At 64.6% G+C, this 115,343-nt stretch carries 100 protein-coding genes and 2 pseudogenes (1 of these 102 running past the window's edge); 67 read left to right on the top strand and 35 right to left on the bottom strand.

The window, feature by feature from the left end:
• Both DIE21_RS18880 and DIE21_RS18875 read right to left on the bottom strand, forming a co-directional pair.
• Positions 1-342, bottom strand: partial view of an Ohr family peroxiredoxin gene (locus tag DIE21_RS18880; protein ID WP_124499134.1) — the 5' portion only. It extends 159 nt beyond the left edge of the window; 342 of the gene's 501 nt are visible here — the first part of the coding sequence; it begins with the start codon at positions 340-342; its stop codon lies beyond the left edge, outside the window.
• A gap of 368 nt (positions 343-710) precedes the next feature.
• On the bottom strand, positions 711-2,210 hold the full coding sequence (locus DIE21_RS18875; protein ID WP_124499133.1) for a PLP-dependent aminotransferase family protein: 1,500 nt from the start codon (positions 2,208-2,210) through the stop codon (positions 711-713).
• Positions 2,211-2,402: 192 nt separating this feature from the next.
• Between DIE21_RS18875 and DIE21_RS18870 the strand changes: the two genes are divergently transcribed.
• Together DIE21_RS18870 and DIE21_RS18865 are read left to right on the top strand one after the other, a co-directional pair.
• A complete protein-coding gene (locus DIE21_RS18870) occupies positions 2,403-3,146 on the top strand; it encodes an SDR family oxidoreductase (protein WP_124499132.1) in 744 nt (247 codons plus the stop codon).
• Positions 3,147-3,228: 82 nt separating this feature from the next.
• Positions 3,229-4,266, top strand: a complete 1,038-nt coding sequence (locus DIE21_RS18865) for a LysR family transcriptional regulator (protein ID WP_124499158.1) — start codon at positions 3,229-3,231, stop codon at positions 4,264-4,266.
• A 334-nt stretch (positions 4,267-4,600) separates the two neighbouring features.
• Here DIE21_RS18865 and DIE21_RS18860 read toward each other — a convergent pair whose 3' ends face one another.
• Positions 4,601-5,647 (bottom strand): LacI family DNA-binding transcriptional regulator, encoded by a 1,047-nt coding sequence (locus tag DIE21_RS18860; RefSeq protein WP_124499131.1) that lies wholly within the window; start codon positions 5,645-5,647, stop codon positions 4,601-4,603.
• Positions 5,648-5,886: 239 nt separating this feature from the next.
• Here DIE21_RS18860 and DIE21_RS18855 point away from each other — a divergent pair, with 239 nt between their 5' ends.
• Positions 5,887-7,257 (top strand): MFS transporter, encoded by a 1,371-nt coding sequence (locus DIE21_RS18855; protein ID WP_185642801.1) that lies wholly within the window; start codon positions 5,887-5,889, stop codon positions 7,255-7,257.
• 42 nt (positions 7,258-7,299) lie between these two features.
• Entirely contained in the window at positions 7,300-8,460 is a 1,161-nt protein-coding gene (locus DIE21_RS18850) for an L-talarate/galactarate dehydratase (protein WP_124499130.1), read from the top strand.
• Positions 8,461-8,662: 202 nt separating this feature from the next.
• On the opposite strand, the gene DIE21_RS18845 is transcribed toward DIE21_RS18850, so the two are convergent.
• Both DIE21_RS18845 and DIE21_RS18840 read right to left on the bottom strand, forming a co-directional pair.
• Positions 8,663-9,712: a HoxN/HupN/NixA family nickel/cobalt transporter gene (locus tag DIE21_RS18845; RefSeq protein ID WP_124499129.1), complete on the bottom strand. Its 1,050-nt coding sequence runs from the start codon at positions 9,710-9,712 to the stop codon at positions 8,663-8,665.
• 53 nt (positions 9,713-9,765) lie between these two features.
• Positions 9,766-10,578 carry a helix-turn-helix domain-containing protein gene (locus DIE21_RS18840; protein WP_124499128.1) on the bottom strand — a complete coding sequence of 271 codons (813 nt, stop codon included), beginning with the start codon at positions 10,576-10,578 and terminating at the stop codon, positions 9,766-9,768.
• A gap of 435 nt (positions 10,579-11,013) precedes the next feature.
• Here DIE21_RS18840 and DIE21_RS18835 point away from each other — a divergent pair, with 435 nt between their 5' ends.
• The 9 genes from DIE21_RS18835 (at position 11,014) to DIE21_RS18795 (ending at position 18,818) form a co-directional block, all read left to right on the top strand.
• Complete coding sequence (locus tag DIE21_RS18835; protein ID WP_124499127.1) at positions 11,014-11,658, top strand: (2Fe-2S)-binding protein; 645 nt, start codon at positions 11,014-11,016, stop codon at positions 11,656-11,658.
• The gene (locus DIE21_RS18830; RefSeq protein ID WP_124499126.1) at positions 11,655-12,989 is read left to right on the top strand and encodes a hypothetical protein; all 1,335 of its coding nucleotides are present in this window, start codon (positions 11,655-11,657) and stop codon (positions 12,987-12,989) included. The genes DIE21_RS18835 and DIE21_RS18830 overlap by 4 nt, the downstream gene beginning before the upstream one ends.
• 1 nt (position 12,990) lies before the next feature.
• Positions 12,991-13,812, top strand: coding sequence for a hypothetical protein (locus DIE21_RS18825; RefSeq protein ID WP_124499125.1), 822 nt, complete (start codon positions 12,991-12,993; stop codon positions 13,810-13,812).
• Positions 13,809-14,777 (top strand): molybdopterin-binding protein, encoded by a 969-nt coding sequence (locus DIE21_RS18820; protein WP_124499124.1) that lies wholly within the window; start codon positions 13,809-13,811, stop codon positions 14,775-14,777. The genes DIE21_RS18825 and DIE21_RS18820 overlap by 4 nt, the downstream gene beginning before the upstream one ends.
• Positions 14,774-16,033: a nickel pincer cofactor biosynthesis protein LarC gene (gene larC / locus DIE21_RS18815; protein WP_185642800.1), complete on the top strand. Its 1,260-nt coding sequence runs from the start codon at positions 14,774-14,776 to the stop codon at positions 16,031-16,033. The genes DIE21_RS18820 and larC overlap by 4 nt, the downstream gene beginning before the upstream one ends.
• Positions 16,030-16,770 (top strand): nickel pincer cofactor biosynthesis protein LarB, encoded by a 741-nt coding sequence (gene larB / locus DIE21_RS18810; protein WP_124499122.1) that lies wholly within the window; start codon positions 16,030-16,032, stop codon positions 16,768-16,770. Before larC ends, larB begins: the two co-directional genes overlap by 4 nt.
• Positions 16,771-16,775: 5 nt before the next feature.
• Positions 16,776-17,609 carry an ATP-dependent sacrificial sulfur transferase LarE gene (gene larE / locus DIE21_RS18805; RefSeq protein WP_124499121.1) on the top strand — a complete coding sequence of 278 codons (834 nt, stop codon included), beginning with the start codon at positions 16,776-16,778 and terminating at the stop codon, positions 17,607-17,609.
• Between the two features lie 43 nt (positions 17,610-17,652).
• Entirely contained in the window at positions 17,653-17,976 is a 324-nt protein-coding gene (fdxA, locus tag DIE21_RS18800; protein WP_124499120.1) for a ferredoxin FdxA, read from the top strand.
• 68 nt (positions 17,977-18,044) lie between these two features.
• The gene (locus tag DIE21_RS18795; protein WP_124499119.1) at positions 18,045-18,818 is read left to right on the top strand and encodes a ferredoxin--NADP reductase; all 774 of its coding nucleotides are present in this window, start codon (positions 18,045-18,047) and stop codon (positions 18,816-18,818) included.
• Positions 18,819-18,936: 118 nt separating this feature from the next.
• On the opposite strand, the gene DIE21_RS18790 is transcribed toward DIE21_RS18795, so the two are convergent.
• The 7 genes from DIE21_RS18790 to DIE21_RS18760 all read right to left on the bottom strand — a co-directional run bounded on the left by DIE21_RS18790 (position 18,937) and on the right by DIE21_RS18760 (position 24,891).
• A complete protein-coding gene (locus DIE21_RS18790) occupies positions 18,937-20,124 on the bottom strand; it encodes an acetyl-CoA C-acyltransferase (RefSeq protein ID WP_124499118.1) in 1,188 nt (395 codons plus the stop codon).
• Positions 20,125-20,297: 173 nt separating this feature from the next.
• Entirely contained in the window at positions 20,298-20,930 is a 633-nt protein-coding gene (locus tag DIE21_RS18785) for a response regulator transcription factor (protein ID WP_124499117.1), read from the bottom strand.
• Positions 20,923-22,035: a PAS domain-containing sensor histidine kinase gene (locus DIE21_RS18780; protein WP_124499116.1), complete on the bottom strand. Its 1,113-nt coding sequence runs from the start codon at positions 22,033-22,035 to the stop codon at positions 20,923-20,925. The genes DIE21_RS18785 and DIE21_RS18780 overlap by 8 nt, the downstream gene beginning before the upstream one ends.
• A gap of 42 nt (positions 22,036-22,077) precedes the next feature.
• Positions 22,078-22,968: a pirin family protein gene (locus DIE21_RS18775; RefSeq protein WP_124499115.1), complete on the bottom strand. Its 891-nt coding sequence runs from the start codon at positions 22,966-22,968 to the stop codon at positions 22,078-22,080.
• Positions 22,969-22,997: 29 nt separating this feature from the next.
• Positions 22,998-23,390 carry a DoxX family protein gene (locus DIE21_RS18770; RefSeq protein ID WP_124499114.1) on the bottom strand — a complete coding sequence of 131 codons (393 nt, stop codon included), beginning with the start codon at positions 23,388-23,390 and terminating at the stop codon, positions 22,998-23,000.
• A gap of 11 nt (positions 23,391-23,401) precedes the next feature.
• Positions 23,402-24,010 carry an FMN-dependent NADH-azoreductase gene (locus DIE21_RS18765; RefSeq protein WP_124499113.1) on the bottom strand — a complete coding sequence of 203 codons (609 nt, stop codon included), beginning with the start codon at positions 24,008-24,010 and terminating at the stop codon, positions 23,402-23,404.
• 182 nt (positions 24,011-24,192) lie between these two features.
• Positions 24,193-24,891 (bottom strand): isochorismatase family protein, encoded by a 699-nt coding sequence (locus DIE21_RS18760; protein WP_124499112.1) that lies wholly within the window; start codon positions 24,889-24,891, stop codon positions 24,193-24,195.
• A gap of 292 nt (positions 24,892-25,183) precedes the next feature.
• On the opposite strand from DIE21_RS18760, the gene DIE21_RS18755 reads away from it, so the two are divergent.
• The 11 genes from DIE21_RS18755 (at position 25,184) to DIE21_RS18705 (ending at position 35,021) form a co-directional block, all read left to right on the top strand.
• Positions 25,184-26,002 carry an SDR family oxidoreductase gene (locus tag DIE21_RS18755; RefSeq protein ID WP_124499111.1) on the top strand — a complete coding sequence of 273 codons (819 nt, stop codon included), beginning with the start codon at positions 25,184-25,186 and terminating at the stop codon, positions 26,000-26,002.
• A 54-nt stretch (positions 26,003-26,056) separates the two neighbouring features.
• Positions 26,057-27,679, top strand: coding sequence for a long-chain-fatty-acid--CoA ligase (locus tag DIE21_RS18750; RefSeq protein ID WP_260432518.1), 1,623 nt, complete (start codon positions 26,057-26,059; stop codon positions 27,677-27,679).
• Positions 27,680-27,858: 179 nt separating this feature from the next.
• Positions 27,859-28,275, top strand: coding sequence for a DoxX family protein (locus DIE21_RS18745; protein WP_124499110.1), 417 nt, complete (start codon positions 27,859-27,861; stop codon positions 28,273-28,275).
• On the top strand, positions 28,272-28,721 hold the full coding sequence (locus DIE21_RS18740) for a nuclear transport factor 2 family protein (protein ID WP_260426757.1): 450 nt from the start codon (positions 28,272-28,274) through the stop codon (positions 28,719-28,721). Before DIE21_RS18745 ends, DIE21_RS18740 begins: the two co-directional genes overlap by 4 nt.
• 51 nt (positions 28,722-28,772) lie before the next feature.
• Positions 28,773-29,009: a hypothetical protein gene (locus tag DIE21_RS18735; RefSeq protein ID WP_124499109.1), complete on the top strand. Its 237-nt coding sequence runs from the start codon at positions 28,773-28,775 to the stop codon at positions 29,007-29,009.
• 92 nt (positions 29,010-29,101) lie between these two features.
• On the top strand, positions 29,102-29,977 hold the full coding sequence (locus tag DIE21_RS18730) for an SDR family NAD(P)-dependent oxidoreductase (protein ID WP_124499108.1): 876 nt from the start codon (positions 29,102-29,104) through the stop codon (positions 29,975-29,977).
• Positions 29,978-30,021: 44 nt separating this feature from the next.
• Positions 30,022-31,314, top strand: a complete 1,293-nt coding sequence (locus tag DIE21_RS18725) for a Rieske 2Fe-2S domain-containing protein (RefSeq protein ID WP_124499107.1) — start codon at positions 30,022-30,024, stop codon at positions 31,312-31,314.
• A 12-nt stretch (positions 31,315-31,326) separates the two neighbouring features.
• Positions 31,327-31,854 carry an aromatic-ring-hydroxylating dioxygenase subunit beta gene (locus DIE21_RS18720; protein ID WP_124499106.1) on the top strand — a complete coding sequence of 176 codons (528 nt, stop codon included), beginning with the start codon at positions 31,327-31,329 and terminating at the stop codon, positions 31,852-31,854.
• Between the two features lie 49 nt (positions 31,855-31,903).
• Positions 31,904-32,818 (top strand): VOC family protein, encoded by a 915-nt coding sequence (locus DIE21_RS18715; RefSeq protein ID WP_124499105.1) that lies wholly within the window; start codon positions 31,904-31,906, stop codon positions 32,816-32,818.
• Between the two features lie 94 nt (positions 32,819-32,912).
• Entirely contained in the window at positions 32,913-33,878 is a 966-nt protein-coding gene (locus tag DIE21_RS18710) for a PDR/VanB family oxidoreductase (protein WP_124499104.1), read from the top strand.
• A 120-nt stretch (positions 33,879-33,998) separates the two neighbouring features.
• Positions 33,999-35,021: an amidohydrolase family protein gene (locus tag DIE21_RS18705; protein ID WP_409364637.1), complete on the top strand. Its 1,023-nt coding sequence runs from the start codon at positions 33,999-34,001 to the stop codon at positions 35,019-35,021.
• A gap of 9 nt (positions 35,022-35,030) precedes the next feature.
• Here DIE21_RS18705 and DIE21_RS18700 read toward each other — a convergent pair whose 3' ends face one another.
• Positions 35,031-35,930, bottom strand: a complete 900-nt coding sequence (locus DIE21_RS18700) for a LysR family transcriptional regulator (protein WP_124499102.1) — start codon at positions 35,928-35,930, stop codon at positions 35,031-35,033.
• Between the two features lie 429 nt (positions 35,931-36,359).
• Here DIE21_RS18700 and DIE21_RS18695 point away from each other — a divergent pair, with 429 nt between their 5' ends.
• The 6 genes from DIE21_RS18695 (at position 36,360) to DIE21_RS18670 (ending at position 42,997) form a co-directional block, all read left to right on the top strand.
• Positions 36,360-37,307 carry a fumarylacetoacetate hydrolase family protein gene (locus DIE21_RS18695; RefSeq protein ID WP_124499101.1) on the top strand — a complete coding sequence of 316 codons (948 nt, stop codon included), beginning with the start codon at positions 36,360-36,362 and terminating at the stop codon, positions 37,305-37,307.
• Between the two features lie 22 nt (positions 37,308-37,329).
• Positions 37,330-37,836: a VOC family protein gene (locus DIE21_RS18690; RefSeq protein ID WP_260426756.1), complete on the top strand. Its 507-nt coding sequence runs from the start codon at positions 37,330-37,332 to the stop codon at positions 37,834-37,836.
• A gap of 29 nt (positions 37,837-37,865) precedes the next feature.
• Positions 37,866-38,930 carry a CDP-6-deoxy-delta-3,4-glucoseen reductase gene (locus tag DIE21_RS18685; protein ID WP_124499100.1) on the top strand — a complete coding sequence of 355 codons (1,065 nt, stop codon included), beginning with the start codon at positions 37,866-37,868 and terminating at the stop codon, positions 38,928-38,930.
• A 283-nt stretch (positions 38,931-39,213) separates the two neighbouring features.
• Complete coding sequence (locus DIE21_RS18680) at positions 39,214-40,398, top strand: OmpP1/FadL family transporter (RefSeq protein WP_124499099.1); 1,185 nt, start codon at positions 39,214-39,216, stop codon at positions 40,396-40,398.
• 467 nt (positions 40,399-40,865) lie between these two features.
• The gene (locus DIE21_RS18675; RefSeq protein ID WP_124499098.1) at positions 40,866-41,918 is read left to right on the top strand and encodes a proline racemase family protein; all 1,053 of its coding nucleotides are present in this window, start codon (positions 40,866-40,868) and stop codon (positions 41,916-41,918) included.
• A gap of 107 nt (positions 41,919-42,025) precedes the next feature.
• Complete coding sequence (locus tag DIE21_RS18670; RefSeq protein WP_124499097.1) at positions 42,026-42,997, top strand: Ldh family oxidoreductase; 972 nt, start codon at positions 42,026-42,028, stop codon at positions 42,995-42,997.
• Positions 42,998-43,088: 91 nt separating this feature from the next.
• Here the strand turns inward: DIE21_RS18670 and DIE21_RS18665 are convergent, their stop codons facing one another.
• From DIE21_RS18665 to DIE21_RS18655, 3 genes are all read right to left on the bottom strand, one after another.
• A complete protein-coding gene (locus DIE21_RS18665) occupies positions 43,089-44,018 on the bottom strand; it encodes a DMT family transporter (RefSeq protein WP_124499096.1) in 930 nt (309 codons plus the stop codon).
• A 48-nt stretch (positions 44,019-44,066) separates the two neighbouring features.
• A complete protein-coding gene (locus DIE21_RS18660; RefSeq protein WP_124499095.1) occupies positions 44,067-44,264 on the bottom strand; it encodes a 4-oxalocrotonate tautomerase family protein in 198 nt (65 codons plus the stop codon).
• 272 nt (positions 44,265-44,536) lie between these two features.
• A complete protein-coding gene (locus DIE21_RS18655; protein ID WP_124499094.1) occupies positions 44,537-45,457 on the bottom strand; it encodes a LysR substrate-binding domain-containing protein in 921 nt (306 codons plus the stop codon).
• A 335-nt stretch (positions 45,458-45,792) separates the two neighbouring features.
• Here DIE21_RS18655 and DIE21_RS18650 point away from each other — a divergent pair, with 335 nt between their 5' ends.
• The 3 genes from DIE21_RS18650 (at position 45,793) to DIE21_RS18640 (ending at position 49,320) form a co-directional block, all read left to right on the top strand.
• Positions 45,793-47,052, top strand: a complete 1,260-nt coding sequence (locus DIE21_RS18650) for an SRPBCC family protein (protein WP_124499093.1) — start codon at positions 45,793-45,795, stop codon at positions 47,050-47,052.
• An 8-nt stretch (positions 47,053-47,060) separates the two neighbouring features.
• Positions 47,061-48,212 carry a hybrid-cluster NAD(P)-dependent oxidoreductase gene (locus DIE21_RS18645; RefSeq protein ID WP_124499092.1) on the top strand — a complete coding sequence of 384 codons (1,152 nt, stop codon included), beginning with the start codon at positions 47,061-47,063 and terminating at the stop codon, positions 48,210-48,212.
• Positions 48,213-48,390: 178 nt separating this feature from the next.
• On the top strand, positions 48,391-49,320 hold the full coding sequence (locus tag DIE21_RS18640; RefSeq protein WP_124499091.1) for a GlxA family transcriptional regulator: 930 nt from the start codon (positions 48,391-48,393) through the stop codon (positions 49,318-49,320).
• Between the two features lie 105 nt (positions 49,321-49,425).
• Here DIE21_RS18640 and DIE21_RS18635 read toward each other — a convergent pair whose 3' ends face one another.
• Complete coding sequence (locus tag DIE21_RS18635) at positions 49,426-50,490, bottom strand: polyamine ABC transporter substrate-binding protein (RefSeq protein ID WP_124499090.1); 1,065 nt, start codon at positions 50,488-50,490, stop codon at positions 49,426-49,428.
• 415 nt (positions 50,491-50,905) lie between these two features.
• On the opposite strand from DIE21_RS18635, the gene DIE21_RS18630 reads away from it, so the two are divergent.
• Positions 50,906-51,709 carry an N-formylglutamate amidohydrolase gene (locus DIE21_RS18630; protein ID WP_124499089.1) on the top strand — a complete coding sequence of 268 codons (804 nt, stop codon included), beginning with the start codon at positions 50,906-50,908 and terminating at the stop codon, positions 51,707-51,709.
• 88 nt (positions 51,710-51,797) lie between these two features.
• Positions 51,798-52,799: a LysR family transcriptional regulator gene (locus DIE21_RS18625; protein ID WP_124499088.1), complete on the top strand. Its 1,002-nt coding sequence runs from the start codon at positions 51,798-51,800 to the stop codon at positions 52,797-52,799.
• On the opposite strand, the gene DIE21_RS18620 is transcribed toward DIE21_RS18625, so the two are convergent.
• On the bottom strand, positions 52,778-53,485 hold the full coding sequence (locus DIE21_RS18620) for a TetR family transcriptional regulator C-terminal domain-containing protein (protein WP_124499087.1): 708 nt from the start codon (positions 53,483-53,485) through the stop codon (positions 52,778-52,780). The genes DIE21_RS18625 and DIE21_RS18620 overlap by 22 nt on opposite strands.
• Before the next feature lie 417 nt (positions 53,486-53,902).
• Here DIE21_RS18620 and DIE21_RS18615 point away from each other — a divergent pair, with 417 nt between their 5' ends.
• From DIE21_RS18615 to putA, 6 genes are all read left to right on the top strand, one after another.
• Entirely contained in the window at positions 53,903-55,051 is a 1,149-nt protein-coding gene (locus DIE21_RS18615) for a branched-chain amino acid ABC transporter substrate-binding protein (protein WP_124499086.1), read from the top strand.
• 233 nt (positions 55,052-55,284) lie between these two features.
• The gene (pruA, locus tag DIE21_RS18610) at positions 55,285-56,895 is read left to right on the top strand and encodes an L-glutamate gamma-semialdehyde dehydrogenase (protein ID WP_124499085.1); all 1,611 of its coding nucleotides are present in this window, start codon (positions 55,285-55,287) and stop codon (positions 56,893-56,895) included.
• Positions 56,896-57,225: 330 nt separating this feature from the next.
• Complete coding sequence (locus DIE21_RS18605; RefSeq protein ID WP_124499084.1) at positions 57,226-58,299, top strand: ABC transporter ATP-binding protein; 1,074 nt, start codon at positions 57,226-57,228, stop codon at positions 58,297-58,299.
• A gap of 245 nt (positions 58,300-58,544) precedes the next feature.
• Positions 58,545-59,807, top strand: a complete 1,263-nt coding sequence (locus tag DIE21_RS18600) for an ABC transporter permease (RefSeq protein ID WP_260432517.1) — start codon at positions 58,545-58,547, stop codon at positions 59,805-59,807.
• Between the two features lie 4 nt (positions 59,808-59,811).
• Positions 59,812-60,642: an ABC transporter permease gene (locus DIE21_RS18595; RefSeq protein ID WP_124499082.1), complete on the top strand. Its 831-nt coding sequence runs from the start codon at positions 59,812-59,814 to the stop codon at positions 60,640-60,642.
• 86 nt (positions 60,643-60,728) lie between these two features.
• Positions 60,729-64,469: a bifunctional proline dehydrogenase/L-glutamate gamma-semialdehyde dehydrogenase PutA gene (putA, locus tag DIE21_RS18590; protein WP_124499081.1), complete on the top strand. Its 3,741-nt coding sequence runs from the start codon at positions 60,729-60,731 to the stop codon at positions 64,467-64,469.
• 11 nt (positions 64,470-64,480) lie between these two features.
• Here putA and DIE21_RS18585 read toward each other — a convergent pair whose 3' ends face one another.
• The gene (locus tag DIE21_RS18585; RefSeq protein ID WP_124499080.1) at positions 64,481-64,738 is read right to left on the bottom strand and encodes a hypothetical protein; all 258 of its coding nucleotides are present in this window, start codon (positions 64,736-64,738) and stop codon (positions 64,481-64,483) included.
• A gap of 31 nt (positions 64,739-64,769) precedes the next feature.
• On the opposite strand from DIE21_RS18585, the gene hutG reads away from it, so the two are divergent.
• On the top strand, positions 64,770-65,573 hold the full coding sequence (hutG, locus tag DIE21_RS18580) for an N-formylglutamate deformylase (RefSeq protein ID WP_124499079.1): 804 nt from the start codon (positions 64,770-64,772) through the stop codon (positions 65,571-65,573).
• A 126-nt stretch (positions 65,574-65,699) separates the two neighbouring features.
• Here the strand turns inward: hutG and DIE21_RS18575 are convergent, their stop codons facing one another.
• The 4 genes from DIE21_RS18575 to DIE21_RS18560 are packed head-to-tail and all read right to left on the bottom strand — an operon-like array spanning position 65,700 to position 69,197.
• The gene (locus DIE21_RS18575; RefSeq protein ID WP_124499078.1) at positions 65,700-66,629 is read right to left on the bottom strand and encodes an electron transfer flavoprotein subunit alpha/FixB family protein; all 930 of its coding nucleotides are present in this window, start codon (positions 66,627-66,629) and stop codon (positions 65,700-65,702) included.
• Positions 66,630-67,379 (bottom strand): electron transfer flavoprotein subunit beta/FixA family protein, encoded by a 750-nt coding sequence (locus tag DIE21_RS18570; protein WP_124499077.1) that lies wholly within the window; start codon positions 67,377-67,379, stop codon positions 66,630-66,632.
• A 2-nt stretch (positions 67,380-67,381) separates the two neighbouring features.
• Entirely contained in the window at positions 67,382-68,002 is a 621-nt protein-coding gene (locus tag DIE21_RS18565) for a HutD family protein (protein WP_260432516.1), read from the bottom strand.
• A 7-nt stretch (positions 68,003-68,009) separates the two neighbouring features.
• Positions 68,010-69,197, bottom strand: a complete 1,188-nt coding sequence (locus DIE21_RS18560) for an FAD-binding oxidoreductase (RefSeq protein WP_124499076.1) — start codon at positions 69,195-69,197, stop codon at positions 68,010-68,012.
• 461 nt (positions 69,198-69,658) lie between these two features.
• Here DIE21_RS18560 and DIE21_RS18555 point away from each other — a divergent pair, with 461 nt between their 5' ends.
• The 8 genes and pseudogenes from DIE21_RS18555 to DIE21_RS18520 all read left to right on the top strand — a co-directional run.
• On the top strand, positions 69,659-71,332 hold the full coding sequence (locus DIE21_RS18555) for an electron transfer flavoprotein-ubiquinone oxidoreductase (protein ID WP_124499075.1): 1,674 nt from the start codon (positions 69,659-69,661) through the stop codon (positions 71,330-71,332).
• 693 nt (positions 71,333-72,025) lie between these two features.
• Positions 72,026-74,314 carry a sigma-54 dependent transcriptional regulator gene (locus DIE21_RS18550; RefSeq protein ID WP_124499074.1) on the top strand — a complete coding sequence of 763 codons (2,289 nt, stop codon included), beginning with the start codon at positions 72,026-72,028 and terminating at the stop codon, positions 74,312-74,314.
• Between the two features lie 381 nt (positions 74,315-74,695).
• Complete coding sequence (locus DIE21_RS18545) at positions 74,696-74,884, top strand: DUF1843 domain-containing protein (protein ID WP_124499073.1); 189 nt, start codon at positions 74,696-74,698, stop codon at positions 74,882-74,884.
• A 48-nt stretch (positions 74,885-74,932) separates the two neighbouring features.
• The gene (locus DIE21_RS18540; RefSeq protein ID WP_124499072.1) at positions 74,933-75,550 is read left to right on the top strand and encodes a DUF1842 domain-containing protein; all 618 of its coding nucleotides are present in this window, start codon (positions 74,933-74,935) and stop codon (positions 75,548-75,550) included.
• A gap of 46 nt (positions 75,551-75,596) precedes the next feature.
• Positions 75,597-76,181, top strand: a complete 585-nt coding sequence (locus DIE21_RS18535; RefSeq protein WP_124499071.1) for a DUF1842 domain-containing protein — start codon at positions 75,597-75,599, stop codon at positions 76,179-76,181.
• 100 nt (positions 76,182-76,281) lie between these two features.
• Complete coding sequence (locus DIE21_RS18530) at positions 76,282-77,730, top strand: GDL motif peptide-associated radical SAM/SPASM maturase (protein ID WP_124499070.1); 1,449 nt, start codon at positions 76,282-76,284, stop codon at positions 77,728-77,730.
• Positions 77,731-77,838: 108 nt separating this feature from the next.
• A complete protein-coding gene (locus DIE21_RS18525; RefSeq protein WP_124499069.1) occupies positions 77,839-78,168 on the top strand; it encodes a hypothetical protein in 330 nt (109 codons plus the stop codon).
• A gap of 306 nt (positions 78,169-78,474) precedes the next feature.
• Positions 78,475-78,779 (top strand): annotated as a pseudogene (locus DIE21_RS18520) (transposase); the annotation flags it as partial.
• Positions 78,780-79,086: 307 nt separating this feature from the next.
• Here the strand turns inward: DIE21_RS18520 and DIE21_RS18515 are convergent.
• Entirely contained in the window at positions 79,087-79,476 is a 390-nt protein-coding gene (locus tag DIE21_RS18515) for a hypothetical protein (RefSeq protein ID WP_124499068.1), read from the bottom strand.
• A 585-nt stretch (positions 79,477-80,061) separates the two neighbouring features.
• Here DIE21_RS18515 and DIE21_RS38295 point away from each other — a divergent pair.
• From DIE21_RS38295 to DIE21_RS18500, 3 genes and pseudogenes are all read left to right on the top strand, one after another.
• Positions 80,062-80,227, top strand: a pseudogene (locus DIE21_RS38295) (ISNCY family transposase); the annotation flags it as partial.
• A gap of 295 nt (positions 80,228-80,522) precedes the next feature.
• Positions 80,523-81,242, top strand: a complete 720-nt coding sequence (locus tag DIE21_RS18505) for a response regulator transcription factor (RefSeq protein WP_124499066.1) — start codon at positions 80,523-80,525, stop codon at positions 81,240-81,242.
• Positions 81,242-82,735: a HAMP domain-containing sensor histidine kinase gene (locus DIE21_RS18500; RefSeq protein ID WP_124499065.1), complete on the top strand. Its 1,494-nt coding sequence runs from the start codon at positions 81,242-81,244 to the stop codon at positions 82,733-82,735. Before DIE21_RS18505 ends, DIE21_RS18500 begins: the two co-directional genes overlap by 1 nt.
• A 60-nt stretch (positions 82,736-82,795) precedes the next feature.
• Here the strand turns inward: DIE21_RS18500 and DIE21_RS18495 are convergent, their stop codons facing one another.
• The gene (locus tag DIE21_RS18495) at positions 82,796-83,896 is read right to left on the bottom strand and encodes an AraC family transcriptional regulator (RefSeq protein ID WP_124499064.1); all 1,101 of its coding nucleotides are present in this window, start codon (positions 83,894-83,896) and stop codon (positions 82,796-82,798) included.
• A gap of 318 nt (positions 83,897-84,214) precedes the next feature.
• On the opposite strand from DIE21_RS18495, the gene DIE21_RS18490 reads away from it, so the two are divergent.
• Together DIE21_RS18490 and DIE21_RS18485 are read left to right on the top strand one after the other, a co-directional pair.
• Positions 84,215-85,849, top strand: a complete 1,635-nt coding sequence (locus DIE21_RS18490) for an AMP-binding protein (protein WP_124499063.1) — start codon at positions 84,215-84,217, stop codon at positions 85,847-85,849.
• Positions 85,849-87,027, top strand: a complete 1,179-nt coding sequence (locus DIE21_RS18485; RefSeq protein WP_185642799.1) for an AraC family transcriptional regulator — start codon at positions 85,849-85,851, stop codon at positions 87,025-87,027. The genes DIE21_RS18490 and DIE21_RS18485 overlap by 1 nt, the downstream gene beginning before the upstream one ends.
• 187 nt (positions 87,028-87,214) lie before the next feature.
• Here the strand turns inward: DIE21_RS18485 and pntB are convergent, their stop codons facing one another.
• The 5 genes from pntB to DIE21_RS18460 all read right to left on the bottom strand — a co-directional run bounded on the left by pntB (position 87,215) and on the right by DIE21_RS18460 (position 94,194).
• On the bottom strand, positions 87,215-88,627 hold the full coding sequence (gene pntB / locus DIE21_RS18480; RefSeq protein ID WP_124499062.1) for a Re/Si-specific NAD(P)(+) transhydrogenase subunit beta: 1,413 nt from the start codon (positions 88,625-88,627) through the stop codon (positions 87,215-87,217).
• A 13-nt stretch (positions 88,628-88,640) separates the two neighbouring features.
• Positions 88,641-90,242, bottom strand: a complete 1,602-nt coding sequence (locus tag DIE21_RS18475; RefSeq protein ID WP_124499061.1) for a Re/Si-specific NAD(P)(+) transhydrogenase subunit alpha — start codon at positions 90,240-90,242, stop codon at positions 88,641-88,643.
• A 568-nt stretch (positions 90,243-90,810) separates the two neighbouring features.
• Positions 90,811-91,401 carry a dimethylsulfonioproprionate lyase family protein gene (locus DIE21_RS18470; RefSeq protein WP_124499060.1) on the bottom strand — a complete coding sequence of 197 codons (591 nt, stop codon included), beginning with the start codon at positions 91,399-91,401 and terminating at the stop codon, positions 90,811-90,813.
• A gap of 300 nt (positions 91,402-91,701) precedes the next feature.
• Positions 91,702-92,931, bottom strand: a complete 1,230-nt coding sequence (locus tag DIE21_RS18465; protein WP_124499059.1) for a Xaa-Pro peptidase family protein — start codon at positions 92,929-92,931, stop codon at positions 91,702-91,704.
• Positions 92,932-93,054: 123 nt separating this feature from the next.
• Positions 93,055-94,194 carry a hybrid-cluster NAD(P)-dependent oxidoreductase gene (locus tag DIE21_RS18460; RefSeq protein WP_124499058.1) on the bottom strand — a complete coding sequence of 380 codons (1,140 nt, stop codon included), beginning with the start codon at positions 94,192-94,194 and terminating at the stop codon, positions 93,055-93,057.
• A gap of 659 nt (positions 94,195-94,853) precedes the next feature.
• Between DIE21_RS18460 and DIE21_RS18455 the strand changes: the two genes are divergently transcribed.
• The 9 genes from DIE21_RS18455 to DIE21_RS18415 all read left to right on the top strand — a co-directional run bounded on the left by DIE21_RS18455 (position 94,854) and on the right by DIE21_RS18415 (position 105,261).
• Positions 94,854-95,579 carry a GntR family transcriptional regulator gene (locus DIE21_RS18455; RefSeq protein ID WP_124499151.1) on the top strand — a complete coding sequence of 242 codons (726 nt, stop codon included), beginning with the start codon at positions 94,854-94,856 and terminating at the stop codon, positions 95,577-95,579.
• Between the two features lie 61 nt (positions 95,580-95,640).
• A complete protein-coding gene (locus tag DIE21_RS18450; protein ID WP_124499057.1) occupies positions 95,641-97,140 on the top strand; it encodes an aldehyde dehydrogenase family protein in 1,500 nt (499 codons plus the stop codon).
• 4 nt (positions 97,141-97,144) lie between these two features.
• Positions 97,145-98,038: a dihydrodipicolinate synthase family protein gene (locus DIE21_RS18445; RefSeq protein WP_124499056.1), complete on the top strand. Its 894-nt coding sequence runs from the start codon at positions 97,145-97,147 to the stop codon at positions 98,036-98,038.
• Positions 98,039-98,056: 18 nt separating this feature from the next.
• Positions 98,057-99,382 (top strand): FAD-binding oxidoreductase, encoded by a 1,326-nt coding sequence (locus DIE21_RS18440; protein ID WP_124499055.1) that lies wholly within the window; start codon positions 98,057-98,059, stop codon positions 99,380-99,382.
• A 55-nt stretch (positions 99,383-99,437) separates the two neighbouring features.
• Positions 99,438-100,325: a proline/glycine betaine ABC transporter permease gene (locus DIE21_RS18435; protein ID WP_124499054.1), complete on the top strand. Its 888-nt coding sequence runs from the start codon at positions 99,438-99,440 to the stop codon at positions 100,323-100,325.
• A complete protein-coding gene (locus DIE21_RS18430; RefSeq protein WP_124499053.1) occupies positions 100,318-101,433 on the top strand; it encodes a glycine betaine/L-proline ABC transporter ATP-binding protein in 1,116 nt (371 codons plus the stop codon). Before DIE21_RS18435 ends, DIE21_RS18430 begins: the two co-directional genes overlap by 8 nt.
• 178 nt (positions 101,434-101,611) lie before the next feature.
• A complete protein-coding gene (locus DIE21_RS18425) occupies positions 101,612-102,613 on the top strand; it encodes a glycine betaine ABC transporter substrate-binding protein (RefSeq protein ID WP_124499052.1) in 1,002 nt (333 codons plus the stop codon).
• A gap of 144 nt (positions 102,614-102,757) precedes the next feature.
• A complete protein-coding gene (locus DIE21_RS18420) occupies positions 102,758-103,675 on the top strand; it encodes a LysR substrate-binding domain-containing protein (protein WP_124499051.1) in 918 nt (305 codons plus the stop codon).
• 329 nt (positions 103,676-104,004) lie between these two features.
• Complete coding sequence (locus DIE21_RS18415; protein WP_124499050.1) at positions 104,005-105,261, top strand: SRPBCC family protein; 1,257 nt, start codon at positions 104,005-104,007, stop codon at positions 105,259-105,261.
• Positions 105,262-105,313: 52 nt separating this feature from the next.
• On the opposite strand, the gene yddG is transcribed toward DIE21_RS18415, so the two are convergent.
• The 5 genes from yddG to DIE21_RS18390 form a co-directional block, all read right to left on the bottom strand.
• Positions 105,314-106,234 (bottom strand): aromatic amino acid DMT transporter YddG, encoded by a 921-nt coding sequence (yddG, locus tag DIE21_RS18410; protein ID WP_124499049.1) that lies wholly within the window; start codon positions 106,232-106,234, stop codon positions 105,314-105,316.
• A 125-nt stretch (positions 106,235-106,359) separates the two neighbouring features.
• Positions 106,360-107,862 carry an aldehyde dehydrogenase gene (locus DIE21_RS18405; RefSeq protein ID WP_124499048.1) on the bottom strand — a complete coding sequence of 501 codons (1,503 nt, stop codon included), beginning with the start codon at positions 107,860-107,862 and terminating at the stop codon, positions 106,360-106,362.
• Positions 107,862-108,773, bottom strand: coding sequence for a dihydrodipicolinate synthase family protein (locus DIE21_RS18400; RefSeq protein ID WP_124499047.1), 912 nt, complete (start codon positions 108,771-108,773; stop codon positions 107,862-107,864). The genes DIE21_RS18405 and DIE21_RS18400 overlap by 1 nt, the downstream gene beginning before the upstream one ends.
• An 82-nt stretch (positions 108,774-108,855) precedes the next feature.
• Positions 108,856-110,187, bottom strand: a complete 1,332-nt coding sequence (locus tag DIE21_RS18395; protein WP_124499046.1) for an MFS transporter — start codon at positions 110,185-110,187, stop codon at positions 108,856-108,858.
• Positions 110,188-110,305: 118 nt separating this feature from the next.
• Positions 110,306-111,508 (bottom strand): FAD-binding oxidoreductase, encoded by a 1,203-nt coding sequence (locus DIE21_RS18390; RefSeq protein ID WP_260426857.1) that lies wholly within the window; start codon positions 111,506-111,508, stop codon positions 110,306-110,308.
• A 563-nt stretch (positions 111,509-112,071) separates the two neighbouring features.
• Here DIE21_RS18390 and DIE21_RS18385 point away from each other — a divergent pair.
• From DIE21_RS18385 to DIE21_RS38290, 3 genes are all read left to right on the top strand, one after another.
• Positions 112,072-112,827 carry a GntR family transcriptional regulator gene (locus DIE21_RS18385; RefSeq protein ID WP_124499044.1) on the top strand — a complete coding sequence of 252 codons (756 nt, stop codon included), beginning with the start codon at positions 112,072-112,074 and terminating at the stop codon, positions 112,825-112,827.
• Between the two features lie 542 nt (positions 112,828-113,369).
• The gene (locus DIE21_RS18380; RefSeq protein WP_124499043.1) at positions 113,370-115,160 is read left to right on the top strand and encodes an acyl-CoA dehydrogenase; all 1,791 of its coding nucleotides are present in this window, start codon (positions 113,370-113,372) and stop codon (positions 115,158-115,160) included.
• A 34-nt stretch (positions 115,161-115,194) separates the two neighbouring features.
• The coding region (locus tag DIE21_RS38290) for an FAD-dependent oxidoreductase (RefSeq protein ID WP_124499042.1) at positions 115,195-115,343 on the top strand (149 nt) is incomplete at its 3' end.

Below are 115,343 nucleotides of genomic sequence, written 5' to 3'. Positions count from 1 at the left end.
GGGATCGCGACCGAACGAAACCTGCACCTCCACGACCGTATCGTTGATCTCCATTTCGGCGCGTTTCTCGAGCAGGTTCAGCGCACCGTGGAAGCACGCGGCGAAGCCCGCCGCGAACAACTGCTCAGGATTGGTTCCGTTGCCGGGCCCGCCGAACTCGGTGGGCAGGCGCAGATCGACGGCGAGATTTCCATCGTCCGAGCGGACCACGCCGGATGCGCGGCCGTGTCCTGTCTCGCCACCGGTCACGGTGACGCTCGTTGTATAAAGAGGCTGAAAATCCCGGCCACGATACCTGTCGAGGAGGGAGAGCGAAGGGGCCTGAAGCTTCTTGTCATCCATGATGCACGCTCGAGTTCTACGATGCGCTCCGACCCTCGGCCATTCATTCGTCGAAGCGTCTTGCGACGGGGGGCTGCACAGCCCGGGCAGAGGGCGTCTTCAAGCAATGAGGGGGAAACGAACGATCGTGTGAAGAATGCGACGATCTTCCGGTGCGGCCCGATGCTGGTTCGTCTACGGGAGAAAGACGCCTCCATGCTAGAGGAGCACAAATGGCGCCGGTATGGTCGTCCAGGGCGATTGTATGTTTCCCGTTGGACACCAATCCGGACTCAGGCACGATGGCCGCCGCGACGCATTCCCGCGCGTCGCCCGGCGGCGCTGGTTGGCGGTGCGCACTGGCGCACGCAGTTGCGGCGTGCCGCGCGTCAGCGGTCCAGGCAGGCCCGCAGCGTTTGCGCGAGACGGTGCGCTTCGTCGGCATCGGCGATGTTCGCGAACCCGATGATGAGGCCGCGCGGCGTTTGCGGTGTGAGGTTGTTCGTATACCAGATCGAAAGCGGCAGGACCGCGAGTCCCGCGTCGCGGGCGCGCGCCGCGACGGCGACGTCGTCGACCGGCCCTCCGGGCCCGTCAGCAAACCTCACGGCGAACTGGATGCCGCCAGGCGGCAATTCGACGATCAGCCGCGCGCCGAACGCCTGCCGCAATGCGTGCACGATCAGCATGCGTCGTTCGCCGTACAGCGTACGCATCCGCTTCAGATGCCGGGCAAAGTGCCCCTGCTCGATGAAGTCCGCCAGGGCCGCCTGCAACAGGGTCGGCGAGCCGGCATTCATGCTGCATGCCACGCGTTCGACGCGCTCCACCGCGCGCTCCGGCACGACCGTGTACGCGAGCCGCAAGCCGGGGTACATCGCCTTGCTGAAGGTACTGCAATAGATGACGCGATCCCGCCGGTCGAGATTCTTCAGCGCCTGCAGCGGGCGGCCGACATAGCGAAACTCGCTGTCGTAGTCGTCCTCGACGATCCAGCCCGACGTTTTTTCGGCCCAATCCAGCAGTGCGATGCGTCGGGCAAGCGACAGCGTGTGCCCGAGCGGGCTCTGATGCGATGGCGTCACCAGCGCGAAGCGTGCCTGCGAATCCAGTTGCATGCCGCGCTCGACGTCGATCCCTTCGGTGTCCACCGGCACCGGTACGAGTTGCACGCCAGTCTCGGACAGGAAACTGCGTGCGAGCAGATAGCCGGGATCCTCGAACCACACGCGGTCGTTCGGACGCGCGAGGCTGCGCAGCACGAGTTCCAGCGTTGCGCGGTAGCCACTTGTGATGAACACCTGTTCCGGCATGCAGGTAACGCCGCGCGACAGCGCCAGGTAGGTTGCGATGTGTTCGCGCAGCGGCCGGTAACCGGCCGGATTCGGATAACCCAGCAGTGCGCGGTCGCCACTGCTCGCGCGCTGCGAAACGAGCCGGTGCCATACCTTGCGCGGAAATGCGTCGAATGCGGGAAGCCCGGGCTGCAACGGGCGCGGCTCGCCGCTCATCGCGACGGCGATCGGCTGCGGTCGCCGCGGAGGCTGACTGTCGTGCGGCATGCCCGACGTCTGGAACATGCCGGCGTCGTCGGCGCGCTCGGGCGGCGGCCGTGTCACCGATTTCGGCAGGGAGGGCGATACGAAGGTGCCTGCCGCGCCGCGCATTTGCAGATATCCCTCGTCGACCAGGATCGTGTACGCCTGTTCGACGGTGCCGCGCGCCGTGTTCAGTTGCGTCGCGAGACCGCGCAACGCGGGCACGCGGTCTCCGGGACGCAGATGACCCGCGGCGATCGCGGTTCTGAACCGCTCGCAAATCTGCAGATAGATCGGCAACTGCTGCTGCCGGTCGATCTCGATGGTCAGCGTGTGCGTTTGCTCGGGCATCACGGTCTCGTGGGAAATGGGGCGGGGACATGGTATGGACCAGTCCGATCGACGATTCTTGGCACTTCTGGATAGGACATGATTCTTCCACAATTGCGCCACGCGATGTGACGGTCATGACCGGCTTCACCGGATGCGGCACCCGTCGCGTACCCCCGCATTCAAATGCAATCCATTCGTCAGGAGATTGTGATGAAGATCGTTGTCATCGGCGGTTCGGGCCTGATCGGCTCGCGTGTCGTCACGCTGCTCGGCGAAGCGGGTCATCAGGCGCTTGCCGCGTCGCCGCGCACCGGCGTCAATACCATCACTGGCGAAGGCCTGACCCATGCATTGACGGACGCGGACGTCGTCGTGGACGTGGCGAATGCGCCGTCATGGGAACCGCAGGCGGTGCTGGACTTCTTCCGCACGTCGGCACGCAACCTCGGCAAGGCCGAAGTCGCCGCGGGCGTGCGCCATCACGTCGCGCTGTCGATCGTCGGCTGCGACCGCATGCCGGAGAACGGCTATTTCGCGGCCAAGGTCGCGCAGGAACAGGCGATCGAGGCGGCGGGCGTGCCGTACACGATCGTGCGCGCGACGCAATTCATGGAGTTCATCGGCGGCATCGCGGATTTCGGCACGGAGGGCGGCACGGTTCGCATTGGCGACGGACTGTTTCAGCCGATCGCCGCCGAAGACGTGTCGGCGCTCGTCGCGCAGATCGCGCTCGCCGGGCCGCAGAACGGCACGATCGAGATCGCGGGCCCGGATCGCGCACCGTTCGCGGAGATCGTCGCGCGCTATCTGAAGTCGGTCGGCGACACGCGCGCGGTCGCGACCGATCGTGACGCCCGCTACTACGGCGGCCTCGTCGAGGAGAAATCGCTGGTGCCGCTCGGTCCTGCGCGGCTTGGCCGCATCGGTCTCGACCAGTGGCTCGCAAGAAGCTGATTGGCGTTCACACGTGTGGCGGTTCGCCGGCGCAGGCCGGCGACGGGCAATCGGAATGAGCGGCATGTCTGGGGAAGCGGAAATGAATCAATCGGATACAGCGGCGCACGGTGTTCGTCGCGACCTGGCCGGTCGTGCCGATGCACTCTCGGCGAGCTTCGGTGCGAGCTACGCGGGCATCCTTGCGTTCGTCGCGGTGGCGAGCGAGGGCAGCTTCACCAAAGCCGCCGAGCTTCTCGGCGTCGGCCGGCCGGCCGTGAGCCGGAGCGTCCAGAAGCTCGAGGCGCAGTTGAGTACGCGGCTGTTCCAGCGGACCACGCGCATGACCGAACTGACGTGCGAAGGCCAGCAATTCTTCGAGAACTGCCACCAGGGCGTCGCGCAGATCGTGGAGGCCATGAACGACATGCTGGAACTGCGGCAGGGGCCGCCGCGCGGCCTGATCCGCATCAGCTCGGCAGTGGGGTTCGGCAGGAAAATCGTCGCGCCGCTGCTGGAAACGTTTGCGCAGGCTTACCCCGAGATCGTCTTCGATCTGCTGCTCGACGACCGGCCGATCGACCTGGTGTCGGAACGGATCGACGTATCGTTCCGCAATGGTCGCATCGAGGACTCCAGCATCATTGCGCGGCAACTGATTCCGATGCAGATGGCGCTTTGCGCGGCACCGTCGTACGTGGCGAGGCACGGGCTCCCGCAAAGCCTCGAGGATCTGGACCGGCACGAGTGCATCAATTTCCGTTTTGCGAGCGGCCGCGTGTTCGAATGGGAATTCAATGTCGATGGCCAGGTGCAAAAATACCTGCCGACGTCCCGCCTCACGTTCAACGACGCGGACCTGGTGTTGCAAGCGGTGCTGAACGGATCGGGCATCGCGCAGATGGCCGGCTACCAGATCCGCGACCATCTCGCGTCGAATGAACTCGTCGTCGCGCTGGCGAAGCATGTGCCGGAGGATCGCGGTCACTACATCTGCTATCTGAGCCGGCAACATCTTCCGACGCGGATTCGCATCTTCGTCGACTTCATGACCGAGCAGATTCGCGCGCTCGATCTGAACTGCCTGACACGGTTCAATCCGGATGAGCAGGGGGCTTCGTCGGCGGGGCTGGCGGCTTGAAGAGTCGATATCGTGATCGCGGGGTGTTCAGGTCTCCACTGCCCACACACCACCTCGTCACCCGGGACACCACCTGCTCAGAACGTGTGCGTGAGCCCGACGATGATGCCGGACGGTCGCGCCAGGCGTCACCGCAATACCCGAGTATTCCGTCCCGTCGAGCGTGTAGCCGGCACGGTCAGTGTGTTCGAAGTGGACACCGTCACGGGCAGGGTGTCCGACACCGGGCAGGCGATCGACGTGCCAGCTGCGGTTGCCATTGCGTTCTTCAAATGGGGTGACCGAATGTGCGCCGCGCCGACGCGAAGCGTTTCTCGTCGGCCGTCCACGCATGTCACGCGCTGTCCCGATCGATGATCGTGAAACCCGTATCGATGCGTACCTTGCTCTTCGGCGCATCGGGCCTTGAATCCGCCGCGAAGCGCGCGAGCAGGGCCTCGGCCGTCTTCATGCCGATCGTCCTGCCGTCGACGCGCACCGTCGACAACGACGGGTAGACGTGCGCGGCGGTCGACAGATCGCCGAAACCCATCACCGCAAGGTCGCGCGGTACGTCGAGCCGTCGACTGGCGGCTTCCGCCAGCACGCCTTGCGCGAGCGTGTCCGAGCTGCAGACGACCACGTCCGGCGATGCCGCGGCCAGCATCCGGCCGAGACCCTCGCGGCCCGCCTGCAAGGTCGCGGGCGCCGGCAGGATTTCGAAGGCGGGCGGCGCGATGCCTTGCCGCGCCAGCTCGCGCTTCAGGCTTTCGCACCGGCGCAAGCCGCGTGGATCGTCGACCGAGACGATGCCGAAGCGCTTGTATCCCTTGCCGACCAGATGGCGCGCCACTTCGGTGCCGACCTGTTCGTGCGAGAACCCGATCATCATGTCGATCGGTTTATCGGTCAGGTCCCAGATTTCGACGACGGGAATGTTCGCTTTCGACAGCCGCTTGATCGTCGCCCTCGTATGGCTTGTGCCCGCCAGCACGATGCCGTCGGGCCTTCGCCCGAGAAGCGCTTCGACCAGCGCCTCTTCGCGCGCCTTCGAATAGGCGGTCAGGCCGAGCAGCGTCTGGTACCCCGACGTCGAGAGGCCGTCCATGATGGCCTGCACCGTGTCGGCGAAGATCGAGTTCGCGATCGTCGGCAGCAGGATCGCCACGAGCCGGCTTCGATTGCTCGCGAGGCCGCCGGCGAGCAGGTTCGGCACGTAGCCGGTCGCGCGAACGGCATCGAGCACCTTCTTCTGCGTGTCGCTGCGAACCAGCTCCGGACGATTGAGCGCACGCGACACGGTCATCGGCGCGACGCCCGCGACCCGCGCCACGTCGATCAGCGTCACGCTTCCACTTGTTGCTGCGGCGGCGGCCGACCGGCTTTCGTTCTTTCTTGCCATCTCCATGCGTCCTGCGTTGGGCGGTTTCCATGTCGTCCGGTACGGCGGGCGGGGCCCGGCACCAGATCGGCATTAGAGCATGAAGCCGGTCGTCGCCGGGAATGGGGCCGGAACTCGCGGGTCCCGACGTCGGTGTAAACGATGATGATTGCGCAATCATCATGCCCTTGAATGATTGCGCAATCATTGTATGATCCTGTTCACCGACACGGGATGCATCGCACATCAAGGAGACGACAGTGGCAACCGACCCGCGCGCCGGCAGGCGAACCAACGTCCGATGGTTCATCCTCGCGATGATCTTCATCGTCACGGTATTCAACTACGTCGACCGTGCGACGTTGTCCATTGCGGCGCCCAGGATGCGTCACGAACTGGGCTTCGACGCGCTGACGATGGGGATCGCATTCTCGGCGTTCGGCTGGGCCTACACCGCGCTGCAGATTCCGGGCGGGCTGATCCTCGATCGTTTCGGCGCACGGCTCGTGCTCGGCGCGAGCCTGATCGCGTGGTCGGCGCTCACGTTCCTGCAGGGCTACGTTCACCTGTTCGCGTCCGCATTCGCCGCGTTGTTCGCGCTGCGATTCCTGATGGGGGTGGCCGAGTCGCCGGCGTTCCCGTGCAACAGCCGACTCACGGTGATGTGGTTTCCGAACGCGGAGCGCGGGCTCGCCACGTCGATCTTCCAGCTCGCGCAGTATTTCGCGCTGGCCGTGTTCACGCCGGTGATGACCTATACCGTCAGCCGCTGGGGCTGGCACTACGTGTTCTTCACGACGGGGGCGCTCGGGGTGCTGATCGGGCTCTGGTGGCTGAAGTCGGTACGGGAGCCGCAGCGCGACCACCGCGTGAATGCGGCGGAGCTCGACTACATCGCGTCCGGCGGCGGACTGCCGACGATGGGCGACAGCCCGCGGCCGTTCAAATGGCGCGAGGCCGGCGCGATCGCGGCCAACCGGATGATGATCGGCGTCTATATCGGCCAGTTCTGCCTCACGTCGATCACGTGGTTCTTCCTCACCTGGTTTCCGACCTACCTGATCGAAGCGAAGGGCATGTCGATCCTCAAGGTCGGGCTCGTCGCATCGGTGCCCGCGATCGCCGGGTGCGTCGGCGGCCTGATCGGCGGGCTGTGGTCCGACTGGATGCTCAAGCGCGGCTTCAGCCTCACCGCCGCGCGCAAGACGCCGATCATCAGCGGTCTCGTGCTGTCCAGCACGATCGTCGCCGCGAACTACGTGCACTCGACCACGATCGTCATCCTGGTGATGTCCGTCGCGTTCTTCGCGAAAGGCGTCGGCAACCTCGGGTGGTGCATCGTCGGCGATGTGTCGCCGAAGCACGCGATGGGGATCAGCGGCGGCATCTTCAATTTGTGCGGCAACCTCGCGAGCATCGTCACGCCGCTTGCGATCGGCTGGATGATCAAGCGCACCGGCACGTTCGAAGTCGCGCTCACGTATGTCGGGGCGCTCTCGCTGCTGGGCGCGTTCTCGTATCTCTTCATCGTCGGCAGGCTCGAGCGGATCGAGAGTCCTGCGTCCGGGTCCGAGGTGGCCACTGAAGGCGGTGCCACACCGGTGTCGCTGAAGGCGACGCGCGGCAGCTGAACGACTTCACGTATCGAATTTCTCTCGCCAAAGGGCATCCTCATGAATACCTCGTCTTCCCTCGTCAGCACCGCGTCGAACGACCGGATCAAGTGGGTTCGCGTCGCGTCGACGTTCCTGCCGCTGGCCAACCCGATCAGCGATGCAAAAGTCCTGACCGGACGCCAGAAGCCGATGACGGAAATCGCGATCCTGTTCGTCGAGATCGAAACGGCCGACGGGCACCGCGGCCTCGGCTTCAGCTACTCGAAGCGCGCGGGCGGCCCCGGCCAGTTTGCCCATGCGAAGGAGATCGCGCCGACGCTGATCGGCGAGGATCCGAGCGACATCGCACGCCTGTGGGACAAGCTCGCATGGGCCGGCGCGTCGGTCGGGCGCAGCGGCATGGCGGCGCAGGCGATCGGTGCATTCGACGTCGCGCTGTGGGACCTGAAGGCGAAGCGCGCGAACCTGTCGCTGGCCAAGTTGCTCGGCGCGCATCGCAATTCGGTGCGCTGCTACAACACGTCGGGCGGTTTCCTGCATACGCCGCTCGATCAGTTGCTGACCAATACGGACGCGTCGCGCGAGAAGGGCATCGGCGGCATCAAGCTGAAGGTCGGCCAGCCGGATTGCGCGCTGGATATCCATCGCGTGCAGACCGTGCGCAAGCATCTGGGCGACGCGTTCCCGTTGATGGTCGATGCGAACCAGCAGTGGGACCGGCCCACCGCGCAGCGCATGTGCCGCACGTTCGAGCCGTTCAACCTGGTCTGGATCGAGGAGCCGCTCGACTGCTACGACGCCGAAGGTCATGCGGCGCTCGCCGCGCAGTTCGACACGCCGATCGCGACCGGCGAGATGCTGACCAGCGTGTCCGAGCATTGGGAATTCATTCGCTTGCGGGCGGCCGACTACCTGATGCCGGATGCGCCGCGCGTGGGCGGCATCACGCCGTTCCTCAAGGTGGCGGCGCTCGCCGATCATGCGGGATTGATGCTGGCCCCGCACTTCGCGATGGAACTGCATGTGCATCTCGCTGCGTGCTATGCGCGCGAGCCGTGGGTCGAGCATTTCGAATGGCTCGAACCGCTGTTCAATGAACGGCTCGAGACGCGCGACGGCAGGATGATCGTGCCGACGCGTCCGGGGCTGGGGCTGACGCTCAGCGAGCGTGTCGCGGGCTGGACGGCCGAGGAAGCGGAAGTCGGAGCACGGGCCTGACGTGGCGGCTGGGCGGCGGTGCCGCGGCGAGCCGTGTTGCGTCCGCCCGAGTGCGATCCGTGCCATTACCGGCGGTGCTCGAGCGTGTGGCCGCCGGCTCTCGATCGTCGCCGTCGTCCGGTCATGCGGACGCCCCGCCTCTCCATCGCCGAATCCGTCCGTGGAGGGGCGAGGGGAAACCGGGCCGATCCCGGGGACCTGATCAAACCTCCAGTTCGTCGAAGCGCTTCCAGCGATAGACTGCAAACGAGCATAGCCAGCTCGCGGAAAACAGGCCAACGATGCTATAACCGACCAGACCGAAGTTATCGTTGAGACTGCCTACGGCCTGCCAGAACGGCCCTGAAAGCTGCAGTCGATCGGCGAGCAATCCAAGTCCTTCCACGCCGCCAACGAAGAGCGCCACCATCACCGATATCGCCGTAATCGTGATGTTGTAGTAGAGCTTGCGAACGGGTTTGACGAACGCCCAGCCGTACGCGCCCACCATCAGGATGTTGTCCGTTGTGTCGACCAGCGTCATGCCAGCCGTGAAAAGCGCGGGAAAAACGAGAATCGACCAGATCGACATGCCCTGGATTGCGCCGGCGGCAGAGATGCCGAGCAGTCCGACTTCTGTCGCGGTATCGAAGCCGAGACCGAACAGAAAGCCCAGCAGATACATGTGTCGGCTGCGCGTGACGATCCGGAACAGCGGTTGAAATATTCGAGAAAGGAATCCCCGGCCGGCGAGCAGCCGATCGACTTCCGCTTCGATGTACGGCTCGCCGTGTCGCATGCGCCGGAACGCGGCGACGATCGCTTTCAGCGCGAACAGATTGATCACTGCGATCGCAAACAGGAAGAGCGTCGACACCAGTGTGCCGATCAGTCCGCCGACTGCCCTGATCGCGTCCATATGGCCTTTCATCGCCAGCGCTGTCACGGCTATGGCGACCGACGCGATTACGACGACCGTCGAGTGACCGAGCGAGAACATCAGGCCGATCGTGATCGGACGCTGGCCGGTCTGCATGAGCTTGCGCGTAACGTTGTCGATCGCGGCAATATGGTCGGCGTCCACCGCGTGACGCAGCCCGAGCGACCATGCCAGCAAACAGCTGCCCATCAACAGCGGGTGTGTCCTGAAGACGATGAGCGCCCAGATCCATGTCACGGCGTTGAAAGCGATGAGCAGAACGTAGAGCCGGAAAATCTTCGGTCTCAGCGGCCCTTGAAAACTGAGGGACAGTGCATCGATAACGTTGTTCATTGTGTCCTTATCCGATCGCTCGATCCCGATGTGGAGCTTTTCCGCGTGCGTCGTCAATCGGCGCGGTGGTCGGAGACAGCGAGACCTCGCGATCCTGCCACCATGTTCTGTGGCGTGAGGCCCCAATACCAGCGCACGGTATGGCTGAAATGAGACGAATCCGGATATCCGATATCGAAAGCAATGTCCGTGAGATTCGACGAAGCATTCAAATGCGCAAGGAAATTTCGCGCTCGCTTCCACGCGCGATAGCGGCGAAGCGTCGTTCCCATGTTTTCCTTGAACAAGTGGAGGAAGCGGGAGACCGACAAGCACGCGCGCCGGGCACAATCGTCGGCGCTGGACAACGTACCGGGATCGGCGCCGATCAGCGCCGCCACGCTCATGATCCGCTGATCGAGCTTTCGCGGTTGCAGCGGGTGGCCGAAGAAGTGCCGATCGAAGTCGTCCTTCATGCCGGCGACGTCGTTTCCTTTGCCGCGCAGGGACATGAATGCGTCGCGCAACCGCCTGATCTGGGCGTCGAATTCCCGGGTATCCGAGCACGGGCGCAGCCAGGCAGGAAGATCCTCGAATGCGACCGTTTCGGCCTCGATCAGCAGGGCGGCGATCAGGCGATCGCCTGAAACGATCTCGTGCCGCGTCTCGGGGGCGACCACAATCATGTGCGCGGTCTGCCAGCTGCCGTGCCCGATCCGGATGCGAAACGGATTGTCGATCGACACGTACACCGTGAGCGCGCCGAATCTGCGGGCTTCCGGATGACCGAGGAAGCCGAGATACGCCATGCGGCCACGCGTCAGGAGCATGAACCGCTCGCCCAATTCCGCCCAGCTCTGATGCTTGTCGTGGTCGTTTGAACGCATTTGCCGACTCCTTTCCTGTCCGCAGGAAGATGAATGCCGCCGGATGGAAAGTTTTCGCTTGCTCGCAATGGCGGCGTCCGTGCCGATAGTCCCGCATCACGCTCGAGGGTGTGCGACTACCGGGACGAAGGTAGTCACGATACGGCGAGGCGAGTGGTTGCGGCGATAGGAAAATTCTCGTGCTGCCGTAAGAAATTTCTGATGTTCGAGCGGCGCTCGTTATCCCGATGCTCAACGGGGCAGCGGAGCTGCAACCAGGGCCCCTCCGACAGTCAGCACGTTGGCACAAGAGACGCCTCCGGGCAGCGCCGTAGACTCGATAACACTTTCCATGCGCTTGCAAATGCAGTTTTGCCGTTATGGCATCCATTTCCACGGAATGGCGCCGGCATGGAGAGGACGAATCGCCAGACACGCATATGAATCGAGCACGAAATGATCAACATCATTCAGGTTGTCAGCGTTGTCGATGCAAATTGCATCGGCTGCAAGCAGTGCGATCAGGTTTGTCCGACCGAGGCCATCAAAACGGTCGACCGGCTCGCACGGGTGGATACCGAGCGCTGCACGGGCTGTAACAAGTGCATCGAAGCCTGTATGGATCATCGCGCGATAAAACGCGAGTTTCTGGATGCGCCGCGACATGTGTCGACAGACTGTCGGACTGTCGATCGCGCCGCGATGGAGCGCATCTGTGCCGCTGCGCGGCTTGATCCGCAGGAGTCGATCTGCCTGTGTACCGCGACGACGGCCGGCGAGGTCGCGGCCGCGATCCTGAAAGGCGGGACGACACCCGAGGCGGTCTCGACGATGACCGGCGTCAGGGGCGTGTGCGCGATCTGGTGCACGGGTCCCGTGATGCGCTTGCTCGAGGCCGCGGAAGTGAAAGTAGCGCGAAGTCCACGTGACTGGCGCGTCTATCCCGAGCATGCCGGCATGGCTATCGGAATCTGGAGCGTGTCGGCGGAGGTGGCCGACAAGTATCCGGAGTATCGGATTCGGGAAAACCAGGAGCGTCTGAAGCACGCACGCATTGAAGTGCCCATGTTTGCCAACATTGAAAGAACCGTCTCGAAATGAACCTCATGCCACCGGTGGTTCCGCCGCCCATTCCGCGCTCGGTGATGGGCTACCGCTATCCGTCGATGCGCGCTGCCCAATTGCCCGGGATGGTTTCCGTTGCGGTTCGGGATCTGTTTCCCGATCTCCCCGTGCCGCTGATGGTGCTGGGCGACAGCGCCGAAAAGGTTCGGGAGGCCACGGTGAGCGCGCTCGAAAGCGTCGATCTCTCCCGGATCGGTGCCAACGATTCGGTCAACATTCTCTGCTCGGAACATGGCTTTGCCATGATGGGTGGAGACGCCTATGTCGCGACGGTATGCGCGGTGAAGGACGAGGTCGAAAGGCGCACCGGGAACCGGAAACTGAGGCTCGCATTCAGTTCGGCGACCAGCAAGTTCGAAGGCAAGGAAATCATCGAGCACTACAAGCTCGATGAATACTTCGAAGGCCGTGTTGTCCAGTTCGGCCCTTATGAGAAGGGCGTGGAGATCGAGACCGAGATCGGCATGCTCTACGGTATCGGGCTCGCGTACAAGGCGCAGCACATCATTTATGTCCATTACGATGATCCCCGCGAAACGCATTTTCATCGGTTGAATGGTCGCGCGTTGAAAGCGTTCACCATGAGTTACGCCCGCATCGAGACGCGAGGGATCTTCCACAACAACTTCCCGACCAGCAGCGCGAACATCGTGCCTCGTGCGCTCTACGAATCGCCGTTCATCCAGGAGAAGTTCGTCTGTGCCGTCATGCTGCGCAGTTCGCCTTCCGGAATCATGGGCGTCGACGCAGACCGGGATCTCATCGCGCTCGACAAGCGGATGACCAGGGAGCTGCTGCGCGACTTCGGCAAGATGATCCACCTGTTCGAGTCGATCGACTCCTGTATCGCGGTGATGGACGGACACCGTTGGCTCCATTACCAGCATGCGGGAGGGCTGACGTCCTGCAACCTTTTTTTCGGTCCCGACGATCATCTGGATCTCGAGATCGATACGAAGTCGCCCGGAAATCCGGCGGTCAAGGCCGTGGTTCTCAACTACGCATGGAAGAGTGCATTCACGCTGAAGAACACGCCGTTTATCGCGGCCGATCCGAGGATCGCGAATTCGCTTCGGAAACAGGGCCTGCACTACGAGGTGCATTCCGCCGATTCGCTGGAGCAGGCGATGGAACAGGCCCATGACCTCACCGGCACCCGGAAGGCCATCATCTTCGACGGCAGCTATGGCGCCATCAACTGCAGCCGGGAAATGGCGGAGGCGCTCCTGCACGACGCGCCGCAGGTGACGAAAACCGTCGACGAGGTACTGATGCCGAAATGGCTGAAACAGAGAAGGCTTGCCTGACATGCATACGAATCACGACGTCCGAACGGACATCTTTCGCTCGATTGCCGGCCGTCGGGTAACCGCACGGATCCTGGCCGATGCGTCCGGGGTGATCGCAGGTATTCGCGAAGCGGAGGCCGTGGCGGCGAGCCTCGGCATTCAGCTGCTTGAATCGATCACGGTCGGCGAGCGGGTTCGGGCGGGCGATTGCATCATGAACGTGCGGGGCACGCCACAACAGATCGCGATGGGCGAGGACCGGTTGATCGGATGCGTCGCGAAGGCATCCGGGATTGCTACCGCGGCACGGCGATTTGTCGACCGGTCAGCCGGTGATCTGGCGATCGTCTCGGGCGCCTGGAAGAAAATGCCGCTGGAACTGAAAGCGCTCATTCGCGACGCGGCCGCCGCTGGCGGAGCGGAAACGCGCATCAGTTCGACGCCGTTTCTGTATCTCGACAAGAACTACGTACGCATGTTCGGTGGAATCGGGAATACGCTCGCCGCCGTAGCCGACCTGGACGGATATCGACGCGTCATTCAGGTCTGCGGCCAGTTCGATGCAATCGAGCGTGAGGCCGTTGCGGCCGCTCGCCACGGCGCCGATGTGATCTTCGTCGATACGGGTAATCCGGATGACATCGCGAAGGTATCGAACGCGCTCGACGCGCTGTCGTGCCGTTCCGGCGTTCAGGTCGCTTTCGGCGGTGGCGTCACGCTGGATATGATCGACGAACTTCGACAGGTCGATGTGGATCTCGTCGATGTCGGACGATCGATCGTCGACGCTCCGTTGCTCGACATGCACTTGACCGTCGTGGACGTGGGGGACGGCGCATGAAGCACGGATCGGAATTCGATAGCCTCGCCACGCCGCGACAGCGTGACGAGCATGACCGCTACAGTCTGTTTCACAAGACGGAGCTGCGCCTGCAGCCGGTGCGGATGGACGGTGTCGACCTGGATGCAGTCGCGCAGTGCGTGGCGGAGGTGCTTGGTCTTCGGCGCGACGAGGTTTACGTCATCGATGCGATCGGCGACGTCCTTTCCCTCGATATCCTGCGCGAGCATATCGATCTGGAGCGTATCGCCGGCAAGCGAATGCAACTGTTGACCGCGTTGGCCAGGATCGCCGGTTTCGGCTTCGATGAGCGCACCGAAGTCAGATCGGACGGCGTGCTCGGCTGGATCGGCATGAATGCGCGACAGGGCAGGAAGATCGCAGCCAGAACGCGGGCGATGGCGGATGACATCGCGGCGCGCCTGGCGCGCAGGGTTCTGGTGTTTTCCACGGGAGACGAGGTAGCCGACGGCCAGATCGTCGATTCCAACAAGCCGTTTATCGAAGCAAGCCTGAAGGCGACGGGCTACAGCGTCGCGTTGGGCGAGAACCTCGAGGATTCGCTCGAACGGATCAGCGAAGCCATGCTCGACGCCGTTCACGAGGGTGCCTATCGCCTGATCGTCACGACGGGAGGCGTCGGTGCGGAGCGCAAGGATTGCACGCTGGAAGCGTTGAAGTCGCTCGATCCTCTGGCGGCGACTCCCGTAATCTTTCTGGTTGAGCGCGGCCACGGCAGGCATGCCAAGGATGCGGTCCGAATCGGCGTCGGCCAGGTCGGTGCAACCACGATCGTTTGTCTTCCTGGACCGCATGATGAAGTGAAGTCCGCCGTTCCCGTCCTCGTCGAAGGTCTGGCAGCGCAGAAGACCAGGGAAGCGCTCGCGGAGGACATTGCGTCATGCCTGCGAGCGCGCTTCCAGCATCGTTTCGTTTCCCATCATCGCCGGGTCGAGGCACCATGAAGACGCTCTTTTATCAATGTTCCGCCGGCATCAGCGGCGACATGAACCTAGCCGCCCTGGTGGATCTCGGCGTCGACAGAAGCTATCTCGTCGACCAGCTCGGGCGATTGAGGCTCGAATCCGAATTCACTCTGGACTTCAGCCGCGCCGAAAAGTCGGGTATCTGGGGTACCAGGGCGAGTGTATTGGTGAAGCCCGTATCGTTCGCGCGATCGAATTCGCCGCGCCGGCACGGATCCCGTCACGCGCATCGGCACTACGGGGATATCAAGCAGATCGTCGTGGATGCCGGGTATTCATCCCGCGTCGAAACGAGTTGCCTGCGTATCTTTCATCTCATCGCCGAGGCGGAAGCCCGCATTCATGGTTGCGAGATCGACGATGTCCACTTCCATGAAGTCGGCGCGATCGATTCCATTGTCGACATCGTTGGTGCCGCGATTTGCCTGGACTATCTGGCTGTCGATCGAGTCATCTGTTCCAGCGTCGAGCTGGGAGACGGCTTCGTCGACTGCGAACATGGCACGTTGCCAGTGCCGGCGCCTGCCACCGCCGAGATTCTCAAGGGCGTTCCGTGCCGTATCGGTGGCGTGGACGGCGAAGCGACGACGCCTACCGGCGCGGCGATCCTGAAGGGGACCGTCTACGCGTTCGAATCGCCCGAGAACTTCCGGATCGAACGTATCGGATACGGCATCGGTACTCGCGACTTCCGGGTGCCGAACGTGTTGCGCGTCATGCTCGGCGAACTGGCGGATGAACCCGTGTCGAATGGCGGCGACGGGCGGCAGAGCCTGGAAATCAGGGCCAATATCGACGACATGACCCCGGAGGCGCTGGAACCGCTGATGGAGCGGCTGTTCGAGGCCGGCGCGGCCGATGTCTTCCTGACACCTATCGTGATGAAGAAGAGCCGCCTTGCGCACATGGTTTCCGTGCTATGCGCGCAGAGCAGCAGAGACGCGTTGGTCGACGTCCTGTTCGAGCACTCCACGACGATCGGCGTTCGGATTCAATCCGCGTCGAAGCGGATTTTGCCGCGGACCCTGCTTACCCTCGAGACACGCTTCGGCGCCGTGCGCGTGAAGGTGGTCGAATTGCCGAGTGCGCGTTCCAGATGGAAGGTCGAACATGATGACGTCAGGAAACTGTCGATCCTGCACGGGATGCCCTACGGTGAAATCCGGAAGGACATCGAGGCGGAGGTCGGCGCTTTGCTGGCCGCGGGCCAGGGTGCGGCAGGAGATGAAGAATGAACGACGTGGAAAAGGTCCTGCATGCATACGGCAGTTCGGCGCTGTCCTTGCCGGAGGCGGCCACGCAACTGCATCGCGCGTACATCGCCGACATCGGGCACACCGCGTTGGATCTGCATCGCGCGCGGCGGGTCGGCGCGCCCGAAGTCGTCTTCGGTCTGGGAAAGTCCGCCAGGCAAATGGCGGACATCTTCGAAACGCTCGCCGAAAAGAAGCAGGATGTCCTGGCCACGCGCGTCGGCCCCGAACAAGCCAAAGAAATTCTGACGCGCGTGAGCGGTGTGATGTTCAACGAAGCCGCCGGAACGGCCACCTTGTCGTTTCAGGCCAGGCCGAGACGGACACGGCCGATCGCGGTGGTCACCGCCGGAACATCGGACAGTCGCGTGGCGGAAGAGGCCGCCGTGACCGCCGAGTTCTACGGAAACACGGTCATGCGCTTCTCCGATGTCGGCGTCGCGGGCATCCATCGCCTCTTTGCCTGTCTGGATGAACTGAACCAGGCGCGCGTCGCGATCGTCATTGCGGGCATGGAAGGGGCGTTGCCGAGCGTCGTGGCGGGACTGGTGAAAATGCCCGTCATCGCTGTTCCAACGAGCGTTGGATACGGCGCGAATCTCGGCGGGATCACGGCGCTGCTCGGAATGGTCAACAGCTGCGCGTCGGGTGTCTCCGTCGTGAACATCGACAACGGATTCGGTGCCGGCTACCAGGCATCGCTGATCAACACGGACTGACTCTCATGGATACCCAAACAGCAGCAAAGCTGGATGATCTGCGCCGCAACATAGGGAGCCTTGGCGGCGCGCTGGTTGCGCTGTCCGGAGGAGTGGACAGTACGCTCGTTGCCTGCATCGCATCTCAGGAGCTCGGCGCCAAAGCGATCGCGGTTACGTCCGGCTCCCGGAGCCTGAAACGCGACGATCTCCAGTTGGCATGCAACATCACGTCCGACTGGGGCATGCAGCATCTCGTGATCGAAACGGACGAGCTCGATCACGCCGACTACGCGCGCAATCCCGTGAATCGTTGCTACTACTGCAAGTCGACGCTCTACACGGAAATGCGCAGGATCGCTGGCGACAGGCGCATTCACTGGATCCTCAACGGAACGAACGTAGACGATCTCGGCGACCATCGTCCAGGCTTGCTGGCCGCAGAGGAGCAACAGGTGCGCTCTCCGCTGGTCGAGTGCGGGATCCGCAAGGCGGAGATACGCGAGATCGCGGCACATCTCGGCCTGAAGAACGCCGGGAAACCGCAGGCCGCATGCCTGTCTTCGCGCATTCCGTATGGCACGCCCGTGACCGCCGAGCTCCTGGACCGGATAGAACGTGCCGAAAGCGCATTGTCGACGATCGGATTCACGCAGTTTCGTGTTCGACATCACGGCGAAGTCGCGAGGCTCGAGTTGATTCCGACCGAGTTCCAGATGGCGGTCGAACGGAGGTCGACGATCGTCGATGCGTTGAAAGCACTCGGATATCAGTTCATTTCGCTCGATCTCCAGGGCTTTCGCTCCGGCGCCCTGAATTACGCGACAGAGCGGGTCATCCCGATCAACGTATGCCGGTAGGCGGCAGCGGATCGAATCACAGCGGATTACATGGGAGGAAAAGATGACGCATGTAGTGACGGATTCATGCATCCAGTGCCGGTATACGGATTGCGTGGAGGTCTGTCCGGTGGACTGCTTTCACGCGGGGCCGAACTTCCTCGTGATCGATCCGGGCGAATGCATCGACTGCGGCGTGTGCATCGCCGAATGTCCGGTGAATGCCATCCATGCGGAAGACGAACTGCCGGAGGACATGCAGTCGTTCGTCGGGTTGAATGCCGAACTGGCGTCGATCTGGCCGATCGTCACGAAGCGCGCCGAGCCGCTGCCGCAGGCGGATGCCTGGCGGGAAAGGAAATCCAAGCTCGAGCACTTGCAGCGCTAGTGCGTGGAGCGAGAATTCCGCATTTCGTTTACTTCACCTTGTCCGCAAAGATCAGCAGCGATCAAACCATGAGTTCATTTTCTGAAGAGCGAGTGACCAGCGTCCATCACTGGACCGATAAACTGTTCAGCTTCACGACAACTCGTGACGGAGCACTGCGGTTCTCGAACGGCCACTTCACGATGATCGGTCTCAATGTGAAGGGCAAGCCGCTGTTGCGCGCCTACAGTATCGTCAGCGCCAATTACGAGGAACAACTGGAATTTCTCAGCATCAAGGTTCCGGACGGCCCGTTGACCTCCAGGCTGCAGCACATCCGGGTGGGTGACACGATCATCGTTGGCCGCAAGCCGACCGGTACGCTGGTCATCGACTATCTGTTGCCCGGAAGGCGGCTGTACCTGTTGTCCACCGGTACCGGACTTGCGCCTTTCATGAGTATCGTGCGTGATCCCGAAACCTACGAAAAGTACGAGCAGGTCATCCTCGTGCATGGCGTGCGGCAGGTCGACGAACTGGCCTATCACGACATGCTGTCCGAGCATCTGGCGAACCACGAATTCCTCGGAGATATTGTCGGCCGTCAGCTTCGGTACTATCCGACCGTTACGCGCGAGCCGTACAGGAACATGGGGCGTGTGACGCATCTGCTTGAAAGCGGGAAGATCTGCGATGATCTGGACTTGCCGGGATTGAATCCCGATCATGATCGGGTGATGATCTGCGGTAATCCGGGCATGCTGCGAGACCTGAAACATATGCTGGACAACCTCGGTTTCCGGGAGGGCAACACCAGTACCCCCGGCGATTTCGTCGTCGAACGCGCATTCGCGGAGCAGTGATCCCGTCGTCGTCGAAACTCCCCGCGTTGCTCGCAGTTCGCCGGCACTGCGGCGTGATGACCGGGCCGGCCGATGATTCAAGCGCGCCGGCCCCGGCTTCGCCGCAAACCGTCCCGGATCAGGCAAGCACCTCGAACAGGCCCGCGGCGCCCATGCCGCCGCCGACACACATCGTGACGACGACATAACGTGCGCCTCGGCGCCGGCCTTCGATGAGCGCGTGGCCCACGAGGCGCGTGCCGCTCATGCCGTAGGGATGCCCGACCGAAATGCCGCCGCCGTTCACGTTGTAGCGATCCGGATCGATACCCAGCTTGTCCCGGCAGTACAACGCCTGGCACGCGAATGCTTCGTTGAGTTCCCAGAGGCCGATGTCGTCGATCGTCAGACGATGCTGTTTGAGCAGCTTGGGCACGGCCAGAACCGGGCCGATGCCCATCTCCTCGGGTGCGAGTCCCGCCACGGCAATACCGCGATAGATGCCGAGCGGCTGCAGGCCGCGCTGCGCGGCAAGCGCGTCGTCCATCATCACGCAGGCTGCGGCGCCGTCCGACAGCTGACTGGCGTTGCCGGCCGTCACGGTGCCGCCTTCGATCACGGGCTTCAGCGCCGCCAGGCTCTCCATCGTGGTTTCCGGGCGGTTGCCCTCGTCCCGGGCGACGGTCACCTCGCGATAGCTGACCGCGTGGGTTTCCTTGTCATGTACCGCCATGCGCGTGGTCAGCGGGACGATCTCGGCATCGAAGCGGCCTGCTTGCTGTGCCGTCGCAGTGCGCTGTTGGGACTGAAGTGAATAGAGATCCTGGCGCTCACGATCGATGCCGTACTTGTGCGCGACAAATTCGGCAGTCTGCAGCATCGGCATGTACGCATGCATTGCGCGAGCCGTCACGGCAGGGTCGGCCTCGGCCGCCACCGCGTCGAAATAGGTCTTCTGGACGGCGGAAATATTTTCGTGGCCCGCGGCGACGATGACGCGCATGCCGTCCACCATGATCTGTTTTGCCCCCGTCGCGATGGCCATCAGGCCCGACGCGCACTGCCTGTCGACCGTTTGAGCCCCGGCATGTACGCCCAGTCCCGCCGCGAACGCGCCGTTACGCGCCAGGTTCATGCCGGCGGTGCCCGCGGCGAGCGCGGTGCCGACCACGACATCGTCGATTTCGTCCGGCTCGACTCCGCTACGGGAAACGGCATGCGCGATGGCGTGGCCCAGCAGCGTAGGCGACTTGGTGGCGTTGAATCCACCTTTATAGGCGCGACCGATAGGGGTGCGCGCGACGGATACGATAACGGCCTGCTTCATGAATTCCTCGATTCAAGGGTGAGAGAACACGGATATCGGATGCAGGCCCGTTCGCGACATGAACGCATCGGAGCCTGTGCGGCGTGATGCCCGTCGACGCGATTCGCGCGGAATTTTGTCACCCATTCGCGATGCTTCGGCGCTTGCGTGACCACGCGACGAATTGCGGGACGTCAACAGACGAGGCCGTACCGCATCGCGTATTGCACCAGTTCGGCGTTGCTTGCCATCCCGAGCTTGCTCAGGATGCGCGATCGGTAGGTGCCGATGGTCTTGACGCTAAGGGACATTTCATGGCCGATGTCCGTGAGCGACACACCTGCGACGATCCTCGTGAAAATCTGCATTTCTCGCGGCAAAAGCGCCGCGTGCGGAGAGGCGGCTTCCTTCTCGCTCAACTGGCTCAGCACGCGCGCGGCGGCGCGGCTTGTCAGGTACTGGCCGCCTCCGGCGACCTGGCGGATCGCCGCGATCAGCTCATGAGGCTCGGCGTCCTTGGAGAGATAGGCATTCGCGTGGGCGCGCAAGGCGACGATCGCGTATTGCTCTTCCGGATACATGGACAGCATGACGACCGGGATAGCCGGACGCTCGCGGCGAATCGATTGGAGGACGTCGAGTCCATTTCTTCCGGTCATGTTGATGTCGAGCAAAACGACGTCGTAACCACCGCTGCGAATCTTGCCGAGCGCGGTCGCGCCATCAGCGGCTTCATCCGTGACCCGAATGTCGGTTTCATCGGAGATCAGCCGCTTCAGGCCGGCACGAAAGACCTTGTGATCGTCCACGACGAGAACGTCAATCATCGGTACGTTCCTTTTCGTCGTCGATCGGCAGTACCAGAGAGACGACCGTTCCGCAGGCGTTTGCACGGCCGACTTCGAGCGTGCCGCCGATTTTTCCAGCGCGCTCCGACATGCCGAGCATTCCAATCGAATGTTCCCGCATCGACGCCGGATCGATTCCGCAACCGTCGTCGGCGACTTCAATCAGCAGCGATCCCACCTGCCAGCGCAAGCGAATCTGTACCCGACCCGCCTCCGCGTGCCGTGCAACGTTTGTCAGTGCCTCCTGCACGACGCGGAAGCATTGGGTCATGCGCTCGGCGGATAGCTGCCTCTCGATTCCGTCCGTAACCAACGTGGTGTCGACGCCTGTCCGGTTTTCGAATTGCCGCGCCTCACGTCGGATCGCGGCTGTCAATCCGAGCGCATCGAGGATACTGGGGCGAAGCTCGTCCGAGATTCGTCGAGCAGCGTCGATCGTTTCCTGGACGAGCGCCACGAGCTCGGTCGCTATCTCGACGATATCGTCCGATTGCGCCGGCACGGCGCGGCGGATAATGCGGGAGACGTCCATTTTGATGGACGTGAGCATGCCGCCCAGAACATCGTGCACTTCGCGAGCCAGCGCGGCACGCTGCTCCTCGCGAACGGCATCGAGGCTGACCGTCAGCTGCCGCAGTTGCTCGCGCGACGACCGCAGGTCATTTTCCCGTTCGACGCGGTCGCTGATGTCCACACCGACGCCGAATATGGCGCGCCGCCCTCGGTAATCGACGCCCGAACCGTGGACGTCGAGATACACCACATGCCCGTCGCGATGCACGCACTTCGGAAAGTATCGGATGGAGCCCTGCTCGCCGGTCAGCCGCAGTCGATAGTTCCTCATCACTTCTTCCCGGCAATCCGGCGTGGCGAGATCCTCGAGATGCGTTCCGACGAATTCCTCCGGGCGATAGCCGAACATCGAAGCGAACGCCTCGTTCGCGTACATGAATCGCTCGTCCAGGATCACGTAGATTCCCGCCAGCGATTGTTCGACGATCACCCGGAACGGAATATCGTCGCAAGAGACCTGCACAGGTACGGACTCGGAGATTTCTGACTGCGTATGATTGCGTCCGTTCATCGAGATATCTCCTGCGGTGCGCGAGCCCCGCCCGATCGACGGTTATCGAAACACCGGAATGGTTCCCGAGTCGGTGCGCCGGTCTCCCGCTTCCCGCAGCTTGCGGCCGAGCTCGGCAATGCGGCGTTCGCCGGCCTCCAACGCTTGGGCCGAGGTATGTACCGAGTAGTAGCCGAGATGCAACGGGTAGCCGTGCGGCACGGCGGAGCCCAATACGAACACCGCATCTTCGTCGTTCGACGCTTCAAGTGCGATGCTGGCCTCGCCGGATTCGAAGATCACCATTTCGCCGGTATCGATCACCGTGCCGGCATTGAGACGCCCCTTTGCCACTGCCAGCCACCCCACGGTATGTCCCGCCGGCGGCTGGTACGTCCAGCGCGTTCCCGCAGGCAACGTAACGAGCAGGTAGTTGATATCGGCGGGTGCCGGAACAGGACTTTGCTTGTCTTCGTAGTTGCCGACAATGATGCTCGCGGGCCCGGATCGCACCATGTCGGCCGCTTCGATGTATCGGCTGACGGGCTCGCTGCTTTCGAGCTCGGCAGGCAGCGCCAGCCACAGCTGGAAGCCCTGAACACGCGGCACATCGTCGGGCGACATCTCCTTGCCGTGCCAGACGCCGCGACCGGCCCGCATCCATTCGACACCGCCGTAGCCGATCGTTCCGGAACCCGACGCCGGATCGTGGTACCGCATGCTTCCCTCGGTCAGGATGGTCACGGTCGCCACGCCCGAATGCGGATGGAGCGGCATGCTGGCCATCGCCTGGATCGTTGTCCTGCCGGCATCGAAGAGATCGAGAAACACGAAGGGCTTGACGACACCGCCCAGATCCGAAGGGCTCATCAGGCGTGTGATCGGGCCGTGGCCCTGGCCCCGCGTGCGATGCACGATGCGGCGCGGGATCGGTTGATGATTGCTCGTTGTCATCGCTTTCACTCCGGGTAGTCGGACTTGATCTATCGGCCGGCGGTCACGCCGGGACGATGCAGCCACGCGACGGTCGCGGTGACCAGCAACAGCGCGATGGCCGGGGCCGGGCTTCCGCCGATGACGAACAGATGAACAAGAACCGCGACGGCCATGGTGGCGGACAGCAGCAGCGCGCCGAAGAGCGCGGACACAGGAATCAGGATGGCGACGCCGCCGACGATTTCGGTTACGCCCGTGACGAACCGAAACCACTGGCCGATGCCGATATGGTCGAAGATCGCGACCATCATCGGGACGCCCGCGAGTTTGGCGCCGCCGGCCGCGAGAAATGCGCTGGCCGCGAGAATCCGCAGGCTCCAGGATACGAATCGGGTTGTTCGACGTGGCGACGAAGCGCGCCTGGCTTGATGAACGTTCATGGCTTCGACTCTCAGACAGCGAGGTTTTCGATATCGGCCTTGGCAGCATCGATGGCTGCGGTGCGGCTTTCCTCGCTGATCGCCAGGCCTTCGGCGCGAACGAACGTCACATCGGCGACGCCAAGGAACCCGAAGAAGTCCCGAAGGTAGGTTTCCTGGTGATCGAGAAACGCGGCCGGCGTCGCTTCGGTGTACTGGCCGCCGCGGCTGGACGCGATGATGACCCGCTTGCCGTTCGCCAGCCCTTCAATACCGTTTGCGGTATAGCGGAACGTTGCGCCGGGCACCGCGATCCGGTCGAGCCATGCCTTGAGTTGCGAAGGCAGGGAAAAGTTGTACATGGGCGCACCGATGACGATCACGTCGGCGGCGAGGAAGTCGTTCAGGGTCTTTGCGTTGCGAGCGGCGGCCTGTTTCGCCTCCTCGCTTTGCGGCGTGATGCCGCGAAAGGCGAGAAATTCTTCCGCGGACAAATGTCCGAGCGGTTCAGCCGCGAGATCGATTCGGATTACTTCGGTTTTCGGCAACTCGCCGGTCAACCGCTTGACGATGGCTGCCGTGAGCTGGCGGCTCACGGATTGTTCATGCAGGATGCTTGCATCGATATGAAGAAGTGTCATGGCTTGGCCGAGGTATAAAACTGTTACCGAGTATCGCAATTCAACTGCCGGCACTTCGGCCGGCAATCATCAAGCGCAGCGTCAACGGCATATCGCAAGTGACATTGCCGGCGGCGTGTCGCGACTTGCGTGGCACGCCGCCGGTTGTCGCGCGCCGCAGGCGCCGCTTTCCCGCGCAGCGGTCATTTCGTGAGCGCCGCACCGAACTTGCCGGCTTTGCTCGCCCGCTGCGAATCCACGCGCGGCAGACCCTGGCCGGTCAACAGGCGCCACAGGATGCGCAGTGTGATGCGGGTTTTGACCGACGCATCGAGCACGCCGGGAATGAGGCTGAGCGCGTAGTCGCCCAGATCCGTGTCCCAGTTGTAGACCAGTTCGGCGGTGATCCCCGCAGTGGACGTCAATCGGACGCCTGCACGCTCGAGTCGTTGCCACGCAATCTCGTCGCCGATCTTGGTTGCCGAGCCGCTGGCGTCGGTGACGACCTGCACGTTGAAGCCTTCCTCGACGGCGCTGATGGCCGGCGCGATCACGCAGACGTCGGTCGTGACGCCCGCCATGACCAGGTTGCGCTTGCCGGTAGCACGAACAGCGTCGGCGAAAGCCTTGACGTCCCAGGCGTTCACGATGCCCACGCGCAGGATGCGGTCGGCGTAGGCCTGCGGCAGTGCCTTGCGGATTCCCTTGATCAGCGGGCCCTGCACATTGGTTTCCTGGCTCGTCGTCAGCACGACGGGGATTTCCGCGCGTGCCGCCAGCTTCGCCAGGAGCAGGGCATTTCGCTTCAGTTGAGTGCGGTCGATGGATTTGATCCAGTCGAAGATGCCGACTTGATGGTCGATCAGGACGAACGCCGTGTCCTGCAGAGTAAAGAGTTGCATGATGTCTTCCCGTAGTTGAACGACATGAATTTCCTAGCGCGCAGGTCGCTCGCCATTGCCTGGATTATGTCCAGCGAGGTACCGCGGCGGTAGTGGCTGTATTTGGATTTCACTCGTCCACTGGCGAAAGAAACGAACGCAGGTTTCGACACCGCTTGGCGTTCGGCTCGCCGATCGGATTGCTGTCGTCGCTGGACGACTGAAATCCGATCGTGCCGGCTATTCGTCGAATCATCGGTTCTGCATACTCGCCTCCATCGAGTTCTTTTATCTCTGGGGCGTAGACGGGCGTATGCAAATCAACCTGGAATTTGCGGATCGGCATGTGGTTGTGTTTGGCGGGACGACTGGTATCAACCTGGGTATCGCCAAGGCATTTGCACGACAACACGCCAGGGTGACGGTGGTCAGCCGCAAGCGCGACAACGTGCATGCCGCGTGCGAAGCACTTGCCGAGTACGGCGGACAAGTCAATGGCGTGTGTGCCGACGTGCGCGATTTCGATGCGGTGGGGCAGGGGCTCGCCGCATCGGTCGCCGTCTTCGGCGATATCGACGTGCTGGTCTCGGGCGCGGCAGGCAACTTCCTCTGCGAAGCGAAAGGCATGTCGTCGAACGGGTTCAAGGCGGTGATCGATATCGATCTCGTCGGTACGTTCCACGTGTTGCGGCAAGCATTTGCGCACATGCGCAAACCGGGCGGCGTCGTGATCAATGTCACGGCGCCGCAGTCTTCGATCCCGATGCGCTATCAGGCGCACGCATGTGCCGCCAAGGCCGGTATCGACCAGCTGACGCGTGTTCTGGCACTGGAGTGGGGGCAGTTCAATCTGCGCGTCAACGCGATTTCGCCCGGCCCGATCGCCGACACCGAGGGATTCAAGAGGCTGCTCGCCGACGGCGATCAGGATGCCGCGCAATGCGCCGACAACGTGCCGCTCAAACGCCTCGGCGAGGCAGACGACATCGCCAACCTGGCACTTTTTCTCGCATCACCGTTCGCGAGTTACATCTCGGGAGCAGTGATCCCGTGCGATGGCGGCGGAGCGCTGGACAGCGTCAAACCGATGCTCGAAGCGGCAGGGCTGCGGGCGATGCAGGCGAGCATCTGATTTCCATCGGATACGCCGCCAAGGCGTACGAGACGATACGCGAGGAGACTATCAATGCAGGCTACAGAGTCGATCATGGACCGGCCGCTGCTTATTTCATCGATCCTGAATCATGCGGAGCTGCAGTACGGCGACGTTTGCATCGCGTCACGCGAAACCAATGGCTCGCTGTTTCGCTATACATATGCCGATGCAGCCCCGCGTGCGCGACGCCTCGCCAACGCACTGGCCCGGTTGGGGCTCGGCGAGGGGGACGTTGTCGGAAGCATCGCATGGAACAACCATCGGCATCTCGAGGCGTATTTCGCGGTGTCAGGTAGCGGCATGGTCATGCACACCTGTAATCCGAGGCTGCAGATCGAGCAGCTCGCGTACATCATCAATCACGCGAATGATCGTGCCGTGCTGTTCGACGTCACCTTTGCCGGACAAGTCGAGCAACTGGCCGAGCGTTGCCCTCGAGTGGAGGCGTGGATTTGCCTTTGCGAGCCTCGCTGGATGCCCGATCTGCAGCGGGTCGATCGTGTGTTCTGCTATGAGTCGTTGCTCGCAGCGGAAGCTGGCGATTTTGAATGGCCCGACTTCGACGAACGCAAGCCGGCGGCGCTCTGCTACACGTCGGGAACGACAGGCAACCCGAAAGGCGTGCTGTACTCGCACCGCAAGATCGTTCTCAACAGCCTGGTTCTGGGCCTTCCCGGCTCGATGGACTTGTCCGCTTACGACGTCGTGCTGCCGGCCGTGCCGATGTTCCATATCAACGCGTGGTGCATTCCTTACGCCGCGCCGATCAACGGCAGCAAGCTCGTTCTCCCGGGCCCGAATCTCGACGGCGCCAGCCTGTATGAACTGATGGAATCCGAAGGCGTGACCGTCAGCGCCGGCGTACCGACGATCTGGCACGGACTTGCTCAGTATATGGAAGCCGAGTGCAAGCGCTTCTCGACGTTTCGCCGCGCCGTCGTCGGCGGGGCCGCGATGGCGCCATCGCTGATCGCGCGGTACGTCGAGCATTTCGGCGTCGAGGTGCGGTGCGGCTGGGGGATGACCGAGACAACCGCCGTCGCCACGATGAGCGGCCTGCTTCCTTCGCAGGCCGATCTCTGTTCGGCGGAGAAACACGCGCTTCGTTCGCGGCCGGGAAGGTCGTTGTTCGGTGTGGAAGTGAGGATCGTCGACGGGTCCGGACAAACCTTGCCGCGCGATGGCGTTTCGGTCGGCGAGCTGCATGTTCGCGGCCTCTGGGTGTTGTCGAGCTATTTCAAGAGCGAGACGTCGCCGTTGCGCGACGGCTGGTTCCCGACCGGAGACGTGGCGAAGATCGACCCGGACGGGATGGTGCAGATCACGGACCGGGTCAAGGACGTGATCAAAAGCGGTGGCGAATGGATCAGTTCCATCGACCTCGAACATGCAGCGATGGAACACCCTTCGGTTGCGCTCGCTTCGGTGATCGGCGTCAGCCATCCGAAGTGGGACGAGCGACCGATGATGTTCGTGGTGCGCAAACCGGGGCAGCCACTGGATCGCGATGGTTTGCTCGCTTTCCTTTCTCCTCGCGTTGCGCGCTGGTGGTTGCCGGACGATGTCGTGTTCCTCGACGAGCTGCCGCTGAACGGAACCGGGAAGGTCGACAAACTCTCCCTGCGCCGCCGCTATGCCGGCATATCGGCGTGACGCCTGAAGCCATCGGCGGTTCGTCCAACCATTCGGCCGCCCTCGCCCGGGTCATGTCGTGTGATGCATCCACTGCATGGACGACTGAAATCCGGACGCCCCACTAATCGAAGGAAAGGGGGCGTACTACGCTAGGGACATGAGCCGCGGCTTGCTGGAACCATGACAGGAGGGACGCGATGAAATCCTCAATGTCCATGTCGGACAGAGTCGGCGGCGTTGTCCGACTGCTCGTCGTCGGGATCTTTCTTGCGGCCGGCTCCGCGATGCTCGCGGGCATGCCCTGGATGGTCGAGCTGTTCGCACGTATCGGCATCGGCCAATGGTTCAGGTACCTGACCGGCGGGCTGGAGATTACCGGCTGCGCATTGCTGTTGAATGCATCGACCAGAAGGCCCGGCGCGCTGCTGCTGTTGAGCATGATGCTTGTCGCCATCTGCACGCATGTATTCGTGATAGGCGGCAACCCGACGCCGGCGATCGTGCTTGCGATCGCCTGCGGCTGGATCTCCATCGCGGAACGACGTCGTCATACCGGTGGGCCGGCCCGGTCGGCCAGCCTCCCATTCACTGATTCGAGCGAGGTGACCAAATGAAAGCAATGGTGGACGAGGCCCGCAAGGCAGTCGCATTGAGCTATTTGCGGGCAGTCGACAGCGGCGGAATCACGGAATCGGGCGGGTCGATCATCGACCTGTTCGCAGACGACGCGATCGTTCATTTCCCGAAGTGGGGCACAGCGCGAGGCAAGGCCGAGATCGGACGGATGTTGATGGACGTCACGGCGCTGCTCCAGTCGGTCAATCATCACCTCGACGCTGTCAGCTGGGTGTTTTCCGGCGGCGACGTGGTCGTTTGCGAAGGCACGAGCCACGGCATTCATCGCGATGGGGCGTGGCAGGCCGACTCGCCTGCCTGGGGTGCGGGCCACTGGTGCGATGTGTTCGAGATCCGTGACGGACTGATTCACCGCTGCTTCGTCTATCTCGATCCCGATTATGCCGGGCGGGATACCGAGCGCTATCCGTGGATTCAGCGCTAGCGGTCGGTGGCAGGCAGGACTGTCGCGTTCGACGCGATGAAGGAGAAGATCATGTCCAGCTGGAATCATTCGTTGCGCGCGATGGTCGAGGACTGGCTCGCTCCGGATCCTGCCAGCGGCATCCGCATCACGGCATTCAGAAACAGGCGATCCGACCGTGAATGCTATGTGCGCGTCGAAACGCTCAAGGCGGAAGGTCCCGTTGCGCTGTTTTTCTTTCGCCACCGTGACGGTGCATGGCGGATTTTCCCGCCGGCCCGGGAGCGCCCCGCGATGAGAGCCGCATGAAAGGGTACGGGCGATTCACCTGCCGTACTTGAGTTGTCCGAGACACCGAACGTAGGACCGCCGACGCGGAACACGACCTAGCGAGGAGACATATGAACGAAGTTCCGAATACGGCTGCCCCGGTACCCGCGGCGACTGCCGAGTACGAAATCCCCACTCAAAGCCGCCGATTCGAACACCAGGTAGCGATCGTCACGGGCGGCGCACAGGGGCTGGGCCGCGTGATCGCACGCCGCCTCGCCGAAGAGGGGGCAAATGTCGTCATCGCCGATATTCAGGATGAACGGGCCGCTCGCACCGCGGCGCAATTGTCCGATCAGACCGGCTCGATGGTGTTGCCGTATGCCGGCGATCTGAGTGAGCCGGGCGTCGCAGAGCGCATCGCCGAAGAGGTCTACGAACGTTTCGGTCGGATCGACGCGCTCGTCAATAACGCCGCTGCGCTGATCCGGATGCGGCTGATCGACTTTCCGGACGCGTTGCTGGAGGACGCCGTCAAGTGGAACGTGTGGAACACGTTGCGCACGTGCAAGGCCGTGCTGCCGTACATGCTCGAGCGCCGCTACGGCCGCATCGTGAATATCGGCGGTGAAGCATGGAGAACCGGGCTGCCGTTTCACACGGTGCTCGCCGGTGTCGGCAAGGGGTCGATGGTTGGTCTGACGGCGACGCTTGCAGGCGAAACGCTGCGTGACGGCATCACGGTCAATTGCGTGTCGCCAGGTGCCGTCGATTCGAGTGCCGACGGCGATCCGGACCCGCAGCCTGCAGGCTTTCGCGATCCGACCTGGACACCGCCCGACGTCTTGGACGAACTCGTCAAGATGGTCAGCAGTTCGGCCGTGGGCATCGGGCGTCCCGCGCATCCGACCGAGGTCGCGGCCGCGGTCGCGTTCTTCGCGTCGCACGAAGCGTCGTTTGTCACCGGCCAGCACATTGGCGTGAGCGGTGGCATGGCGATGCTCTGAGAGCGGCGCCGCGACGACAAGCCAAATTCTATTGGAGGAAACACATGCAACGACCGAATATCGAGCAGCTGGTCGAGGACGACCGTACGCGCGGAACGTTTCGCGTGCACCGGAGCGCGTTTACCGACCCCGCTGTTCTCGAGCGCGAGCGCAGCGAAATTTTCGATCGCTGCTGGCTGTATGCCGGTCATGAATCGGAATTGTCCAAGCCCGGCGATTACATCACGCGCAAGGTCGGCGGGCGGCCGCTTCTGCTGACGTGCGACGCATCGGGTCAGCACCGGGCATTTCTCAACAGCTGTCCGCATCGCGGCAATGCGGTGTGTCGGGAACGGTCGGGCAGCGCGCGCGTGTTCACGTGCTTTTATCACGCCTGGTCGTTCAATCTCGAAGGTTCGCTGGTCGGTCTTCCCGGCGAAGACGCGTACACGGCTGCGTTCGACAAGACGCAGATGGGGCTGAAACCGGTGCCGCGCTTCGAAAGCTATCGCGGCATGATGTTCGTCAGCTTCGATCCGGAGATCGTCGATTTGTGCACGTATCTCGGTGACGCGCGCGAGTACATCGACGCCATGCTCGACTACGGCGGTGACGACGTCGAAGTCGTGCCGGGCGCGCAATCGTACAGCATGCGCGCGAACTGGAAGCTGCTGGTGGAAAACAGCATCGACGCGTATCACGTCATGTCGACGCACCAGCGCTATTTCCGGCAGTTCCTGCCGGACATCGGCATGGACCCGAACAAGTGGATCGGTCCGGGCGCGATGTCGAACACCCGCGGCATTGCACTGAACAACGGGCATGCGCTCATCGAGAGCCCGCTCTTGCCGACACCGCTGGCCGGCAATGCCCAAAAGGAACTCGAAGGCATTCGAGCAGGACTCGACGAAAAATTCGGCAAGGAGCGCGCGCACTGGATTGCCGACCACAGCCGCAACATATTCATCTACCCGAACCTGATCCTGATTTCGTTGTGGAGGACCGTCCGCACGTTCTATCCGGTATCGCCCGATTTCATCGAAATCGACGCGTGGGCGCTTCTGCCGAAGAACGAATCGCATGAACTGCGGGAGCGGCGCTTCGAAAACTTCATTTCGTTCCTCGGGCCGGCGGGGTTCGGTACGCCCGATGACGTGTCGGGGCTGGAGGGGTGCCAGCGTGCGTTCGCGTCGCAACGGGAAATCGGCTGGTCCGATATATCGCGCGGCATGGGGCGCGCACCGCTCGCCAGCGACGAGTTACAGATGCGGGCGTTCTGGCGTCGCTGGCACGCGATGATGCGCGGGATCGAGGGGCCGACGGACTGCTCCGACTCGCCCGTGACGACTACAGCCTGACGAGGGAATGTGATGCTCGAAAAAGCAAATGATCCGACATCGGCGACGAACGGCCAGGACGCACCGATCACCGTCAACGAGGTCGAGCGGTTCCTGTTCGAGGAGGCCGCGCTGCTCGACGACTGGAAGCTGGATGCATGGCTCAAGCTCCTGACCGACGATGCGCGCTATCTGGTGCCGCCGCTCGACGTACCGCAAGCCGATCACAGGGACACGCTGTTCCTCGTCGCCGACAACAACGACACGCTGCGCTCGCGCGTCGGTCAACTGATGGGGCGTTCGGTGTGGGCCGAGAATCCACGGTCGAGAACGCGCCGCTTGATTACCAACGTCCGGATCCTGGAATCCGACGGCAATCAGGCGACCGTTGCCGCGAACTTTGCCGTGTGGCGTTTCCAGTTCGAGCAGACCGATGTCTATGTCGGCCAATACCGGCATATCGTCGTGCGCGGACCGGAGGGGTTGCTGTTGCGCGAGCGGCGTGCGGTGCTCGATCTCGAGAGCCTGCGTCCGCACGGCAAACTGAGCTTCATTCTTTGAGCAAACGGCGCACACGCCGCGCCGGCGAACCAACTGGACGAACGCCATCATGATTCGTTACCGAAAGCTCGGTTATGTCGAGCTGAATGTCAGCAGCCTCGCGCGTGCGCGCGAGTTTTACGAGCGCATCGTAGGGTTGCAGTGGGTCGGCACGCGCAGCGACGGCGCCGAACTGTTCCGCTGCGACGACGAGCCCTATTCGGTGGTGCTGCATGAAAAATCGCCGGCCGGCTTTCGCCGCGCGGGCTGGATGCTCGAGGACGAGACGCAGTTCGACACGCTGCACGGGAAGCTCCGTGACCACGATGTGCCGTACGAGATCGTCGGCGATGCCGAATGCGGCGATCGGGGAATCGCGCGCGCGACCCGTATCGTCGAACCGAATACCCGGGCAACGCTCGAATTCTACGTGCGCGGGCCCGCGTCGGACGCGTTCGCGTTCGAGGTTTCGCACACCCGCATCCTGCGCCTGGGCCACGTTGTCTTCAGCACGCCGCATCGTGCGGCAGCGCAAGCGTTCTTTCGGGAGGTGCTCGATTTTCTCGACTCGGACAGCATTGGCGAGATGGCGAGCTTCATGCGTCCGGCCGGCAGTCCATATCACCACGGGCTGGGTATCGGTGCCTCCGAGCACGCCCATTTCCATCACCTCAATTTCATGGTGGAGTCGATCGACGACGTGGGGTGCGCGATGAACCGCTGCGACCGCAGCCAGGTTCCTGTCGTGTACGGTCCCGGGCGGCACCCGGCTTCGCAAAGCGTGTTCCTGTATTTTCTCGATCCCGATGCATTGACGCTCGAGTACAGCTTCGGGATGGAGGAGTTCGCCGACGACGGTGCGCGTGCCGCGCGCGTATTGCCGCCGAAACCGGAGTCGGTCGACATGTGGGGCTCATTGCCCGACCCGCGAATGGGTGCGGTCGGCGAGATGGACGCTGCCGTCATCCAGTCGTCGCCGCGGTAAGGCGGCGCGTCCCTTGCTGCCGGTGGCGTGACCCAGAGCGAGGCCGCGGCCGGCAGCGAGGCGATCGAATCTTCAAGGATACATCGAGGTTCTCATGCATCAGCCGTTGCTTATGTTACGCGTCAATCGCATCACCGACGAGACGCCGGAAATCCGCAGTTTCGAACTGGTGGATGATACCGGCAGTCCATTGCCCGAATTTACGGCCGGCGCGCACATCGATGTTCATCTGGAGCCCGGGCTGGTGCGGCAGTATTCAATCTGCAACGGCCCGGAACAGACCGGTTCCTATACGATCGCGGTCAAGCGGGAAGCGCAGTCGCGCGGCGGCTCGAGCGCGATGCATGACCGGTTGCATGTCGGCGATCTGGTCGGCGTGACCGGACCGCGCAACCACTTTCCGCTGGCGGCGGACGCACAGGAAAATTTGCTGTTCGGCGCCGGAATCGGCGTGACGCCTCTGCTGAGCATGGCGCGACACCTGCATGCGGCGAACCGCTGGTTTCACCTCGAGTATTTCACCCGCTCACCGGCGCATACGGCATTTGCCGATGTGCTGGCCGGTCCGGATTTCGCTGCACACGTGACGATTCATTACGGCGTGGAACCTGCCGAGTTGGCCGCTTACCTCGAGGCGCGGCTGGCATGGCGCCCCGCCGGCCGTCACATCTATACGTGCGGACCGCGCCCGTTCATGGACCTCGTCTCGCAGAAGGCGGCGCAATGCTATCCGGCCGACGCGGTGCACCTGGAGCATTTCCAGGCAGATCCGTCGCTGGCCGATGCGCCGCAGGCGCGTTTTACGGTCAGGCTTGCGCGCAGCGGCACGGAACTGGAAGTCCCTGAAGGGGAGTCCATCGTCGATGTGCTGGCGCGAAATGGCGTGCGGGTCGACGTGATGTGTCAGCAGGGCGTTTGCGGAACGTGCCTGACGAATGTACTCGAGGGCATACCCGATCACCGCGATGCGTTCCTTTGCGATGCCGAAAAAGCGTCGAACGACAGGATGCTGCTGTGCTGCTCCCGTGCCCGCAGTCCACGCCTCGTACTCGACCTGTAGCCATCGACTCGTCCGAAAGGTTCTGAAAAGGAATCGCGACACATGTATACGCCTCATCGCGCCGATCCGGCGTTGCTGTCCGGGGCGCCGGAAACGCACGGAAATTGCGGGTGCATCGACGTGCATACGCATATCGTTCCGCATGATTTTCCGCGGTATCTCGGCGGTGTACCTGACGTACCGTGGCCATCGATGGCGGCCGCACAACCCTGCCATCGGCACGTGATGGTGTCGGGGAAGGTATATCGAACTGTTTCGCATCATGCATGGGATGTGCAGCAGCGTGTCTCGGACATGGACACCGCCGGCATCGAGCGTCAGGTCCTGTCGCCGATGCCCGAGCTGCTCGCGTACTGGATGAGTCCGTCCGACGGCGCCGCGATGGCGCGCTATCTGAACGAAACGACGGCGACGATGGTTGCGGCTGCACCGAATCGGCTCGTCGGGCTCGGTGCAGTGCCCTTGCAGGATGTCGATCGCGCGATCGTCGAACTCGATTTCGCGATGCATGAACTCGGGCTGAGCGGCGTCGAGATCGGCGGCAACGTCAACGGCGTGCCCATCGGCGACGCGCGCTTGCGGCCTTTCTTCGAGGCAGCCGAACGATGGGGCGCCGCCATCTTCGTCCATCCGTTGCGGCCGGTAGGCCTCGAGCGCCTTGTCGGTCCGGCGGCACTGGAGCAGGTGCTCGCGTTCCCGGGGGAAATCGGCCTTGCCGCGGCGTCGATGATCACCGGCGGGACCTTGGCGCGACTTCCGCGCCTGCGCATCGCGTTCAGCCATGGCGGCGGCTCGTTGCCGATCCTGCTGCACCGCCTGCAGCATGCGTGGGAGACGATCGCGCCTTTGCGGGATGCGATCGAGATAGCTCCGCGCGACGCCGCGCGCACGATGTATTACGACGATTTGTTGTACGGCGCGGATGCGGTCGCATCCGTCATTCGAGCAATGGGGCCGACCCAGGTCATGATCGGATCGGATTACCCGTTCGCGATCATGGACAAAGATGCCGTAGCGCGGGTTGCGGATCTGGACCTTCACCCCGAATGGGTATCGCTGCTGCGCGGGCGCAACGCGCAGCGTTGGCTGGGCCTCGACGAGAGCCGGCGGTCGCCGCATACGCCGGAGCATGCCGCCGGCTGATCTGGCCGATCATTCCGACAGCGTCGACGTCAATTTGGTCGCCGCAAACTTCGTCAACGCCTTGACCGCGACCGACAGATGGCGACGACTCGAATAGACGACCCAGGCGCCGCCCTGGTCGTGCCGATATTCAGGCAACACGCGAATCAGTTTCCCGGCCGCCAGGTCTTCGGAGATGGCGGCGAACGGTAACAGCGCGATGCCCAGCCCCAGCCGCGCGGCATGCAATTGACTGCGCGCCGTGCTGGAATGAAAGCGGCCCTTGACCGTCACCTCGCACGGGCCGTTTGGACCTTCGAGGCGCCAGCGCATCTGCGAATCCAGCGTTGGCGCACCGATGCATTCGTGTTCGGCCAGCTCTTCGAGGGTCCGCGGGGTGCTGGTTCTGCTCAGGTACGCCGGGCTTGCAACGAGATACTGATAGGTATTGCCGAGTCGCTGCGCAACGAGGCTTGAATCCTGCATGGGCCCAACGCGAAACGCCAGGTCGATGGAATCCGCGATGATGTCGACGCGCTCGTCGGTCAACAGGAAATCCAGATGCACCTGCGGATAGAGCGCGAGAAAATCGGCGACGTTTTCGATCTTGAAGTAATCGAAGAAATCCGCCGGCGCGGTCACGCGCACTGTGCCGCGCGGTTCGAGGACGGAGTCCGACACCTCGAGGCGGGCGCGGTCGATATCGTCGATGCTGGATGAGCAACTCTCGTAAAACTGTCGCCCCGCAGTGGTGAGGCTGAGCTTGCGCGTCGAACGTTGAAGCAGGCGCGTGCCAAGTTCTTCTTCGAGATGCTGAACGCGTCGGCTGACGGTGTTGGGAGGAATTTCCAGGCGGCGTCCGGCTTCCGCGAAACTGCCCGCGCGAACAGAATGGACGAAGAGGGAAACGTTGTTGAGATCGATGCCCATCGCACTCACATAGGGACAGATAATTCAAAATTATAACGATGTCTCAGCCATCCTCTCCATCGGGAATCACACGTAGAGGAGCCGGACTTCGTCGAAAGCGAAAGCGTGCGGTCGAAAAATTCCCGCCGTACCGTGGCCGCGATTCCCTCCGTGTGCGGACGACAGAAGTACAGATTGACTCGCTACTCAAGCATTCGACAGCGATCCATACTTGAATCAGATCGAGTCGTTACATTGATACGGAACGGATCAGCTGTCCGGAGACGTATCGATGATGATGGTTCGTATAACGATATATCGATCATTTCGCTTGCAATGACGACGCATTCAGCGTTTCCGCGATGCCGGCGGAAGCGGGTCTGATGAACAACGGGCCGACGGCGATGTATCGGAATCGGGAAGCGTCAAACGTACTTCAACGGAGTAGCCGTGCAATCTAATTACAAGGTGGTCACATATTCCACGGATTCGCTGTCCGCTCGAGCCGGGATCGTCATCGACGAATCGGTGTTCGACGCCGAATCCATTCTCGCCGGCGAAGCCGCCAGCGGTGCAGGCCTGTCGGTGCAGGCGTTGCTCGAAAGCTGGTCGGACCATAGCCGGAAACTGTCGGCGTATGCGTCGGGCACGGAAGTGCCGCACGCAGACGCGGTGCCGCTTCCGAACGTGCGGCTCTGGGCACCGCTGCCGCAGCCGGGCACGATCTATTGCGCCGGCGCCAACTATCGCGACCACGTGGAGGAAATGAGCAAGGCGCTCAACCATCCGATGCCCGACGATTTGCGCGCCTATTTCGGTGCGCCGTGGTTCTTCATCAAACCGTCGCGGAGTTGCGTGGTCGGCCCGCACGCACGAACGAAGCACCCGGAGCATGCGGCTACGGTGGACTGGGAGGCCGAACTGGCTGTGGTGATCGGCAAGCCGGCGCGTAACGTGTCGGCGGAGGATGCATTGCAGTACGTGGCCGGTTACACGATCGCCAACGATCTGTCCGCACGTGATCTGATGCGTCGTCCGCAGATGCCGGGCGGCACGCCGTTCCATTACGACTGGACGTCGCACAAGGCTTTCGAGGGCGCCTGTCCGATGGGGCCGTGGATCGTTCCCGCGGACCAGGTCGACGATCCTCAATCGATCGGCATTCGCCTGAGCGTCAACGGCGTACGCAAACAGGATTCGAACACGAGTCAGATGATCTTCTCGCTCGCCGAGCAGATCGCGCACCTGTCGAAGGCCGTCACGCTGAATCCGGGCGACGTGATCCTGACTGGCACGCCGGCCGGCGTGGGTGCCGCTACACGGGAATTTCTCGCGGCGGGGGATCGCGTTCGAGTCGAAATCGACGGGCTGGGCGTGCTCGAAACCAGCATCGCTTGACCGTCGAGGCGAGGAGGAAGTCATGAGCTATATCAGGGAAATCGTCCCGGACGCGCATGCGGATCCGAAGACGGAAACCTCGGTCATCAAGCCTTACGTGATGTCGCACGGTACGCTCGAATGCCGCGAGCTCGCGACGTCCCGAAAGTTCTACGAGGAATTTCTCGGCCTCGAGGTCGTTCAACACTCGCCGGTGTCGATGGCGTTGAGGTGCGGGTTCAAGTTCCACATCGTATGCGTGGAAGTCGGCAGCGAGGTTCACTCGATGAGTTTTCTCACGCACTGGGGCATCGATGTGAGTTCGCGCGAGGAAGTTGATGCGGCGCATGAAGCGGCACAACGACTCAAGGAAACGTACGGTATCCAGAACACCACGAACCCCGTCGAACAGCACGGTGTGTATTCGTTCTATCTTCAGGACAGGGACAACAACTGGTGGGAAGTGCAGTACTACGCCGGCGGATTCCAGCATGAAGACATGTTCGATTTCGGCGACCGTTACGACTCGTCCATGACGCTGACGGCATAGGCCAGGCTGGACGCGGAGCGAGACAAATCATGGAAGCGACTACCAGAACGATTACGCTGGTCCCGAGCGGACACACCTTCGACGTCGCGCCGGGCGAAAGCATTCTCGGTGCCGGCATCAAGGCAGGGCGAAGTCTGCCCTACAGCTGCAAGACAGGCATCTGCCGAGGGTGCCGCGCACGTGTTCGTAAAGGAACGATAAGTCACGGCGAAACCGCGATCGGATACCTCAGCATGCCGGAGCGAGAGCAGGGCTACGCGTTGCTGTGCCAGGCGTCCCCGGAAACCGATTGCGAAGTCGAGGTCGACGAGCTGGACGACATGACCGGCATTCGACCGCGTGTCGTTCCGTGCCGGGTCATCGGTATGTCCCGCCTGGCGCCCGACGTCATGGGGCTGCGCCTGCGTTTGCCGATGAACGAGAAGATGCGCTTTCTCGCCGGGCAGTACGTGGACATTCTGACGGCCGATGGAAGGCGCCGAAGCTACTCGATTGCGACCGATCCGGGTATCGAAGGCGTCGTGGAAATCGAGCTGCACTTGCGGCACGTGTCGGGCGGCAGCTTCACCGACCATGTCTTCACGTCGATGAAAATGCGCGACCTGCTGCGTTTCGAAGGTCCGCTAGGTACGTTCCATCTGCGTGAAGACAGTACGAAGCCGATCGTGATGCTGGCGAGCGGAACAGGGATGGCGCCAATCCTCGCCATGCTTCGCTACGCATTGCGCAAGGAGATTCATCGCACGCGGCCGATTACGGTTTACTGGGGCGGCCGGACCCGCGCGGACCTCTATCTGCTCGATGAGCTGAACGATCTGGCCGGCCAGCATGAGGGCCTGACGTTTGTGCCGGTGTTGTCCGATCCGACGACGGCGTGCGGCTGGCAGGGACGCGTCGGGTTGGTCCATCACGCGGTGATGGACGATTGCAAGGTCATGCTCGCGGACGCGCAGGTATATGCATGCGGCGCACCCGTCATGGTTGATGCCGCGCGGCGCGATTTTGTCGAAGCGTGCGGATTGCCCGAGCAGGCCTTCTTCGCGGATTCGTTCGTTTCTGAAGCTGACCGCGTGCGGAGTGCGGCGGCCGGTTGAGGCCTTCTGTTGTTGCTTCTGCGTCGCGACGTTCCGGTTTGCGGTGCGGGAGGCATTGGCAGAGTCGCGCCGTATGCATTCCGGTATCGACTCGCCAATCAGAAGCATTGACGGCACCCTCGGCCGGAATTTCATGGCGCCGGCCTTTCTCTTCCAGCTTGAGAATAATCGTGCCGCTCGGCGAGCGAATCAATAAGGAGATTTCTATCTGCTCATGAATCAGGTTTGGATGTTTTTATAAATACTAAAAATACAATTATGAGCTAAATACAAAGGAGACGTTGTGGAGAAGGAGAGATTTGGTGGAGTGACAAGGTGCGCCGTGTTCGCCGGCGTATTGGCGTTATTTTCCGCGTCCGCTCAGGCGACGAACGGGAATTTGATGACAGGGTACGGATTTTCGGCCGCCAGCATGGGCGGCGCGTCAATCGGGTTGCCGCAGGATGCGCTGGGTGGGGCGAACAATCCGGCGGGAATGGCATACGTGGGAACACGCTTTGACGTCGATATGGCGTTCTTCCATGGCTATTCCGATGCAACTTATGGTTTTACCGGAAACACGCAGTCGACCCACGTCAACACGCCAATGCCGGAATTGGGTGTCAACTATGAAGTTACGCCAAAGCTGACGCTCGGGGTGTCGATGTATGGTGCGGGAGAGAAAACCGAATATGGTCGGCCGACATTGCCGCTACCTGGCGTTCTCGATGCCAAATCGTATCTGCTTCAACTCAACGTCGCGTCTACCATAACCTACAAGATCACGCCCACGCTTGCAGTAGGTGCATCGGTGATCGGTGGTTTCGAGCAATTCCGGGTCAGCGGATTCGTGGTGCCCGGGGCCTCCGGGGCCCTCCAGCCGGTGCCGAGCCACGGAACTGCAACGGCATACGGTATCGGTGGCGCGCTCGGCGTCTTATGGAAACCCGTTTCCAGGCTGTCGGTTGGCGCGAGCTACTATACAAAAATGCGCTACGGGCGCTTGTCCGGATACGCGGACGACGTTCTTCTCAAGTATGGCGGGCATATTGACGGGCCGGAACGGTATGGCGTCGGGATCGCGTTCGAACCGTTCGATCGCTTCAAGGTTGCCTTCGACTGGTTGCATATCAACTGGAGCACCGTGGCGGCCTTGGCCGATCCGGCGACGTTCGGATGGCGCAACCAGAACGTCTATCGTGTTGGCGTTTCTTACGCGTTGGGATCCAAATGGGTGCTCATGGCAGGCTACAGCCATGCGAATTCGCACGTCGACACCGACCATACGCTCGCTGCGTTCTTTAGCCCCGCGGTTTCCGAGCAGGCCGTGACCTTGGGTGCCACTTATCACGTCGATTCGAAGAACGACGTATCGTTTGGTCTCGAGCATACGATACCGAGAACGATGATCGGAACAGGACCGAGCACCGGCACGAACCTGAAAGTCGGCTATGACTTCTTCCGTCTCGCCTACTCGCATCGATTTTGATGCATCCATGGATCGATCGCGTCGAACGCCGGAATCGGAAGAAACGATACGCACGTTCGATAAGTCTTGAATACGTATGCGCCGCCAGCGGGGAATGGCGGCGCATATCGTTAACCCTCGCCACTGCTGCCGACGGATGATTCCTGGATGGTGCCGGGTATTCCGTCGTTTCGCCGCGCGGACGCGACTTCCGCGATCGACTGGATCGAGGTAACGACACCGTGTGTTCGCGACCGTCGGAGCACTTCCACCGGTTGCCTAAGCGCCGCTTATGATCAGCACAACCCGGGCTAAATCAGATCGGTCGGTCACTCGACCGGAGTAAGTTGCCTCATCGGACCGACGACCATGACCAGGACGGTCAGGGCCGTCCGGTCGCAGGGGCGACGTTGCGCGGTGCACGGAGACGTTCGCGCAACGCCGAGCACGATCATAGTCGGTAAAGAACGTAGGCAATCAGGAAGATCATGACCTTCAAGCGCACTTTCCATGCCGTCGAGACTCACTCCGGTGAGCCGATGCGCGTGATCACCGGTGGCGTTCCCCATATCCCGGGCAACACGGTCTACGAGCAGATGAAGTGGCTCGAGCAGAACGACGACCAGATCCGCATGCTGATGCTGCGTGAGCCGCGCGGCTATCCTCCGCTCTGCTGCAACCTGGTGGTGCCGGCAAAGCATCCGGATGCGGCGGCGGGGTACATCATCATGGAGCAGGTCGAATATCCGGTGATGAGCGGCGGCAACACCATTTCGGTTGCAACCGTGCTGCTGGAAACCGGGATGATCCCGATGCAGGAGCCCGTGACCGAGTTCCAGCTCGAAGCGCCGGCGGGACTGATCGGCATCCGGGCCGAATGCAGCAACGGCAAGGTCACGTCGGTCACTTTCAAGAACGTGCCGGCGTTTGCCGCCCACATCGAGAAAGTCATCGACGTGCCGCATCTCGGCAAGGTCACCGTGGACGTGGGCTGGGGCGGCATGTTCTACGTGATCGCCGACGTTCGCCAGTTCAAGGGCCTCGAGCTGAAGCCCGAGCACGGTCGGGAAATCACCCGGGTCTCCGCGCTGATCCTGAAGGCAGCGCAGGAGCAGCTGCCCGTCGCGCATCCGCATTATCCGGGATACGGCATCACGATCGCGCAACTGTCAGGTCCGACGGAAAATCCGAACGCGGACTGGAAGAACGCCGTCACGGTGGCCAGCGGGGCAATCGACTTCGACAATCCGGCGACGTGGACTGGCGCCATCGACCGGTGCCCGTGCGGAACGGGCACGTCTGCGAAGATGGCCACCCTTCATGCCAAGGGCCAACTGGACCTGAACCAGCCATTCCGGCACGAAGGCGTGCTGGGAACCGTGTTCACGGGCAACCTCGTCGAGCGGGCCAGCGTCGGCGATATCCAGGCTGTCGTGCCGACGATCTCCGGCCGCTCGTGGATCTACGGCTACAACACCTATGTGCTCGATCCCGACGATCCGTTCGTCAACGGCTTTACGATGGGCGACATCTGGGCATGACACAGGGCGGCCTGGCAGGCCATCGATCGACAGGACAGGCAGGCATGCGGGCGACCCGGGCACCTCGAAACGGCTCGGGTCGTCCATTGCATTTGGGGGGATAGACGATGAAATACGAGCGTGAAGCAGCGCGGCAGGTAGCATTCGACGCAATCAAGGCGGTGGGTGCGAACGATGCGATCGCGCATTCGCTCGCCGAGGCCGTGATATCGGCTGAACTGGCCGGCAGCAAGGCGGTGGGCTTTGCCCACCTTCCGGATTACCTGGATGGTTTCGCGAAAGGCAGGATTGCCGCGAGTGCCGAGCCGGAAGTGAGTTTTCCGGCCCTGGCGGCGGTGCGGGTCGATGCACGCGGCGGGATTGCGCAACTGGCCTATGACCGCGTGTTCGACGAACTCGTCGACCGGGCGAAGACTTACGGCGTTGTCACGCTCGCCGTGTCGAACAGCTTCACCGTCGGCGAACTCGGCTACTACACGCGCCGACTGGCGGAGTCGGGCCTGGTCGCGCTCGGCACCTGCAATGCGACGGCGCAGATGACCACGCTGGAGAGCGGCAAGGCCGTGTTCGGAACCAATCCGGTGTCGTTCGCCGCGCCGGTTGCGAACGAGCGGCCGTTCGTGATCGACCAGGCATCGAGCGCGACCGCATTCGTCAACGTGCGCAAGGCCGCGGAAACGGGCGAGGCGATTCCCGACGGATGGGCGGTGGACGGGCAAGGCCTGCCGACCACGGACGCGCGCGCGGCGATCAGCGGCCTGCTGTTGCCGTCCGGCGGCGCACGCGGCGCCAACATCGCGATGATGATGGAGATCCTGGCTGCGGGCGTAACCGGCGCCAACTGGTCGATGGACGCGCCGCCTTACGCGCGAGGGAGCGAGACGCCGGGCGTCGGGCTTTTCGTCGTGGCCGTGAAGGCCGATGTGTTCGCCGGCGATTTCGAAGCGCGCCTGGCCGCGCAGATCGCAAGGCTGGCGCAAGCCGGCGTGCGGATTCCGGGCAGTCACATCAAGGTGCGCGAGATCGACGTGCCGGACGACGTCATGAACCGGGTCCGTGCGCTCGGATCGGCCGGCTGAGCCGTAGGCCGCCCCGGCTCGCGGGGCGGCAGAACGCGCGGGCAGTCGTAGTCAGTCGTCGATCCGGTTGCGCTGCAACGCTGCATTGACGTCACTCGGCGGGCGCAGCACCCCGGATGAATCGCGACTGCTGCCGCGTGCGGTACTGGCGACCTGCTTCGAGCATGGCGATGCTGCCAAGAATGAGGACGGCGGCCATGATCTCCGCCAGTCCTGCTGCTTCACCGGTGCTCCACCCGATGAGCAGCGCGACCACGGGCGTGATGTACACGGCGCCCGCAGCCGCCACGGCGCCGAGTTTCTGCAGCAGGTAGTAATACAGAATAAATGCCGAGCCGGTGCCGAGCAGCCCGAGTCCGATCACGATCCCGGCCGTCGCACGGCTGTCCTCGAAGATCCGCCCGATGCCGTGGACGTCGGTCAGTGCGGCAAGCATCAGCAACGCGACGCCCATCTGCCAGGTCACGATGGCCAGCGGCGCGAGGCCGGTCGGCGACAGGAAGCGCCGGGCGTAGATGTACGAAAATCCGAAGAGGGCCGACCCGGCCATCATCCATGCGATGCCCGCCAGGCTGATGGCGTCGCCATTGCCCATGCCCGCCCACGGCCGCGCGATCAGCACGATGCCTGCCATGCCCAGCGCGACACCGTATTGCGTCAGGCGGTTCATCTTCTCGTTGCGCAGGAACAGGCCCGATGCCAACGACGTGAAGAGGGTTGACGATCCGCCCAGCACGCCGGCAATGCCGGACGGGAGCAGCGTCGTCCCCTGTGCCATCGCGAAGTAGGGGAACGCCGCGGCCAGCGCGGCCATCACGGCGAAATGATGCAGGTAACGTATCTGGCCGAGCCGGACCGCGCGCTGATGCCACGCGAGCGCGGCCAACGGCGCGAAACCGAACACGACGCGCAGCAGCGATATCTGGCCCGGGCTGATGAAAGCCCCTGCCCATTTCATGTACACGAAATTGGACCCCCAGAACACGCCGAGGAGGACGAAGGCGCAATAGGTTCGTATCAAGATGGTTCCGGTCCGGCGGGTTGGCGATCGACGCGGGTGCGCTTCTCGTTATGCGGGGCGCGATTGTTCGGCGCAAAGCTCGCCCGCGATTGCCCAGTCGCTGGCAGGAACGTCCTCGAAGATGACGAAGGTGTGCCTGGGTTCGATCCCGGCATGGCGCAGCAGGCTCTCCGTGATGTCGGCCGCGACGGCCTTCTTGGCGGACGCTTCCTTGCCCGCGAGCCAACTGACGCGAACGACCGGCATGGGTATCTCCTTTCTGAAGCAGATGGTTATTGATCGCGGCGCAGCACCGGCCTGGCGCCGGCGCGCATTTTCAGGCCAGTATCGAAAGAACGACAAGGCCGGTCAACGGACTATATTTTCCGCGTCGCATTACATCAGGTTATGGGAGCAAAACCGCAGGCAACGACGGCAATGCGACGCGGTGAATGCGCGCACGCGGGACGAAGTCGACCGGCGTCACGGACGCGATGCCGGTCGATCGACGAAGGGTGTGGAAGGTCGAACGACGCCGTTCAGCGAACCGGGAGATCCTCGCGCAACCAGTCGATCAACTGGTTGACCGCGGGTGTGATCGAGCGGCCGTGAGGCACGACGACGAAATAGGCGTCGCTCATCTTGCAGGACGCGACCGACAGACGGACCAGCTCGCCGGTCGCCAGCAGGTCATGCACCATCCGGCTCCAGCCGAGTGCGACCCCTTGCCCGTATCGCGCCGCCTGGACGGCGTCGGTGTAGAGGCTGCAGCGCAGCACGTAGTTCAACCGGCTCGGGCGGTGGCCCACCGAGTGGAACCATGCGTCCCAGCCCATCCATCCCTCGTAGGTCGAATCGGATTCGACGAGCGGCAGCGCGGCAAGCGCCTGGAGCGATTCCGGCATGCCGTTTTCCTCGAGGAAGCGCGGCGAGCAGACCGGAAACACTTCCTCGTCGAACAGGAGGATCGACGTGCCGTCCGCCCACCGGCCGTCGCCATAGCGCACCGCAACATCGACTTCGACATGCCGGAGGTCGGCCGTGAACATCTGGGTGGTCAGCCGCAGCTGCAACGGGGGATTCAGTTGCTTGAGCTTGGGAAGCCGCGGCAGCAGCCGGAATTGCGCGAACGGCGCGGTCGACGCGAGGACGAGTTCCTGCTGCTCGGCGCCGGTCGACAGGCGATCGAATACACCGGCGATCTTCTGCATGGATTCGGCCACCGTCAGGTACAGCATTTCGCCCTCGCTCGTCAGCGCGATCGAGCGATGCAGGCGATGAAAGAGCCGGACGTTCAGCGTTTCCTCGAGGAACCGTACTTGCCGGCTCACGGCCGCCTGCGTCACACCCAGTTCGGTCGCGGCAAGCGTGAAGCTCGCCAGGCGCGCGACCGCCTCGAACTCGACCAGCGCCGTCAACGACGGGACGATGCGTCGATACCCTTTGGTTCGTTTTGTCATGTTCATCAGGTTGGTGTCATGCGGGGGGCAGGCTCGCGGCCGGACGGAGCACGGCCAGCGGAAATCCCGTGGCCGCGCAGCATCGACCGACGCGCCGGCGCGACATCCTGTGCTGACAAATTGCAGGGGTCAAGCCGGTGCGTCGCGGTCGCCGGAAGACGCCGGATGCCTTGCGGGACAGTCGAATCAGGGTAAATCAGGACGGGGCAAAGGTCGCATAACTTAAAGTAATGCGAAGCAGAAAATAAGGCGCGTTGACGCTACAAATTGCCACTCCAATACTTCCGCCAAAGCGCAATACAAGCATTGCGAAAATCAACCCATTGGAGGAGTACATGTCCGCGATCCCGCTCAAGACCCACCGCGAGTTGCTCGACAGCCGCAAGCCCGGACACGGGATGCCGGCCGAGCTGTTTGGCCGTCAGGACGTGTTCGAGACGGACGTCGAAGTCTTCTTCGAGAAGCTGTGGATCTTCGTTGCCGTGACGGCCGACGTTCCGGAGCCCGGCGACGTCTACGCGGTGGATATCGGCAAGTCGTCGATCCTGATCGTGCGCGATGACGACGAGAACATCCGCGCGTACCGCAACGTCTGCCGGCATCGCGGCGCACGCCTGATGAAGGGCGGTGCAAAGGCGACCGTCGGCATGGTGGTGTGTCCGTACCACCAGTGGACGTACGACCTGGACGGCAGCCTGAAACATGCGACCCACATGGGCAAGGAATTCGACACGACATGCCGGAGCCTGATCCCGGTGCACGTCAAGGTGGTCGGCGCGCATGTGTTCGTTTGCCTCGCCGACGAGGCGCCGGAGGATTTCTCGACGCTCGAGACGGTGATGGCGCCGCGCTTCGCGCCGCACGACATGCAGCGCACGAAGATCGCGCACGAGATGACGATCGTCGAGAACGGCAACTGGAAACTCGTGATAGAGAACAATCGCGAGTGCTATCACTGCGGCGGCACGCATCCCGAGCTCACGCAGTCGTTCCTTGCGCACGACTTCGGCTTCTGCCCGGACGGGCAGAGCGAGGAATCGCTGCGCGATTACGACGAATACCTTGCGCACAATGCCGCCCGCAAGGAAGAGTGGGAAGGGGCAGGCTATATCTGCGAGGCGTTCGAGTCGCTCGACGAGAGTGTCGACACGAACTTCCGTTCGCAGCGGCTCGTCATTGCCGGTGCCTGCGAATCGCAGACGATGGATACGAAGGTGGCGTGCACGAAGCTGCTCGGCGGTCTGGCGCGTCGCGATCTGGGCGATGTCCATATGTGGACCCATCACTCGTGGACCCACGTGATGAGCGATCACGCGGTGGTCGCAACCATCCTGCCGATCGCGCCGGACAAGACGGTGGTGCGAACCGTGTGGCTGGTGCACGCGGATGCGATCGAAGGTGTCGACTACGACCTGAAGACGCTGACGGAAGTGTGGGATGCCACGACGCGTCAGGATGCGGATCTGGTTGCGATCACGCATAGCGGCACGCAGGACCCGGCCTATGTTCCCGGCCCGTACTCGACCTACACGGAAGCCGCGCTCGATCAGTTCGCACGCTGGTACGACGCACGCCTGAAGGCTCACGGAATCTGAGTTTCGCCATGACTGTCAGAGAGAATTTTTGCGTGCCCGGATCGGCTGCGGAAGCACGGGATCGTTTCTCGGACCCCGGCACCTGGGAGCGCGCGGAGCAGCAATGGTCCAGCGGCGAACGCAAGACGCTGGTGTGCTGCAGGGTGCGTGCCGAAACGCACGACGTCCGGACGTTCGTGTTCCGTGCGAAAGACGGCCAGGCCTTCAGCTTCGAGCCCGGCCAGTTCATCACCGTATCGGCCGACATCGGCGGCGCGCCGGTCAGCCGCTGCTACACGATCTCGTCGCCGCCGACGCGGCCGTACACGTTGACGATCACGGTCAAGCGCACGCCCGGCGGGATCATGTCGAACTGGTTGCACGACACCATGCGGCCTGGGGTCGAACTGGATGCGTTCGGTCCGTCCGGCATCTTCACGCCGGCCTGCGCGCCGGCCGTGAAGATGCTGTACCTGTCCGCCGGCTCGGGCGTGACGCCGCTGATGTCGATGACGCGCGCGGCGATCGACCTCGGCCTGAATCTCGATATCGTGTTCGTTCACAGTGCGAGAACGCCCGACGACATCATCTTTCGCGACGAGTTGAACCGGCTGCGCGAAGACGCGGACCATCTCCAGGTGGTTCACGTGTGCGAAGCGCTGGGGACCGAGGCTGGCTGGAGCGGCCCGATCGGCAGGCTGAGCGTCGAACTCCTGCGCCAGTCCGTGCCGGACTATCGCGACCGCGAGGTGTTTACCTGCGGCCCGTCGGGCTATATGAACGCCGTCAGGGATCTCCTCGTTCAGGGCGGTCACGACCCGGCCCGCTACCATCAGGAAAGCTTCAACTTTGCCGAAACGGTGGCGCCGCTTGAGGACGTTGCCGAGGCATCCGGCAACGCGGAGCAAGGGGCGGACGGCACCTATACGGTCCGGCTGGCCAAGTCGGGAAAGACGTTCGCGATGAATGCGTCGGAGACGGTGCTCGCCGCCGCACGCAAGAACGGCGTCGCGTTGCCGTCCTCGTGCAGCCAGGGCATTTGCGGCACGTGCAAGACCGCGGTGCTCGAAGGGTCCGTCGACATGCATCACAACGGCGGCATTCGTCAGCGGGAAATCGACAAGGGCCTGCGTCTGATGTGCTGCAGCCGGCCGACGTCGGATCTCGTGCTGGATCTGTAGTCCGCGCCGGACCTTCGGGTTCCGGTTTCCCCGCCTTCGGTCGGGCAACGTCCCGGGCAGCTTCGCCACGAAGCCGTCTCGGGACGTCTTCATCCCGGTCCGTTCATTCCCTTGCGTTGCAATCGTGCACGACGTCTCGCTCGCCCCGGATTCGACACCGCGCCATTTCGGGTTTCTCATGCTTCCGTCGTATTCGATGATCGCGTTCACGAATGCGCTGGAAGCGCTGCGCATCGCCAATTACGTGGACCGTATCGAGCACTATCGCTGGACGGTCTTCTCCGTCGACGGCGTCCCCGTCGAAGCCAGCAACGGCATCGCGATCCGGCCCGTGCAGGCGCTGGATCCATCCGGCGATCTGCCGGACGTGATGATCGTATGCGGCGGCACGCACATCCGGGAAACGGTGGATGCGCGGCTGCGGCAGGCGCTCGTCGCGCTCGCGAGCCGCGGGATCGCATTGGGTTCGCTGTGCAGCGGCGCGTATGCGCTGATGTCGGCGGGTTTGCTCGACGATTACCGTTGCACCGTGCACTGGGCGGATTTGTTCAGGTTGCGCGCCGAGTTTCCGGACGTCCGGATCACGCGCGAACTGTTTGTCGTCGATCGCGACCGCATGACCTGTACCGGTGGCACCGCGCCGCTGGACATGATGCTCAACCTGATGTCGACGCATCTTGGCCCGCATCTGGTCGTTCGCGTGTCGCAACACCTGATTCTGACGAGGCTGCGCGGCGCGAGCGAGCACCAGCCGATACCGGTCGGTGCGCGTCTCGAGTCGGCACGTGCGGAGCTGGTGGAGGCGGTGAAGCTGATGGAGGCCAACGTCGAGGAGCCGCTTTCGTTCGACGAAATCGCGCGGCTCGTCGGACTGTCGGCGCGCCAGATGCAGCGCGTGTTCAAGGAATATCTGAACGCGTCTCCGCGCAAATACTACCTGAGCGTCCGCTTGAAGCACGCGCAAGGGCTCTTGCGCGCCGGCAACGATTTCATCGCGCACGTATCGAGCCGTTGTGGATTCCCGTCCGCATGCAGTTTCAGCAAGGCATATCGACGGGAGTTCGGCCATGCGCCGATTGCCGAGCGTCGCATGCCGCGTCACGCATAGACGGCCATCGAGATCGAACCGGCACGATCGTCCGGACGGCCGGGCGGGCAGGGCCGTTCGCGATCCGGCGCACGGCCCGCCCCGCCTCGCGGTTGCGTCGCTTGCTTACTTCTGCCCGAGCCAGACCGCGAACTTCTGGTTCAGGTCGTCGGAATGATCGGCCCAGAATGCGACGTTGGTGTCGATCGCGTTCTTCTGGTTCTGCGGCGCGGTCGGCAGGTAGGGCGCGACCTTCGGATCGACCAGCTTGACCGACGACTGGCGCAGCGGCCCGAGCGCCGTGGCCGAGGCCAGCTTCGCGAGGGCTTCGGTCGAGGTCGCATGACGAATGAAGTCCTGGGCGGCCTTCTGGTTCTTCGACCCCTTCACGATCGCATAGCCTTCGATGTTCTTGACCTCGCCATCCCACAGGAATCCGAACGGCTTCCTGTCCTGCGTGGCGGCGACGTAGATCCGGTTGTTATAGGCGCTCGTCATCGTCACCTCGCCGTCGGCCAGCAACTGCGGCGGCTGCGCGCCGGTTTCCCACCAGACGATCGACGACTTGATCGTATCGAGCTTCCTGAATGCGCGCTTCAGGCCGTCGGGCGTCGCGAGCGTCTTGTAGACGTCCGCGGCGGGGACGCCGTCGGCGAGCAGTGCCCACTCGAGCGCGGCTTCCGGCGACTTGCGCAGCCCGCGCTTGCCGGGGAACCGCTTCAGGTCGAAGAAGTCCGCGATCTTCGACGGCTCGCCGCCCTTGAACGCGTTCTTGTTGTACGTGATCACCGTGGACCATGCGACGTTGCCGACCAGGCAGTCCGACAGGCCGCCCGGCATGAAGTCGGACTTGGCCGCGGCACCGGTCGTGGCGGCCGGCAGGGACGCGGGATTGATCTTCTCGAGCAGGCCTTCATCGCACGCGCGCGTGGCGTCGGCGAGCTGCATGTCGACCACGTCCCACGTGACGTTCTTCGTCTCGACCTGGCTGCGGATCTGGGCAATCCCGCCGTTGTACGTATCGGTCTTGACGTTCGTTCCCGATTGCGACGCGAACGGACGCACCGCGGTCGCGTTTTGCGCGTCCTGATACGAGCCGCCCCATGACGAGAAAACGAGTTCGGCGGCCGTGGCAGGCAGCGCCGCCATGCCGATCACGACGAGTGCCAACGCCTTCAAAGAGTGATTCATTTAAAGCCTCATCAAGAAATGTGCAGAAGTCTCCGCGGTAGTTTTCGAGCGGCAGACGGCTTTCGATCGAAGCCGAAATGGTGCGTCTGCCGCGGTCGGCACACCCATCTGAATCTCCGCCGCGCACCCTTTCACGTGATCGGGCTGGCGGCGGGTACTCATACGTCGTGCTTGCGAGCTGCCTTCGATGATGCCGCGATCCGCAAGCCCGCATTCCGGTCGCGAATCGATCTTGGGGTGGACGAAATTGCATCGACGCTTCCCAACGGACGCTTATGCATAGATAAAGGCGCGCTTACGATATCGCGCCCGCCGGTCGCGACGCGTAGTGTTGGCCGACGCGCGAACATGAACACGCGTGTCACCGGTGCGCGCCGCGTGACATGCGTGCGGACACGAAATCGAGGGCGACGCTATGTACGATGAGGCCGGCGGTCAGATCCATCGCGGCGACGGGCCGATACTGGTCGCGGCGCCGCATGTCGGGACGGCGATTCCGGAGGCGTTGCAGGCGCTGCGCGCGTGGCGCGCCGTCCAGGAGACGCCGGTGGATCCAGGCGGCGCAAGGCTGCAGGAAGCCGCCGCGGCGCGCGGGATTTCGTGCGTGGCCGCGCGCATGCATCCGTGCGTGATCGACGTCAACATGGCCGCCGACCGTCAGTCGCTTGCGTCCGAACTTGGCCGCAGCGCGCTGTGCCGGCCCCATTCCCCATCGGGGGAACGCCTTTACGGCGGGATGGCCGAGCTGTCGGAAGTCGAAGTGATGCGGCGCGTACGACAGTACTGGCAGCCCTATCACGACGCACTCGCAAGCGAATTGAAGCGACTGCGCGAGATCCATGACGACGTACTGCTCGTCGTGCCGCACGCAAGCTCGCGGCTTTCGCCGTTTCAACACCCGTCCGGCGCGTCTGATTGCAACGTGGGAACGAACCGCGGGGCATCATGCGACCGGCTCCTCGTCAGCACGCTGACGAAGTCGGTCAAGCGCGGTGGACGTTCGTGGGTCGTCAACGGCAAACTGGCCGATGCCTTCGCGGCACAGCACTACGGAATGCCGGCGGCAGGCATGCACGTCGTCGAGCTGGAGATCGCCGGCAAGTGGCGGGCGGCGTGCGAGGCCGCACCTGTCGCCGAGTCGACCGCCGACGAGTTCGACAGGCTGCTCGGTCATCTGCTGGACGCGTTGTCGACGTTGGCGAATGCCGATGGTGCTTGAGCACGTGAATCGCGCGTCCGATTCGCGGCAAGGGCTTCAGGGCGACACCATCCCGTGCTACAGTCATCTGTCACTTTGATGCCCCACCATGAAAGAAAGCGGACCTGAACGGTATCCCGACTGGGATCTCCTTGCCAGCTGGCTGGCGGTCGTGGAGGCGGGTTCCATCTCCGATGCCGCCGATCGACTGAACATCTCGCAAGCCGGCGTGTCGCAGCGCATCAAGGCGCTGGAGACGCTGCTCGATACCACGCTGCTCGACCGTGCGACCCGGCCGGCGAGGCCGACCGCAGCCGGCCAGCGTCTGTTCGAGCATGCCGCGTCGCTGCTGCAGAGCGCGGACCAGATGGTGGAGAGCGTGCGCAACGTGTCGCGGGCCAAGCGCGTCGTCGTGCGGCTCGGATGCGTGGATTCGTTTGCCGCGACGATCGGCCCGATCATCATCAAGGCGCTGTCGGGCGCATCGCATCAGATCCGGCTCTGGTCCGGCATCACGCCGGCGCTCGATGCGCAACTGGAAGCCCGTCAGCTGGACGTGGCCGTGACGACGAGCGGCACCACGCCGGCCACGGGCATTCGCAAGCAGAAGCTGTTTTCCGAGCCGTACTTCGTCGTGTTGCCCAAAGGCTTCGAAATCGATCATCTGACGACGCTGACCGAGTTGGGCAAGCATCTTCAGTTCATTCGCTACAGTGCGCGCTCGGTCATCGGCCAGCACGTGGATGCGTACCTCGCCGCGCATGCCGAGCACATCGAGCGATCGTGCGAATTCGATGCGACGGATCCGGCGCTCAGCCTCGTGGCCGCCGGGCTCGGCTTTGCGATCACCACACCGCTTTGCGTGTGGCAATCGCGTCACTATGTTCCGGACATCACCGTCGTGCCGCTCACGGCGTTCTCGCGGCACGGCCGGCCGTATGCAAGCCTCAGTCGTTCGTTTTACCTTTCATACCGCGAGAACGAGCTGGGCCATCTGCCCGCGGACCTCTACGATCTGCTTCGCCGTGCTTACGAACGTCAGGTGTCGCGCGATATCGCGCGGACGCTGTCGCTGAAGCCGGAAGACGTCTACCTGCCCGAAGCCGATTGATTCCCGCGCGCGCCGGCGCCGTCCGGCGTCTGTCGCCGGAGCGCGCCGCGCATGTTCATCCGCCACATCTGCCCGGTCGCATCGTCGATCATGCCGTGGAATATCCCGATCACTTCATCGATCGTGATGGTGCTTGCCACACGGTGTTCGATCCAGAGCCCGTGCACCAGCGCCATCGCCTGAATGGCCCAGATCGTGGCCATGGTCCTGTCGCACCCGGCGTTTCGCAGGTCGTGGATGAAGTTCGACCGCAGGCGCCGGGAAAAGGCGGTGCATAGCCGCCTCACTTCGTCGTCGTGCGCGGACGAACTCCACATGTGCGGCCAGACGTTGGCCGCGCCGGGGCTCAGGACTTCATCGCTAAAGCACATGTCCGCCGTGAATTTCATGCGCTCGACCGGGTCGGCGATGCCGCGCCGGCCGGCGGTGAGTTGTTCGCGCACGCGCCGGATGAGGTACACGAACGTCTTGTAGACCAGGTTGTTCTTGTTCTCGAAGTGGTGGTGCACCAGGCCGACCGACACACGGGCGTATTCGCTGACTTTCCGGATCGTCAGGTTCTCCAGCCCGACTTGCCCGACGACTTCGAGCGTCGAATCGATCAGCTTGAGGCGCATGCCCTCGTATTGCGCGGATTCTTCCTTGCGGCCGTCGGAAACGGTTCCGCGGCGGCTGCCATCTTCCATGATCGTGCTCCGTGCCGTCCCGATTGAATGCTGCTTGCCGTCATCCCGGGCGGAGCAGTGAAGGGTTCGCACGATGATAGCGCCGAATGCTCGTGACTGAACAAGTGTTCATGCCGATCCGGTGGCGATCGGTGCGTGCGTTTTTCAGTGGAATTGAACAACTGTTCATATATGTGCGCGTCGAATCGGCGGATGGATGGCAGAAAACGACAGATTACTGGTGTTTACGCGCATGCAGATCGTGCGTTTTTATTTTTGATATCGGGAGGATGGGCTATATAGTACATCGAGCCATGCAATCACTGAACAAATGTTCAGATTCATTGGCTGAGATGTGACCTTGTTAATCAGGGTCTGATGTGCGGGCGCGCCGTCACGGCGATCGATCTCCTTCCCTCTCTCTGCAGGACTGAACCCATGCTCAATTTTTCGCACAAGGCGCTCGCCACCGGCCTGAGCGCCATCGCGTTGTCCGTCGCCTGCGGCGCGGCCTACGGGCAACAGGTCGTCAAGATCGGCGTATCGAGTCCGCTCACCGGGCAGAGTGCGGCAAGCGGCAAGGACATCGAGAACGGCGTTCGCCTCGCGCTCGAGGAGGCGAATGCGCAGCACATCAAGCTGGGCGGCCAGGAGGTCCGTTTCGAGCTCGATGCGGTCGACGACCAGGGCGACCCGCGCATCGGCGTGCAGGTCGCGCAAAAACTCGTCGACGACGGCGTGGCCGCGGTGGTCGGCTACTACAACTCCGGCGTGGCGCTGCCGTCCGCGCCGATTTTCGCGAAAGCCGGCATTCCGCTGATCGATCCGGCGGCGACCAATCCGGCCATTACACGCCAGGGGTTGAAGACCGTCTTTCGCATCATTGCGACCGACGCGCAGAACTCCGGCAATGCCGGCAAGTACGCGGTGACCGTCACGAAGGCGCGGCGCATCGCGGTGATGGACGACCGGACCGCGTTCGGCCAGGGCGCGGTGGAGGAGTTCAAGAAGGCCGTCGCCGCGGCGGGCGGCAAGATCGAGCTGGCGGAATACACGAACGACAAGGCCGTCGAGTTCAACGCGCAGCTCACGAACGTGAAGGCCGCGCAGGCCGATCTGCTGTACTTCGGCGGTCTCGACGTGCAAGGTGGCCTCATCACGAAACGGATGCGGCAACTCGGCATGCGCACCCAGTTCGTCGGCAGCGGCGGCATTGCCGACCGCATCTTCATCAACGACGCGGGGCCGGCCGCGGAGGGCGCGATGGCGTGGGAATACGGGCGGCCGATCGACTCGCTGCCGCAAGGCAAGGCGTTCATCCAGAAATACAAGAACCGGTTCGGTTCCGACATGCTGACCTATGCACCGTTTGCGTACGACTGCGCGTGGGTGGCGATCAACGCGATGAAGCAGGCCAATTCCGCGCAACCCGCCGACTTCCTGCCCGCGCTGCGCAACACGCACTACGAAGGCATTACCGGAAAGATCGCATTCGACGCGAACGGCGACCTCAAGAACCCGACCTCGACGCTCTATCAGGTGAAGGGCGGCCGCTGGGTCCCGGTGACGACGATCGGAGCGGAGTAGGGCTGGTTCACGCCAATAGCCGGCCCCGGCATCGGCGTTCCATAACGATGTCCGATTCTTTGCATAAGTCGACATGAAGCAACGCGGGGCTTTTTTGGCAGCCACTACTCTCGAAACTGAAGTGGCCGATCCGGGAAATGCTGCCGAAACCCGCGCCGAACACGGGGGAGAACCCGATGACGGATGCGGCTTCCCCGATCGGTTTTATCGAAACGATTTGACAAGGAGTGAGCGTGAGTTCAGGTGCACAATTTCCGCTGCCGGCCAATGAACCGGAAGTGTCGTTCCGCCCGGGAACCGAAGCCGCAGACGCACTGAGCAAGGCCCTCGGGCAACGCGAAGTCGTCGACATCCCGACCGTCATCGGCGGAAAGAAATATTTCTCGAACGACACCGTCGAGGTACGCGCGCCGCACGATCATCAACGCGTGCTGGCCCGCATCCACCGCCCGACCGAAGCGCAGGTCTCGGACGCCATCGCGAGCGCGAAATCGGTGGCGCGCGACTGGGCGAGCCTGACGCACGCCAGCCGCGCGACGATCCTGCATCGCGCCGCCGAAATCATCGCGACGCGTCTGCGCGTGAAGATCAACGCGGCGACGATGCTCGGCCAGAGCAAGACGATCGACCAGGCGGAGCCGGACAGCGCGTGCGAGCTCATCGACTTCCTGCGCTTCAATGCGTTCAATGCGCAGCGCGTGCACGCCGAGCAGCCGCTGTCGGTACCGAGCGCGGTCAACCGTGCCGACTGGCGGCCGCTCGAAGGCTTCGTGTATGCGGTCTCGCCGTTCAACTTCACGGCCATCGGCGGCAACCTGACGACCGCGCCGGCGATCATGGGCAATACGGTGCTCTGGAAGCCGTCCGAAAAGTCGGCGCTCGCGAATTACATTTTCTATGAAGCGCTGGAGGAGGCAGGCCTGCCGCCGGGCGTCATCAACTTCGTGCCCGGCGACGCCGAGATGACGACGCGTGTCGCGCTCGCTTCGCGCGATCTGGCGGGTATCCATTTCACGGGTTCGTCGGCGGTGTTCCAGTCGCTGTGGAAGGGTGTTGCTTCGAAGGTCGACGCGTTCCGCACGATTCCGCGTCTCGTCGGCGAAACGGGCGGGAAGGATTTCGTGCTGGCGCATGCGTCGGCGAAACCGTCCGAAGTCGCGATCGCACTCATTCGCGGCGCATTCGAGTACCAGGGCCAGAAGTGCAGCGCCGCATCGCGCGCCTATGTTCCGAGCAGCCTGTGGCCGGCGGTGAGCAACGAACTGCGCGAGCGCCTGGCGGAACTCAAGGTCGGCGACGTCGCCGACGCGAACACCTTCATGGGTGCTGTGATCTCGCAGGCGTCGTACCAGAAGCTCGCACGCGTGATCGGCGCGGCGAAGGAAGACAGCTCCGTGACCGTCGTGTCGGGCGGCAAGACCTGGTCGGATCCCGGCTACTTCGTCGAGCCGACCGTGCTGCAAGTCTCGGATCCGAAGCACGCGCTGATGACGGAAGAGCTGTTCGGCCCGGTCCTGTCGGTGTTCGTCTACGACGACAACGCATGGGCGGACACGCTCGAGCTCATCGATGCGACGAGCCCCTACGCGCTGACCGGCTCGATCTTCAGCACCGACCGCTTCGCGCTGCACCAGGCCGAAGCCGCGCTGATCAACGCCGCGGGCAACCTGTACCTGAACGACAAGCCGACCGGCGCGATGATCGGCCAGCAACCGTTCGGCGGCGGCCGGGCGAGCGGCACGAACGACAAGGCGGGTTCGTACCTGAACCTGCTGCGCTGGGCGTCGCCGCGCGTGGTCAAGGAAACGTACCTGCCGCCGCGCGAGTGGCGGTTCGGCGCATAAGCCCGGGTCAGGTTTGCCGCGCAGCTTTGCATGCGGTCAGGGTGCGAAGCATGGGGCCGGAGCCGATGCTGACGCAGGGCTCCGGTCGACGCAGGCGCGCGTGCGCCGACTCTGATCAATCGTGAAGCAAGGGATCGGAGCGACAGCTGAAGCGCCAACTCTGATCGACCGCGAAGCATGGGATCAGAGTAAAGCGCTGAAGCGCTAACTCTGATCGACCGCGAAGCATGGGATCAGAGTAAAGCGCTAAAGCGCTAACTCTGATCGACCGCGAAGCATGGGATCAGAGTAAAGCGCTAAAGCGCTAACTCTGATCGACAGGAGAATACGATGTCGACGATCGTCTCATTCAAGAACGTCCAGAAGACCTACGACGGCGAAACGCTGGTCGTGAAAAATCTCAACCTCGAGATCGAGCAGGGCGAATTTCTCACGATGCTGGGGCCGTCCGGGTCGGGCAAGACGACCTGCCTGATGATGCTCGCGGGCTTCGAAACCGCCACGCATGGCGAGATTCTCCTCCAGGGAAAACCGATCAACCGGATTCCGCCGGAGCGCCGCAACATCGGCATGGTGTTCCAGAGCTATGCGCTGTTTCCGCACAAGTCGGTCGCGGAAAACCTCGCGTTTCCGTTGAAGGTCCGGAAGGTCTCCAGAAGCGATATCGACACGAAAGTGATGCGGGCGCTGCGGATGGTCAACATGGAGAAGTTCGCGCACCGCATGCCGGCGCAGTTGTCGGGCGGCCAGCAGCAGCGCATCGCCGTGGCGCGCGCACTCGTGTTCGAGCCGGCGCTGGTGCTGATGGACGAACCGCTCGGCGCGCTCGACAAGCAGCTGCGCGAGCAGATGCAGTACGAAATCAAGCAGATTCACGAGCAGAGCGGACTGACCGTCGTCTACGTCACGCACGACCAGGGCGAAGCGATGACGATGTCGGACCGGATCGCGGTGTTCAACAACGGGATCATCCAGCAGCTCGCGTCGCCGTCGGAGCTCTACGAGAAGCCCGCCAACGCCTTCGTCGCCCGCTTCATCGGCGAGAGCAACGAGCTCAACGGGGTCGTGTCGTCGCTCGACCATCCGCACTGCGTCGTTCGTCTCGACGGCGGTCAGGCGATCCATGCCAGCGCGAACGGCGGGATCCAGCTGTCGGGCAGCACCAGCGTGTCGTTGCGTCCCGAACGTATCGCCGTGGGCGAGCAGGCGCGCGGATGCGACAACGTGTTCAGCGCCGGCGTCAAGGACCTGATCTACTACGGCGACCACCTGCGCATCGTCATGCAGGTATGCGGCCGCGGCGATTTCATCGTGAAGCTGCCCAACGACGGCGCCGCGCGCAACCTGCGGATCGGCGACGCCGTCGATATCGGCTGGATGGCCGACGCGTGCCGGGCACTGTAACGTCGATGTAGCAGGGCCGGCGTCTCGCCGGAACACCGGGGCAATTCAGCGTGGAGACCGCGAAGCGAACCGGAATAAATTGTCTGGATTCCTTATCGTCATGCTCTGCACGGGCCGAGCCGGCGACCTGAACCAGAAGATTGCGGTCCGGCCGGCCCGGAAGTCACCGGACCGACCACTGCCCATACCAGGAGGCGCGGTTGCAACCGCCGAACATGATGATTCTTCCCAGTGATATGACGGTCATGACACACGGAATCGAGAACGTCGCCGTTCCCGATTCGAAGGCGCTCAAGGCCAAATTGCGCAGGACCGAACGTGCGGGTCAGATCAAGGCGATGCTGTTGATGTTTCCGCTGCTCGCCTTCCTGCTGGTGACGTTCCTCGTTCCGATCGGCAGCCTGCTGCTGAAAAGCCTGCGTGACCCGACGGTGTCGCAGGAACTGCCGCATACCGCGGCCATGCTGCGCGAATGGGAACCGAAGGCCGGCACGCTGCCGGACGAGAAGCTGTATGCGACGTTCGGGAAGGAGCTGGTCGCGAGCCGGGCAGGCGAGGGGCTCAGCCGCATCGCGTCCCGCCTGAACTACGACGAAACCGGGATGCGCGGCCTGCTGATGAAGACTGCCCGGCAGCTCGCGGACGACACGGCCGCGTCGGGCGGAACGTGGCGTGTGCGGATGGCGGCGATCGATCCGCGCTGGGATGAGCTTCGCACGTGGTCGACCATCAAGTACGCCGCGTCGCCCTGGACGTTCGGCTATTACCTGAAGGCCCTCGACTTCAAGCGCGACGAAACGGGCGAGATCGTCCGTCAGTCGCCGGGCGAGCGGCTGTATATCGGCGTGTTTCTGCGCACGGCCTGGGTCAGTATCGCGGTGAGCCTGCTGTGTTTGCTGTTCGGCTATCCGGTGGCTTATTTCCTGGCCAATATTCCGGCGCGATACAGCAACGTCCTCATGATCATGGTGCTGTTGCCGTTCTGGACGTCGATCCTCGTGCGCACGACCGCGTGGGTCGTCGTGCTGCAGACCAACGGTGTCCTCAACGACTGGCTGATCCGGCTCGGCCTCACCGATACGGCGCTGCCGCTGATCTACAACCGCTTCGGGGTGCTGGTCGCGATGACGCACATCCTGCTGCCGTACGCGATCCTGTCGCTCTACAGCGTGATGAAGGGCGTGCCGAACCTGTACATGAAGGCGGCGCGCTCGCTCGGGGCCGGCCCGATCCGGTCGTTCTTCCAGGTGTATTTCCCGCAGACGCTGCCCGGCGTCGGCGCGGCCGGCATGCTGACCTTCATCCTCGCGGTCGGCTACTACATCACGCCCGCGATCGTCGGCGGCCCGGAAGACCAGCTCGCGAGCTACTACATCGCGAACCACGTGAATTCGACGTTGAACTGGGGGCTCGCCAGTGCGTTGGCCACGATCCTGCTGGCAGGCGTGCTGATCGTGTACGGGATGTTCGTTCGACTGACCGGCGGTGCCGGCGTGAAGCTGGGGTGAAGCCATGTTCAATTTTCCTGCCTACGTGACGATCTGGGGCCGCGCGGGACGCTACGCGCACGTCGCGATCTCGCTCCTCGTGCTGCTGTTCCTGGTGCTTCCGGTCCTGGTCGTGATGCCGCTGTCGTTCAATTCGCAGCCGTACTTCACGTATCCGATGCCCGGGTTCAGCTTCCGCTGGTACGAGGAATTCTTCGACAGCGCCGAATGGATGTTCGCGCTTCGCAACACGCTGATCGTCGGCGTCAGCTCGACGCTGCTCGCGAGCCTGCTGGGCGTGCTGGCGTCGCTCGGCCTCATGCATCCGCGACTGAAGGGCAAGTCGTTCATCACCGGCGTGCTGGTCTCGCCGATGATCGTGCCGGTCATCATCACCGCGGTCGGCGTGTACTTCGCGTTCAGCCCGCTCGGACTGACCAGCAGCCTGCTCGGCCTGACGTTCGCGCACGCGGCGCTCGGCGTGCCGTTCGTCGTCGTGACGGTGACCGCCACGCTGGCGGGCTTCAACGAGACCCTGACGCGCGCCGGACGCAGCCTGGGCGCATCGCCGATGCGCGTGTTCTGGCAGGTCAAGCTGCCGATCATTGCACCGGGCGTCGTGTCGGGCGCGCTGTTCGCATTCGCGACGTCGTTCGACGAGATCGTCGTGGCGCTGTTCCTGACGGGCCCGGACCAGCGGACCGTCCCGCGGCAGATGTGGGCCGGCATCCGCGAGCAGCTGAGCCCGACCATCCTCGCCGTTGCAACCGTGCTCGTGGTCGTATCGACACTGCTGCTCGTCACGCTCGAATGGCTGCGGCGCCGCACCGAACGGCTGCGCGGGCAGGCCGGCTGAGTATCGCGTGTTTCCACGCGAGCGAAACACAACACATTGTCGAAGCAACGAGTGGGTCAATCAAAATGCTGACGGAATTCAAAGCAATGCAAACGGTCCCGACTGATTTGAGCGCGCTGCGCCGCAGAATCGTCGACGCTTCCTCGCTGGACGAGCAGGTCGTCGTGCAGGCGCTGATGCAGGAGGCCAGAATGGACGGCCCGACGCTCGCGAAGGCGCAGGCGCTCGCGGGCAAGCTGGCCCAAGGGGTTCGCGACGCGCGCATCGACGCGGGCGGCGTCGATCTGCTCACGCAGGAATTCTCGCTGGACAGCCGCGAGGGGATCGCGCTGATGTGTCTCGCCGAAGCGATGCTGCGCATTCCGGATACGGAAACGCGCAACCAGCTGATTCGGGACAAGATCGTCGACGCGGACTGGCGCGCGCATCTCGGCAAGTCGCCGTCGTTCTTTGTCAATGCGACCGCGTGGGGCCTGCTGATTACCGGCAAGCTGCTGAAGAAGCCGGACGATGCCGCGCTGACCGAGGCGCTGATGAGCGTGCTCAGAAAGGGCGGCGAGACCGTGGTGCGGGCGGGAGTGGCCTACGCGATGCGGATGCTCGGCAAGCAGTTCGTCACGGGGCAGACGATCGAGGAGGCCATCGGGGTCGCGAAAAGCCACGAAGCCGGCGGGTATCGCTATACGTACGACATGCTCGGCGAAGCCGCGCTGACCGACGAGGATGCGCTCGCGTATTTCAATTCGTACAAGCATGCGATCGAAGCGATCGGGAAGGACGCCGGCGGACAGGGGCCGATCGAGGGCCCGGGCGTATCGGTGAAGATCTCGGGCCTGCACGCACGCTATGAACTGCCGCAGCGCGAGCGGGTCATCGCGGAACTGTATCCGCGGCTGCTGCAGCTTGCGGAACTCGCGAAGCGTTACCAGATCGGTTTCCACCTCGACCAGGAGGAGTCGGCACGCTTCGACCTGACGCTCGAGATGCTCGAGCGGCTTTGCCGCGAACCGAGCCTGCGCGGATGGAACGGTATCGGCATTTCGCTCCAGGCGTATCAGAAGCGCGGGCGCGCCGTGGCCGACTGGATCATCGCGCTCGCTCGCGCGACCGGCCGGCGCATCAACATCCGCCTCGTGAAGGGCGCGTACTGGGATACCGAGATCAAGCTCGCGCAGGATGCGGGCGCGGCCGGCTACCCGGTGTTCACGCGCAAGGTGCATTCCGACGTCAGCTATATCGCTTGCGCGAAGGCGCTGCTGGCCGCGCCCGACGCGATCTTCCCGCAGTTCGCGACGCACAACGCGTTCTCGCTCGCCGCCGCGTTCACGCTGGGCGGGGACCAGGAATTCGAGTTCCAGTGCCTGCACGGGATGGGCGAAACTGTCTACGACCAGGTCGTCGGCAAATCGAAACTCGGGCGTGCCTGCCGCATCTACGCGCCGGTCGGGCCGCACGCGACGTTGCTGGCCTATCTGGTCCGGCGCCTGCTCGAGAACGGTGCGAACTCGTCGTTCGTGAACCAGATCGTCGACGAGGCGGTCAGCATCGACGACATCGTCGAGGATCCGGTCGCGCGCGCGGCGCGCACCGGCGGCCGGCCGCATGCCGGCATCGTCGCACCGACGGGCGTGCTGCCCGGGCGCGTCAACGCCGGTGCGCTGAGTTTCAGCCAGTCGGCGGAGTTCGATGCGGCCATCGCGGAACTGCGCGCGAATCGGCTGAGCGCACAGTCCATCGTCGCCGGCGTGTCGGACATCCATTCCGATGCAACCGCGCTGGTGTTCAGCGCGAGCGATTCGTCCGAGGTTATCGGCAGCGTGACTGCATGCCGACCGGACGCAGTGGCATCTGCACTCGCCGCCAGCGTGCAGGCGGCAGCCGCGTGGCGTCGGCAATCCGCGGGCGATCGCGCGGCATGCCTTGATTCGGTGGCCGACCGAATCGAGCAGAGCGCGTGCCGGCTCGGTGCGCTGCTGGTGCTGGAAAGTGGTGCAACGCTGGCGGAAGCGGCCGACGAGATTCGCAAGTCCGTCAACCTCTGTCGTCTGTATGCGTACCAGCTGAGAACGGACGGTCGCGTCGAAGCGGCGGAACCGCTCGGTACGGTCGCGAGCATCACGCCGTCGGCTTCGCCGCTGGCAACCGCGGTCGGTCAGATCGCGGCCGCGGTCGCGGCCGGCAATACCGTGATTGCCAAGCCGTCGTCGTCGGCCGGTTCGCTGGTCGCCCATGCGGCGGTCCGTCTGTTCCTGGAGGCCGGCATTCCCGACGGCGTCGTCCAGCTTCTGCTGGGCTCGGGACAGGAAGTCGGACGCGCGCTCGTCGCCGACCGCCGCGTGGCGGCCGTTCTTTTCACGGGCACGTCGCGTGTGGAGAAGGCGATCGCGTTGCAACTCGCACAGGCGTCGAGTGCCGCGAAGCTCGTCACGATCGTCGGCAGCGTGAACGCGCTGGTCGTGGACAGCTCGGCGCTGCCCGAACAGGTCATCTCCGACGCGATGGTGTCGGCTTTCAAGCATGCCGGGCAACTCGCGTCGTCGCTGCGCATCCTGTGCCTGCAGGACTCCACAGCGGAGATCGTGCTGCGGATGCTCACGGGGATGCTGAGCGAGCGGTGCATCGGCGATCCGCTGGATTCGGCGACCGACATCGGGCCGGTGGCGACACGCAAGCTGTGCGACCAGCTGGATAGCTACCTCGCGGACATGGCGCGCCGCGGATTCAAGGTCACCCGTGCCCGTGTATCGGGCGACTGTGCGAAAGGCCAGTTCGTTGCGCCTGCAATCGTCGATCTGGGCACCGTCGACGCGTTGCCGGGTGTCGATCTTGCGACCGCCGGCCCCGTGCTGCACGTCGTCCGTTGGAAGACCGGCGAAATGGACCGGCTGATGGACCGCCTCAACGCAATCGGATGCGGCGTGGTCGGGCTGCATACGCGCATCAACGAGGCCGCCGGCATGCTGCTGTCGCGTTCCACCGCCAACAGCGTATGCGTCAATCGCGCGATGCACAGTGCGTTCGTCGGCATGCAGCCGTTCGGCGGCGTGAACGCGTCGGGAACGGGGCCGATGATGGGCGGCCCGCTGACGCTGCTGGCACTCACCCGACAGATTCCCGATGCGTATGCGGGCGCGAACGGCCCGTTCGCGCCGTCGTCGAGGCTGAACAGCGAAAAGTTCTATGAGTTTCCGGCGCAGAACGGCGAAGGCCGCTTCGTGGCGCGGCAGGCCGCGCTTCAGCAAGCGAAGCAGGCGAGCCGTGCTCGGGTCGATGCGTTGTTCTCGCTGGCATCGGAGCGGCGCCTGGCGGCGGCCGACGTCATCGCGAATGCGGGCATGAAACTGTCCCGCCTGATTGCCGACACGGTTCCGATCGGCCTGCCGGCACTGACGGGCGAAGAGAACACGACGGAGGTGCTCGCCCGCGGCCAGGTCCTCTGCGCGGGGGCGTCGATGAGCAGCGTGATCGCGCAGGCCGTCGCGGCGACGGCGTTCGGCAACGAGGTGATCTTGCTGAAGTCGCCGATGGCCGGCGACGTGGCTGCCCGCCTCGCCGGACACTGCCGTATCGTCGACTCGGACGACGTGCAGCGGGTCGTTCGCGGTGAGATCGCCGGCGTTCGCCCGGCCGTCGTGCTGGTCGACGACGAAGCGCAGGCGGCATCGATCCGGGCCGCCGCCGCGGATGCCGGCGCCGTCGTGCTCGCGCCGGACGTTCACGGCATGTACGACTGGACCGGCCTCGTTCGCGAACGCGTGACGACGGTCAACGCGAGCGCTGCCGGCGGAAACACGCAGCTCATGGTGTTGAGCGAGGATTTCGCGTAGCCGATCGCTTCTCACTTCCATTCGGCGTTCGGGTAACGCCGATCTCCCGCCAGCCGATCGACGTGTCCAGCCGGAAGTCGATCGAGCGTGATGCGGGCGGCGCGACGGGATTCGAACGGATTCCGTCGCGTCGTTGCTTGGCCGCGTGCCGAAACGGCGCTGGCCATTGCGTTGCTGCGATGCATGCGGAACCGCGGCAGCGGTCGGGTCTTGCGTCCGGCGCATTCGACCGTCACGCGTGACCGCGCGCCCGGAAGCAGCCCATCCATCCCGGCCCCATTCCTCCATGGAGATTCCAACTTGACCGACGCCGTATTCCACTTTCATCAGGGGGAACTGCCGCTCCTGATCTCGATTCCGCATCTCGGGACCGACATCCCGCCGCAGGTCCGAAGTCAATTGACCGGCGTCGCGGAACACGTCGCCGACACCGACTGGCACCTGGACCGGCTCTATGCGTTCGCGAAGCACGCGGGGGCATCGATGCTGGCGGCGCGCGTGTCGCGCTACGTGATCGACCTGAACCGGCCGGCCAGCGGCGAAAACCTGTATCCGGGACAGACGACGACCGGGCTGTGCCCGACCGAGACGTTTCACGGCGAGCCGCTCTATGCGAGCGGTGCCGCGCCCGACGCGGCCGAAATCTCGCGGCGCCTGGAGGCGTACTGGCAGCCGTATCACGCGCGGCTGCGCGCCGAACTCGACCGCCTGAAGGCCGTGCACGGTGCGGTGCTGCTCTGGGAGGCCCACTCGATCGCGAGTGTGCTGCCGCGGCTGTTCGACGGCAAGCTGCCGGACCTCAACCTGGGCACGAACTCGGGCGCGAGCTGCGATGCGCGCATTCTCGACGCGGTGACCGGCACGCTCGATCGCCAGCCGTTCACCTGGGTGGCGAACGGGCGTTTCAAGGGCGGATACATCACGCGCGAATATGGCCGGCCGGCTGACGGCGTCCACGCGATCCAGCTCGAGATGTGCCAGTCGACCTACATGGACGAGACGCCGCCGTTCGACTATCGGGCGGATCGCGCCGACCAGGTCGGGCCGGTCGTGGCGCGCATGGTGCGTGCGGCAGTCGATGCGTTGCGTAACGTCGATCGTTAAGCGATGCAACTCGCGGCGCACTTGCCGCGGCTTGCCTGCAAGCCGAAAAAAAACCGCCATCACGGAGATCCGGTGATGGCGGCCAACGCGGGAGCCGGCCCGGCTACCCGCGTATCGAAGTGGCGCTCAGAGCCCGTTCGTCAGTTGCGGGACGATGTCGAAGAGGTCGCCGACGAGACCGTAGTCGGCGACGCCGAAGATCGGTGCATCCGCATCCTTGTTGATGGCCACGATGACCTTCGAATCCTTCATGCCGGCCAGATGCTGGATGGCACCCGAAATCCCGACCGCGACATACAGCTCCGGCGCGACGATCTTGCCGGTCTGGCCGACCTGCCAGTCGTTCGGCGCGTAGCCGGAATCGACCGCCGCGCGCGATGCGCCGACCGCCGCGCCGAGCTTTTCCGCGAGCGGGTCGAGCAGCGCGAAGTTCTCCGCACTGCCGAGGCCGCGGCCGCCGGCGACGACGACGCGCGCGGCCGTCAGTTCCGGCCGGTCGCTGCTCGCCACTTCGCGGCGCACGAAGCGCGACAACCCCGTATCCGCGACCGCGGGCGCGGTTTCGATCGGCGCGCTGCCGCCGTGCGCCGGTGCCGCATCGAACGCGGTGGTGCGGATGGTGGCGACCTTCACCGGGTCCGGCGACTGCACGGTGGCGATCGCGTTGCCCGCATAGATCGGGCGCTGGAACGTGTCCGCGGAATCGATCGCGATCACGTCGGAAATCTGCGCGGCGTCGAGCCTGGCCGCGACGCGCGGCGCGACGTTCTTGCCCGCGGCCGTGGCCGGGAACAGGATGTGCGTGTAGTCGCCCGCGAGTGCCAGCACCTGCGCGGCCTCGTTTTCCGCGAGCGCGTCGGCGAAATGCGGCGCGTCGACGTGGATGACCTTGTCGACGCCCGCGACCTGGCTCGCCGCTTGCGCGACCGGCTGCGCGGCGTGGCCGGCGACGAGCACGTGAACGCCGTTCGACAGCGTGCGGGCCGCGGCAATGGTGTGGAGTGTCGCGCTCTTCAGTTGAGCATTGTCGTGTTCGGCAATAACCAGCGTCGTCATTCAGATCACCTTGGCTTCGGATTTCAGTTTCTCGATCAGCGTCGCAACGTCGGGGACCCGCACGCCGGGCTTGCGAACGGGCGGCTCGACGACCTTCAGCGTCTTCAGCCGCGGCGAGGGGTCCACGCCGAGCGCGGCCGGCGTGACGGTGTCGAGCGGCTTCTTCTTCGCTTTCATGATGCTGGGGAGCGTGACGTAGCGCGGCTCGTTCAGCCGCAGGTCGGTCGTCACGATGGCGGGGAGTGTCAGCGAGATCACTTCGAGGCCGCCGTCGACCTCGCGCGTCACCGTCGCGACGCCGTCGCCGATCTCGATGTGGCTGGCAAAGGTCGCCTGCGGCCAGTCGAGCAGCGCGGCCAGCAATTGGCCGGTCTGCCCGGCGTCGTCGTCGATCGCCTGCTTGCCGAGGATGACGAGCTGCGGCTGCTCGTTGTCGATCACGGCCTTCAGCAGTTTCGCGACGGCCAGCGGCTGGAGTTCCGCGTCCGTCTCGACGAGCACGCCGCGATCGGCGCCGATCGCGAGCGCCGTGCGCAGCGTTTCCTGCGACTGCGCGACGCCGCACGACACGGCGACGACCTCGGTCGCGTGGCCGGCTTCCTTCAGCCGCGTCGCGGCCTCCACGGCGATTTCGTCGAACGGGTTCATCGACATCTTGACGTTGCCGATTTCCACGCCCGTGTGGTCGGACTTCACGCGCACCTTGACGTTGTAGTCCACCACGCGTTTCACGGCTGCAATAACTTTCATTGTCATATTCCTCTGAATATCAAATGTGCGTCGACGACAGGAATGGGCTCGATGGTCACGAGCACGGCGTACGGCTCGCGCGCGGCGCCGTCGGCGCTTGCGGCCTGCGGGGCAAGCCGCAGCGGTTGGGCATGGTGTTCCGATACGAGAACGTGCCCGGGCATCAAGTCACCCGCGCGGGCGTCGGGGCCTTCGGCGAACGTACACCCGCGGTCCATTGCGACGACGATTGCCGAACATCCCGGGCGCACGACGATCGGTGCGTCGACGAGCCGGACGCTTGCCCGGTACCGGTCCTTCCTGGTCATGACGTTGAGCGCCAGCGACGGGCCATCGATCAGGGCGGCGTGCCAGTCCGCGTCACCGTCGTATTTCTCGACGATCCATGGCCCCAGCCGCACGGCCAGGTCGTTGCTGGTCAACGTAACGCCGTGACCGCTCAGGACCAGCGACACGCGATCGATGCCGGGGAACCGCGAGTAAGGCCCGTTGCGCTCGATGGATGCCAGACTGACACGCCAATCGGCGCCGCAGGTCGCGAGGGTCCGTGTGACGCCGCCGCCATTGCGCCACAGTTCGGTCGGAATGGATTCGACCGGATACACGTCGATCAGCGACACCATGGCGTCCTCAGGACACCGCGCCGAGACCATACTTGCCGCTCAGCAATTCGCCGGTGGCGAAGCGCTCGATCGAATACGGCTTCAGCGACACCTCGGTCTGCAGCCCGAGCGCTTCCTGCGCGAGCACGAGACCGACGGTCGGCGACAGCTTGAAGCCGTGCCCGGAGAAGCCGTAGCCGACCACCAGGCCTTCGATGCCCGGCAGCTTGCCGAGCACGGGGTTCCAGTCCGGGGTGACGTCGTAGACGCCGGTCCACGACGACGCGATGCCGGCGGTTTCGTAGGCCGGGAAGCGTTCGGCGACCTGCGCGCCGACATCGACGATGTAGTCCATCGGGATGTCGCCCTGCTCGACGTCCGCGGCGTTGAGTTTTTCGCCGACCACGCCTTCGCTGACGAGCATCTGGTTGCCGCCGTAGCTGCGGCAGTACAGCATGCCGGGCGACGCGAGATCCTTGAAGACGGGCATCGAGAACGTGTACTTGGCCGCATCGCACTCTAGCGCGAGCACGGCGTGCCGCTCGGGCATGATCGGCAGCGTCTTGCCGGTCCAGCCGGCGAGTTCCGGCGTCCAGATGTTCTGCGTGCTGATGACCATCGACGTCTTGAATTCGCCGATATCGGTCGACACGCCGACGACCTTGCCGTTCTCGATCAGCACCTTGTCGACGTTGACGTTTTCCTTCACGGTGACGCCGCCGCGCCGTGCGGCACGCGCGAAGCTCGTCGCGACGAGATAGGCGTCGGCGAAGCCGGCTTCCGGCTCGTAGCCGATCAGCGCGCAGTCGTCGAAGCGGGCGATCGGGAGCAGTTCGGCGGCCTGTTGCCGGTTGAGGAATTCCAGCGGAATGCCTTGTTCCTTTTGCTGGTCGAGCGAAGCGCGCAGCGGTTCGAGCTTGTCGCCTTCCGGCGCGACGATCATGTAGCCGCATTTGACGAGGCCGCACGATGCTTCGTCGTCGCCGAGATAGTCGGGGAACGTATTGAAGACGTGCCACGACTTGCGGGCCAGCTCGACGTTCTCCTTGACGGAGTAGTGCGTGCGCAGGATGCCCGAGGACTGCGAGGTCGTGCCCGCGCCGATCGTGCCCCGGTCCAGGACGAGCACGTTCCTGGCGCCGAGCTTCGACAGGTGGAACGCCACGGAGCTGCCGATCACGCCAGCACCGATTACGACGACGTCATACGAGTTCATGATTCCGTTTCCTTCTGGTCAGGGTATGAACGAGTCTGACGCGGAAAAAACCGGAGCCCGGCAATATAAGCGGGGGCGATTTTTAGCAAAAGGCGCAGCGTGGCGCGGGAGTGCAGCCGGCGTGCATGCCAGCGAAAAATCAACGTGCGATTGTGTCGAGCATAAGGGGATCTTATGTCGGCCGGTGTGCCGGTGAGCCGTTGAGCGAGGCATACGCTCCATGCAAGTGAATCGAATCGATTCGAGGGCGGCGCTTCCGACAACTGCCTCCGCTCGCCAATCCAAGCGGCGGTTGTTTGGAGCATAACGTCCGGTTATATCGCGCGACGTCGCTTGCTCGATGGGTAGGATTGGCTCGACGTGTCGTGCGAATCATGGCGGGGACGCCACGCGCGAGCGGGCCGCGGCCAGGGGCGCAGTTGGCCGGCGACTACCCATTTGAAAATTTGCGATCTCCACACATGAACACACAGAATCTCGTCGAGCAATTCGGCCCCCGCGAATCCATGGAGTACGACGTGGTCATCGTCGGCGGCGGGCCGGCCGGACTGTCGGCCGCGATACGGATCAAGCAGCTGGCGCTCGAGAGCGGCGGGGACGTCAGTGTTTGCGTGCTCGAAAAAGGCTCCGAGATCGGCGCGCATACGCTTTCCGGCGCGGTCATGGATCCGCGCGCGCTTCAGGAGCTGATGCCGGACTGGCGCGAGAAGGGCGCGCCGCTTGACGTCGAGGTGACCGAAGACCGGTTCCTGTTCCTGTCGCAACGCGGGGCGAAGCGGGTTCCGAACTGGCTCCTGCCCGACAATTTCAAGAATCACGGCAACTACGTCGTCAGCCTCGGTAACGTGACGCGTTGGCTCGGTCAGCAGGCCGAGGCACTGGGCGTCGAGATTTTCGCGGGCTTTCCGGCGGCCGAGATCCTGTACGGCGAGCGCGGCGAAGTGAAAGGCGTCGCGACCGGCAACATGGGCGTCGGCAAGAACGGCGAGCCGACCGAGAATTTCCAGCTCGGAATGGAACTGCACGCGAAATACACGCTGTTCGCCGAAGGCGCGCGGGGCCATCTCGGCCGTCAGTTGATGGATCGCTTCAAGCTTCGCGACGGTGCCGATCCGCAGGTGCATGGTCTCGGCATCAAGGAGCTGTGGGAAATCGACCCGGCCATGCATCAACCGGGGCTCGTCATTCATACTGCGGGCTGGCCGCTTGATAGCGACACGTACGGCGGTTCCTTCCTTTATCACCTCGACAACCATCAGGTGGTGGTCGGTTTCGTCGTCGGCCTCGGCTACTCGAACCCCTACTTGTCGCCGTTCGAGGAGTTCCAGCGGTACAAGACGCATCCCGAGATTCGCAAATTTCTCGAAGGCGGAAAGCGGGTGTCGTACGGCGCCCGCGCGATTACGGCTGGCGGGCTGACGTCGTTGCCGAAGCTCACGTTCGCGGGCGGCGCACTGATCGGCTGCGATGCGGGTTTTCTCAACGCGTCGCGAATCAAGGGCAGCCACGCGGCCATTGCGAGCGGAAAGATGGCCGCGGAAGCGGCCCATGAAGCGCTGCGCGCGGGACGACAGCGCGACGAACTGATCGCGTATCCGCAGGCGTTCGAGCGTTCATGGTTGAAGGACGAACTGCATCGCGCGCGCAATTTCAAGCAATGGATGAGCAAGGGACTCTACGTCGGCACGTTCATGGTAGGCCTCGAACAGAAGGTGCTCGGCGGCCGCGTTCCATGGACACTTCATCACCGGCATGCTGACCACGAGACGCTCCGGCCCGCATCGGCCTGCAGGGAAATCGTCTATCCGAAACCGGACGGGAAGCTGACGTTCGACCGGCTGTCCTCCGTGTACTTGTCGAATACGAATCACGAGGAAAACCAGCCCGCGCACTTGACGCTGAAGGATGCGAGCGTTCCGGTGCGGGTGAACCTTGCGCAGTATGCCGGCCCGGAAGCGCGGTTTTGCCCGGCCGGCGTCTACGAGTTCGGGACGAAGGCCGATGGTAGCGAAGGGCTGACCATCAACGCGCAGAACTGCGTTCACTGCAAGACCTGCGATATCAAGGATCCGACGCAGAATATCGTATGGGTCACCCCGGAGGGTGGGGGCGGCCCCAATTATCCGAACATGTAAGCGCGTCGATTCGAGCTGACCTCCAACCACGAACAAAAAATGAACCTCGGATTTATCGGAACAGGCGTCAATGCGCGCGCGAAGGGGCGGACCTGAATCGTCATGGTTTGCGGTGCGGCCGATAACGGCTTTTCGGTAGTCGGATGCTTCGCCGGAGTTTGCAGGAATCCTCGACCCACGCGACTTTCGATTTTTCAAGTTATTCGTGACGTGGCCGGCACGGTGAATCAAATATAAACAGGTCAGCACGATTGCGATATTCGCCTCATCCGCTGTCGTGTCAGGCAACGGTACGCGAACTGGCGATTATTGAACAAACATGACGATTGTTTCCGCTTTCGATCGTGTTGAGAAATAATCAAGCCCTATTTATTTAGATTCCCGAGCGAATAAATCCCTCTACACTGTCTTGAGCAACGGCTGCTATTCAGTCGCCCGGATTGCCGCAACCGGGGCCGAACGGTTGGTGTGCGAAATGCCGTGGTGGTGTCTGGTTTTAAAAAAACAAGAAAATTGAAAAAGAACCGCTCTAGAGCCTGACCGTATAGGAAAGAGCATGCAAAGACCGGGGACAGATGTCCGCAGCGCGGGCACATTGCACGATTTCGGCGCGACAGCGTGCGCCGAGGCCACCATCCATCGGCTCGACATCGTCTTGCCTGCCCAGGTATCGCGATTGCCGGGCGTCGTGCGATGAAGGGGATCCGGAACAGGGCCGCTTGCGGCCCGGACGGGTGCGCGCACGGCGGCGACGGTACGCTTGACGCGCATGTCCTGATCGGCGTGTCGACGGCATTTCGCCAACTGGTCAGGATGATCGATCGGGTGGCGCCGACCGACCATACGCTGCTGATCGTCGGACCTACCGGCTCCGGAAAGGAACTGGTGGCGCGGCGCCTTCACGCAAACGGCCCGCGGTGCGACAAGCCGTTCATCGACGTGAATTGCGGCGCCATTCCCCATGATCTGATCGAGGCGGAGTTCTTCGGTCATGTCCGTGGCGCCTTTACGGGCGCTGTCGACGACCACCGCGGCCTGTTCGACCAGGTCGGGGCCGGCACGCTCTTTCTCGACGAGATCGGCGAACTGCCGCTTGCGCTCCAGCCCAAACTGCTGCGCGTGCTCGAAACGCGCACGTTCCGGCCGATCGGCGCATCGGCAAGCCAGCGCTTTGCCGGACGCATCGTGGCGGCCACCCATCGAAACCTGCTGGAAGAAGCGCGCGTTGGCCGGTTCAGGGAAGACTTGTTCTACCGGCTTGCGGTGTTCATCCTCAATGTGCCTGGGCTCGCGCAACGAAGCGAGGACATCCCGCTGCTGGCCGCGCATTTTGCGGCCCAGCAAACGCGCGCGATCGCGTTCACGCCGGCGGCGATCAAGCGGATGTGCGAGCATCCGTGGCCGGGCAACGTTCGCCAGTTGCGCAATCTCGTCAGCCAGCTCAGCGTGTTCGCGGAGCATGCGCGGATCGATGCTGAAACGCTCGCGCCGTTTCTGGCCACGGACACGCCCGACGCGACGGCATGTGCGCTGCTCGCGGACCGCCTGCTCGAGTTCGGTGGCAGCGACAAGCTGGCCGCGGCCGAACGCCTGCTCATCGACCGCGCGCTCGAGAGAACTTCGTATAACAAGAGCGCCGCGGCCGCGTTGCTCGGGGTCGGCCGGAAGGTCGTCGAGCGCCGGCTCAAGGCGCGCGAGGCGCAACACGGGGAGGCCCGACAGTGCCTGGAGCGTGCGGAGGCGCTGGCCGGCGCCACCCAGTATCGCGAATCCGTCGCGCTGCTGCACCGCTGCCTCGATCTCCTGCAAAAGGCCAGTCCGACCGAGGAGAGCCGCCGATTGCAGTTTGGCGCGTATCGCCTGCTTGCCGTCGTGCTGCGAGGCGTCCATGGCTGGCAGTTTCCCGAAGCGACCGCTTGTTACGAGGCGGCATTGTCGATCGGCGATGGCGTATGCGACGCGCGCGAACTCGCCACGGTGCAGTTCGGCATCTGGATGACGCAACTGGTGACGCTGCAACTCACGCGGGCGCGTGCCACGGCGCAGGAACTGCTTCACCGCGCGCACGCGTTGGACGATCGGGCGATGCTCGACGACGCGCACGTTGCACTGGCCAACACGCTGTTCTGGCTCGGCGACAGTGAGGAGGCGCTCGCGTTGCTGTCCCGTGGCGGGCTGACCGGCCTCGGCCGCGCCGATCGGCGGCTCGGCGTCTCGGGCGCCGATGTCGCGGGACTTGCATTGACGTTCGAGGGTCTCGCCGCTTACCAGACTGGCGCACTCGACGACGCACGCGCTGCGATGGACCGTTTGACCGAGCGAGCGGAAATCGATCCGCCTGACCTGCCCGGTCGCGCGTTCGACCTGCAAGGCGCCGCGTGGCTTGCGATGCTCTTCAACGACGTCGAGCGGCTCGGGAACCTGACCCGTGCGTTCGACGCCCTACCGGCGACCGGCGCACCGACCTGTTCGGGCGGTGTGGCCCGGATCTTCAGGGCATGCTATCTGAGTGCGATCGGCGAGTTCGGCGACGCCGAGGCGATGCTGCTGGACGGCTATGAAAACGAAATCGAAAAGCAGGGCGGCGCGCTGTTCCATTCGATCAAGGTCTGGAAGCATGGCGAGATTCTGTTGAACACGGGGCGCGCGCGGCAATGCGAAGTGCTCGTTTCCGACGCGCTCGACAAGGTGATCCGCAGGCAGGAGCGTGCGTATCTCGGTGAGCTGTTGATCCTCAAGGCGCGTGCGCAATCGATGCTGGGCGATACGGCGGGTGCCGAGCAAGGGTTGCGCATCGCGATCTCGACGGCGTTGGCGCTGGGCTCCGTGCCCGCTCGCGTTGCCGCAATGGGACATCTCGCGGATCTGTCGCGACAGACCGCCCGTCCGGCGTCGATCATCGAAGCGATCGACCGGCCATTGCACGTGCCCGTCGCTGCACGCCCGCCCGCCATGCCGCTCCAGGATCCAGGCCTGCTGTAGCGATCGCGTCAACGCGATGTCCTGAGCGCGCGGCTCGGCGGCTTGCGCGCGTCACCCCCTTCATCCCGAGACCGTGGCGCGAGGCGAATGCTGGCGCCTTGTCGACGTGCGCCGAGCCTTTTCCGACATGTCACGCCGGTACGCGTCCCCGGCACCGGACCTCGCGCGCTTGCATCCGGGAGATCGGGCGATCGCGCTGCACATGGACACATTCGTCCATCGCGCAGCAAACGGCCGGACGAATTCGTCCTCGGATTGTCGAGCGGCAGCACCGCGCACGGACACAGGCTTGTCGATCCACGATTGGCACATCGGTTGCTTGATCTCGTGTTCGCGGAGATTCCGCGAATCGGCACGACGACCTTTTTAGCGAGAACGTTTATGAACAGGGAAACCGGCCATGTCATTCCGCCTTACGGCGTAGCGATCCACCAGGCCATATCGGAAGGCGATGTGTCAAGGATGAAGGCTTTGCTCAGCCAGGCCGAAGAGGTTCTGAAGCAGCACGAGGACCTGGCTGCCGCGGTCGGCAAGCTCAAGCAGGAGATCGTGAGGCGCGAGCGGGCCTGAGCTGCCGTCGCACGCATCGTCGTTTCGTTTACCACCCAGGAGGACCAAATGTCAGAGAACACACGTACCGGGCTGTTCCCGGCGGGCTACGTCATCGGCACCGGAATGCCGGGCGCACCGACGCTCAGGCTCGCATTGCTCGTGGATGCGCCCGAGGGCAGTGTGGTTGGCACCGCAACGATCGGGCAGGCGGTGAATCCGCCGGTCGACTTCCATGCCGACGTCTGGGGCAACTACACCTATATGGCGCTGATGCCGCCGGTCAACACGCGCATCCTGGTGACGCTGCAGGGCAACGACGGCGGCCCGAACTCGAATTCGATCGTGACGTTCCGGCTGCATCTCGTGCTCGAAAGCGACTGGCAAAGCGGCGTTGCGTCGTACAGCTATTTCGACAACGGCAGCTGGCATGCCTTCGAGAATGTGCCGGCAAGGATCGATCGGGAATTCATCCCCCTCGAGCCCGGCCCGGTGATCGTCGAGCCGCACGGCGGGCCGCGGCCTCTATACGGTGCGCCCATTCAGCAAGCGACGGCCTCCGGCGATCTCGCGCACATGAAGACGGTCGCGGCCGCGGCGAAGCATCAGTTGCAAAGCCGTGACGAAATTGCTGCCGCGCTGGCTGCGCTGAAGACTGAAATCGCGCGCCTGGAAGCCGGGAACTGAAACCGGCCCGGTCGCCCCGATCCTTATTCGTTACAGGAGCCATCCCATGTCCGTCGCTCTTTTTCCCGTGAATTTCCGCGTCGCAACGCCGGCTATCGGCGCACCTGTCCTCACGCTGGCGCTACTGGTCAACGCGCCGGCCAAGAAGGTCAGCGGCGTGGCGCGCATCACCCAGACGACCTGGCCGCCGCTCGAATTCAGTGCGCAGGTATGGGGCCAATTCAGCCAGATCGTGCTGACGCCCGGCGGCAAGACGCAACTCGTCCTCAGCCTGCTGGGCAACCCTTCCGGGCCGACCAGCGGCCTGGCCGAAACGTTCCGGCTGCAGGGCATCGTCGAGGCGGACTGGAAGTCGGGCGTGGCCAGCTACCGGTTCTTCGAAGGGGAGCGCTGGCATGAAGTGGATCACGCGATCATGACGGTGGCCGGTGCGCTGCAACCGTTCGAACCCCGGCATCCGGTCACGCCGCTGTATGGCGTCGGCCTGCAGCAGGCGAGGCAATCGGGCGATCTCGGCCGAATGAAGGCGCTCGCCCGCCAGGCCGAACAACAGCTCGCCGACGCAGGCCGTATCGAGGAGGCCCTTGCCGGCCTGAACGCAGAGATTGCCCGGCTGGAAGCCGGGCGCTGAGCACGCGCGAGGCGGCGGTGCCTGCCGCGGTTTGCGGCGGCCGCCGCCGACCGGTCGGTGAGTGGCTGGTGCGGGATGGACGATATTCGAGGACATCGAAATGGACGAGAATCAAGTGCGCCCGGTTCGCTTCCTGAGCGAACAGGACTACGAACGGTTCGTCCCGGTTCACGTCGTGTGGGAAATCACGCTGGCTTGCGACTTGAAGTGCCTGCACTGCGGATCGCGTGCGGGCCACCGACGCACCAACGAACTGTCGACCGGCGAGTGTCTCGAAGTGATCGATGCGCTGGCGAGGCTCGGTACGCGGGAAGTGTCGATGATCGGAGGTGAGGCTTACCTGCGCAAGGACTGGGCGCAACTCATCAAGGCAATCCGGTCGCACGGGATGTACTGCGCGGTGCAGACGGGTGGCCGCAATCTGACCCCTGCCCGGCTCGCGCAGGCCGTCGAAGCGGGCCTCAATGGGCTGGGCGTATCGCTGGACGGCCTGGCGCCGCTGCACGACAAGGTGCGCAATGTCCCGGGATCGTTCGACCGGGCCGTGGATACGCTGAAGCGTGCCCGTGCGCACGGTCTCGCGGTCAGTGTGAACACGCAGATCGGCTCGGCGACGATGCGCGATCTCCCGGCGTTGATGGATACGATCATCGAGATCGGGGCGACACACTGGCAGATTCAGTTGACGGTCGCGATGGGCAACGCGGTCGATCACGACGAATTGCTCCTGCAGCCGTACCAGCTCGAGACGCTGATGCCGCTGCTCGCCGATCTCTACAAGCGGGGGCTGGAGCGCGGCCTGCTGATGAATGTCGGCAACAACATCGGCTACTTCGGGCCGCACGAGCATCTGTGGCGCGGCTTCGGCGACGAGCGGGTGCACTGGACCGGATGCGCGGCCGGGCAGACCGTCATCGCGCTCGAAGCGGACGGCACCGTCAAGGGGTGCCCGTCGCTCGCGACGGTCGGTTTCGCCGGCGGCAACGTTCGGGATCTGTCGCTGGAGGAGATCTGGCGCACGAGCGAGGCGATCCATTTCGGCCGGCTGCGCTCGGTGGACGACCTGTGGGGCTTCTGTCGCACGTGTTACTACGCCGATGTGTGTCGTGGCGGCTGCACGTGGACCTCGCATTCGCTGCTCGGCAAGCCGGGCAACAATCCTTATTGCCACTACCGCGTGCTCGAACTGAAGAAGCAGGGGCTGCGCGAGCGCATCGAGAAGATCGAGGACGCGGCGCCCACGTCGTTCGCGGTGGGTCGCTTCGACCTGGTCACCGAACGCATTTCGGACGGCACACCCGTATCGAGCATTTCCCGCTCGGGACAAACCGTCGAACTCGCGTGGAAACACAAGGGCAAGCGTGCGCCGGAGGTCGGGAGAGTGCCGCCGAGGCTGGTCGTCTGCCGCGCCTGTAACAGCTACGTCCATCAGCACGAGTCGCGGTGCCCGCACTGCGGGGCGGACATCGCGGCAGCCGAGCGTGCTTACGAACACGACGCGCGGCGTCGTCATGCACTCATCGAGGAAGTCGAGCGGCTGTTGAGTTGAGTGAGCCGGAGCGCATCTCGTCGATCGTCGAGTGGAGTCCAGGAACCACTATAAAAACGGTGACCATGTTCGATCGGTCATGAAATACGGACTTTATGGGGAATATTCATGAGCAACGTCCAAGCGGAAGTGGCGCCGGTGACCGGTGTCGGTACCTACACCTGGGAGCTGTCGTTGTATGAATACCAGGGAACCTGCTGGATCAAGTGGTCCACGAATGCGCCGTTTCGAGCCCAGCAAGGGCGCGTCTGCCTGTATTCGGGCAGCTTTCCATCCAATCCGACCGATGCGAAGGCGTGGAGCTGGGATAACGAGAACGGCCACAATTTCAATACGAAGCAGCCGTGGGGGGCCGGGTGGTGTGCGGCCTACATTGCCGAAAAGAGTCCGAACGGGCCGTACACCTATCTCGCGAAAACCCAGGTGACGAAAACCTGAGTCCGCTTGTCGCCCGACAGGACTCACACCGGCAGGCGATGGGGGCGCCGTCCCGATTTCACGGGTTGCTGTCGAATCGTTCGATGTGCCGGCGTGCAACGCGCACGCCCCTGTCTGCCACGCATGCTGAATGGTCAGTCAGAGGCCGGATCGGCGGACGATCTTCTTGCGAGCCGGGACACGCCGGCCGGCATGCTGCTCAGGCTGGACGGCAACCGCGTGAGCGGCATGCATGTCGTCTAACGGCGCGTGTCTTCCGGTCTCGCCGGATTCATGCGGTGATGCGGGCAGGCGATGGCGCCTGCTCGTCGGCAATGGCAGTATCTGATCCGCTACGTCGACGACAGCCGTCTGCCCATAGACAACAACGTCATCGAGCGCGACATCAGGCCGTTTGCCACCGCGAGAAAATCGTGGTTGTTCAGCGACACGGTCGCCGGCGCGAAGGCGAGCGCGGTGGTCTACAGCTTGATGCTTACATGCCGCGCCTGCGGCGTCGAACCGCACGCCTGGTTGTTGCACGCGCTGACCGAATTGCCGCAGGCGCGGACATCAGCGACCTGCTGCCGTTCAACCACGCGAAGCGGCAAGCCGAGGCAAGCGTGAACTGACGCACCGAGCGCGCGTCGACCACCACGTCGGCGCGCACTGCCGAAACCCAGACGTGGACATCGTCGGTCGTCCCGACCATCGCGATGCGGCTACGCTCGCCCGTCAGTTGCAAATGATTCTCCATTCCGTGTGCTCAATCCAGCGCTTACCATCGCTTCACTCTCAGTGTTGTTTGATTCCTTGTTTCAACGTTTACCCCTCCCGCTCGGATGACGTCCGCCGGAGGCATTTCAACGGCCTGTTAATGTTGTGGTCCATTGATGCGGCAGCGATGACTTGCCGCCGCCAACGTCATGACAAATCAGCTTAGCCGAGTGCGAATTTCAACGTGCCCAGGCTGCCGACTTCGACCACGCCATCGCTATTGACGAAGGAACGCGTACCTTCGGCAACGATTGTGTTGTTGGTCAAATAGGCGCCGTTCCAGCTATCGACAATGTTGTAGGGACGTTGGTCGGGGCGCTGGCTGCCGCCGAAGCTAATGTTGAATGGCGCGACGCCGTCCTTGCCTTGGGCCTTGCTGAACACCCAGCCATAGTGTCCGACGTTGCCTTCGGAAGTGAACGCGCCGATCGGGCTATAGTTGGTGGTATAGACGCCAGCGATGACACCATTGGATGGATCGGCGGACGTGATTTTGAATGTGAAATTCTTGTCCGACGAGGTATAGGTGCCGGTGAGAGGTACGTTTGCCATGGCAATCTCCATTTTTTATGGATTTGAAGGATGCAGTCGAGCGCGTCGGTCGCGCACCTGCCAAAGCAATATAGGCGTCGGATACCGTGGATACACCCTGTAAAGCTTGACAGGGCCGAAAAGCAAAGACGCATGTTTTTCGGCGTAGATATCCATAGGGGTATGAACATGATAAGCGCGAAAGATATCTCGTTATCGTGGCGTTTGACGATGTCTGCAAACAACCCCGCGCAAGATCGAGTGGCCGTTGCGGAACCGTGCGAACGGCGCTTCGCGACCCGCTGCTGCCGGTCGAGCAGTCGGAGTGCAAGGGCAAGTATCTGAGCGGAGCGGTCATTTCGTACCATCACTCGAGGACAAGTCGTCGGCCTTAGCCGACATTCAGGCGTCAGTGTTCGTGTAGCCCCTTGAGACGCTTTTCTTCCATTCGTGCTACTGCGATCGCGACTGTCAGGTTTCGCTATCCGTGAACTCGCACTCACGAACCGTTTCCGTCGCTTCAATCAGCATGCGTGACCCCGTCGTGCGAGCAGCAGGGTTGGGAACGGGCACCGCTTTCTAACTACCCCACATCGCACGCACCACCTGGCTGAAACGGAGCGGACCACGGGCGATGCGCGAGCTGGACAGGTTCAAGGTCATTCAGGACGTGCCGGACGGTAAGGCCAAACCATGGCGTGCGGCGGAACGACTGGGATTGACGACACGGCAGGCAGCACGGCTTATCATCGGGACGCGCGGGCTTGTATCATCGCTTGGAACGTATCACGTCCGCTTTTTAGTGTTTTTTTAGTGTTCGGACTGGGGTAAGGGACGTTTCGTTTTAGGGGCCGCGGCGGAAAGCCTTACGGGCATTGGCTGACAGCACAGCCACGATTCAAACTTAAACGAATTGTGACCCCTGCCACCGGCAAAATTTTGCACAATGGCGACAGCGCGGCGTTGCGCCGCGATTCGCCCCGGGCAGGCCGGCTTTCCGGACCCTGGCCGGCCAGAAACGCCGTTCGAGACCGAAGAGCGCCGCCGACGTGCCGCCGCCGACCGCCATGGACCACCCCAAACGCATCCTGATCGTCGAAGACGACGCCGACATCGCCGACGTGCTGAGCCTGCACCTGCGCGACGAACGCTACGAAGTCGTGCACAGCGCGGATGGCACCGAAGGCCTGCGCCTGCTCGAACAGGGCAACTGGGACGCGCTGATCCTCGACCTGATGCTGCCCGGCGTCGACGGCCTGGAAATCTGCCGGCGCGCACGCGCGATGGCGCGCTACACGCCGATCATCATCACCAGCGCACGTTCGAGCGAGGTGCACCGGATCCTCGGCCTCGAGCTCGGCGCCGACGACTACCTGGCGAAACCGTTCTCGGTGCTCGAACTCGTCGCGCGGGTGAAGGCGCTGCTGCGGCGCGTCGACGCGCTTGCACGCGATTCGCGGATCGACGCGGGCACGCTCGACGTCGCCGGGCTGTCGATCGACCCGATCGCGCGGGAAGCTGCCGTCGACGGCACGCGCATCGACCTCACGCCGCGCGAGTTCGACCTGCTGTACTTCTTCGCGCGGCATCCGGGCAAGGTGTTCTCGCGGATGGACCTGCTGAACGCCGTATGGGGCTACCAGCACGAAGGCTACGAACACACGGTGAACACCCACATCAACCGGCTGCGCGCGAAGATCGAGGCCGATCCGGCCGAACCCGCGCGGATCCTCACCGTGTGGGGGCGCGGCTACAAGCTCGCCGCACCGGACCAGCGGGACACCTGATGAAACTGACCCTCACCCAGCGGCTGTCGTGCGTGTTCGCGGTGCTGCTGCTCGCGTGCTCGGGCGCGTCGGCATGGCTGCAGATCCGGGCGAACGACATGCGCGAGAAGGAGGTCGTGCAGGGCCTGTCGCGCGATCTCGCCGCGCACATCGCGAGCAGCACGCCGCTGATGGACGCGAACGGGCTGCGTCCGGACGCCGTGCGCACGCTGTTCGGCCAGTTGATGGGCGTGAACCCGAGCGTCGAGGTGTACCTGCTCGACAACGCGGGGCGTATCAAGGGCGACGACGCGCCGCCCGGCCATGTGAAGCGCGACCGCGTCGATCTCGCGCCGGTGCAGCGCTTCATCGCGGGCGAGCCGCTGCCGATCGTCGGCGACGACCCGCGCAGCCCCGACGCGCGCAAGGTGTTCAGCGCCGCGCCGCTGCAGCGCGCCGGGCAGCCGCTGTCGGGCTACATCTACGTGGTGCTGCTCGGCGAGGCGCACGACCGGCTGGCCGCGCGCGTCGATGCCGGCAACGTGCTGCGCACGACGCTGTGGTCGATGGCGGTGGTCGCGCTGCTCGGCCTGCTCGCGGGCCTGACCGCGTTCAGCTTCATCACGCGCCCGCTGCGCCGGCTGACCGACGCGATGCGCCGCTTCGACGCGAACGGTACGCCCGACACGCAGCCGCCGGTGCCGCAATCACCGCCGGGGCGGCGCGGCGACGACATCGCGGTGCTCGAATCCGCGTTCGCGCAGATGGCCGACCGGATCGGCGAACAGTGGCGCGCGCTGACGCGCCAGGACCAGCAGCGGCGCGAACTGATCACGAACATCTCGCACGACCTGCGCACGCCGCTGACCTCGCTGCACGGCTATCTGGAAACGCTGTCGCTGAAGTCCGACACGCTCGCCGAGTCCGAGCGCCGCCGCTACCTGTCGATCGCGCTCGCGCAGAGCACGAAGGTCGGCCGGCTCGCGCAGGCGCTGTTCGAACTCGCGCGGCTCGAGTCGGGCAGCGTGCAGGCCGAGCGCGAGCCGTTCTCGCTCGTCGATCTCGTGCAGGACGTATTCCAGAAGTTCGAGCTGGCCGCGCAGTCGCGCGGCATCGCACTGCATGCGCGGATTCCGCCGCGCGTGCCGGTCGTGTCGGCCGATCTCGCGATGATCGAGCGCGTGCTGACCAACCTGCTCGACAACGCATTGCGGCACACGCCGCAGCACGGCGAAGTCGAAGTCGCGCTGACGCCGCGGGACGATCGCGTGGTGGTGACCGTGTCGGATACCGGGGAAGGGATTCCGCCTGCGCGGCGCGCAGGGCTGTTCCAGCGGCCGCAGCGGCCGATGAGCGGCGGCACGGCGACGAGCGGCGGGCTCGGGCTGCTGATCGTGCACCGGATGCTGGTGCTCAACGGCAGCGGCATCCGGCTCGTCGATCGGGCCGGGCGCGGCGCGGTGTTCGAGTTTGCGCTGCCGCTCGCGCATCCGGCACCCGGCGAACCGCGCTGAACCCGGCGGCGCACTGCTTGCGCGCGCTGATCTGCCGCTTACCCGCCGCTTACCCGCCGCTTACCCGCCGCGCTTGCGCCGCACGTCGCTGGGGGTCGTGCCGGTCCAGCGCTTGAACGCGTGGCGGAACCCGACCGCATCGCTGAAGCCGAGCGTCAGCGCGATGTCCTCGGTGCTGAGCGTCGTGGTGCTCAGGTAATCGATCGCGAGCGCCTTGCGCACGCTCGTCAGCAGCTCGCTGTACGACGTGCCTTCGGCGTCGAGCTTGCGGCGCAGCGTGCGGGACGTCATGCACAGCGTGTCGGCGATCGCGTCGATGTCCGGGAACTGCCCGGGCGTGCGCGTGAGTTCCTGGTACACGCGCCGCGTGACGCCGGCCTGGCTGCGCAATTCGTCGAGCAGGCGCGCGCAGTGCGACGACACCTGCGCGGCGGTGATCGGGTTCGCGAGCTGCGGCGCGCGCGCGAGCCACGCGGCCGGGTAGCTCAACACGTGGTGCGGCTGGTCGAACGCGATCGGGCATTCGAGCGCGTCGGCGAGCTGCGCCGCGTGCGCCGGCCGAGGCTGCGCGAACTGCGCGCGGGCCGGCACGCACCACGCGCCCATCACGTCCTTGATGATCGTCACGTGCAGCGCGAACTGCATGTCGATCAGGAAGCGGTACAGCGGCAGGTCCGGCTCGGGCAGCGCGGCTTCGTGCGGATCCGGGAACAGCCACGACGCGGTGTCGCCCTGTTCGACCCAGCGGATCGCGAGCATGCCGTTCGCGAGCTGGTGATATTTGACGGCCGAATCGAACGCATGCGCGAGCGATTCCGAGCACAGCATCGCGTAGCCGTACATCCCGTAGCTCGACGCATGCAGCCGGCGGCCGACGCGCACGCCGAGATCGGTGCCGTCGTAGCGGCCGACCGCATTGCGCGCGGCGCCCAGGAACTGCAGCGGCGACGTGAGCGTGAACGGATCGGCGACGGCATCCGGCGACAGGCCGGTGCCGTCGAGCACGGCGGCCGGGTCGAGGCCGAGTTCCTGGGCGACGCCGACGAGCACGGCCAGCTTGGCCGGCGAGAAGCGCTTTTCGCGCAACGCGTGGGCGGGCAGGGCGTCCGGCAGCGAGGCGGTGCCGGTGGCCGTCGGTTTCAAGAGCGCACTGCGCGGCATGGCGGGTTCTGCGTCCGATTTGATATCGTTCCGGTGCGCGATTCTGCGCCGGAACGCGCGGAGGCGCCATAGGGTTCACCCTGATGCGCACGGGCGTGCATGGCCCGGCACGGTGAACCGATGCACGGGCGGAAGCGGCGACAGGCGGCCCGCCGCGCGCCAGCGTGTCCGTTTCGATCATCTTTTCGACCGTCCGGATCATTTTCAAAGCCGGTCTGGCGGGCGATAGTCGCCGGTCAGGCGGCGGCCTGCGCCCATCCGGCGCGCGGGCCGCCGTGCGAACGGCGCTGCCCGGTGCCGTCCCCCGAGGAGCAGGACATGACGAAGAGACACTGGATCGGCTCGTACGGCTCGATCCCCGCCGAGATCGATGCCGATCGCCATCCTTCCGTAACCGCGCTGCTGGACGATGCAATGCGCCGCTTCGCCGAGCGTCCCGCGTTCCGCACGTTCGGCCGCACGCTCACCTATGCCGACGTCGATCGCCTGTCGAGCGCGCTGGCCGCGTACCTGCAGCAGGTCGCGGGCGTGCGCAAGGGCGACCGCGTGGCCGTGATGCTGCCGAACGTGCTCGCGTTTCCGGTGGTGACCGTCGCGGTCGCGCGGCTCGGCGCGATCCAGGTCAACGTGAACCCGTTCTACACCGCGCATGAGCTCGAGCATCAGCTCAACGACGCGGGCGTCGAAGTGGCCGTGGTGTGCGGCGGGTCGATGGGAACGTTCGCCGACGTGGTCGGCAAGACGCGCATGCGGACCGTGCTGAGCGTGGGCCGCGGCGATCTCGGCGTCGTCGATGCGCCGGCCGGCGCGTGCGACGCGCTGCCGCCCGGCTCGATCGCGCTCGCGGACGCCCTCGCCGCGGGCGAATCGCTCGCCTTCGAGCCGGCCGCGCTCGAAGGCGGCGATCTGCTGCTGCTGCAGTACACGGGCGGCACGACCGGGCTGTCGAAGGGCGCCGCGCTGTCGCACCGCAACCTGGTCGCGAACATCGAGCAGTTCGGCGCGATCGTGGCGGCCGCGCGGCGGCCGGGCGAAGAGGTCGTCGTCACGGCGATCCCGCTGTATCACATCTTCGCGCTGACGGTGAACTTCCTGTCCTACTTCGCGATCGGCGCGGAGAACTGGCTCGTCGCGAATCCGCGCGACATGGACGGCTTCATCGACGTGCTGAAGGCCGCGCGGCCGTCGGTGTTCGTCGGCGTCAATACGCTGTATGCGGGGCTCGCCGGCCATCCGCGGCTGAAGGAAGTCGACTGGTCGCGGCTGAAGCTGTCGGCCGGCGGCGGCGCGGCGGTGATCGACGTGATCTCCGCGCGCTGGAAGGCGGTGACGGGCAACTTCATCCGCGAAGGGTACGGGCTGTCGGAAACATCGCCGGTGGTCACGTTCAACCCGCAGTCGATCGACGCGTTCACGGGCACGACGGGCCTGCCGCTGCCGTCGACCGACGTGAAGCTGCTGGACGACCAGGATCGCGAGGTGGCGATTGGCGAGGCGGGCGAGATCTGCGTGCGGGGGCCGCAGGTGATGGGCGGCTACTGGCAGAAGCCGGAGGCGAACGCGGCCGCGTTCACCGCGGACGGCTACTTCCGCACCGGCGACATCGGCGTGTTCGACGCGGCCGGTTTCCTGAAGATCGTCGACCGCAAGAAGGACATGATCATCGTGTCGGGCTTCAACGTGTACCCGAACGAGGTGGAAGCGGTTGCGACCGCGCTGCTGGGCGTCGCCGAATGCGCGTGCATCGGCGTGCCGGACGAGCGCACCGGCGAGGCCGTCAAGCTGTTCGTGGTGCTCGTGCCGGACGCGGCCGTGACCGAAGCGGCGCTCGTCGCGCATTGCCGTGCGAACCTCGCGGGCTACAAGGTGCCGAAGCTGATCCGCCTGGTCGACCGGCTGCCGAAGTCGACGGTCGGCAAGATCCTGCGCCGGGAACTCAGCCGCGCCGATTGATGGTGCCGACGCGCCGCGCGCCCGGCGGCGCGCGTGCCGGCGTGCCGAAGGCCCCGAAGGCCCCGAAGGCCCCGAAGGCCCGGTATGGGCCGCTCAAGTACAATGCGAGCGGTTCGACCGACGGGGACGCGATGACCGGTTCAGACTCACCTTCCGCCCGGCCCGGGCATGCGCTGCCTTCACCGAGCGCGACGGTGCCGATCTCGCTCGTCAACGGTTTCCTCGCCAGCGCGGGCGCGCAGCGCGACGTGGTCGAGCGCTACCTGCGCGGCGCCGGCATCCCGCTCGAGCTGCTCGGCGAGCCGCATGCGCGCGTGACGGAAGAGCAGTTCTCGACGCTGTATCGCACGCTCGCGATCGACCTCGACGACGAGATGCCGGGCATCTTCTCGCGCCCGCTGCGCGGCGGTACGCTGAAGTACCTGTGCCTGAGCCTGCTCGATGCGCGCAACCTCGAAACGGCACTGCATCGTTTCGGCCAGTTCTTCCATATCCTGCTCGACGACTTCTTCGTTGAATCGAAGCGCGACGGTCTCGTCGCCCAGGTGCTGTTGCGGCCGAACCCGGCCGTCGGCCCGATCGGCGCGCTCGGCCAGGAGCTGATGCTCAAGCTCGTGCACGGCGTGTGCTCCTGGCTGATCGGGCAGAAGATTCCGCTGCTGCAGATCGAGTTCGCGTGCCCGCGGCCGCGTCATGCGGTCGAGCACCTGTACTTCTTCTCCGGCTCCGTGCAGTTCGACCGCGAACGCACGCTGATGCGTTTCAGCGCGGACTACCTCGACGTGCCGATCCGGCAGAGCAAGCGCAACCTGCGCAAGTTCCTCGCGCGCGCGCCCGGCGACTGGATCTTCGAATCGTTCAGCGAACAGCTCGTGTGCCATCGCGTGCGGCAATACCTGTCGGCGGCATTGCCCGACCTGCCGGTGATCGACGAGGCGGCCGAGCATCTGCATTGCTCGGTGCGCACGCTGAGCCGCCACCTGGCGGCCGAAGGCACGACGTTCCAGGCGCTCAAGGACGAACTGCGGCGCGACATCGCGATCCAGCGGCTCACCGACACGCTCGACACGATCGCGGCGATCGGCGCCGATATCGGCTTCGACGATCCGAGCGCGTTTCATCGCGCGTTCCGCCACTGGACGGGGAGTACGCCGGGGACTTACCGGCGGCGCGCGTAGCGCGGATTTTTCAAGCGCGCTCCCATAACCGGGATCCTTGGTGCGATCCCATGGACGGCTCCCGGTCGTTCCGGTACCGCGGATGTGCGTCGGCCCGTCGCGCACTGCTGCGTGACGGGCCGACGGGTGATCGGGGCCGCGCGCGGCTGAAACGGGCGGGCTGCCCGCTCCATGCGCGCGGCCGCACTCAGGCTTTCAGTGCGCCGAAGATTTCATTGAGCATCGACTTCGCGTCGCCGAACAACATGCGGTTGTTGTCCTTGTAGAACAGCGGATTGTCGACGCCCGCATAGCCGGACGCCATGCTGCGCTTCATCACGATCGACGTCTTCGCCTTCCACACCTCCAGCACCGGCATGCCGGCGATCGGGCTCGACGGGTCGTCCTGCGCCGCCGGGTTCACGATGTCGTTCGCGCCGATCACCATCGACACGTCGGCCTCGGGGAAGTCGCCGTTGATCTCGTCCATCTCCAGCACGATGTCGTACGGCACCTTCGCTTCGGCCAGCAGCACGTTCATGTGCCCCGGCATGCGGCCCGCGACCGGGTGAATCGCGAAACGCACGTCGACACCTTTTTCGCGCAGCAGCTTCGTCAGTTCGAACACCGTGTGCTGGGCCTGTGCAACGGCCATCCCATAGCCGGGTACGATGATCACGCGCTTCGCTTCGCGCAGCAGCTCGGCCGTTTCCAGCGCACTCACCGCCACGGCCTCGCCGGCCGGCTGCGCGCCGCCGCTCGCTGCCGCCGATGTGCCCGCGCCGCTGCCGAAGCCGCCGGCGATCACGCTGATGAAGTTGCGGTTCATCGCGCGGCACATGATGTACGACAGGATCGCACCGGACGAGCCGACCAGCGCGCCGATCACGATCAGCAGGTCGTTGCCGAGCATGAAGCCGGTGGCTGCCGCCGCCCACCCCGAGTAGCTGTTGAGCATCGACACCACGACCGGCATGTCCGCGCCGCCGATCGCCATCACCATGTGCACGCCGAACAGCAGCGAGATCACGGTCATCACGGCGAGCGGCAGCATGCCGTCCTGGATGCTTTCCGCATGCAGGAACGCGCGGCCGTAGTAGATCACGATCAGCAGCGCGGCCAGGTTCAGCCAGTGCCGCGCCGGCAGCAGCAGCGGCTTGCCGCCGATCTTGCCCGACAGCTTGCCGAACGCGATCACCGAGCCCGCGAAGGTGATCGCGCCGATCAGGATGCCGACGTAGATTTCCACTTCGTGGATGGCCTTCTCGGCGCCGGTGAGCTGCAGCGACGTGTCGATGTAACTCGCGAAGCCCACCAGGCAGGCCGCGAAGCCGACCAGGCTGTGCATCAGCGCGACCAGTTCCGGCATCTGCGTCATCTGCACCTTCTTCGCGGCGTACAGGCCGACGGCACCGCCGACGACCAGCGCGGCGATCACGTACGGAATGCCCGCGGCCGACACGCGCGGGCCGGCCACGGTGGCCAGCACGGCGATCAGCATGCCGATCATGCCGAGCAGGTTGCCGCGGCGCGCGGTTTCAGGATTGGCCAGCCCGCCGAGGCTGAGGATGAACAGGATCGCGGCGCCGATATAGGAGACGGTAGTCAGGTTGGAAGTCATTATTGTTGTCCCCTTATTTGCGGAACATCGCCAGCATGCGCCGCGTGACCGCGAAGCCGCCGAACATGTTGACGGCCGTGAGCGTGAGCGCGCCCACCGCGAGACCGAGGATCAGCCCGGACGGACGATCGCCGGCGTTGGCCAGCTCGCCCAGCGGCGGCGCGATTTGCACGAGCGCGCCGATCGCGATAATCGACGAGATCGCGTTGGTCACGCTCATCAGCGGCGTGTGCAGCGACGGCGTGACGTTCCAGATCACCATGTAGCCGACGAAGCACGCAAGCACGAACACCGTGAAGTGCGACAGGAAGCTCGACGGCGCGAACTGGCCGACCAGCAGGAACGCCAGCGCGCCGATCGCGAACACGATCGCGAGCGACTTGGCCGACATCGGCTCACCGCTGTGGCCGTGACCTTTGGACTTCGCGGGCGCGGCCACTGCGGGCGCGGCCGCCGGGGGCTTGGGCGCGACGGCCGCCTGCTTGATCGGTGGCGCCGGCCACGTGACGGTGCCTTCCTTGATGACGGTAAGGCCGCGGATCGCGTCGTCGTCGAAGTCGACGTTGATCTTGCCGTCCTTGGTCTTGCACAGCTCCTCGACCACGCGCAGCAGGTTGGTCCCGTACAGCGTGGACGACTGCCGCGACAGGCGCGACGCGAGATCGGTGTAGCCGACGATGGTCACGCCGTGGCGCACGACCGCCTCGCCGGGCACCGTGAGTTCGCAGTTGCCGCCCTGTTCGGCGGCCATGTCGACGATCACGCTGCCGGGCTTCATCGACCGCACCATCTCGGCGGTGATCAGCTTCGGCGCCGGCTTGCCGGGGATCAGCGCGGTGGTGATGATGATGTCGGCGTCCTTCGCCTGCTGCGCATACATCGCGCGTTGCGCCTGCTGGAAGCCTTCGCTCATCACCTTCGCGTAACCGCCGCCGCCCGAGCCTTCCTCTTCGTAGTCGACCTTGACGAACTCGCCGCCCAGCGACTTGACCTGATCGGCCACCTCGGCGCGCGTGTCGTTCGCGCGCACGATCGCGCCGAGGCTCGCGGCCGTGCCGATCGCGGCCAGACCGGCCACACCGGCGCCGGCGATGAAGACCTTGGCCGGCGGGATCTTGCCGGCCGCCGTGACCTGGCCGTTCAGGAAGCGGCCGAACGCGTGGGCGGCCTCGATCACCGCCCGGTAGCCGCTGATGCCGGCCATCGACGTGAGCGCGTCCATCTTCTGCGCGCGCGACAGCGTGCGCGGCAGCGAATCGATCGCCAGCACCGTGGCGCGCCTGGCGGCCAGCTGCTGCATCAGTTCGGGGTTCTGCGCCGGCCACACGAAGCCGATCAGCGTGCCGCCCTCGCGCATCAGCGCGACTTCGTCGGCACTCGGCGGGCGCACCTTGAACATGATGTCGCTCCCGGACCAGAGCTCGGCCGCCGTGGCGGCGATGCTCGCACCGGCCGCGCGGTACGCATCGTCGTCAAAATTCGCGCCGGCACCGGCGCCGCTTTGGACGGCCACCGAAAACCCCAGCTTGATCAGTTTCTCGACCACCTCGGGCACGGTCGCAACGCGCCGTTCGCCGGTGGCTGTCTCCAGAGGAATCCCAATCTGTAGTGTCATAAGTGTGAAAGATGGGTGATGGCCATCGCGATGCGCGCGGGCCGGTGCGTCAAGGTACCAGAATCATGTGTGTGTTTAGTGGCTCGCGCGAGGGTTTGCGTTGAAAATAGAACGACCGTTCGCGGAACGCGAATAGAGTATGCCCGATAACGACGGCGCTTTCGAGGAGGCGAGTGCCTTGAGCGCCTGTTCCGTTGCACTGTTGTGTTTTATCCACGTGCGGGTCGTATCGCGTCGGCCGGACGGATGTTGACGAGATGCCCGGACTGCTGCTTTCGCGGTGCGGCGCTACCGTGTGAGCCGACCTGCACGCCGCGGCATCGCATGGATTTCCCATAACCGGCTTCCTTTGCGGGTTCCCATGGCCGGCTTCCTTCTTCCGTCGGCGGTCCTGTCGTTGAATCGCATCCGCGCACGCCGGGCACGATCCGGCCGACCTCGAAACGCACGCGCGTCATTCAACGGCAGTCTGTATCCATCCCGACCGACCGGTAGGCCAATGGCCGGCTGCTGACCGCTGACCACTGACCGCAGGCGGCCCCGCCGGCCTGTCGCGTCGATCGTCAGATCAATTCAGCAGGCACCAGATCGCGAGGAACGGCGCGTCGCCGGAGCGCATCGCATGCAGCGCGCCGCGCGGGTTGTGGATGCCGCCGCCGATGCCGGGATCGAACCATTCGCCGTTTTGCTGGCGGAATTCCCCGGCGGTCATGAGCACGTATGCTTCCTCCGGTGCGTGACCATGATCCGGATATCGGACCCCGGGCATCATCAGCGAGAAGCCGAGCTGAATGTCGCCGCGGCTTTCCGCGCCGCCGGGCCCGCAGATCATCCCGTTCACGTGCCCGTCGATGTAGTTCGGACTGCCGTCCTTTCCCGAGGTGCGGCGCGACCAGCCGACCACGGGCTCGAGCGACTTGATCAGCCGCGCGACGCTGGCGAACGTCGGGTCGACGCGCGCGACCGACTCGAGCGCCGCGTCGAGCCATTCGCATGCGGGGTATCGCACCGCGAGCCGCGTTCCGTTGTCCGACGGGGTCTGCAGCCGTGCGAATACTTGCGGCGCGAATGCACGCGCGGCGGGGGGAAGCTTGTCCGACTGAAACAGATCGCCGGCTATCCGGACGAAATCCGCGATGTTCTTCGGGCGTTCACTCATGCTGGTTTCTGCTCCCGCGGTCACTTGGCTTGATGATACGAAAGTCTACGCAGAAACGTGCAGGTCCGGACAGCGAAAAATGGCGGCCGATTTGACACCGGCCGCCATGCGTGCACTGCTGTTGCCGTCCGGCCCGCGTCGCGCGTCGCTATCGGCGATGCGTCACGCCGCCGCCTTCAGGCTGCCATGCAGATCGATGGCGAATTGCTTCCCCGGACCGACATCAACCACGCCAAGACTGCCTGACATGGTGTCTCGCGATGTCGTTGCCAGCCGGAAGGCGGCGCCTGCCATGAGGATTTACAGCCAGTCGGTTTCGAACGCGCAGTCGGTCAGCGACACGCAGCCGTGCTCGGTCAGCACGACCTGCTGTTCGAGCTTGACGCCCTGGCTGCCGCCTTCCGCGCCGATGTAGCTTTCGACGCAGACCGTCATGCCGACCTCGAACCGGCCGTCGTAACCCGCGCTGTCCCAGTCGACCTGGTGCGCGATCGACGGATACTCGTCGACCATCCCGATGCCGTGCGCCAGGCAGCAGTAGCGGTTCTTCACGAACGGGTCGGGGATCTTCCACGCCTTTTCCGAGAACTCGCGGAACGTCATGCCGGGCCGCAGCAGATCCATGTTGAAATGGACCTGTGCATACGCGTATTCGTACAGCTTGCGTTGCTCGTCCGACGGACGGCCGCCGCCGACGAGCCAGGTACGGGAGATGTCCGAGCAGTAACCGTTCGGCCCGACCATGTCGGTGTCGAACGCGAGCAGGTCGCCTGCCTCGAGCACCCGCGACGAACATTCGTGCATCCACGGGTTGGTCCGGTCGCCGGAGGCCAGCAGCCGCGTCTCGATCCATTCGCCGCCATGGCGGATGTTCTCGTAATGCAGGTTCGCCCAGATGTCGTTCTCGGTCAGGCACGGCCGCAGTTCGCGCCGCATCCGCTCGATCCCTTTCTCGGCGGTGCGCAGCGATTCGCCGATCAACACGAGTTCGCCCGACGACTTGATGAGCCGGGCGGTTTCCATCAGTTCCTGGCCGTCCGTCAGCGTGAGTCCGTGCTTCTCCAGGTACGCGGTGCCGAACGGGTCGAGGCGATCGACGGCCAGGAAGCGCTCGCCCGGCGCGTGCTTGCGGAACACGTCGACGATCTCGGCGCCCCACGTCTCGGCGCGCTGCTCCGCATCGGGGCCGGCGTTGAAGTAGGTCCAGCTGACCGCACCGCGCAGTTCCACGTCGAGATCCAGGCCGTCCCACACGTGCTCGCTGCTGTGGAATTCCCACGCGACGATGTGCCCGGTGGCGAACACCATCACGTAGCGTGCCGGGTTGCGCCCGGCCCACACCTGCATGTTCGACGTATCGGTCGCGTAGCGAATGTTGACCGGGTCGTACAGCAGGATCGCCGGGATCTTTTGCGCGAGCAGCTGTTCCTGAACCCGGGCCAACCGGTATGCGCGTACGTCGCGCAAGACTGCATCCTTGTCATTCTGATCAATAGCACTGCTTACATCGAGGAGCTGAGCGCCCGCCATACTGTGCCTCCTGGGGTTGTTCTGATGGTGCGTTTGCAGGGAATGTGGAGTGAAGCGCGCCGGCGTGATCCGGGCTCATGTGGAAAGGCCCGTGACCGTGCCGCGCGCGCGTTTTCTGCCGGACTAGAGTTCGAGTACGAGGTCCGACGTCGGGCGGCTGCAGCAGAGCAGACGGAAGCCCTTCTGGACTTCCCGGTCGCGAATCCCGCCGTTGTGCCGCATGTCGACCGTGCCGTCGAGTACCTTGGTCTTGCAGGTGCCGCAGATGCCCTGGCTGCAGGACGACGGAATCGCGAGGCCGGCCTTTCTCGCCGCCGACAGCACGGTGTCGGTGGCGTGCATCGTGAACGTCTTCGACGAGCGCGACAGCTTGATCGTGAAGGTCTCCGACGACGCTTCGGATGCGGGTGCGGCAGGTGCGGCCGGTTCCGGCGCGACGCCGGCGCCGATGTCGAAGCTCTCCTGGTGATAGCGCGCGGGATCGTGACCGCCGCTGCGCAGCACGTCGCGCACCGCATTCATGTAGCCGGCCGGGCCGCAAGTGAAGGCTTCGCGCGCGGCGTAGTCGGGCACCTGTTCGGCAAGCAGCGGCAGGCTGAGCCGGCCGATCGGTCCCGGCCAGTGCGCCTCGTCGCCGACGCCTTCACAGACGAAGAACGTGCGCAGGCGCGGCGACAGCGCTTCGAGCCGCCGCAGTTCCTTGCGGAACACGATGTCGGCGGGCGTTCGCGCGCTGTGGACGAACACGATGTCCAGGTCGAGCCCGAGGTCGATGCTCGCGCGCGTCATCGACATCAGCGGTGTCACGCCCGAGCCGGCGGACAGGTACAGCAGCTTGGCGGCGGGCGCTGCCGTCGGCGTGAAGCTGCCCGACGGGCCGTACGCCAGCAGCTGGCTGTCCGGCTTCATGGTGTCGTGCAGCCAGTTCGACATGACGCCGCCCGGGACCCGCTTCACCGTGATGGACAGCAGATAGGGGCGCGTCGGCGGCGACGAGATCGTGTAGCAGCGCTCGACCGGCTGGCCGTGGACGTGCGCCGACACCGTTATGAACTGACCGGGTTCGAAGCGAACGGGCGAGCCGTCGCCCACGCGGAACTCGAAGCTTTTGACGTCGTGCGTCTCGTCGACGACGCGGCAGCACGTCAGCACCTGCTGTTCGCCGCTCGCCCAGGTCCTTCCGGTGCTGTCCCACGTGCCGGGGTTGGAGAATCGGTCGTGTGCTTCGGGGGCGGGATCGAACATGCTGGCTACGGAGTTCATGGCATCGCTTCCTTGGGGCGCGTGGCACGCTCGACGTGCACGCAGTCATTCGCGAAAGCCGGATTTCGATGACGGGCCGCTGTCGCGCCTCGTTCCGATGTCTCGCTCCATGCCCGGAGTGCCTTCGCAGTGGCCCGAGTATTGGCGGGCACTAAAACAGCGTCAATGCGCTTTATTTTCCGGCCGCCATTACATTAGGTTATGCGTGACGCGCGCCCGCGCGGCCATTGCCACGGCGGCAACGATCGGAATATTGCCGCGGTGGATTTCGTTCGCGATGAAGTGATGCGAGCCGGCAAGGTGCGGAGGATGCTTCGCGTTCGCCGCAGGCGGCGCGCGCCGCAATCCGCAATCGATGGATCAGTGCGTTCCGGCGGTGGGGCAGATCGCGATGGGACGCCCGATTCCTCTCCAGCCATTTCGTGCCGGCCGAATCGGGCGTCCGACGCGGTTTGTTCCTCTAACATCCGGGCTGGGAGTGCGTGGAGCGTTGTCCGGGCGGCCTCGGGAGGGCGGAAGTCGCACGCTGGTCGCCGCCCGTCTGGCTGGTCTTGAGGCTGTTGCCAGGCCCCGCCGCATAAGCAGTTTCCCGTATTAGACACATTGAAGTCTTGACGAATACAATTTGTATACAGACGATGCATGCAACAGGAGAGCACATGAAGGCGAATCTCGTGGACACGGAACGTGACGATGCGCAGTCGCCGTCGCTGGATCGCAAGGCGGTTCTGGCGCAGACGCTTCGACACCGGATCCTCAGCATGGAGCTCCAGCCCGGGGCGACGCTGGACGAGGTGGCGCTCGGCGAGGAGTTCGGGCTGTCCCGTCCGCCGGTACGCGAGCTGATGCGGCAGATGGCGGCGGAAGGCTATATCGAGCTCGAGGCGAATCGCGCGGCGCGGGTCGCGTCGATGAACTACGACTCGCTGCGCAACTATTTCCTGGCGGCGCCGCTGATTTACGTGGCGACGACCAAGCTGGCCGCGATGCATGCGACCCAGGTGGAAATCGACGGGTTGAAGCGTATCCAGGAGCGGTTTCGCGCGGCGGTGGAAGGCGGCGGGGTGGACGAGCGGGTGCTGCAGAACGACGAGTTTCACCTCGCGATCGGCAAGATGGCCCACAACCCGTACCTGCTGCCGAGCCTGTGCCGCCTGCTGATCGATCATGCGCGGCTCGCGAAGACGTTTTATCAACCGCGCGACGAGAAGATGGAAGCCGAACTCGTCGAAGCGGTCCAGCAGCACGACGCGATCATCGACGCCATCGAGCGCCGCGACGCGCAGGCCGCCGGAGAGATCGTCAGCGCGCACGTCTACCTGGCGCGCAGAAACATGGCGTCGTACGTGGCGCCCGAAGGTGTCGACGTATCGATTGATTTTTAGCACCACGAACCGAGCGGCTGGTTCGGTTCCTCATGAAACCCCGTGTCGATGAGAGACTGATATGACTGAGTTGCTGTCCAGGAGCGAGTATCAACGGATCGCTCGTGAATTGAACCTGCCGCGCCGCGTCGTGATCGACGGCGAAGCGCGCGCGTCGGCGTCCGGCGAAACGTTCGCGACGATCAACCCGGCAACGGGCGAGCATCTCGCCGACGTGCCGGCGTGCGCGAAGGAAGACGTCGATGCCGCGGTCGCCGCCGCCCGCGCCGCGTTCGACGACGGCCGCTGGTCGAAGCTGCATCCGGCCGCACGCAAGCAGGCGATTCTCCGGCTGGCCGATCTCGTCGAGCAGCATGCGCTCGAGCTGTCGGTGATGGAGAGCCTCGACAGCGGCAAGACGATCTACGACTGTCAGACGGTCGACATTCCGGAAACGATCAACGTGCTGCGCTGGCATGCGGAAGCGATCGACAAGATCTACGACCAGGTGTCGCCGGCCTCCGACGGCCATATCTCGATGATCGTGCGCGAACCCGTCGGCGTCGCCGGCCTGGTGCTGCCCTGGAATTTCCCGCTGCTGATGCTCGCGTGGAAAATCGGTCCGTCGCTCGCGGCCGGCTGCACGCTGGTCGTGAAGCCCGCCGAGGAAACCTCGCTCACGACGATGCGGGTCGCCGAACTCGCGCTCGAGGCCGGCATTCCGCCCGGCGTATTCAACGTCGTGACCGGTACGGGCCCGGCGGTCGGCGAACCGATCGGCCGGCATCGCGACATCGACATGGTGTCCTTCACCGGGTCCACCGACACCGGCCGGCGCTTCCTGTCGTACTCGGCCGAGAGCAACCTCAAGGAGGTCGTGCTCGAGATGGGCGGGAAGAATCCGTGCGTCGTGATGGCCGATGCGACCGATCTCGATGCCGTCGCGGGCCACATCGTCAACGGCGCATTCTGGAACATGGGCGAAAACTGCTCGGCGATTTCGCGGCTGATCGTTCATCGCGACATCAAGGCGCCCCTGCTGGACAAGATCACGAAGCTGGCCGACGAATGGCATGTGGGCGATCCGCTCGACCCGGCCAACCGGATCGGGCCGCTGGTGTCGCCGCAGCATTACGAGAAAGTGCAGTCCTATCTGGGCGGCGACCACACCGTGCTTTACGGCGGGCAGACGAGCGAAGGCCGTTATGTCCACCCGACCATCATCGACGTCGCGAACAACGACGCGAAGCACGCGCGCGAGGAAATCTTCGGCCCGATCCTGTCCGTCATCACGGTGGACGGCATGCAGGAGGCGATCGACATCGCGAACGACACGGACTATGGCCTTGCCGCCTCGGTATTCGCCGGAAATGGAAAGCACGCGATGCGTGCGGCACGTGCGATTCGCGCAGGCACGGTGACGGTGAATGCATTCGGCGAAGGCGACATCACGACCCCGTTCGGCGGCTTCAAGCAGTCGGGCTTCGGCGGACGCGACAACTCGCTGCACGCCCATGACCAGTACACGCAGCTCAAGACCCTCTGGGTCGACCTGAACATTAACGAAGCGGACGAGGCATGACGACATGAAAGATTTTGCTTTCCCCGGCATCAACCTGGCAATCAGTACTCCTTTCGATGAGAACGGGAAACCGGATCATGCGCGCCTGGAGCAACTGATCGAGCGCTATCTCGCTGTGGGCATCGAAGGCTTCGTGCTGAGTTCCGGCACCGGCATGCACGTGTATCTGTCGCAGGAGGAATCGAAGGCGCTGGTCGCATTCGGCGCGAAGGTCATCAACGGGCGGGCACGCGTCATCGCGCAGACGTCCGCGCTGCTCGTCGACGATGTCGTCGAGCGCACGCGTCATGCGGCCGATTGCGGGGCGGGCGGCGTGATGGTGCTGCCGCCGTTCTTCGAAGGCCCGACCGACGACGACGGCGTATTCGCGTTCTACGCCGCCGTCGCGCGCGGCGGGCTGCCGATCATCGGTTACAACGTGCCGCAGGCGGTCGGGGTCGAGATCACGCCGTCGCTGCTGCGCCGGCTGTGCGAGATTCCCGAATTCCTCGCGGTCAAGGACAGCAGCGGCGACCTGGCGAAGCAGGCCGCGCTGGTCCGCACCGGCCTGCCGATGATGAACGGCGCCGATCCGCTCGTGCCGTATGCGATGTATGCCGGCGTCAGCGGCCTGATCTGGGGCGGCGCCAACTTCGCGCCGAAGACCTGCCTCGAACTCGTCGCGGCCGCGCGGGAACATCGCTGGGACGACGCGCGGGAATGCTGGCGACTGCTGGAGCCCGCGATGTCGCTGATCTGGGAAGGCGACTACGTGCAGTCCGTCTACGCCGCGGCCGAAATGACCGGCTATGGCGCGGGCAACCCGCGTCGCCCGCTGTCGCGGCTGTCCGCCGCGAAGCGCGACGCACTGCAGACCGCCGTCGGCGCGCTGGTCGAGCGCGAACGGCGGGCCGTGTAACGGAGCGGGTGAACCATCATGTTCGTAGCGAGCAAACTCCCGCAGCATCTCGGCAAGTCAGGCTGGGTCGAGATGCTGCCCCCGCGGGCACCGCGCGCGCCGCTCACCGGCACGGTGAATGCCGACATCGCGATCATCGGCGGCGGGTTCGCCGGCCTGTCCGCGGCGCGGCGCCTGTCGCAACTCGATCCGCGCCTGACGGTCGTCGTGCTGGAGGCCGGCGAAGTCGCCGAAGGTGCGACGGGCCGCAATTCGGGCTTCATCATCGACTTGCCGCACGAAGTGTCGTCGGAAGACTATGGCGGCTCGGGCAGCGACGAGCGGCGACACGACATCCAGGTGCACCGGATGGCGATCGCGCTGGCCCGCGACCTGGCGCTCGAGAAGGGCTGGGGCAAGGACATCTTCGACCCGTGCGGGAAGTACAACGTCGCGATGGGGCCGCAAGGCGACAAGCATGTCGCCTCTTATGCGGTCCAGCTCGATAAGGTAAACGAACCATATCGTCTGCTCGATGCGAAAGAGATCGCGACGGTCACCGGCACGCCGTCGTTCACGTCGGCGATCTTTACGCCCGGCACCGTCATGATCCAGCCGGCGGCCTACATCCGGGGGCTCGCCGATTCATTCCGCGGTTCGGTCAGGCTTTTCGAGAATACGCCCGCGCTGTCGCTCGAGCGGCAGCGCGCATCGTGGTGCATCAAGACCCCGAACGGCACCGTCAACGCCGGCAAGATCATCCTGGCGAACAACGGGCATGCACAGAGTTTCGGTCTCTTCAAAGGCGTGCTGATGCATGTCTACACGTATGCATCGATGACGCAGGCATTCGATCCGTCGCGGCTCGGCGGCGAGCGCGCATGGGCCGCGACGCCCGCGTTCCCGATGGGGACCACGGTGCGTCGCGTGCGCGGAGACGACGGCGACCGGATCCTGATCCGCTCGCGCTACACGTACAACCCGCGGCTGCAGGTGACCGAAGGCGCGATCGCACGCGCGGGCCGCGTCCACGACCGCAAGTTCGACGCACGTTTCCCGATGCTCGGGGGCGTGCCGATGGCGTACCGCTGGGCAGGCGCGATGGCGCTGACGTGGAACGGCGTGCCGGCGTTCGGCGAAATCGAGCCGGGCCTCTTCGCGGCGATCGCATGCAACGGCGTCGGCGCGACCAAGGCGACGGCGTCGGGCATCGCGGCCGCCGAGGCGGCGCTGGGGATGGATTCGTGGCTCGTGCAGGTGTTCCGCGGGTTCGCGGCGCCGAAGCGGTTGCCGCCGCAACCGTTCCTGACGATCGGCGCGGCGGCCAACCTGAGCGTCAAGGAATGGTCGGCCGGCATCGAATGAAGGACAACCCCGACACGCCGGCGGATCGGCAGGCATCGGAATGATGGAGAAAAAAATGGACTGGATACACACGTTTCCGCACATGCAGGACGACGCGCTTCTGAACATGAAGCGCTCGATCGACGACGGCTTTCGCGCCTTTACCGCCGCGTACGGCGACCCGATCGACGCGGCGTTCCAGCCGCTACAGCAATTCCTGACGGCGGCCGAGCACTTCATGACGCGCACCCCGTGGCCGATCATCATGCTGCTGGTGCTTGCAGTCGCATGGGTCGCGAGCCGGAACTGGAAGATCGTCGCGGGCTGCTTCGTCACGCTTGCCGCGATCGGCTATCTCGACATGTGGGAGGACACGATGCGAACCGTGTCCATGATTTTCGTCTGCACGTTCCTGTCGATCCTCATCGGCTTGCCGGTCGGCATCCTGATGGCGAAGTCGAACCGGATCCGCAAGCTGGTCGATCCGGTGCTCGACGTGATGCAGACCATGCCGAGCTTCGTCTACCTGATTCCCGTCGTGATGCTGCTCGGCATCGGGCGCGTGCCCGGTCTCATCGCGGTCGTGATCTACGCGATTCCGCCGATGATCCGCCTGACCAATCTCGGGATCCGGCTGGTCGACGTGGACATCATCGAAGCCGCCGACGCGTTCGGTTCGTCGGGCTGGCAGCGGCTCGTGAAGGTGCAGCTGCCGCTTGCACTGCCGACCATCATGGCCGGCGTCAACCAGACCATCATGATGGCCCTCGCGATGGTGGTGGTCGCCGCGATGATCGGCGTCCAGGGGCTCGGCCAGCCGGTACTGAAGGCCATCGCCAACCAGTACTTCACGCTCGGCATCTTCAACGGCCTCGCGATCGTCGGCATCGCCGTCATCTTCGATCGCGTCAGCCAGGCCTACGGCAAGCGGCTTCAAAAGCACCAGGAGGTGGTCCATGGCTGACATCAAATCCGGCGGCATCGAGATCCGCAATCTCTACAAGGTCTTCGGGCCGAAAGCCGCGTCCCATGTCGATGCCGTCAAGAACGGCTTGTCCAAGGCCGAACTGCTTGCGCAGACCGGCCACGTGCTGGGGCTGAGGAACATCAACCTCGACATTCCCGCCGGTTCCATCCAGGTGATCATGGGCCTGTCCGGCTCGGGCAAGTCGACGCTGATCCGCCACATCAACCGGCTGATCGACCCGACGGCCGGCGAGGTGCTGATCGGCGGCGTCGACGTGTGCCGGATGAAACTGAAGGAACTGCGCGAATTCCGCCGGCGCCAGACGGCGATGGTGTTCCAGAAGTTCGCGCTGCTGCCGCATCGCAACGTGCTCGAGAACGTGATCTACGGCCTCGAAGTGTGCGGCGTGGCGCGCGACACGTCGGTCGACACGGCGATGCGTTGGCTCGAACGCGTGGGCCTGAAGGGCTTCGAGCAACGCTATCCGAATCAGCTGTCCGGCGGCATGCAGCAGCGCGTGGGCCTCGCTCGCGCGCTGTCGATGGACGCGCCCGTGCTGCTGATGGACGAAGCGTACTCGGCGCTCGACCCGCTGATCCGGATGGACATGCAGACCGTGCTGCTGGATCTGCAGAAGGAAATCCGCAAGACGATCGTCTTCATCACGCACGACCTCGACGAGGCGCTGCGGCTCGGCGACCAGATCGCGATCCTGCGCGACGGCAACATCGTCCAGCAGGGCACGAAGCAGGACATCGTGCTGCGCCCGGCCGACGAGTACGTGACCAACTTCGTCAGGCAGGTGAACCGCGGGCGCGTGGTCTGCGTCGAGGACGTGATGGCGCCGCTGCGCGCGAGCGCGGCGACGGCCGGGATGCGGGTCGCGGCCGGCACGACGCTCGAATGCGCGCTGTCGATGTTCACGCGCGATCCGGATGTCGATCGCCTGACGGTCGTCGGCGAAGGCAACCATCCGCTCGGCACGGTCGACCTGCGTCAGCTGGCCTGCGCGCTGGCGACGCCGGAAGAAGCAACCGGCCTGCCGCACGTGCAGCGGGACGCGCGTACACGCGTGGAGGCCTCCGTCGCGGCGGCGCGCGGGTGAGCGCACCCGTGACGTCCGCGCAAGACCATTGATCCGCATCTCGCTATCAGGCCGGCGATTCGAACGATCGCATGTGCCCGCAGTAATGCGCTCGACAGTTTCCGGTTCGTACCGGACACGGAAGGGCGTACAGACCAACGCATACCGGGGAAGGTCCGGCAACTTTGAGGAAACGGCAATGAAACTGAAATTTCTTGGGGCACTCGTGGCAGCTGGGGCTTTCTGCGGCGGCTCGCACGCCTACGCTGCCGGTTGCGGAAACGTGACGATCGCCAACATGAACTGGCAAAGTGCGGAGCTGGAAGCGGCCGTCGACAAGGCGATCCTCGGCGAAGGCTACGGCTGCCAGGTGAACACCGTGATCGGCGATACCGTGCCGACGATCACGTCGATGGTCGACAAGGGCAAGCCGGACATCGTGTCGGAAGGGGCCATTGCGTTGCTCCCGGCGATCGTGCAGCGCGGGATCGACGAAAAGAAGATCGTGATGGGCGCGAAGACCATTCAGGAGGGCGCGGTCTACGGCTGGTATATCCCGAAGTACATCGCGGATGCGCATCCCGAGATCAAGACGATTCCGGATGCGCTGAAGCACCCGGAGCTGTTCGCCGACCCGGAGAATCCCGGCAAGGGGGCGATCCACAACGGCCCGCAAGGCTGGGGGATCACGACCAACACGACGCAGCTGTTCAAGGCGTACAAGGCGGAGCAGGCCGGATTCCGGCTGATCGATACGGGGTCCGCGGCGGGGCTGGACGGGTCGATTGCGAAGGCCTACGAACGCAAGAAGCCCTGGCTTGGCGTCTACTGGGCGCCGACGTCGCTGCTCGGCAAGTACCAGATGGTGAAGCTCGATGCCGGCGTGCCGGTCGATCAGGCGGAATGGAAGCGCTGCACGACGGTGGCGAACTGCCCCGATCCGAAGCCGACGGGCTGGCCGGTCGGGCAGCTGTATACGCTGGTCGCCAAGTCGTTCGCGGACAAGGCCAGTCCGGACGTGATGAAGTATCTGAACACGCGCAGCTTCAAGACCGCGGACCTGCAACAGGTCATGCTCTGGATGACGGCCAACCAGGCCACCGGCGACGACGGCGCGAAGCGCTTCCTGAAGGAAAAGCAGGACGTGTGGACGAAGTGGGTGACGCCGGCCGCGGCGGAGAAGATCAAGGCGTCGCTGTAACGGAGAACCCAGGCGCGGGATCGTCATCCCGTCTCGGCGGTTCGGCCACCGGCGGGCGCGCGGCACGGATTGCCGCCCGCCCGTCGGTGGCGTGTACGAAACAGGCAACTCAACCGCCTACAACAGGTTCACGGTGAAGCGGGCATGGACGGTGCAAAAGGTTATCGGCGACTGATCCCTTCGTTGACGGCGCTGGTGGAGTTCGAGGCCGTCGCCCGGCTGCGCAGCTTCACGCAGGCCGCTTCCGAGCTTGGCGTCACGCAGGCCGCGGTCAGCCGGCAGATCCGTCAGCTGGAGGAACTGCTCGGCGTGCGCCTGCTGGACCGCCTGCACCGTGCGACGACGCTGACCGCCGAAGGCGCGGCGCTTCATGCGGTCGTGGCCGAGGCGATGGGCAAGATCGCCGGCGTGTTCGACCGGCTGTCGACCGGCATGGAAGACGAAGAGCTCGTGCTGGCGACGACGGCGGCGTTCTCGCATTTCCGGCTGATGCCGAGTCTCGCGCGGCTCAAGGACCTGCACCCGAACCTGCGCATCCGTCTCACGACGACGATGTTTACCGCCGATCTGCGCCACACCGAGGTGGACGCCGTGGTGCGCTGGGGCAACGGCAAGTGGAGCGACGGCACCGCGCATCTGCTGTTCGACGAGCAGGTGTTTCCGGTCTGTTCGCCCGCGTGGCGAGACCGGTACGGGACGCCGGGTTCGCTGGACGAGCTCGCGAACATGACCTTCATCGAGGAAGACTCGACGTCCGAAGGCTGGCTGAGCTGGGACAAGTGGTTCCGGGCCGTCGGCGCGCGTCCGGCCAAGCTCAAGTACGGCGTGCGCACCTGCCTGTATCCGGACGCGGTTCAGGCCGCGTTGCTCGGGCAGGGTGTCGCGCTCGGGTGGAGCCGGTTGCTCCACGAGCATCTGGCGTCGGGCGACCTGGTGCGTCTGATGGACGTGTCGCTGCCGTTGAGTGACGCGTATTACCTGGTCGTGCCGCACGGACGCTCGGTCACGCCGTCGATTCAGAAGCTGATCGACCTGTTGAAGGACGACGCCGGTGTCGCGTGACGTGGGCGGGCAGAAGGAATCCGCATGCGTCCCCGCGCGTTTCGATCAATTGACGATCCTCATCACTGAACGCAGTTTCGCCGCCAGGGCGAACTGCCTTGTCCCGCGACCTTCGAGCGAATTTGCTCGAGCACGCGGGATTTTTTTGCGCGCACGACCACACCGCAATTGCCCCGGAAGGCCGCGGCTCGCCGCGCCCGTCGACCCATAATCCAATGTAATGATTCGGGGAAAATAAAGCGCATTGACGCGTTTTTCCGGCAATCCAATACTGCGGCTAACGCGGGATCGATCGAAGTCCCGCTTCCCCATCAACGTTGGAGAAGACGATGTCAGACGTTCAATTGAAGCCCCTTGGCGAACTCGTGCGCAGCCGCGAGCCGGGCTGCGGGTTGCCGGGGGAAGTGTTCAGCCGGCCCGATGTATTCGAGACGGACGTCGACATCTTTTTCCACAAGCACTGGATCGTGGTCGGCGTGACCGCGGACGTCCCGGAGCCGGGTGACGTGTCGGTCGTCGACATCGGCAAGGCGTCGGTCATGATCGTGCGCGACGACGACGAAGCGATCCGCGCGTATCGCAACGTGTGCCGCCATCGTGGCGCGCGCCTGAAGGAAGAGGGGAAGTCGACGGTCGGCATGCTCGTGTGCCCGTATCACCAGTGGACCTACGACCTCGACGGCAGCCTGCGTCACACCAAGCACATGGGGAAGGATTTCGACCGTACCTGCCGCAATCTCCTGCCCGTGCATGTGAAGGTGGTCGGCACGCACGTGCTCGTGTGCTTTGCCGACGAACCGCCGGCCGACATCGCGCACCTCGAGGAGACGATGGGGCCGCGCTTCGCGCCGTACGAGCTGCAGAACACGAAGATCGCGTTCGAGTCGGAGATCGTCGAGGACGGCAACTGGAAGCTCGTGATGGAGAACAACCGCGAGTGCTACCACTGCGAGGCCGGGCATCCTGAGCTGACGCAGTCGTTCCTGCCCGAGTCGACCGGTTCCAGCGCGGACGACATGGACGAGGCGTCGCTGAAGGCCCAGCAAGCCTACGAGAAGCTCAATGCCGACACGCAGCGCAACTGGGAAAGCGAAGGGTGGCTGTGCAAGGCGGTCGAGGCGCTGTCCGGCGACGTCGCGACGCATTTCCGCACCGAGCGGCTGCTGATCGCGGGCCACGGCGAGTCGCAGACGATGGATACCAGGGTGGCCTCGCAGAAGCTGCTGGGCAAGCTCACGCGCCGCGACCTCGGCGACACGCACATGTGGACGCACAACTCGTGGACGCACGTGATGAGCGACCACGCGATGATCAGCTACATCATCCCGCTCACGCCGGAAAAGACGCGGGTCCGCACGAAGTGGCTCGTGCATGCGGATGCGGTGGAGGGCGTGGATTACGACCTGACGAAGCTGACCGAGGTCTGGGCCGCGACGAATGCGCAGGATGCGAGCCTGGTGGCGATCAACCATCGCGGCGCGCAGGACCCGGGTTACATCCCGGGCCCGTACTCGCCGTCCACCGAAAACTACGTCGACCAGTTCGTCGGCTGGTATGCGGGGCGCCTCGACGCGCACGGCATCTGACGTGCGGCGCATCGCGCGAACGCGCCCGGCGGGCGCATGCGCACGACTGCCGTTACGTGCACTGCTTCGCCGGCGCCGCGGCGCGCGGCGCCCGCTTGCGCGTCGCGAGCCAGCACAGCACCGAGCCGCCGCACACGCAGAACGCGCCGGTCCAGAAGCCGGGCGACAGCGACGCATCCAGCAGCAGCGCGGCGAGGCCGGCCGAGATGACCGGAATGAAGTACGACACGCCGGCCAGGATCGCGACGTTGCCGCGCATGATGCCGATGTTCCATGCCGAATAGCCGAAGCCCATCGCCGCCGACGCGAGCACGAAGCAGGCGAGCGCGTTGAAGCTGAACACGATCGTGTGCTCGCCGTCGAGCAGGTATTTGATCCACAGCGACAGCGCGACGAGGATGAAGAACAGCGTGATGCCGTTCTTGCCTTTCGCGATCTTGATCGTCACGGTGCAATAGGCTGCCCAGATCAGCGAGCCGGCGAAGGCCAATCCGTAGCTGAGCGGGTTGTCGACGACATTGGCCGCCATGCCGGCCGTATCGAAGCCGTGCTCGCCGCCGAGCACCCAGCCGACGCCGGCCATCGCGAGGATCACGCCCGGCACGATCAGCAGGTTCGCGCGCTGGCCGAGGAACAGGATCGCGAACACCATCGTGAAGGTCGGCCACAGGTAATTGACCATGCCGACCTCGATCGCCTGGCGCGCGGTGTGCGCGTTGCCGATCGACAGCGACAGGCACCATTCGTACGCGACGAACAGCAGGCTGCCCCACAGCAGATAGCGGCGCGGGAAATCGCCGAGCCGCGGCAGCCCGGTCGTCACGAGCAGCAACGCCGCCGCTCCCGTGTAGATCATTGCGGCGCCGCCGGTTGCGCCGAAGCTGTCGCTGACACCGCGAATCAGCCCTACCACCGAACTCCATAAAACGATTGCGACGAATCCGATCAGCGTCGCCCTGTTCCTGCTGTTCATGCCTGTTTCCTGCCAATGCCGGGTGAATACGTTGCGCCGGGCCGATTGCCCGGCAGATGCGACAAACCGGCCGCGATCGCTCGTGGCGATCGCGGCCGGCCTGCGGGTGCTGCGTGTCGACGAGATTATGCGGCGCGGGTCGGTACGTCGATCCAGATGGTCTTGATCTCGGTGTACTGGTCGTGCGCCCAGATCGACTTGTCGCGGCCGCCGAAGCCGGAAGCCTTGTAGCCGCCGAACGGGGTCGTGATGTCGCCTTCGCCGAAACAGTTTACCGTCACCACGCCGGCCTGGATCGAACGCGACAGGTAAATCGCGTCGTTCAGGTTGCTGGTGTAGACCGATGCCGCGAGGCCGTAGACCGAATCGTTCGCGAGCGCGATCGCCTCGTCGGTGTCCGTGAAGGTCGTGACGGCCAGCACGGGCCCGAACACTTCCTCCTGGAACAGCGTGTTGTCGCGGCTCACGCCGTCCACCACGGTCGGCTCGACGAAGATGCCGTGCTCGGTCGACCCGCCGAACACCACGTCGAGCTTGTCCGCGCCGGCCTGGTCGAGGTAAGAGCGGACCTTGTCGAAGTGCGTCTTGCTGACCAGCGAACCGACGCGGTGCTCGGGATCGAGCGGGTCGCCCATCTTCCATTCACGCATCTGCACGCCGATGCGCTCGAGCAGCGCCGGCTTGATGTCGGCATGCACGATCAGGCGCGACGACGCCGAGCAGTTCTCGCCCATGTTCCAGAACGCGCCGTTCACGACATGCTGCGCGACCGCGTCGAGGTCCGCGACGTCGCGCATCACGACGGCCGGGTTCTTGCCGCCGCATTCGAGCACGATCCGCTTCAGGTTCGATTCCGCCGCGTAGTGCAGGAAGCGCCGGCCGGTCGCGGTCGAGCCGGTGAAGCTGACCATCGCGACGTCCGGGTGGCGACCGAGCGGCTCGCCGACTTCCTTGCCGCCGCCCGGCAGCACGTTGAACACGCCGGCCGGCACGCCGGCTTCGTGCGCGAGTTCGGCCACGCGCAGCGCGGTCAGCGTGGTTTCCTCCGCCGGCTTCACGACGATCGAGCAGCCGGCCGCGAGCGACGGACCGATCTTCCACGCCAGCATCAGCAGCGGGAAGTTCCACGGCAGCACGAGGCCGACCACGCCGATCGGCTCGCGCACCACCAGCGCGAGCGCGTTCGAGCCGACCGGCGCGGTGTTGTCGTAGATCTTGTCGATCAGCTCGGCATGCCAGCGGATCGTGTGGATCGTCTCCGGCACGTCGATGTTCTGGCATTCGCGGATCGGCTTGCCGCTGTCGAGGCTTTCCATCGTCGCCAGTTCGTGCGCATGCGCTTCGAGCAGATCGGCGAACTTCAGCAGGATGGACTTGCGCTGCGACGGCGGCAGCTGCCGCCAGCGGCCGTCGGCGAAGGCCGCCTTCGCGCGGGCGACCGCGTCGTCCACGTCGCTGGCGTCGCACGCGGCGACGTGCGCGAGCACCTGATCGGTGGCCGGGTTGACCGTCGCGAATGTCTTGCCGGCGTTGGCGGGGCGAAACGCCCCGTCGACGAAGGCCTGCGTCGGCAGCTTCAGTTCGGCCGCGATGGCCGCGTATTGCGACGCGCTGAGCAGTTCCGCCATCAGGCCTGGCCTCCGACGACTGCCGCGATCTCGCGCTTCACGTCGGCGACGATCTGCTTGAGGGTCGCCTTGTTCGCTTCGTCGAGCGGCTGCAGCGGCGCGCGCACGCCGCCGCTGCGCAGGCCGGCGAGTTCGCTGCCGTACTTGATCGACTGCACGAACTTGCCTGCGTCCTCGAGGAAATCCATCAGCGGCATCATCGCCGACATGATGCGGCGGCCCTTGCGGAAGTCGTTCTCGACCACGCACGCCTGGTGCAGCGCGACGTGTTCCGCCGGCAGGAAGTTCGAGCCCGCGCAGACCCAGCTGCTCGCGCCCCACGCGAAGAATTCGAGCGCCTGGTCGTCCCAGCCGCACGACACGCTGATGTTCGGGAACTCGCGCGCGAGCATGTGCAGCTGGGCGGTACTGCCCGAGCTTTCCTTGATCGCGACGAAGTTCTTCGACGCGGCGGTGACGGTGCGGAAGAACTCGCGGCCCATCGACACGCCCATGCGCGCCGGGTAGTTGTAGAGCATCACCGGCAGGCCGGCGGCGCGGTCCACCGCGATCGCGTGCGCGGCGTTTTCCTGCTCGGTCGGCAGCGCGTACGGCGGTGAGCCGACCAGGATCGCGTCGGCCTTGATGTCCTTCGCCGACTTCGCGTATTCGATCGAATCCTCGGTGCGGATCGCGCCGGTGCCGATCACGAGCGGCACGCGCGTGTCGATCACCTGCTTCGCGTACGCGCCGAGCTCGATGCGCTCCTGCATCGTGTGCGCGTAGTACTCGCCGGTCGAGCCGCCGATGATGATGCCGTGCACGCCGGCGCCGATCAGGTATTCGAGGACCTCGGCGAACGCCGCCTTGTCGATGCCGCCTTCGGCGGTCAGGGGCGTGATGGCCGGCGTGTAGATGCCGTTGAAGTTCATGGTGTGCTCCCGCTGGAATGAAAGTAAGCGTTGCGTGGGAAATGCCGACGCCGCGGCGGCCGCGGCGTGCGTGAAATACGGGTCAATGACTGAGCGAGGCGGCTTCCTGCAGCGACAGCGATGCCGTTTCGGGCGCGAGCGCGACCGAGGCCAGCAGGCCGACGAACGACACGGCCGCCGCCGCGTACATCGTGTTGCCGATGCCGATGTTCTGCAGCGCGATCGGGACGAGCCACGTGCCGACCGCCGCGCCGATGCGCGACAGCGACGCGCCCATGCCGACCGCGAACGCGCGGATGTCGGTCGGGAAGATTTCGTTCGGATAGACGAGCTGCAGCACCTGCGCGCCGCCGATCAGCAATGCATACGCGCCGAACAGCACGAGGATCAGCATGGCCGAGCCGTTCGAGCACGCGCCGAGCGCCAGCAGCGCGAGCGCCGACCACAGGAAGCTGTGGATCACCAGCGCGCGGCGGCCGAGCGTGTTGATGACGCGCGTGGCGAGTGCACAGCCGACCACGAACAGCAGCGTGATGGCGACGGAACCGTATGCTTCCCAGTCGCCTTCGAGGTGCAGCGCCTGCAGCACGCGCGGCGCGAACGAGTAGACCGCGAACACCGGAATCACCGAGCAGGTCCAGAACAGCACCACGAACAGCATGCGCTTGCCGTAGCCCGAGTGCAGCAGCGCGCCGAGCGAGATCTTCCGGTCGACCGGCTCTTCCGGCAGGTTGCGGATCGAGAACGACGGCCCGTATACCTTGCCGATCACCGCGTCGGCTTCCGCCTTGCGGCCCTTGTTGAGCAGCCAGCGCGGCGATTCCGGCGTGCCGATGCGCACCAGGAACAGCGCGACGCCGATCACGGCCGGGCTCGCCAGCACCCAGCGCCACGCGTCGGGGCCGCCCTGCGCGAGCAGGATGTTGCCGACGATGTACGCGAGCGCCGCGCCGAAGAACCAGATGATCGTCAGCATCGCGAGGCGCGGGCCGCGGTACTTGCGCGGCATGAATTCGGTCAGCAGCGAGCCGGCCACCGGATACTCGATGCCGACGCCGATCCCGGTGATGAAGCGCAGCACGAACAGCGCCTCGGCCGATTGCACCCAGAACTGCGCGATCGAACAGACGATGAATATCACGGGGCCGAAGAAGTAGGGCCGGCGGCGGCCCATCAGGTCGGTCAGCCAGCCGCCGAGGAAGCCGCCGACGAAGATGCCGAGCAGCGCCGACGCGGCGATCATGCCTTCCCAGAAGCTGGTCAGGTGCAGCGCGGCCGAGAACTGCACCATGGCTACGCCGATGATGCTGAGCACGTAGCCGTCCATGAGCCAGCCGCCGCCCGAGCGCACGGTGAGCAACTGGTGAAATCCGTTGAGGGGTACGTCTTCGATGGATACCGTCGTTTTTGCCATAGGGTGTTGTCTCCTTCCTTCCTGATGAATGGGGCGATCTCCGTGGGGCGCGCGGTATCCGTGCGGCGCCCGATCGCTGAATCGTGGATTCGGTGGGTGGTCGTTCGATGCGGCCGGTTCAGCTCTCCAGGCCCGCCTTGCGCTGGCCCCACCAGAGCGTCGCGTTGACGCCGGCGGACAGGAACGGCTCGGGCGGCGTGCGGTTCGGGCCCGACGTCGCCAGCAGGAAATCGGTCAGCGCATCGCGCTTGCCGGCCAGCCAGTCGGCGAGCAGCGTGCCCGTCACGGTGCCGCGCGTGATGCCGAGGCCGTTGCAGCAGAGCGCGCCATAAACGTTCGGCGCGAGCTGGCCGAAGAAGCCCTTGTGGTTCTGCGACAGCGCCAGAGAACCGCTCCACGTGTAATCGAACTCGACGTCGGGAAGCATCGGGAAGCGGCGCTCGAACGAGAGCCTGTGGCGCGCGAGCGCGCGTTCGCGATGGCGGTCGTTCGGGCGGCCGTTCGGATTGAAGCTGAAGCTGTTGCGGATCAGGATGCGGTTGTCGTGGGTGCGGCGCACCGTGCTGCCGAACGGGTCGGCCGGAATCACGCCCCAGAACGGCTGGCCGCCCAGTCGCGCTTGCTCGGCGCCGGTCAGCGGCCGCGTGAGGCTCGCGTACAGGAACACCGGCAGCATCGTGCGCTGGAGGAAGCCGAAGCGCATGCCGAATGCGTTGTTCGAGAGCACCAGCTTGTCGACGACGATGCGGCCGCCGGCATGCGAGAGCACGATCCTGTCGCCGTATTCGACGTCGGTGATCGGCGTGTGCTCGTGCAGCGTGACGTTCGGCGGCAGGCTGTTGGCCAGCCCCTTCACCAGCGCGGACGGCTGCAGCAGCATCGTGCCGGGCGTGAACAGCCCCTTGCGGTAGAAGCCGGTGCCGATATGCGCGGGCAGGTCCTTGCCCTCGATCACTTCGTACGGCTGGCCGAGCTTGTCGAGACCGCGCCGGTACGCGTCGAGCACCGCGACGCCGCGCGGCTCGACCGCCGCCTGGTACTTGCCCGACGCGCGCAGGTGGCAATCGATCCCGTGTTCGTCGACCAGCGCGCGCAGGATCGACTGGCCGAGCAGGTTCAGTTGCAGGGTCGTCTTCGCCGTATCGATGTCGCCGATGTAGTCGTCCGCGCCGATGTCGTGCGGCAGGTCGATCGCGAAGCCCGCATTGCGCCCCGACGTGCCGAAGCCGACTTCCTGCGCATCGACCAGCACGACTTCGTCGTCGGGGAAGTTCAGCGCGAGCTGGCGCGCCGCGGCGAGCCCGGTGAAGCCGGCGCCGATCACGCCCCAGCGCGCCTTCGTGGTGCCCGTGTGGCACGGCCGCGGCACGCGCGGCGGGCTGGTGTGGTACCAGCCGCACGCTGCGTCGTCGGCAGGCAGTGCACCGACCCTGACCTTGCGCGCATCGCGTTGCGGCTGCGCAATCTCCTCGACCGTCGGCGAAGTAACCCTGAGCATTCGTGAATCCAGTGTCTCGTTGATTGAAATGGCGCGCGCCTTCGAGCGCGCCTATGTCGTTGCTGGCAGTTGCAGTCCCGCGCTGTGCGGGTAATCCGCAGGAAGAATTTTGTCGTGCGTCTAATAAACTATAGTTAGTAGACAAACTATAGTCTAACAATCGAATCGCGGGAATCGAGGGTTAACCCGCGTCGTACGAAGCGGTTCGAGCGGCGGTGGAGAGGGCAAAGACGGGAGACGGGGCGCGCGAGGCAGGGAATGCCGTCGTGGCGAGGCTTTCGTGAAGCAACAGGAAGCGGCGCGCACATGCCGTGGGGCAGGGGACGGGCGCTAGCCACGGCCCGAGGCGGGCCGTATAGTACGCGCTTCAAATCGACGAGGGCGTTATGAAAGGAACGGGTGGGGAGTCGGCACCGGCGGACGCAACGCAACCGGCGGATCGCAAGTCGGCTTTGGGCGACGCATTGCGGCGCCGGATCGTGAACATGGAACTGGCGCCGGGCGCACTGATCGACGAAGCGGCGCTGGCCGACGAGTTCGGCATGTCGCGGCCGCCGATTCGCGAGCTGATCCGGCAGATGGCCGCGGAAGGCTACATCGAGCTTGAGCCGAACCGGGCGCCGCGCGTCACGTCGATGAATTTCCAGTCGCTGCGCAGCTTCTTCATCGCGGCGCCGGTGATCTATATCGCGACCACCCAGCTGGCGGCGCTGAACGCGACGCCCGACGACATCGCGCGGCTGCGGACGATCCAGGCGCATTTCCGCGCTGCGATCGAAAGCGGCAACGTCGCGAACCGCGTGTTCTACAACGACGAATTCCACCTCGAGATCGGCCGGATCGCGCAGAACGATTACCTGATGCCGAGCCTGCGCCGCCTGCTGATCGACCACGCGCGGCTCGGCAAGATGTTCTACCGCTATCCGGCGACGGACACGATGCAGCACACGCTCGAAAGCGCCGTCGTCCAGCACGACCGGATCATCGATGCGCTCGAGCGGCAGGACGCCGACGCGGCGGGGCAACTGGTCCGCGATCACTTCGAATTGTCGCGCCGCCGGATGACCGAGTACGCCGCGCCCCAGGGGATGGCCGTCTCCGTGAACCTCGGCGATCCGGTGCTGGCGCAGGACAAGCGATAGCGGCGGGCGGCCGGCGCGCCATGGTCGCGGATTCCGCAAGCAGTCCGGGGCGGTCCGTCGGCCCGCGCTGTCGTCGTCCACCATCCGCCCCGCGATCCGCCGCCGGGCCTTGCCGTCCCGTCGGCTGCATCGAGTACGGGGCGCCATCCCATAACCTGCTCCCTTCGCCGGCTCCCATGGCCGGCTTCCTTCGGCGATTCCCGTTGTCGGCGCCCTGTCGCCGGCCTTGCCGCCGGTTCACGGCACCGTGGCACGCCGGCGCTTCGACCCCACCGCCCCATCCCTTCATCCATCCGGCCGGCACGCCGATTGCGCGTCTCGTGTGTGCCGAAACCGGTGCCCGAAACCCCCGCACGGACGCCCGCCTCGCGCATCGCCTCGCGCATCGCGTGGCCGGTTTTGTCACCATGTGGGCCGGATATGACAATGGGAATCGGCCGGTGCGGCATTACGATGGTTCACGACGTCGCCTGGCGCTGGCCGGTTTTGCCGCAGCCGCCCGGGCCGCGCGCTTCATTCACCGCCTGATTGGAACATCGACCATGAGCTATAACGCCCCTGTCAAGGACATGCTGTTCGTGCTGAAGGAACTCGCGGGCATCGACACCGTTGCGCAGTTGCCGGGTTTCGAGGACGCCGGCTACGACACGGCGCAGGCCGTGCTCGACGAATCCGCGAAATTCTGCGGCGAGGTGCTGGCGCCGCTGAACGTCGAGGGCGACCGCAACCCGAGCAGCTGGAAGGACGGTGTCGTGACGGCGACGCCCGGTTTCGGCGCGGCGTTCCGCCAGTTCGTCGAAGGCGGCTGGCAGGGCCTGCAGCATCCGGCCGAATACGACGGCCAGGGGCTGCCGAAGCTGATCGCGACGCCGTGCATCGAGATGCTGAACGCATCGAACCTGTCGTTCGCGTTGTGTCCGCTGCTCACCGACGGCGCGATCGAGGCGCTGCTGACGGCCGGCACCGGCGAGCAGAAGCAGCGCTACGTGCCGAAGCTGATCTCCGGCGAATGGACGGGCACGATGAACCTGACCGAGCCGCAGGCCGGCTCCGACCTGGCGCTGGTGCGCTCGCGCGCGGAGCCGCAGGGCGACGGCACGTACAAGGTGTTCGGCACCAAGATCTTCATCACGTGGGGCGAGCACGACATGGCGGACAACATCGTCCACCTGGTGCTCGCGCGCACGCCGAACGCGCCGGAAGGCGTGAAGGGCATTTCGCTGTTCATCGTGCCGAAGTTCCTGGTCAACGAGGACGGCTCGCTCGGCGCGCGCAACGACGTGCACTGCGTGTCGATCGAGCATAAGCTCGGGATCAAGGCGAGCCCGACGGCGGTGCTGCAATACGGCGACCACGGTGGCGCGACCGGCTACCTGATCGGCGAGGAGAATCGCGGCCTCGAATACATGTTCATCATGATGAACGCCGCGCGCTTCGGCGTCGGGATGCAGGGGATCGGCGTGGCCGACCGTGCGTACCAGAAGGCGGCGGAATTCGCGAAGGAGCGCGTGCAGAGCCGCCCGGTCGACGGCTCGGCCAGGCAGTCGGTGACGATCATCCATCACCCGGACGTGCGCCGGATGCTCGGCACGATGCGCGCGCTGACCGAAGGCGCTCGCGCGCTCGCGTATGTGGCCGCCGCGCACAGCGATATTGCCCACCGCCATTCGGACGAGGCGACGCGGGCGCGTCATCAGGCAATCTACGAATATCTGGTGCCGGTCGTGAAGGGCTGGAGCACCGAGATGGTGAACGATGTGGCGAGCCTGGGCGTGCAGGTGCACGGCGGGATGGGCTTCATCGAGGAAACCGGCGCCGCGCAGTACTACCGCGATGCGCGGATCCTGGCGATCTACGAAGGCACGACCGCGATCCAGGCGAACGACCTGGTCGGCCGCAAGACGATGCGCGACGGCGGCGCGGTGGCGAAGGCGCTGATCGCGGAGATCGGCGACACCGTCGCGGCGCTCGGCAAGGTCGACGGCGCTGCGGCCGCGTCGATGAAGGCGCAGCTGGAGAAGGGCGCGCGCGCACTGTCGACGGTGGTGGACTACGTGGTCGCGAACGTGAAGCAGGACCCGAACGCGGTGTTCGCGGGCAGCGTGCCGTACCTGAAGCTGGCGGGTGTGGTGCTGTGCGGATGGCAGATGGCGCGCGCGCTGCTGGCGGCGCACGCGAACCGCGCGAACGACACGGCGTTCTTCGATGCGAAGATCGCGATCGCACAATGCTATGCGGAACACGTCCTCGTGCAGGCCGGCGCGCTCGAAGCGTCGATCGTCGGCGCGAAGGGCAACGAGAGCGTGCTCGCGTTGACGGAAGACCAGTTCTGACCGTGACGGTCGGGGCGCAGGAGGAGACAGGATTTTGACCACACAGGACTTGCTCGCGCAATACGGCCCGCGCGAATCGATGGAATACGACGTCGTGATCGTCGGTGGCGGCCCCGCCGGGCTGTCGGCGGCGATCCGGCTCAAGCAGCTGGCCGCCGAGAAAGGCACCGAGATCGGCGTGTG

Origin of the sequence: Burkholderia sp. Bp9140 (assembly GCF_003853425.1) — a bacterium.
Lineage (GTDB): Bacteria > Pseudomonadota > Gammaproteobacteria > Burkholderiales > Burkholderiaceae > Burkholderia.
The sequence above is the reverse complement of the archived record's forward strand: the minus strand, read 5'-3'. Positions and strand labels throughout refer to the sequence as shown.

Excerpts from the sequence above, each read along its gene's own strand:
- DIE21_RS18875 (WP_124499133.1), bottom strand. The coding sequence starts at position 2,210 with ATGCCCGAGCAAACGCACACGCTGACCATCGAGATCGACCGGCAGCAG.
- DIE21_RS18870 (WP_124499132.1), top strand. The coding sequence starts at position 2,403 with ATGAAGATCGTTGTCATCGGCGGTTCGGGCCTGATCGGCTCGCGTGTC.
- DIE21_RS18865 (WP_124499158.1), top strand. The coding sequence starts at position 3,229 with ATGAATCAATCGGATACAGCGGCGCACGGTGTTCGTCGCGACCTGGCC.
- DIE21_RS18860 (WP_124499131.1), bottom strand. The coding sequence starts at position 5,647 with ATGGCAAGAAAGAACGAAAGCCGGTCGGCCGCCGCCGCAGCAACAAGT.
- DIE21_RS18850 (WP_124499130.1), top strand. The coding sequence starts at position 7,300 with ATGAATACCTCGTCTTCCCTCGTCAGCACCGCGTCGAACGACCGGATC.
- DIE21_RS18845 (WP_124499129.1), bottom strand. The coding sequence starts at position 9,712 with ATGAACAACGTTATCGATGCACTGTCCCTCAGTTTTCAAGGGCCGCTG.
- DIE21_RS18840 (WP_124499128.1), bottom strand. The coding sequence starts at position 10,578 with ATGCGTTCAAACGACCACGACAAGCATCAGAGCTGGGCGGAATTGGGC.
- DIE21_RS18835 (WP_124499127.1), top strand. The coding sequence starts at position 11,014 with ATGATCAACATCATTCAGGTTGTCAGCGTTGTCGATGCAAATTGCATC.
- DIE21_RS18830 (WP_124499126.1), top strand. The coding sequence starts at position 11,655 with ATGAACCTCATGCCACCGGTGGTTCCGCCGCCCATTCCGCGCTCGGTG.
- DIE21_RS18825 (WP_124499125.1), top strand. The coding sequence starts at position 12,991 with ATGCATACGAATCACGACGTCCGAACGGACATCTTTCGCTCGATTGCC.
- DIE21_RS18820 (WP_124499124.1), top strand. The coding sequence starts at position 13,809 with ATGAAGCACGGATCGGAATTCGATAGCCTCGCCACGCCGCGACAGCGT.
- larC (WP_185642800.1), top strand. The coding sequence starts at position 14,774 with ATGAAGACGCTCTTTTATCAATGTTCCGCCGGCATCAGCGGCGACATG.
- larB (WP_124499122.1), top strand. The coding sequence starts at position 16,030 with ATGAACGACGTGGAAAAGGTCCTGCATGCATACGGCAGTTCGGCGCTG.
- larE (WP_124499121.1), top strand. The coding sequence starts at position 16,776 with ATGGATACCCAAACAGCAGCAAAGCTGGATGATCTGCGCCGCAACATA.
- fdxA (WP_124499120.1), top strand. The coding sequence starts at position 17,653 with ATGACGCATGTAGTGACGGATTCATGCATCCAGTGCCGGTATACGGAT.
- DIE21_RS18795 (WP_124499119.1), top strand. The coding sequence starts at position 18,045 with ATGAGTTCATTTTCTGAAGAGCGAGTGACCAGCGTCCATCACTGGACC.
- DIE21_RS18790 (WP_124499118.1), bottom strand. The coding sequence starts at position 20,124 with ATGAAGCAGGCCGTTATCGTATCCGTCGCGCGCACCCCTATCGGTCGC.
- DIE21_RS18785 (WP_124499117.1), bottom strand. The coding sequence starts at position 20,930 with ATGATTGACGTTCTCGTCGTGGACGATCACAAGGTCTTTCGTGCCGGC.
- DIE21_RS18780 (WP_124499116.1), bottom strand. The coding sequence starts at position 22,035 with ATGAACGGACGCAATCATACGCAGTCAGAAATCTCCGAGTCCGTACCT.
- DIE21_RS18775 (WP_124499115.1), bottom strand. The coding sequence starts at position 22,968 with ATGACAACGAGCAATCATCAACCGATCCCGCGCCGCATCGTGCATCGC.
- DIE21_RS18770 (WP_124499114.1), bottom strand. The coding sequence starts at position 23,390 with ATGAACGTTCATCAAGCCAGGCGCGCTTCGTCGCCACGTCGAACAACC.
- DIE21_RS18765 (WP_124499113.1), bottom strand. The coding sequence starts at position 24,010 with ATGACACTTCTTCATATCGATGCAAGCATCCTGCATGAACAATCCGTG.
- DIE21_RS18760 (WP_124499112.1), bottom strand. The coding sequence starts at position 24,891 with ATGCAACTCTTTACTCTGCAGGACACGGCGTTCGTCCTGATCGACCAT.
- DIE21_RS18755 (WP_124499111.1), top strand. The coding sequence starts at position 25,184 with ATGCAAATCAACCTGGAATTTGCGGATCGGCATGTGGTTGTGTTTGGC.
- DIE21_RS18750 (WP_260432518.1), top strand. The coding sequence starts at position 26,057 with ATGCAGGCTACAGAGTCGATCATGGACCGGCCGCTGCTTATTTCATCG.
- DIE21_RS18745 (WP_124499110.1), top strand. The coding sequence starts at position 27,859 with ATGAAATCCTCAATGTCCATGTCGGACAGAGTCGGCGGCGTTGTCCGA.
- DIE21_RS18740 (WP_260426757.1), top strand. The coding sequence starts at position 28,272 with ATGAAAGCAATGGTGGACGAGGCCCGCAAGGCAGTCGCATTGAGCTAT.
- DIE21_RS18735 (WP_124499109.1), top strand. The coding sequence starts at position 28,773 with ATGTCCAGCTGGAATCATTCGTTGCGCGCGATGGTCGAGGACTGGCTC.
- DIE21_RS18730 (WP_124499108.1), top strand. The coding sequence starts at position 29,102 with ATGAACGAAGTTCCGAATACGGCTGCCCCGGTACCCGCGGCGACTGCC.
- DIE21_RS18725 (WP_124499107.1), top strand. The coding sequence starts at position 30,022 with ATGCAACGACCGAATATCGAGCAGCTGGTCGAGGACGACCGTACGCGC.
- DIE21_RS18720 (WP_124499106.1), top strand. The coding sequence starts at position 31,327 with ATGCTCGAAAAAGCAAATGATCCGACATCGGCGACGAACGGCCAGGAC.
- DIE21_RS18715 (WP_124499105.1), top strand. The coding sequence starts at position 31,904 with ATGATTCGTTACCGAAAGCTCGGTTATGTCGAGCTGAATGTCAGCAGC.
- DIE21_RS18710 (WP_124499104.1), top strand. The coding sequence starts at position 32,913 with ATGCATCAGCCGTTGCTTATGTTACGCGTCAATCGCATCACCGACGAG.
- DIE21_RS18700 (WP_124499102.1), bottom strand. The coding sequence starts at position 35,930 with ATGGGCATCGATCTCAACAACGTTTCCCTCTTCGTCCATTCTGTTCGC.
- DIE21_RS18690 (WP_260426756.1), top strand. The coding sequence starts at position 37,330 with ATGAGCTATATCAGGGAAATCGTCCCGGACGCGCATGCGGATCCGAAG.
- DIE21_RS18685 (WP_124499100.1), top strand. The coding sequence starts at position 37,866 with ATGGAAGCGACTACCAGAACGATTACGCTGGTCCCGAGCGGACACACC.
- DIE21_RS18675 (WP_124499098.1), top strand. The coding sequence starts at position 40,866 with ATGACCTTCAAGCGCACTTTCCATGCCGTCGAGACTCACTCCGGTGAG.
- DIE21_RS18670 (WP_124499097.1), top strand. The coding sequence starts at position 42,026 with ATGAAATACGAGCGTGAAGCAGCGCGGCAGGTAGCATTCGACGCAATC.
- DIE21_RS18660 (WP_124499095.1), bottom strand. The coding sequence starts at position 44,264 with ATGCCGGTCGTTCGCGTCAGTTGGCTCGCGGGCAAGGAAGCGTCCGCC.
- DIE21_RS18655 (WP_124499094.1), bottom strand. The coding sequence starts at position 45,457 with ATGACAAAACGAACCAAAGGGTATCGACGCATCGTCCCGTCGTTGACG.
- DIE21_RS18650 (WP_124499093.1), top strand. The coding sequence starts at position 45,793 with ATGTCCGCGATCCCGCTCAAGACCCACCGCGAGTTGCTCGACAGCCGC.
- DIE21_RS18645 (WP_124499092.1), top strand. The coding sequence starts at position 47,061 with ATGACTGTCAGAGAGAATTTTTGCGTGCCCGGATCGGCTGCGGAAGCA.
- DIE21_RS18640 (WP_124499091.1), top strand. The coding sequence starts at position 48,391 with ATGCTTCCGTCGTATTCGATGATCGCGTTCACGAATGCGCTGGAAGCG.
- DIE21_RS18635 (WP_124499090.1), bottom strand. The coding sequence starts at position 50,490 with ATGAATCACTCTTTGAAGGCGTTGGCACTCGTCGTGATCGGCATGGCG.
- DIE21_RS18630 (WP_124499089.1), top strand. The coding sequence starts at position 50,906 with ATGTACGATGAGGCCGGCGGTCAGATCCATCGCGGCGACGGGCCGATA.
- DIE21_RS18625 (WP_124499088.1), top strand. The coding sequence starts at position 51,798 with ATGAAAGAAAGCGGACCTGAACGGTATCCCGACTGGGATCTCCTTGCC.
- DIE21_RS18620 (WP_124499087.1), bottom strand. The coding sequence starts at position 53,485 with ATGGAAGATGGCAGCCGCCGCGGAACCGTTTCCGACGGCCGCAAGGAA.
- DIE21_RS18615 (WP_124499086.1), top strand. The coding sequence starts at position 53,903 with ATGCTCAATTTTTCGCACAAGGCGCTCGCCACCGGCCTGAGCGCCATC.
- DIE21_RS18605 (WP_124499084.1), top strand. The coding sequence starts at position 57,226 with ATGTCGACGATCGTCTCATTCAAGAACGTCCAGAAGACCTACGACGGC.
- DIE21_RS18600 (WP_260432517.1), top strand. The coding sequence starts at position 58,545 with ATGACACACGGAATCGAGAACGTCGCCGTTCCCGATTCGAAGGCGCTC.
- DIE21_RS18595 (WP_124499082.1), top strand. The coding sequence starts at position 59,812 with ATGTTCAATTTTCCTGCCTACGTGACGATCTGGGGCCGCGCGGGACGC.
- putA (WP_124499081.1), top strand. The coding sequence starts at position 60,729 with ATGCAAACGGTCCCGACTGATTTGAGCGCGCTGCGCCGCAGAATCGTC.
- DIE21_RS18585 (WP_124499080.1), bottom strand. The coding sequence starts at position 64,738 with ATGGATGGGCTGCTTCCGGGCGCGCGGTCACGCGTGACGGTCGAATGC.
- DIE21_RS18575 (WP_124499078.1), bottom strand. The coding sequence starts at position 66,629 with ATGACGACGCTGGTTATTGCCGAACACGACAATGCTCAACTGAAGAGC.
- DIE21_RS18570 (WP_124499077.1), bottom strand. The coding sequence starts at position 67,379 with ATGAAAGTTATTGCAGCCGTGAAACGCGTGGTGGACTACAACGTCAAG.
- DIE21_RS18565 (WP_260432516.1), bottom strand. The coding sequence starts at position 68,002 with ATGGTGTCGCTGATCGACGTGTATCCGGTCGAATCCATTCCGACCGAA.
- DIE21_RS18560 (WP_124499076.1), bottom strand. The coding sequence starts at position 69,197 with ATGAACTCGTATGACGTCGTCGTAATCGGTGCTGGCGTGATCGGCAGC.
- DIE21_RS18555 (WP_124499075.1), top strand. The coding sequence starts at position 69,659 with ATGAACACACAGAATCTCGTCGAGCAATTCGGCCCCCGCGAATCCATG.
- DIE21_RS18550 (WP_124499074.1), top strand. The coding sequence starts at position 72,026 with ATGAAGGGGATCCGGAACAGGGCCGCTTGCGGCCCGGACGGGTGCGCG.
- DIE21_RS18545 (WP_124499073.1), top strand. The coding sequence starts at position 74,696 with ATGAACAGGGAAACCGGCCATGTCATTCCGCCTTACGGCGTAGCGATC.
- DIE21_RS18540 (WP_124499072.1), top strand. The coding sequence starts at position 74,933 with ATGTCAGAGAACACACGTACCGGGCTGTTCCCGGCGGGCTACGTCATC.
- DIE21_RS18535 (WP_124499071.1), top strand. The coding sequence starts at position 75,597 with ATGTCCGTCGCTCTTTTTCCCGTGAATTTCCGCGTCGCAACGCCGGCT.
- DIE21_RS18530 (WP_124499070.1), top strand. The coding sequence starts at position 76,282 with ATGGACGAGAATCAAGTGCGCCCGGTTCGCTTCCTGAGCGAACAGGAC.
- DIE21_RS18525 (WP_124499069.1), top strand. The coding sequence starts at position 77,839 with ATGAGCAACGTCCAAGCGGAAGTGGCGCCGGTGACCGGTGTCGGTACC.
- DIE21_RS18515 (WP_124499068.1), bottom strand. The coding sequence starts at position 79,476 with ATGGCAAACGTACCTCTCACCGGCACCTATACCTCGTCGGACAAGAAT.
- DIE21_RS18505 (WP_124499066.1), top strand. The coding sequence starts at position 80,523 with ATGGACCACCCCAAACGCATCCTGATCGTCGAAGACGACGCCGACATC.
- DIE21_RS18500 (WP_124499065.1), top strand. The coding sequence starts at position 81,242 with ATGAAACTGACCCTCACCCAGCGGCTGTCGTGCGTGTTCGCGGTGCTG.
- DIE21_RS18495 (WP_124499064.1), bottom strand. The coding sequence starts at position 83,896 with ATGCCGCGCAGTGCGCTCTTGAAACCGACGGCCACCGGCACCGCCTCG.
- DIE21_RS18490 (WP_124499063.1), top strand. The coding sequence starts at position 84,215 with ATGACGAAGAGACACTGGATCGGCTCGTACGGCTCGATCCCCGCCGAG.
- DIE21_RS18485 (WP_185642799.1), top strand. The coding sequence starts at position 85,849 with ATGGTGCCGACGCGCCGCGCGCCCGGCGGCGCGCGTGCCGGCGTGCCG.
- pntB (WP_124499062.1), bottom strand. The coding sequence starts at position 88,627 with ATGACTTCCAACCTGACTACCGTCTCCTATATCGGCGCCGCGATCCTG.
- DIE21_RS18475 (WP_124499061.1), bottom strand. The coding sequence starts at position 90,242 with ATGACACTACAGATTGGGATTCCTCTGGAGACAGCCACCGGCGAACGG.
- DIE21_RS18470 (WP_124499060.1), bottom strand. The coding sequence starts at position 91,401 with ATGAGTGAACGCCCGAAGAACATCGCGGATTTCGTCCGGATAGCCGGC.
- DIE21_RS18465 (WP_124499059.1), bottom strand. The coding sequence starts at position 92,931 with ATGGCGGGCGCTCAGCTCCTCGATGTAAGCAGTGCTATTGATCAGAAT.
- DIE21_RS18460 (WP_124499058.1), bottom strand. The coding sequence starts at position 94,194 with ATGAACTCCGTAGCCAGCATGTTCGATCCCGCCCCCGAAGCACACGAC.
- DIE21_RS18455 (WP_124499151.1), top strand. The coding sequence starts at position 94,854 with ATGAAGGCGAATCTCGTGGACACGGAACGTGACGATGCGCAGTCGCCG.
- DIE21_RS18450 (WP_124499057.1), top strand. The coding sequence starts at position 95,641 with ATGACTGAGTTGCTGTCCAGGAGCGAGTATCAACGGATCGCTCGTGAA.
- DIE21_RS18445 (WP_124499056.1), top strand. The coding sequence starts at position 97,145 with ATGAAAGATTTTGCTTTCCCCGGCATCAACCTGGCAATCAGTACTCCT.
- DIE21_RS18440 (WP_124499055.1), top strand. The coding sequence starts at position 98,057 with ATGTTCGTAGCGAGCAAACTCCCGCAGCATCTCGGCAAGTCAGGCTGG.
- DIE21_RS18435 (WP_124499054.1), top strand. The coding sequence starts at position 99,438 with ATGGACTGGATACACACGTTTCCGCACATGCAGGACGACGCGCTTCTG.
- DIE21_RS18430 (WP_124499053.1), top strand. The coding sequence starts at position 100,318 with ATGGCTGACATCAAATCCGGCGGCATCGAGATCCGCAATCTCTACAAG.
- DIE21_RS18425 (WP_124499052.1), top strand. The coding sequence starts at position 101,612 with ATGAAACTGAAATTTCTTGGGGCACTCGTGGCAGCTGGGGCTTTCTGC.
- DIE21_RS18420 (WP_124499051.1), top strand. The coding sequence starts at position 102,758 with ATGGACGGTGCAAAAGGTTATCGGCGACTGATCCCTTCGTTGACGGCG.
- DIE21_RS18415 (WP_124499050.1), top strand. The coding sequence starts at position 104,005 with ATGTCAGACGTTCAATTGAAGCCCCTTGGCGAACTCGTGCGCAGCCGC.
- yddG (WP_124499049.1), bottom strand. The coding sequence starts at position 106,234 with ATGAACAGCAGGAACAGGGCGACGCTGATCGGATTCGTCGCAATCGTT.
- DIE21_RS18405 (WP_124499048.1), bottom strand. The coding sequence starts at position 107,862 with ATGGCGGAACTGCTCAGCGCGTCGCAATACGCGGCCATCGCGGCCGAA.
- DIE21_RS18400 (WP_124499047.1), bottom strand. The coding sequence starts at position 108,773 with ATGAACTTCAACGGCATCTACACGCCGGCCATCACGCCCCTGACCGCC.
- DIE21_RS18395 (WP_124499046.1), bottom strand. The coding sequence starts at position 110,187 with ATGGCAAAAACGACGGTATCCATCGAAGACGTACCCCTCAACGGATTT.
- DIE21_RS18385 (WP_124499044.1), top strand. The coding sequence starts at position 112,072 with ATGAAAGGAACGGGTGGGGAGTCGGCACCGGCGGACGCAACGCAACCG.
- DIE21_RS18380 (WP_124499043.1), top strand. The coding sequence starts at position 113,370 with ATGAGCTATAACGCCCCTGTCAAGGACATGCTGTTCGTGCTGAAGGAA.